Here is a 115,343-nt window from a genome sequence, read left to right as displayed (position 1 = left end):
AAAAATCAACCTGCTGGATCTGAACCGTCAGCAGATGCGCGAGTTCTTTAAAGAGATGGGCGAAAAGCCGTTTCGTGCCGATCAGGTCATGAAGTGGATGTACCATTACTGCAGCGACAATTTTGATGACATGACTGACATCAACAAGGTCCTGCGCAACAAGCTCAAAGAAGTGGCTGAAATCCGCGCACCGGAAGTGGTGGAAGAGCAGCGCTCCGCAGATGGCACCATCAAATGGGCGATTGCGGTCGGCGATCAGCGCGTTGAAACTGTCTACATCCCGGAAGAAGACCGCGCCACGCTGTGCGTCTCCTCTCAGGTTGGCTGTGCGCTGGAGTGCAAATTCTGCTCAACCGCGCAGCAAGGCTTTAACCGTAACCTGCGCGTGTCAGAAATTATCGGTCAGGTCTGGCGTGCCGCGAAAATCGTGGGCGCGGCAAAAGTGACCGGCACGCGTCCTATCACCAACGTGGTGATGATGGGGATGGGTGAGCCGCTGCTGAACCTGACCAACGTCGTTCCGGCGATGGAAATCATGCTGGATGACTTTGGCTTTGGTCTGTCCAAGCGTCGCGTCACGCTGTCTACCTCAGGCGTTGTGCCTGCGCTGGACAAGCTTGGCGACATGATTGACGTTGCGCTGGCGATCTCCCTGCACGCGCCAAACGATGAAATTCGTGACGAAATTGTGCCGATCAACAAAAAGTACAATATCGAAACCTTCCTCGCTGCCGTACGTCGCTACCTGGAGAAATCCAACGCCAACCAGGGCCGCGTGACCATCGAGTACGTGATGCTGGACCACGTCAACGACGGCACCGAACATGCGCATCAGCTGGCTGAACTGCTGAAAGATACGCCATGTAAAATCAACCTGATCCCATGGAACCCTTTCCCGGGCGCGCCGTATGGCCGTAGCTCGAACAGCCGTATCGACCGTTTCTCCAAGGTGCTGATGGAGTATGGTTTCACCACCATCGTGCGTAAAACCCGTGGTGACGACATTGATGCCGCATGCGGACAGCTGGCAGGTGATGTCATTGACCGTACTAAACGTACCCTGCGTAAACGCATGCAGGGCGAGACGATCGCGGTTAAAGCTGTTTGATTATTATGCACTCGCGGCGCATTATCTGCGCCGTGAAGCATAACCTTACTGAATAATCAGTCAGATTCGTGATGACTGATCAATAATTACGGTGCGTTTCATTCGACTTTCGGGCAGTATGTAACGACGTAACAACAGTTTAGCCGTACGGGCAGGGCTGTACTGTCATCTCCGGGCTGACAGTCTTATACTCTCTGTTCAAGGTTAACTGACCAGAAGTTTCGCGGTGCGGGTGGCATTGTGACTCACCGGCGCCTGAACCCTTATTTTTCACGTACCAGTAGTTGTAGCGAATGAATACTGAAGCCACTCACGACCAACATGAAGCACTCTCCACTGGCGTTCGTCTTCGCAACGCCCGTGAACAACTCGGACTCAGCCAGCAAGCCGTTGCGGAACGCTTGTGCCTGAAGGTTTCCACGGTTCGCGATATTGAAGAAGATAAGGCGCCTGCCGATCTGGCTTCAACGTTCTTGCGCGGTTATATCCGCTCTTACGCAAAACTGGTGCACATCCCCGAAAACGAATTACTGCCAATGATGGAGAAGCAGGCGCCGGTCCGTGCAGCAAAAGTTGCGCCGATGCAGACCTTCTCCCTGGGGAAACGTCGTAAAAAACGTGATGGCTGGCTGATGAGCTTTACCTGGCTGGTGCTGTTTGTGGTGGTCGGTCTGACCGGTGCATGGTGGTGGCAAAACCACAAGGCGCAGCAGGAAGAGATCACCACCATGGCCGATCAATCCTCCGCCGAACTCAACCAGGCCGGAAGTGAGAACGGCCAGAGCGTGCCGTTGAATACCGACGGTGCAGCTTCCTCCAGCGAGCCACAGACCGCAGCGCCAGACGCGTCGGCGACCGGTGCAGCACAGACCCCGGCAGCAACGGCTAATACCGCTGCGCCGCAGGCTCAGGATCAAAACGCGGTTGTTGCCCCTTCTCAGGCTAATGTTGATACGGCGGCGAACGCGCCTGCGGCTACCCAGCCTGCAGACAATAGCGCAGCGACTCTGCCAACCAGCCCGGCGGGTACGGCGACAGCAGCCGATCCCAACGCGCTGGTGATGAACTTCAGCGCCGACTGCTGGCTGGAAGTAACTGACGCGACAGGTAAAAAACTGTTCAGCGGCCTGCAGCGCAAAGATGGCACGTTAAACCTAACCGGCCAGGCTCCTTATAAACTTAAAATCGGCGCTCCGGCAGCGGTACAGATCCAGTATCAAGGAAAACCTGTCGACCTGAGCCGCTTTATCAGAACTAACCAGGTTGCACGTCTTACCGTTAATGCCGAACAATCAGCAGCACAGTAACAGACGGGCAACGCGGGAGATTTTTCATGCATAACCAGGCTCCGATTCAACGTAGAAAATCGAAACGGATTTACGTTGGGAATGTGCCAATCGGCGATGGGGCACCTATCGCCGTTCAGTCGATGACCAACACGCGCACCACCGATGTGGAAGCGACGGTCAATCAAATCAAAGCATTAGAACGTGTAGGCGCGGACATTGTTCGCGTCTCCGTCCCAACCATGGATGCCGCTGAGGCGTTCAAACTGATCAAACAGCAGGTCAGCGTTCCGCTGGTGGCTGATATCCACTTCGACTACCGCATCGCACTGAAAGTGGCCGAATACGGCGTCGATTGCCTGCGTATTAACCCGGGCAACATCGGTAACGAAGAGCGTATCCGCATGGTCGTGGACTGCGCCCGGGATAAAAATATTCCTATCCGTATTGGCGTTAACGCCGGTTCACTGGAAAAAGATCTGCAGGAAAAATACGGTGAGCCTACGCCGCAGGCGCTGCTCGAATCCGCGATGCGCCACGTCGATCATCTCGATCGTCTCAACTTCGATCAGTTCAAAGTCAGCGTAAAAGCGTCCGACGTGTTCCTTGCCGTAGAATCTTACCGCCTGCTGGCAAAGCAGATCGACCAGCCTCTGCACCTCGGGATCACCGAAGCGGGCGGCCTGCGCAACGGCTCTGTAAAATCCGCGATCGGTCTGGGGCTGCTGCTCTCTGAAGGGATCGGTGACACCCTGCGCGTCTCGCTGGCGGCCGATCCGGTCGAAGAGATCAAAGTCGGTTTCGATATTCTGAAATCACTTCGTATTCGCGCGCGTGGGATCAACTTCATTGCCTGCCCAACCTGTTCACGTCAGGAGTTTGATGTGATCGGGACGGTGAATGCCCTTGAGCAACGTCTTGAAGACATTATCACCCCGATGGACGTTTCCATCATCGGCTGTGTGGTAAACGGTCCGGGTGAAGCGCTGGTGTCAACCCTGGGCGTAACCGGCGGTAACAAGAAAAGTGGTCTCTATGAAGATGGCGTTCGTAAAGATCGTCTGGATAATAGCGACATGATCGACCAGCTTGAAGCCCGCATCCGCGCCAAAGCCGCCATGATGGACGAAACACAGCGTATCAGCGTTCAGCAGGTTGAAAAATAACGTGATGGGAAGCGTGCCGCTTCCCATGTATGATTGAACCCATTCTTTGGGTTTTTTTTGTATATAGAAAGAGAATAAACGTGGCAAAAAACATTCAAGCCATCCGCGGCATGAACGATTATCTGCCTGGCGAAACCGCCATCTGGCAGCGCATTGAAGGCACACTGAAGCAGGTGCTCGGCAGCTACGGTTACAGCGAAATCCGTTTGCCGATTGTAGAGCAGACCCCGTTATTCAAACGCGCGATTGGTGAAGTCACCGACGTGGTTGAAAAAGAGATGTACACCTTTGAGGACCGCAACGGCGACAGCCTGACCCTGCGTCCGGAAGGTACGGCGGGCTGCGTACGCGCCGGCATCGAACATGGTCTTCTGTACAATCAGGAGCAGCGCCTGTGGTATATCGGCCCGATGTTCCGCCACGAACGTCCTCAGAAAGGTCGTTATCGCCAGTTCAATCAGCTGGGTGTGGAAGTCTTTGGTCTGCAGGGCCCGGACATCGACGCCGAACTGATTATGTTGACCGCCCGCTGGTGGCGTGCGCTCGGTATCGCCGATCACGTTTCCCTTGAACTGAACTCTATTGGTTCTCTGGAAGCTCGCGCTAACTACCGAGATGCGCTGGTTGCGTTCCTGGAGCAGCATAAAGAGAAGCTGGACGAAGACTGCAAGCGTCGCATGTACAGCAACCCGCTGCGTGTTCTGGATTCCAAAAACGCAGATGTTCAGGCACTGCTGAACGATGCGCCTGCGCTGGGTGATTATCTGGATGAAGAATCTCGCGAACACTTCGCGGGCCTGTGCAAGCTGCTTGAAGCGGCTGGCATCGCCTACACCGTAAACCAGCGCTTGGTACGCGGTCTGGACTACTACAACCGTACCGTGTTTGAGTGGGTGACCACGAGCCTCGGCTCTCAGGGCACCGTGTGCGCGGGCGGTCGTTATGACGGTCTGGTTGAGCAACTTGGCGGTCGCGCAGCACCTGCTGTAGGCTTCGCGATGGGTCTTGAGCGACTTGTTTTGCTGGTTCAGGCAGTTAATCCGGAATTTAAAGCAGATTCCGTTGTCGATATATACCTGGTGGCCTCAGGCGCGGAAACGCAGTCTGCGGCAATGCAGCTTGCCGAACGCGTGCGCGATGCGCTGCCGGGCGTTAAGCTGATGACCAACCATGGCGGCGGCAACTTCAAAAAACAGTTTGCTCGTGCCGATAAGTGGGGCGCAAGTATCGCACTGGTGCTGGGTGAGTCCGAAGTGGCCAACGGCGAAGTGGTGGTGAAAGACCTGCGCTCTGGTGAGCAGACAACGGTAACGCAGGACGGCGTTGCGGCGCACTTGCGCACTCTATTGGGCTAAGGAGAAGGACTGCGTGGAAATTTACGAGAACGAACATGATCAGGTCGACGCGATTAAACGCTTCTTTGCTGAAAACGGCAAAGCGCTGGTTGTTGGGGTTATTTTAGGTGTCGGTGCGCTGGTAGGCTGGCGTTACTGGAACAATCATCAGGCGGATTCCGCGCGCGGCGCGTCCCTGTCCTATGAAAATACCGTGAGCGCAATTCGTGCCGATCAGCCGCAAACGCTGACGGCGGCAGAAAAATTTGCGGCTGACAACAAAAACACCTACGGTGCACTGGCTGCGCTGGAAGTGGCTCAGCAGTACGTTGATAAGAACGAACTGGATAAAGCCGTAGCACAGTTGTCTCAGGGCCTTGCTGCCGCCAGTGATGAAAACCTGAAAGCGGTGATCAATCTGCGCCTGGCACGTATTCAGGTTCAGCAGAAGAAAGCTGACGATGCGCTGAAAACGCTCGATACCATCAAAGGCGAAGGCTTTGCTGCCATCGTTGCCGATCTGCGCGGTGAAGCACTGCTGAGCAAAGGTGACAAAGCGGGCGCGCGTAAAGCGTGGCAAGCTGGCGTAGAGAGCAATGCTTCACCTGCGCTGAGCGAAATGATGCAGATGAAAATAAATAATTTGTCCGTCTGAGAGGGACCCGATGCAATTGCGTAAATTACTTCTGCCAGGACTGCTTTCTGTTACGTTATTGAGTGGTTGTTCACTGTTCAGTGGCGAAGAAGACGTTGTGAAAATGTCCCCACTGCCGACGGTTGAAAACCAGTTTACCCCATCCACCGCGTGGGATGTCTCCGTGGGCAATGGGATTGGTGATTTCTATTCCAACCTTCATCCAGCGTATGCAGACAGCGTTGTCTATGCGGCTGACCGCAAAGGTACCGTGAAAGCGGTGAACGCGGATGACGGAAAAGAAGTGTGGTCCGTTAACCTGGCGGAAAAAGATGGCTGGTTCTCCCGTAAGCCGGCACTGCTGTCTGGCGGCCTGACCGTTGCCGGTGGTCACGTCTACGTGGGCAGCGAAAAAGCGCAGGTTTATGCCCTGAACAGCAGCGACGGCTCCATTGCCTGGCAAACAACCGTGGCGGGTGAATCCCTGTCGCGTCCGGTAGTGAGCGACGGCCTGGTGCTGATTCATACCAGCAACGGCCAGCTGCAGGCGCTGAACGAAGCGGACGGCCTGGTGAAATGGACCGTTAACCTGGATATGCCTGCGCTCTCTCTGCGTGGCGAATCTGCCCCGGCTACCGCATTTGGTGCTGCCATTGTGGGCGGTGACAACGGTCGCGTGAGCGCCGTGCTGATGCAGCAGGGTCAGATGATCTGGCAGCAGCGTATCTCTCAGGCCACAGGCTCAACGGAAATTGACCGTCTGAGCGACGTGGACACAACGCCGGTCATCGTTAACGGTGTGGTTTACGCGCTGGCCTACAACGGCAACCTGACCGCGCTGGATCTGCGCAGCGGCCAGATCATGTGGAAACGTGAGCTGGGCTCGGTAAATGATTTCATCGTTGAGGGTAACCGCATCTATATGGTTGACCAGAACGACCGTCTGCTGGCCCTGAGTACCGAAGGCGGTGTGACGCTGTGGACGCAAAGCGACCTGCTGCACCGTCTGCTGACTGCGCCAGCGCTGTACAACGGTAGCCTGGTTGTGGGCGACAGCGAAGGGTATATGCACTGGATCGATCCGGATAACGGCCGCTTTGTTGCGCAGCAAAAAGTCGACAGCTCCGGTTTCCTGACCGACCCGGTTGTGGCCGACGGCAAACTGCTGATTCAGGCAAAAGACGGCACGCTGTACGCGATCACGCGTTAATTACCCGGCGGTTGTAGTATACTAAACGGCTCCTGTTCACTCAGGAGCCGTTTTGACATTTTTAAAAACGCCGCGAAAGCGACGTTATTTTGAATTTTATGAGGCTTCAAACATGGTACCTGTGGTCGCGCTTGTCGGGCGCCCTAACGTTGGAAAATCCACTCTTTTTAACCGTTTAACACGCACCCGTGATGCGCTGGTTGCGGATTTCCCGGGGCTGACGCGTGACCGTAAGTACGGTCGTGCAGAGGTGGAAGGACGCGAGTTCATCTGTATTGATACCGGTGGTATTGACGGCACAGAAGACGGCGTGGAAACCCGCATGGCGGAACAGTCGCTGCTGGCGATTGAAGAAGCGGACGTGGTGCTGTTTATGGTGGATGCACGCGCTGGCCTGATGCCGGCGGACTCCGCTATCGCTAAACACCTGCGTTCACGCGAAAAACCAACCTTCCTGGTGGCGAACAAAACCGACGGCATCGATGCCGATCAGGCCATCGCGGATTTCTGGTCTCTGGGCCTGGGCGACATCTATCCTATCGCGGCATCGCATGGTCGTGGCGTTACCAGCCTGCTGGAAACCGTTCTGCTGCCGTGGGTTGACGAAGTGAACCCGCCGGAAGAGGTGGACGAAGACGCTGAATACTGGGCGCAGTTTGAAGACGGAGAAGAGGGCGAAGAAGAAGAGCCTGAAGACGACTTCAACCCGCAGGATCTGCCGATCAAGCTGGCTATCGTGGGCCGTCCAAACGTAGGTAAGTCTACACTTACTAACCGTATTCTGGGTGAAGAGCGCGTGGTCGTTTACGACATGCCGGGCACCACCCGCGACAGTATCTACATCCCGATGCAGCGCGATGAGCGTGAGTATGTCCTCATCGACACTGCCGGGGTGCGTAAGCGCGGGAAAATCACCGATGTGGTGGAAAAATTCTCCGTTATCAAAACCCTGCAGGCGATCGAAGATGCCAACGTCGTGCTGCTGGTTATCGACGCACGCGAAGGTATCTCCGATCAGGACCTCTCTCTGCTCGGCTTTATCCTCAATAGTGGGCGCTCACTGGTGATTGTGGTCAACAAATGGGATGGCCTGAGCAACGAGGTTCGTGAGCAGGTGAAAGAGACCCTCGACTTCCGTCTGGGCTTTATCGACTTTGCTCGCGTACACTTCATCTCTGCGCTGCACGGCAGCGGCGTGGGTAACCTGTTCGAATCCGTGCGCGAAGCTTACGACAGTTCCACCCGTCGTCAGAGCACCGCCATGCTGACCCGTATTATGAATATGGCTGCGGAAGACCATCAGCCGCCGCTTGTGCGCGGTCGTCGCGTGAAGCTGAAATACGCCCACGCCGGTGGTTATAACCCACCAATCGTGGTGATTCACGGCAACCAGGTGAAAGACCTGCCGGATTCCTACAAGCGCTACCTGATGAACTACTTCCGTAAATCGCTGGACGTGATGGGCACGCCTATCCGTATCCAGTTCAAGGAAGGGGAAAACCCGTTCGCCAACAAGCGCAACACCCTGACGCCAAACCAGATGCGTAAGCGTAAGCGTCTGATTAAGCACATTAAGAAAAGCAAATAAGCTTTGCTGCTCTCACGAAAGCCCGCGATGATCGCGGGCTTTTTTTGCCCAATCATACCGCCGGTTTTCCCTGTGTGAAGTCAATCACTATTCACTTTTAACCATGTTTAAATCTAAGAAAGTAGACAATCGTCGAATTTTCATCTTAAAGTCCAGGGTCCGGTACTAGACAAAACTAGCGCCTGGTTATCAAATGGTTAACTAACATTTCGCCGCATGTAAAAAATCGGCCAGATACGTAACTGGCCGGCGTACCTGCTGGTGTTTACAAGCACGACGACATACCTTTCGGGAGAATTATGCAATCCACTGTTAATCAAAAAGAGAGCCGAACGTTCTTCGGCCACCCGTATCCGCTCGGTTCGCTGTTCTTCACCGAGATGTGGGAGCGTTTCTCGTTTTACGGCATTCGTCCGTTACTGATCCTGTTTATGGCCGCCACCGTCTATGACGGCGGGATGGGTCTGGCGCGTGAAAACGCCTCGGCGATTGTCGGTATCTTTGCCGGTACCATGTACCTGGCTGCGCTGCCGGGCGGCTGGCTGGCGGATAACTGGCTCGGTCAGCAGAGAGCCGTCTGGTACGGTTCGATCCTGATTGCGCTCGGTCACCTGTCGATTGCGCTCTCGGCGGTGATGGGCAACAACCTGTTCTTTATCGGCCTGATGTTCATCGTGCTCGGCTCCGGGCTGTTCAAGACCTGTATTTCAGTCATGGTCGGTACCCTGTATAAAAAAGGCGACGCGCGTCGCGACGGCGGTTTCTCGCTGTTCTATATGGGTATCAACATGGGCTCGTTCATCGCGCCGCTGATTTCCGGCTGGCTGATTAAAACCCACGGCTGGCACTGGGGCTTTGGTATTGGCGGTATCGGGATGCTGGTGGCGCTGATTATCTTCCGCGTGTTTGCCGTTCCGGCCATGAAACGCTATGACGGCGAAGTCGGCCTCGACTCCACCTGGAACAGCCCGGTGGTGAAGCGTAACGGCGTGGGCGTTTGGCTGCTGGCGCTGGCGGCAGGCGTGGCAACGCTCGTGACGCTGATTGCGCAGGGCGTGATTGTAATTAACCCGGTCGCGGTAGCCAGCGTGCTGGTCTACGTGATTGCGGCATCCGTTGCCCTCTACTTTATCTATCTGTTTGTCTTTGCTGGCCTGAACCGTAAAGAGCGCGCCAGACTGCTGGTCTGCTTTATTCTGCTGATCTCCGCGGCGTTCTTCTGGTCCGCGTTTGAACAGAAACCAACCTCGTTCAACCTGTTTGCCAACGACTACACTAACCGCATGATCGGCGATTTCGAAATCCCGGCGGTGTGGTTCCAGTCAATCAACGCCCTGTTCATCATCCTGCTGGCACCGGTATTCAGCTGGGCGTGGCCGAAGCTGGCGAGCATGAACATTCGCCCGAGCAGCATCACCAAGTTTGTTATCGGTATTCTGTGTGCCGCAGCGGGCTTTGGCCTGATGATGCTGGCGGCACAGAACGTGCTGAGCAGCGGTGGGGCGGGCGTATCGCCGTTCTGGCTGGTAGGTAGCATCCTGATGCTGACGCTCGGCGAGCTGTGTCTCAGCCCGATTGGCCTGGCGACCATGACGCTGCTGGCGCCGGAGAGAATGCGCGGTCAGATGATGGGGCTGTGGTTCTGTGCCAGCGCGCTGGGTAACCTGGCGGCGGGTCTGATTGGCGGCCACGTGAAGGCCGACCAGCTGGATATGCTGCCGGATCTCTTTGCGCGCTGCTCTGTCGCGCTCCTGATTTGTGCCGCGGTACTGATCGTCCTCATTGTTCCGGTTCGCCGCATGCTGGAAAATGCGCAGACTAAACCGGCAACTAACGCCTCATAAACCTCGGGCTTGCCGGGGCGGCGTTATGCCCCGGCAATTTACTCAACGAGGTAAGAACATGCTGTTAGGGTTTGTTGGTCTTGGCGCAGTCGTTGAAACAGCTTACCTGCCCGCAATACGAAAATGCTTTGATAATCCCCCGCACTGTTTAGGCTTTGATATCCAGCCCGTAAAACAGCCGGAGGGGGTAACACGTTGTGCCACACTGGCTGAACTCCTCTCCCGGCCGCTTGATACCCTGTTTATTACCACGGCGTCGCTGCACCATCTTGAGGTGCTTGAACACGCTCTCGCCTCATCGGTTTCCCGCATCGTGGTTGAAAAACCGATCGTTGCCACGCTTGCCCAAATCGAAAAGCTCAACGCGCTGCTGGCAAACCCCGACGTTGCACCCCGCGTGCTGGCGCTCGATCACTGGATGGCGCGCCTCGAAACGGTGAAGCGGTCGCTGGTGGGCACTGTCTCTGACATCGTCAAAATCGACGGCTTTTTGCAGGAGCCGAGCGGATTTAACGCTGCAGGGGAGCCCATCGCGCTTAACTTTGCTACCGGCGAACCGGACACCCGTACGCTTCACCACCCGGACGGCGTGATTCTGGATATCGGTACGCACGTGCTGGCGATGCTGCGCGAAACGGTGCGTTATCTGGGCGGGAATGATGAGATGACGTTGCAGGTGGTGACGGCTAAAGACCGCCTGGGCCGCGCTATTGCCAAAGGCGACCTGACCACGGCGGAGGGCGAGGCGCATCTGCAGGGCCGCATCAGCGGCGTGCCGGTGGATCTCTGGCTTAACAAATACGCGGGACCCGCCGGCGGGCAAAAAGGCTTACGGCTCTGGTTGCGCGACGGCCGCATCATTAGCTACGACCGGCGCGGTGCGGAGGATGTGCTTGAGCAGATTGAGGGTGAGAACATTCAGCGCTGGCATATCCCCGGGACAATCTACGAGCACTGTCTTACCGGACACATTCTGGGCACGAACAGCCTGTTTGAACGGGATCCGCACGAGGTGAGCCGCACAACGCGTCGCCGAATCGAGGAAGTGACGCTGCTGCTGACCTTGCAGCAACAGCTGCGTGGCCCGCACTGAACGCAACGTGGTAAAATTATTGCAGACCAGAATGCTTTAAGGAGTCACCATGACGATTACCTGCCCGGATTGCCAGGCACCGCTTGAGCCTCTGAACGGGGTGGCACACTGCGAGAGCTGTAATAAGGATATTGCGCTTGAAGCCCGCTGCCCGGAGTGCCATCAGCCACTCCAGGTCTTAAAAGCCTGCGGGGCGGTGGATTATTTCTGTCAGAACGGCCACGGTCTTATCTCTAAAAAACGCGTGGAGTTTGTTCGGGCCGAAGGTTAATCGCACACGCAGCCTTCGCCTTTCTTCCACAGCTCGACCAGCGACTCGGGCGCTTCCTGCTCCGGTACCAGCACGATGATATCGGCGTAGTGCGCCTGATTTTGCCCGGTCCAGATAATCTGGATGCGGAAATAGCGCTGGTCGCCGCTGCCGGGTGACGAGGCCTGTCCCGGCGGCTGACCGCGCGGAAAGGCCTGCTCCAGGATGCTTACCAGGCGCTGGCGCTGAGCCTCATTGAGCGAGGAGAGCGCGATGGTGCGCTGGCCGCTCAGCTTGGGAATATAGGCGACGCCGCCTTCCCGGGCCAGCTCAACCACGGCGTCATCCGTCAGTTCCGGAACCTGCATTTACAACACTCCCACCTGTTCCCAGGCTTGTTTAATGGCCGCCCCAACGTCGCCGCCGGAGCGTTTCTCTCCGTGCGCGATCGTCAGTTTTGCGAAGGCCTCAAAATCTGCATCCTGCGCCAGATTGCGATCGCAAACCGTGTCGTACCAGGCATAACCCGCTTTTTCCCAGGCGTAGCCGCCGATCGCCGTCGCGGCCAGATAAAATGCCCGGTTGGGGATGCCGGAGTTCAGATGTACGCCGCCGTTATCCTCACGCGTTTTGATGAAATCCTTCATGTGTGCAGGCTGCGGGTCTTTGCCGAGCAGCGGATCGTTGTAGGCGGTGCCCGGTTCAGACATCGAGCGCAGCCCTTTGCCATTGATGCCTTTCGCCAGTAATCCCTCACCAATCAGCCAGTCCGCTTTATCGGCGGTTTGCTTCAGATGGTACTGCTTCACCAGTGAGCCAAACACGTCCGACAGCGACTCGTTCAGCGCGCCAGACTGCTCAAAATAGATAAGCCCGGCTTCGGTCTCGGTCACGCCGTGGCTCAGCTCATGCGCCACGACGTCTATGGCGATGGTAAAGCGGTTAAATATTTCCCCGTCGCCGTCGCCAAATACCATCTGCTGACCGTTCCAGAAGGCGTTCTGATATTCCCGGCCATAGTGAACGGTACCGGTTAAAATAAGCCCTTTGTTATCGAGCGAATCGCGCTGATATTCCTTCCAGAAGAAATCATGGGTAATACCCAAATACTCGTAGGCTTCGTCTACCGCCACATCGCCGTTTGACGGCTGGCCTTCGTAACGTACCTGCGTACCCGGTAGCTCCTGAGTTTGCTTCGCGTCGTAGATATCCCGCTCCAGCTGTCCGGCTTTATTCACGTGCGGCGCGGCGGGTTTGCCCGGCATATGGGCCATCAGCGTCTGGACGTGGGTTAAGGTCTGGCGGGCACAGCGCTGCTGCGGTTCGGAACCGCTTTCGATAATACGACGAAGAATATACGGGGGGATCACGCTATAAAGATGGGACATGCTGCTCTCCTTATTAAAAAAGGGAATAGCAGCAGTATAGTAAGTAACCGGCGAAGAATTATCCGGTTTTACGCTGACGCGTCTTTTTCACCGGTTTAATTGATTTCACTTCGCTTTCTACCCAGCCGTCTGACAGACGCGTCGTCAGCACATCGCCGGTATTCACCTGTTTGGTTTGCTTGAGCACCTTGCCGTCCGTCGCCGTCGTCACGCTATAGCCGCGCGCCAGCGTGGAGAGGGGGCTGACCGCTTCAAGGTGGGTCACCGCATTGCCAAAGCGTTCGCGGGTGGTGCTCAGTCGCGCGCGGAGAGTTTCCGCCAGACGGTACTCCAGCTGCTGAATCCGCGTTTGCGCGCGATAAATTTTCGGCTGCGGGTTCTGCTGGTTCAGACGCTGCGTCACGCGCTGTTGGCGCGACACCGCGCGCTTAATCTGCGTGTCCACCGCCACGTTCATGCGCTGGCGCAGACGCTCCAGCACGGTCTGCTGACGCGCCAGGCGCAGCTGCGGGTGCTGCTGCTGAAGACGGTGATGAAGCTGGGTAAAGCGACGGGTCCGGTTGGCGAGGTAGTAGTCCATCGCCATCTCAAGACGTTGCTGGCCGCTCTGGATCTGACGCAGCAGCTCCAGCTGGTTGCGGCTGACCACCTCTGCCGCCGCGGACGGCGTCGGCGCGCGGAGATCCGCGACAAAATCGGCGATCGTCACGTCCGTTTCGTGGCCGACGGCGCTTACCACGGGGATCTGACTTGCAAAGATTGCCCGCGCCACGCGCTCGTCGTTAAAGCTCCACAGGTCTTCCAGCGAGCCGCCGCCGCGTCCGACGATTAAGATGTCGCACTCCTGACGCGCGTTCGCCAGCTCAATGGCGCGCACAATCTGCCCCGGCGCATCGTCACCCTGAACAGCGGTCGGGTAGATGATGACGGGCAGGGAAGGGTCGCGACGCTTCAGAACGTGTAAAATATCGTGCAGTGCCGCACCGGTTTTCGAGGTGATGACACCCACGCAGTGGGCAGGCGAGGGCAGCGGCTTTTTAAACTGCTGGTCGAAAAGTCCCTCTTCCGAGAGCTTCGCCTTTAACTGTTCGTACTTTTGCTGCAGCAGGCCTTCGCCCGCAGGCTGCATGCTCTCGACGATAATTTGATAATCACCGCGCGGCTCATACAGGGTGATATTGGCGCGCACCAGAACCTGCTGGCCGTGCTGAGGACGGAACGTCACGCGGCGGTTACTGTTGCGGAACATTGCGCAGCGCACCTGGGCGGTATCGTCTTTTAGCGTAAAATACCAGTGGCCGGAGGAGGGCTGCGTGAAGTTAGAGATTTCACCGCTGATCCAGACCTGCCCCATTTCCTGCTCAAGCAGCAAACGCACCGTCTGATTCAGGCGGCTGACGGTATAAATTGAGGGGGATTGAGAGGATAACATGTGAGCGGGATCAAATTCTAAATCAGCAAGTTATTCAGTCGATAGTAACCTGATGAGAGGCAATCGCAAGCTTTTTTATAAAAAAGTGTAGATGCAATCGGTTACGCTCTGTATAATGCCACGGCAATATTTAACCACCCAGGTCAGAGATATTGCCCATGCTACGTATCGCTAAAGAAGCACTGACGTTTGACGACGTCCTCCTCGTTCCCGCTCACTCCACTGTTCTGCCGAATACTGCCGATCTCAGCACGCAGTTGACGAAAACCATTCGCCTGAACATTCCTATGCTCTCTGCGGCAATGGACACCGTGACTGAAGCGCGCCTGGCTATTGCCCTGGCACAGGAAGGTGGCATTGGCTTTATTCACAAAAACATGTCTATCGAACGTCAGGCGGAAGAAGTTCGCCGCGTGAAGAAACATGAATCCGGCATCGTGTCCGATCCACAGACCGTTCTGCCAACTACCACCCTGCACGAAGTGAAGGCCCTGACCGAGCGTAACGGCTTCGCCGGTTACCCGGTGGTGACCGAAGAGAACGAGCTGGTCGGTATTATTACCGGTCGTGACGTGCGTTTCGTGACTGACCTGAACCAGCCTGTCAGCGTGTACATGACGCCAAAAGAGCGTCTGGTCACCGTTCGCGAAGGTGAAACCCGCGACGTAGTGCTGGCAAAAATGCACGAAAAACGCGTTGAAAAAGCGCTGGTTGTTGACAGCAACTTCCACCTGCGCGGCATGATCACCGTTAAAGATTTCCAGAAAGCAGAACGTAAGCCTAACGCCTGTAAAGACGAGCATGGCCGTCTGCGCGTTGGCGCTGCGGTAGGCGCAGGTGCTGGTAACGAAGAGCGCGTTGACGCGCTGGTTGCTGCGGGCGTTGACGTCCTGCTGATTGACTCCTCTCACGGCCACTCCGAAGGCGTTCTGCAGCGTATTCGCGACACCCGTGCCAAATACCCTGACCTGCAGATCATCGGCGGTAACGTGGCCACTGGCGCAGGCGCTCGCGCGCTGGCTGACGCGGGCTGCAGCGCGGTGAAAGTGGGTATCGGTCCTGGCTCTATCTGTACCACACGTATCGTGACCGGCGTGGGCGTTCCGCAGATCACCGCGGTGTCTGACGCGGTTGAAGCGCTGGAAGGCACCGGTATTCCGGTTATCGCCGACGGCGGTATCCGCTTCTCTGGTGACATCGCCAAAGCCATCGCCGCTGGCGCCGCTGCCGTGATGGTAGGCTCCATGCTGGCCGGTACCGAAGAATCGCCGGGTGAAATCGAACTCTACCAGGGCCGTTCTTACAAATCCTACCGCGGCATGGGCTCCCTGGGCGCGATGTCCAAAGGTTCCTCTGACCGTTACTTCCAGACCGATAACGCTGCTGACAAACTGGTGCCGGAAGGTATCGAAGGTCGCGTTGCCTATAAAGGCCGTCTGAAAGAGATCATCCACCAGCAGATGGGCGGCCTGCGCTCCTGTATGGGTCTGACCGGCTGTGGTACCATTGATCTGCTGCGTACTAAAGCGGAATTCGTACGCATCAGCGGTGCGGGTATCCAGGAGAGCCACGTTCACGACGTGACGATCACCAAAGAGTCCCCGAACTACCGTCTGGGCTCCTGATAAGTTTCCGCGCCCGGCTCCTGCCGGGCGCTCTGTTTTTGTTTCACTTGCCTCGGAATTAGCGTCAATGACGGAAAACATTCATAAACATCGCATTCTCATCCTGGACTTTGGTTCTCAGTACACTCAGCTGGTGGCGCGTCGCGTACGTGAACTGGGCGTTTACTGTGAACTGTGGGCGTGGGATGTCACGGAAGCACAGATTCGCGAATTCAATCCAAGCGGCATCATCCTGTCCGGCGGCCCGGAAAGCACCACCGAAGAGAACAGCCCGCGCGCGCCGCAGTACGTGTTCGAAGCTGGCGTGCCGGTATTCGGCGTTTGCTACGGTATGCAGACCATGGCCATGCAGCTGGGCGGCCACGTAGAAGGCTCCAGCGAGCGCGAGTTCGGCTATGCGCAGGTTGAAGTGGTTAACGACAGCGCGCTGGTGCGCGGTATCGAAGACTCCCTGACCGCAGACGGCAAACCGCTGCTGGACGTGTGGATGAGCCACGGCGATAAAGTCACCGCTATCCCGTCTGACTTCGTCACCGTTGCCAGCACAGAGAGCTGCCCGTTTGCCATCATGGCGAACGAAGAAAAACGCTTCTACGGCGTGCAGTTCCACCCGGAAGTAACCCACACCCGTCAGGGTATGCGCATGCTGGAGCGCTTCGTGCGCGACATCTGCCAGTGTGAAGCCCTTTGGACCCCGGCAAAAATCATCGACGACGCCGTTGAGCGTATCCGCCAGCAGGTTGGCGATGACAAAGTGATCCTCGGCCTCTCCGGCGGCGTGGACTCCTCCGTGACCGCGATGCTGCTGCACCGCGCTATCGGCAAAAATCTGACCTGCGTCTTCGTGGACAACGGCCTGCTGCGCCTGAACGAAGCCCAGCAGGTTATGGACATGTTCGGCGACCACTTCGGTCTGAACATCGTTCACGTGGAAGGCGAGCAGCGCTTCCTGGACGCGCTGAAAGGCGAGAACGATCCGGAAGCAAAACGTAAGATCATCGGTCGCGTGTTCGTGGAAGTGTTCGACGAAGAAGCGCTGAAGCTGGACGACGTCAAATGGTTGGCGCAGGGCACCATCTATCCTGATGTGATCGAGTCTGCGGCCTCCGCCACCGGCAAAGCGCACGTCATCAAATCTCACCACAACGTGGGCGGCCTGCCGAAAGAGATGAAGATGGGTCTGGTTGAACCGCTGCGCGAGCTGTTCAAAGACGAAGTGCGTAAGATCGGTCTGGAACTGGGTCTGCCGTACGACATGCTCTACCGTCACCCGTTCCCGGGTCCGGGTCTGGGCGTGCGCGTGCTGGGTGAAGTGAAGAAAGAGTACTGCGACCTGCTGCGTCGTGCGGACGCGATCTTCATCGAAGAGCTGCACAAAGCTGACCTGTACAACAAAGTAAGCCAGGCCTTCACCGTGTTCCTGCCGGTTCGCTCTGTCGGCGTAATGGGCGATGGCCGTAAGTACGACTGGGTTGTTTCCCTGCGTGCGGTGGAAACCATCGACTTCATGACCGCGCACTGGGCGCACCTGCCGTATGACTTCCTGGGCCGCGTGTCTAACCGCATCATCAACGAAGTGAACGGTATTTCCCGCGTGGTGTATGACATCAGCGGTAAGCCACCGGCTACGATTGAGTGGGAATGATTTCCCAACCGGATACGTCTGGTACTAACAGGTTCTAAATTATCTCTAAGCCCGCGGATTGCGGGCTTTTTTTGGGCCATGGCTGGCAACATCATGTCAGGTGAGTGCCAGGAGCGGGCGCAACGTAATACTATCCATTAAATCCTTATTCGATGCGTTCCACATTTGGATGACGATCGGTTGCGGCTTCATGGAAAATGTCACCCAGCCAACCGGCAATCTCGCCTTCAGTCATATCGTCAGGAATAGCGATGTCATAGAGTCGAGAAAACTTTCTCTCCGTCAGGTCAGCACGAAATACCAGCCACCGATCATGCTTACGTTGAACGCCAATATGCCGTCCAAAAACGTTATATATCAGCATATGCAATCTCCGATCATGCTAGTGAGTTCCTGTATCTATGATACATGTCAGATCAGGCCAGAGTGTAAATTGTACAAAGATGAAAGGTCAGCGTTCGCATCTCGCTTACAGTGGACATCATGCTTCTGTATCTGCTCTGTCTGCTCTGTGCCTGCAGCAGACGCTGCAGTATATTCCACTTTCGGCTCGAATCGGACTGAGGTAACGTAGCAGAAATATTTATCCGGACTCAACCAAGATGCCTTCCATCGAAACGTTTATCACTTTTCTTCTCGCGCTGACGCTTCTGGAGATTTCTCCGGGGCCAGACATGATGCTAACTATCGCCAGAGGCGTCGGTCAGGGAAGACGTATTGCACTGTTTACGGTACTGGGTAATGTATTTGTAGCGGGTTTTGTGCAAGTTTCTTTTCTTGTCCTGGGGCTGGTAGCCGTTGTTCATGCCTGGCCGGTTGCACTAGATCTGTTAAGGTGGGCTGGTGCGGCTTATCTGATGTGGCTGGGCATAAAAATGATTGCGACTTCAGGCACAGATACGCGGCTGCGAAAAACGGCCAAAATTTCTGACTGGAGTGCCGTTAAGGAAGGCGCCCTGAACAGCCTGACTAACCCAAAATCCCTGCTGTTCATGTTTGCTTTTCTTCCTCAGTTTGTTGATCCTGCTGCGGGGCCTGTCTGGCTGCAATTGCTTGTTCTGGGTAGTATCCAGAAGCTGGCAGGAATTATTTCCCTGGGGTCAGTCGCGATGGCATCAGGGACATTTGGAAACTGGCTAAGTAAACACCCTGGCTTTATCAAATGGCAGGAACGATTTACAGGTGTTGTCATGATAGGCCTCGGTATCCGCATGTTGTTTAGCGGGTCTGGTGTCGTATCGAAATCTTCCAGTTAAGTTTTACCGAAAGGGTAAACCCAGTGTCCGCTCCGTGCCAGAAGCGGAAGTTTAGCTTTTTTGCTGGAAAATGTTTGTGTGAGTTGTAGTTGCAAACACCTGTAGGATTACTGGGAGCACTAACCAAGAATCGTGCTAATAACTGCTAAATAGCGGAGGGGATTTATATTAATTGACATAAGTATTGTCTTGGCATAAATATATAATATGCACTCGAGGGATTTAACGGTATATAGCAGCATGAGTTTAATACATTGAATACTTATGTGGTGTATGGTAAATTCCTAGAACAATAAAATAATTTCATTTTCAACATTATTTTATTGATTGGGTCATGAATGGGCAGGCCATTAAGCCTGATGTGGAGAATTTTTTATTCTGGTTAATTTAATATGACTATTAATGATAAAAAAAACATAAAAATCCTCTTGGAAAACTATAATGATTTAACATGGACTGATGTTAATGTTTTAATAAATGACTTATCGGACACAGTAAAACCTTATATATATCAGCACGTAATAGATAATCCAACGCCAAAAATTAAATCAAGAGCAAGAGAATTGTTAAGCAACATAGAGAAAAAGAAAAAGAAAAAAATAAAGAAAGAGTACCAATATAAATGTTGTCATCATGACTGTACTGAACCGGCTATACAGTCACATGTTATTTCAAAGTCAGCTGTATTAGCACCGTTAGCAAATGCTAGCAATGAAATGTATCATTTCGTATCAGATATTAATTCAAACCCAACTAAATGTATCTTTAAGGCAAGGCATATAGACAATATATCTTCATTTCCTGGGTATTGTAAAAAGCATGATGAGGATATTTTTAGAGAAGTAGATCAAGGAACATCAGTAAATGCTAAATTTGTCAATTTGAGTGCCATGAGAGTGTTGAAAAAACAAATATTCGATCTGAGGTTAAAGATAAGTTTGCAAGATGACCTGAGTGAAAAGTGGAATGATAAATGCTCAGAATATATTAATGAACAAGAAGATATAGATTTAATTTCTCTCGCTGAAGCAAATGAGTTTTTCATTGATATGAATAAAAAAGTTAAAATAATGAAGGATAATATTAATAGGTATGAATCCTTGTATAATAAAATTTATAGCAAAATTGAAGAATCGACAGCATTAAAATATAATATAATGGAAGTAAAATATGTTAGAAGTTGTTTCTCTATCATGATTGATATTCCATTGGAGGATGGCAGTCCTGGTGAGCCACACTTTATATTTTATTTCCCAATTAATAATCAAGCATTTATGGTTATTGCTAAGGAAAATAATAAAGAAAATTATGATGCTATGATAGTTGATGAAAAATATAATCTTAGCTTGTTTTTCTGGATGTTTATTTTGAAAAATAAAGAGTCTTTATTTTTTTCCTCTGATGTTTTAAGCACCATTTCAGATTATCAGCTGAAAGTATTACTTACCAATTATGAGTTATTCGATACAACCCCTTCAGAGGGAATGGCTGTATCAAGTATTTATGTATAATTTGGAATAAAACTGTGGATCGTTAAGTGGTGTTCATGGGAAACTACCACGTCATTAATACAGGCTATCTTTTTCAGATATTAGCATTTAAAATTCAAGGGGTTGTGTTTTTTTTAATTTTTGTAGTTCTTGTCGAATAGCCAGCCTATATCAACTTGATATGTATGCTCAGCAACAACGTTTCAGCTGCTTGTGAAAGGAAGTATTCTATACAATTAAGCGGGGACAACCCCATTGCTCGATGAGTACAACGTCAGCATCTCGCTCACAGCAGACCTTCAGCTCAGTTGCCTGGTCCGCTTCGTGCCAGAAGCGGAGGTTGCTAGGCCCATACTGCATGAATCACTGAGAAAGAGATCATACCACTTGAAAGCATCATGCTATGGACACAATTATCTTCTTCGACGGTAAAAAAACCTAGGCCATGTTGAAGAGAGCATCTTGGACTGACTGCCTAAATCTGATCAGCTTTAACTATAGTAGTAAACAACCTGTAGAGGTCGTTTTTTGTGCTATAAATCAAAAAAATTAGATAATACCTCCACTTGAAATTATCTTTTTATTCTATAGTGATTTACAATGGCTCTGAATAATTTGAATTATACATCTTTTGTCAAATAAATATATGTGGGGGGGGATATGTTTGATGATTTTGATTTTAACTTACTAAGCTCTGATGAATTTAAAGAGGATTCAGTCAGAGAAGAGTTGATTTTACCAATTATTAAAGCTCTTGGTTATAAAGCATCGGGAGATAGCCGTGTAATCAGGAGCAAAACGCTTACACATCCATTTGTCTCAATAGGTTCACAGCCAAGAAAGATTTCAATAGTACCGGATTATGTTTTTCTTTCTAACGACCGACCATATTGGATTCTTGATGCAAAGGCTCCTAATGAAAAAATAACCAAAAGCATGCACGTTGAGCAAGCCTATAGTTATGCTATACATCCAGAAATAAGGGCAGAAATGTATGCATTGTGCAATGGGAATGAATTTGTTCTATATAGCATACGGGAACTCCACCCAATACTCAGATTTTCTTTAAAAGACATTGGTAATCACTGGGGGAAATTATTTAGGATATTAAATCCAGATATTAAAGCCAATCCGGATGTTTTGAATTATGCGCCTGATTTTGGAATTCACATTCGAAAAATGGGTTTGGTTAAAGATGGTTCTTTTAGTGCCCCAGCTATAAACACTAAATTTATTAGTCGATTGAGCGAACGGTCATACACGTGCATATCTACAATACCCGGAGATATTGATATGGCCATTTCTCTGGACTTTAACAAAAAAACATTCAAACAGCTACTTAAAGTCCTTCCATCAGAACAGGCAAATAAAATTAGACAGGCTTTAGGTCAACAACCTTTTCATATACATTTCTCTGAAAACGATCCTGACGTAAAATTCGGAATCACAAGTAATATCAGTAATGAAATACATCACAATGCTGAAGAAAGCTACATTCCTTTCATAGTTAAAGAGGTATTTCCTTATAATAACTCAATCGACGAATGGGAAGAATTAGCCAAAAGAGAAATGGAGTGAATTAGTATTTTTAATTTTGCGTAAAATTTTTGGTAAATGATTCTCGCGAGCGAGTTTAAACCGGTGTAAGCCGGTTTTTTTACAGTAATATGCTCCCAAATATGAACTAAAGCATCCATTCATAATTCACTGCTCAGCTCCTATTACATTAGCTAACACATTACATTGTAAGTAAAGGCTACTTATCTGTGGTGAGGATACTTGCGAACTTCCACTTTTCGCTCAGAGCGGACCTAACCCGCCCCACAAACCCACCCCGTATACAGCATATTAGTTCAGCTCTTTAAAATCGCATGACTCACCGGGATAGGGCCCTTACAATTGCCTCCGAGCCGAACTTTAGACGACGTTTCAGTCGACGAAAAGCCATACGGGCCGTTTCCTGTTGAAACTCAGAACTCTCCATGGGTGTTCACCCTCATGATGGTTCCACCGCGCCCGGCGTAAAGCCGACACTCATTAACCAACGGAGATTATCATCTTGAACAAATCAATACTCGCATGCTCTGTGGCCGCGCTGCTGGCCGTGTCCGCCATGTCCGCCCAGGCCAGGACCCCCGCCAGGCTCAAGTCGCCAGTATCAGGCGTGCTCTGTGACCGATATGTATGCGCTAATGACAAGGGATTATCCCGCGCGTTGACAGAGACCTATATCGGTAAGAAGGCTGCTGCAAACGAGGTGTTCACGTCGAGCAATGTCGATCTGACTGAATTCACCTTTGCCAACGGTATTTTCTGCGATGTGAAGGAGCGACTGTGCCGTGAAGATCGCTATTATGGCGCGAACGGACAGCGCTCCGGGGCGGTATCTAAAAAGTACACAACGCTGCTGTTTGGCGAATAATGGCGATGAAAAGAGACCACAGTGAAAGGCTACGTTATAGAGATATAAATTATATTTTGTAGTGTATATTATAAATGCTGATCGGGTTGTCAAAATTAAATTTCTTGTTAGTGGTTATGTTGCGGAATATTACTCTGTTACTACGCTTTAGCTGAGCGTAACAGTGAAGCGGTCTGGTTACGTGAATTCCCATTCACTACCATGAGCGAATAAAGGAATGAAAAACCGCATAATGATTGTCGGCGGCGGCACGGGAGGAACCATTGTTGCCAACCTGCTGGCCAGGAAATTACGACGTGAAATTGCTGCCGGTCAGGTAGAGCTGGTACTGATTTCCGAATCACCAGTGCACTACTACAAACCCGCCTTTATGTACGTCGCCTTTAACCTCTTCCATCACCATGAACTGGCCCGGCCTGAACGGCAATTACTGAGTCCGGAAATTCAATTTATTACCGACAGGATTGAATCTTTCGATTTTAAGCAGCGTCGACTGTACGGGGCCAGTAAGCGACATTACGACTGGGACCTGCTGGTTATCGCCACCGGCTGCACACCTTTTACACAAAAAATCCCTGGCCTTGCCGACGCGGGCGATCATTTTTATCAATATGCGGCGGCAAGACAGCTAGCGCATAAGCTCGCCACCCTTAAAAAGGGGCGAATATTTATTACCGTCTCTTTCCCTGAAACACCGAATGTGCCCCACCAGTGCGGCATCGCCCCCATTGAAACCACGCTGATGGTTGATGACTATTTGCGTCAGCGCGGCGTACGTAATCAGGTTGAGATTGTTTATACCTATCCGACCGTCGCGCAGTTGCTGCGAAACTGCCTGTTCCTGCAACGTCCGGTGGGGGAGGCGCTTGGCGATATTTTTGCCGCCAAAGGAATACAGCATCAGCGTGGTTTTACCTTAAGCCATGTCGATCCTGACAGCAAAATTGCCTATTCCGCCGAGGGCGATTCACAGAATTTCGACATCCTGATGGCAACGCCTCCCATCCGGGCAGTCGACGCGGTGCGTGATACCGGGCTTAGCGAGGTTCAGAACGGTGAAGGCTGGCTGCCGACGGATCACCAGACGCTGGGCGTCTACGGGTTAGAAGGGGTATATGTGATCGGCGATACCGTTGACCTGCCGATCAGTAAAGCCGGGGGCTCGTGCCACAACCAGGCGCCCATCATCGCGGATAACATTGTGGCGGAGCTCTACGGCAGACCACCCGGAAGCGGTAATCACTATGATGGACGGGTTCAGGCCGTCGCGCAGATGGGGCTCTGGGCCGGCATGCCGTTGGTATATGACTATCGCAATGACGTGACCCCCATGCCGGCGACAAAACTCGGCGGCATGCTGCGAAACGGTTTTAACCGTGGACTGTATTGGGGCGTCGTGAGGGGGATGTTCTGATGAGTGACCAGGAACAGTTACTAAAAAGCCTTGCCCCGCTTATGGCGGGCAATCGCCTGAATAATCTGGTTGATCTGCTTGCCGTCGTCGCAGACCTGCTGGAAATGGCCGATAACGCGATGGTCGAAAAACTGGCTGGCGTTTTTGACGATGTCGTGACCGTCGGCTGGGAAGGGGGAACCGCGCTACGCATGGCGTGGGGGGAGCAGGTTAACCGGGAAGGGGATATCTCGCTTCGTCAGGTGTTTACTATGCTCAACGACCCTGATACCCGCCGCGGCATCATGCTTTTGCTGCGGGTGTTACAGATTACGGGGCAGCGTCTAAATGCCCTCGCTTCGGTCAGCTATCCTGAGTGTCCTGAGATCGAAAACCGCTAAGATCGGGCGGATGTACACCGGAAACGGCGATTATGCCGGGTAGCGTGTTTATGTTACCCGGCCTGTTGAGCGGTACCGTGGGTTATTTATCCCCGCCACCCAACCGATACGCCAGCGCCACCACCAGCGACTGCACCAGGCACAGCGTCGCCGACTGAGACCGGAACGCGTCTACCTGCGCCTCTTTCACCACAAAGCAGAGATCGCTGAACGTCGCCAGCGGGCTTATCTGGCTGTCCGTAATCACAATCTGTCGCGCGCCAACGCTGGCGGCGGTTTCGCTGACCATCACCGTCTCTTCCGCGTACGGCGAGAAGCTGATCGACACCACAATGTCGCGCGACTTAATACGGCTGATCTGCTCGCGCAGCATCCCGCCCATGCCGTCGAGCAGGATAGGGCGGCACTCCAGATGGCTCAGTGCATAGGTAAGGTACGCGGCGACGCTAAAGGAGCGGCGCAGTCCGGCGATGTAGATGGTGTCGGCGTCGGCCAGCAGCTGTACCGCGCGCTCCAGCATCTCCGGCTCGGCGCGGGCGGCCAGCTGCTGCAGCGCCTGCGCGTTTGAACGGGCAAACTCCTGCAGGATATCGAGCGGCGTTTCCGGCACGGCCTCGCTCTCCATCTCGCGGAACAGCCGGGCGCGGTCGCTGTAGCTGGCGGTCTCCTCCACCAGGTTCATGCGAAACAGCTGTTTCATTTCGTTGAAGCCGGTGAAGTCAAAGGCGTTGGCAAAGCGGATCAGCGTCGAAGGCGGCACGTCGGCGCGCTCGGCAATGACGGCAACCGTATCGAAGGCCACGCTGTTGGTATTGTCCAGCACGTAGCGGGAGACCTGCTGCAGCCTCTTGCTCAGGCTATCGTAGCGATCGCGGATTTGCTGCTGCAGTTCGTTCAGGCTGGTTGCTGTCGTCATCTTATCCCCCAAATACAGTCATATGATTCTAAACGCAAAACCGCGTCTTTTAAATGTCGGCCATCCATCTGGCAGCAAAAATGAAACAGAAGCTTCAGTCATTTCCTCGCCCGAAATCCCTTAATAGCGCACGCGGCGTCAGTGGTGCTGGCTGTTAACATAAAAATCCATCCTTGATCACAATAATCATCATTTATTTTATTTCAACTTAAAATGGAATATTTGTTTCATATATAGTGGTCAGTACACAGTGTTCAGGTCACAGTCACGTATCAACAGCGAGAGGTTAAGGATGGAGACGGTAGCGAATTTTATTCACGGCGAATGTGTCACCGGTTCAGGCCAGCGCGTTCAGGCGATCTTCAACCCGGCCACCGGCGAGCAGATCCGCCAGGTGGTGATGAGTACGGCACAGGAAACGGAGCAGGCGATTGCCGCCGCGCAGCAGGCGTTTCCGGCGTGGGCGCGTCATGCTCCGCTTAAGCGTGCGCGCGTGATGTTCCGCTTCAAAGCGCTGCTGGAAGAGAACATGGATCGCCTGGCCCGCCTTATCAGCGAAGAGCACGGCAAGGTCTTCTCCGATGCGGTGGGCGAACTGACCCGCGGCCTGGAAGTGGTGGAGTTTGCCTGTGGTATTCCGCATCTGCAAAAGGGCGAACACTCGGCGAACGTCGGGACCGGCGTCGACAGCCACTCGCTGATGCAGCCGCTCGGCGTCTGCGCCGGGATCACGCCGTTTAACTTCCCGGCGATGGTGCCGATGTGGATGTTCCCGATTGCGCTGGCGACCGGGAATACCTTCGTACTGAAACCGTCGGAAAAAGACCCTTCTCTGGCGCTCGCGCTGGCGCAGCTGCTGAAAGAGGCCGGCCTGCCGGACGGCGTCTTCAACGTAGTGCAGGGCGATAAAGAGTCCGTTGACGTGCTCCTGACCGACCCGCGCGTGCAGGCGGTGAGCTTTGTCGGCTCCACGCCGATTGCGGAATACATTTACCAGACCGCGTCCGCCCACGGTAAGCGCTGCCAGGCGCTGGGCGGTGCGAAAAACCACTGCATTTTAATGCCGGATGCCGACATGGAGATGGCGACCAACGCCATCATGGGCGCGGCCTACGGCGCGGCGGGCGAGCGCTGCATGGCGCTCTCGGTGGTGCTGGCGGTGGGGGATAACACCGCCGATGACCTCTGCGCCCGGCTCGAAAAACAGATTGCCGCGCTGCGCGTCGGACCGGGGCTCGACCAGACGCCGGAAAACGAAATGGGGCCGCTCATCTCCTCCGCGCACCGCAGCAAGGTGCTGGGCTACATCGACAGCGGGGAAGCGCAGGGGGCGACGCTTCGCGTGGACGGCCGCGGCTTTAGCGTGAAGGGCCACGAGCAGGGCTATTTCGTCGGGCCGACGCTGTTCGATAACGTCACCCCGGAGATGACCATCTATAAAGAAGAGATTTTTGGTCCAGTGCTTTCTGTGGTGCGCGTAGCAGATTACGCCAGCGCGGTGGACCTGATTAACCGCCATGAATATGGTAATGGCTCGGCAATCTTCACCCGCGACGGTGGCTGCGCGCGTCGCTTCTGCGAAGAGGTGCAGGCGGGCATGGTGGGGGTCAACGTGCCAATCCCGGTGCCGATGGCATTCCACAGTTTCGGCGGCTGGAAGCGCTCCATCTTCGGGGCGCTCAACGTCCACGGCAACGACGGCGTGCGTTTCTACACCCGAATGAAAACCATCACCGCGCGCTGGCCGGAAATGCAGCAGGAGACAGGCGCTGCGTTCTCCATGCCGACGCTGGGCTGACAGGAGGCGTTATGCAAACCGAACGTATGACCATGGCTCAGGCGCTGGTCCGGTTCCTTAATCAACAGTACGTTAGCGTGGATGGTCACGAAACGCCCTTCGTGGAGGGCGTCGCCACCATCTTTGGGCACGGCAACGTGCTGGGTATCGGCCAGGCGCTGGAGCAGGAGCCCGGCCATCTGCAGGTGATGCAGGGCTGCAACGAGCAGGGTATCGCCCATATGGCGACGGGATTTGCCAAACAGCACCGTCGTCAGCGCATCTTTGCCGTCACCTCCTCCGTCGGGCCGGGCGCCGCCAATATGATAACGGCGGCGGCAACCGCCACGGCGAACCGTATTCCGCTGCTGCTGCTGCCGGGCGATATCTATGCCAGCCGCCAGCCCGACCCGGTGCTGCAGCAGATTGAGCAGTATCACGACCTCAGCATCAGCACCAACGACTGCTTCCGTCCGGTCTCCCGCTACTGGGACCGCATTAACCGCCCCGAGCAGCTCATGAGCGCGATGCTCAGCGCGATGCGAACGCTTACTGACCCGGCAGATACCGGTGCGGTGACGATTTGCCTGCCGCAGGACGTGCAGGGGGAAGCGTGGGATTACCCGCTGAGCTTCTTCGCGCGTCGCGTGCACCACATCGAGCGCCGTCCGCCCGATCCGCAGCGTCTGGCGCAGGCGCGGGCGCTGATCGCCCGCAAGCGTCGTCCGCTGGTGGTGTGCGGCGGCGGGGTGCGCTATTCCGGCGCACATGAGGCGTTTCACGACTTTGTCGAGACGCTGCAGCTGCCGTTTGCCGAAACCCAGGCCGGAAAGGGGGCGCTGGTAAGTGACCACCCACTTAACCTCGGTGGCGTAGGGGTGACGGGCGGAATGGCGGCCAACCAGCTCGCGCCGCAGGCTGATCTGGTGATTGGCATCGGCACGCGCCTGACCGACTTTACCACCGGCTCCAAGGCGCTCTTTTCCCATCCGGATGTCGAATTTCTGCTGCTGAACGTGGCCGAGTTTGACGCCCTGAAGCTGGACGCCACGGCGCTGATTGCCGACGCTCAAACCGGGCTCGAGGCATTGACCCACGCGCTTGGTGATTACCGCAGCGGCTGGGGAGAGGCGATCGCTGAGGCGAAATCCGCCTGGCGCGACGAGTGCCGTCGCCTGTGGGATCGCCAGTGGCGTCCGGACGACGCGCCCGAAGTGGCGGGGCACCTGGACGCGCAGCTGGCGGAGTACGGCGAGACGCTCAACACCCGCCTGACCCAGACGCGGGTGCTGGGGCTGATCAACCAGCATATTGAAGATAACGCCATCGTGGTGGGCGCGGCCGGTTCGCTGCCGGGGGATTTACAGCGCCTCTGGCAGGTCAAAACGCCGGACAGCTATCACCTGGAGTACGGCTACTCCTGCATGGGCTATGAGATTGCGGCGGCTATCGGCGCGAAGCTTGCCCGACCCGAGCAGCCGGTTTATGCCATGGTGGGGGATGGCTCCTACATGATGCTGCACTCCGAGCTGCAAACCGCTGTGCAGGAGGGGATTAAGATCACCATTCTGCTGTTTGATAACGCCAGCTTCGGCTGCATTAACAACCTGCAGATGGGGCACGGCATGGGCAGCTTTGGCACGGAAAACCGCCATCGCAACCCGGAAACCGGACGGCTTGACGGGCCGCTGGTGAAGGTCGATTTTGCGCTAAACGCGGAGAGCTACGGCTGCCGCGCCTGGCGGGTGCACGACGAGCAAACCCTGCTGACGGCGCTGGAGGCGTCCCGCGCGCATCCAGGCCCCACGCTGCTGGACATCAAGGTACTGCCGAAGACGATGACCCACGACTACGCCTCCTGGTGGCGAACCGGTGATGCGCAGGTGGCGGAATCGTCTGCCGTGCGTGAAGCCGCGGAGCAAACGCAGGCGCAAGTGAAAAAAGCTCGTCAGTATTAAGTTTTTCCGTCGTAACGAAATTTTCATTTCATTTTCCCCTCACCCTAACCCTCTCCCCAAAGGGGAGAGGGGATGGTGTGGTGCACTCTTTTCTCCCTCGCCCCTTTGGGGAGAGGGCCGGGGTGAGGGGAGCTGCTGTATGTCCTCCCATGTTGTGAGATTGATAACAAAATTTATCTCATTCATCTCAAAAGTGTTAACCCGCACTCAAAAACATAATTTTCACTATTTATAAAAATGAAATAAATGTTTTATTTATAGGGTCGTTAGTTCACAGCATTCACCAACACCGGGAGCCGTTATGTTTAACATTGCTTTACTGGGCGCTGGCCGAATTGGCCAGGTACATGCAGCTAACATCGCCAGCCACGGCGCGACCACGCTCTGGTCCGTGGTTGACCCGAATCAGGAATTTGCCACCCGCCTCGCCACGCAGTATCAGGCCCGCCAGCAGAGCCTGACTGAAGCGATGACCGACCCTAACGTTCACGCCGTGCTGATCGCCTCCGCGACCGATACCCACGCGGACCTGATTGAAATGGCCGCCCGCCACGGCAAGGCCATCTTCTGTGAAAAGCCGGTACACCTCGACCTTGCCCGCGTGCGCGACTGCCTGAAAGTGGTCAAAGAGTACGACGTGCCGCTGTTTATCGGCTTTAACCGCCGCTTTGACCCGCAGTTCCGCCGCGTGAAAACCGACGTGCAGGCCGGGCGCATCGGCAAGCCGGAATCGCTGCTGATCATCTCCCGCGATCCGTCTCCACCGCCTGCGGAGTACGTGCGCGTCTCCGGCGGCATGTTCCGCGATATGACCATTCACGATTTTGACATGGCCCGCTTCATCATGGGCGAAGAGCCGGTGTCGGTGTATGCCCAGGGCAGCAACCTGGTGGATCCGGCGATTGGCGAGGCAGGCGACATCGATACCGCGTTTATCGTCCTGAAATACGCTTCCGGCGCGATGGCGACCATCGTCAACAGCCGCCGCTCCTCGTATGGCTACGACCAGCGCCTGGAGCTGCACGGCTCCGAAGGGCTGCTGTGCGCGGGCAACATTCTGGAAAACCAGGTGCAGCACTACGGCAAACAGGGCTGCACGAGTGCGCTGCCGGAACACTTCTTCCTGCAGCGCTACAAATCCGCTTACGCCGCGGAATGGGAACACTTTGTCGCGGTCCTGCGCGGTGAAGCGGTGCCTGACTGCAGCGGCGATGATGGTGAACGTGCGCTGTACCTTGCGGATAAAGCGCTGGAGTCACTGCGCAGCCAGCGCGAGATCGTCCTCTAAACACCACAACCCTACACAGAGAGACATAATAATGAAAAAACTGATCGTAGCCGCCCTCATCGCCATGACGTCCGGGGCCGCCCTCGCCGAAAACGAGCAAATTGTTTTCAGTACGCCAAACCTGGCCATGCCGTTTGAAGTTCACATGCAGCGCACGGCGGTAAAAGCCGCAAAAGAGATGGGCGTGAAGCTTCAGGTACTGGACGGGCAGGGCAGTTCACCGAAGCAGGTGGCTGACCTGGAAAACGCCATCACCCGCGGCGCGCAGGGCTTTATCGTCTCCCCGAACGACGTGAACGCGGTCTCCAGCGCGGTGGATGAAATTCAGGATGCGAAGCTGCCGGTGGTCACCCTTGACCGCTCCGTCGACAGCCAGAAGAAAGTGCCGCACTTTGGCGCCAACAACTACAAAGGCGGCCAGGCGATTGGCGACTTCGTCAAAACCAAATTCCCCGACGGGGCGGAGATCATTCTGCTGACCGGCCAGCCGGGCTCCTCCTCTAACATCGAACGCACTAAAGGGATCCGCGACAGCCTGAAGGCGGGTGGCGATAAGTACAAGATCGTCGCCGATCAGACCGGCAACTGGATGCGTTCTGAAGGGATGCGCATCGTGGAAAGCGTGCTGCCCTCGCTGCCGAAACGTCCTCAGGTGATCCTCTCCGCCAACGACGACATGGCGCTGGGGGCGATTGAAGCCCTGCAGAGCCAGGGCGTGAAGCCGGGCGAAATTCTGGTCACCGGCTTTGATGCGGTACCGGAAGCGCTGGCCCGCGTGCGCGACGGCTGGCTGGCGGTGACGGCGGATCAGCGTCCGGGCTTTGCGGTGCAGACGGCGATGAGCCAGCTGGTGGCCAACGTGCGCGAGAAAAAAGCCATCACCGGGGCCGACTACCCGCCGACGCTGATCACCAAAGAGAACCTGCAGCAGGCTGAGCGTATCGGTGAGGCCGGTAACTGATTTATCCGCAGCCGCCGCTGGCGCGGCGGCTCACTCTAAAGGAGGAGCAGACCGATGTCGCAACCCTTACTGAAAGTGACCGACCTGGCAAAAAGCTTTTCCGGCGTCTGGGCGTTAAGCAGCGCCCAGCTGACCGTCGGCGCGGGCGAGATCCACGCCCTGCTGGGGGAAAACGGGGCGGGTAAATCCACGCTGCTGAAGGCGCTCGCGGGGGCGCAGCCGCAAACCCGCGGGGATATCTGGTTCAACGGCGAAACGCTGCCGGTGGACGACTCCCCGGTGGAACGGCAGAACAAGGGCATTATCACCATCTATCAGGAATTCAACCTGCTGCCCAACATGACCGTCGCGGAAAACATGTTTCTCGGGCGCGAGCCGCGTAAACGTAACCTGATCGTCGACGAAAAGGCGGTCAATCAGGAGGCGCAGGTCATTCTCGACTATCTGCAGCTGAACGTTGCGCCGACCACGCCGGTCGCCCGTCTGAGCGTTGCCCAGCAGCAGATGGTGGAGATCGCCCGGGCGCTGACCCTCAACGCCAGGCTCATCATTATGGACGAACCTTCCGCCGCGCTGAGCGACAGCGAGGTGGAAAGCCTGCACCGCGTGGTGCGCGAGCTCAAAAACCGCGGCGTGAGCATTATTTACGTTACCCACCGTCTGCACGAAGTTTTCCAGCTCTGCGATCGCTTCACCGTTTTCCAGGACGGCCGTTTCACCGGCACCGGCGCGGTGGCGGAGACCAACGTCGAACAACTGATCCGCCTGATGGTCGGGCGCGACGTGGCCTTTAATCGCCGTCCCGCCAGCGAAACCCATCATGAGGACAAACCCGTCCGTCTGGCGGTGAAGGGGCTGAGCCGCGAAAAGCCGCCGCTGGATCCGCACGGCATCGCCCTGCATGACATCAGCTTCCACGTTCACGCCGGGGAGGTCTTAGGCATTGCCGGACTGGTGGGCGCGGGACGCACCGAGGTGGCGCGCTGCCTGTTTGGCGCAGACGCGTTTACCGCCGGGAGCTTTGAGCTGGACGGCGTACCGTACCAGCCGCGCGACCCGCTCTATGCCCTCGACCAGGGCGTGGCGCTGGTACCGGAAGACCGCAAAAAAGAGGGGGCGGTGCTGGGACTGTCGATTCGCGACAACCTGTCGCTCTCCTGCCTCTCCTCGCTGCTGCAGTGGCGCTGGTTCGTGAACACCCGCAAAGAGGACGATCTGATCGAGTCCTACCGCAAGGCGCTGCAGATCAAAATGGTCAACAGCGCGCAGGAGGTGCGCAAGCTCTCCGGCGGTAACCAGCAAAAGGTGATCCTCGCGCGCTGCATGGCGCTCAACCCGCGGGTGCTGATCGTTGATGAGCCGACGCGCGGCATCGACGTGGGGACCAAATCAGAAGTGCACCAGGTGCTGTTTGACATGGCGAAAAAGGGCGTGGCGGTGATCGTGATCTCCTCCGATCTGCCTGAAGTGATGGCGGTGTCAGACCGGATCATCACCCTCAGCGAAGGCCGGGTGACCGGCGAGATCCACGGTGACGACGCTAACGAAGAACGGCTGATGACGATGATGGCCATCAACCACAACGCCCTGAACGCGGCATAACGGAGTTTCTCATGACGCAGATGATTTCTAAAACGCAGGCCCCGGTCAAACGCGCCGGACGCATCGATCCCATCGCCTTCTTCGAGCGCTTCGGGGTACTGATTTTCATGATCCTGCTGCTGATCTTCTTCCAGTCGCAGAACAGCAACTTTTTCTCTGAACGCAATATTTTCAACATACTGACCGAAGTTTCCATCTACGGGATCATGGCTGTGGGGATGACCTTTGTCATCCTGACCGCCGGGATTGACCTCTCCGTGGGCTCCATTCTGGCGGTCTGCGCCATGACCGCGGCGTACGTGATTAAGGGCGACAACTTCACCACCGTCGATCCGAACGCCTGGGGCGGCATGAGCTGGCTGATCGGGCTGGGGATTTGTTTGGCGATGGGCACGGCGATTGGCTTCCTGCACGGCCTGGGCGTGACCCGCCTGCGCCTGCCGCCGTTCATCGTGACCCTCGGCGGGATGACCATCTGGCGCGGCCTGACGCTGGTGATCAACGACGGCGCGCCGATTGCCGGTTTCGATCAGGGCTACCGCTGGTGGGGGCGCGGGGAGCTGCTCGGCATCTCCATTCCGATCTGGATCTTCGCCATCGTCGCCCTCGGCGGTTATCTGGCGCTGCATAAAACCCGCTGGGGCCGCTTCGTCTACGCCATCGGCGGTAACCCGGAGGCAGCGCGCCTGGCGGGGGTGAACGTCAAGCGCGTGCTGGTCAGCGTCTACGTGCTGATTGGCTGCCTGGCGGGGCTGGCGGGCTTCATTCTGAGCGCGCGTCTGGGGAGCGCTGAGGCGGTGGCCGGGATCTCCTTTGAACTGCGCGTCATTGCCTCGGTGGTGATTGGCGGCACCTCGCTGATGGGCGGCTACGGGCGCATCGGCGGCACCATTATCGGCTCCATCATCATGGGGATTCTGATTAACGGCCTGGTGCTGATGAACGTCTCGGCCTACTACCAGCAGATTATCACCGGATTAATTATCGTTCTGGCGGTGGCGTTTGATACCTACGCCAAGAGCCGTCGCGGCGCACTGTGAGGATCACGATGAAAGAGGTTCGTATTGGATTGATTGGCACCGGGTATATCGGCAAGGCGCACGCTATCGCCTATGCCCAGGCCCCGACGGTGTTCAACCTGCGCGGCAGGCTGGTGCGCGAGATGGTGGCGGAAGTCACGCCGGAGCTGGCGGCAGCGCGCGCGCAGGCGTTTGGCTTCAACCGCTCCACCGGCGACTGGCGGGCACTGGTGGCCGACCCGGCGATAGACGTTGTGGATATTTGCTCACCCAACCATCTGCATAAGGAGATGGCGCTGGAGGCGATCCGCCACGGCAAGCACGTCTACTCGGAGAAGCCGCTGGCGCTGCACGCCCACGACGCACGGGAGATGGTCGACGCCGCGAAGCGGGCCGGGGTGAAAACGCTGGTGGGCTTCAACTACATGAAAAACCCGACGGCGCAGCTGGCGAAGGAGATTATTGCCCGCGGCGAGATTGGCGAGGTGATCCACTTCTACGGCACCCACAACGAAGACTATATGGCCGACCCACGCTCGCCCATTCACTGGCACTGCTTCAAAGAGACCGCCGGGCTGGGGGCGCTGGGCGACCTCGCGGCGCATATCGTCAATATGGCCCAGTACCTGGTCGGGGAGATTGAGCAGGTCTGCGGCGACCTGAAGATCGTGGTCCCGGAGCGCCCGGCGAAGGCCGGCTCGTCGGACATGGTTGCCGTCGAAAACGAGGATCAGGCCCACGCGATGGTGCGCTTCGCGGGCGGGGCGCAGGGCATGATTGAAACCTCCCGCGTTGCCTGCGGCCGCAAGATGGGGCTGTCGTACGTCATTACCGGCACGAAAGGCGCCATCAGCTTCACCCAGGAGCGCATGGCGGAGCTGAAGCTCTATCTGCATGACGATCCGGTAAACCGTCAGGGGTTCCGCACCTTACTCGTCGGCCCGGCGCACCCCGACTACGCCGCGTTCTGCATGGGCGCAGGCCACGGGATTGGCTTTAACGATCAAAAAACGGTGGAGGTGCGCGACCTGGTGGACGGGATTGCCGCCGACGCGCCGATGTGGCCGGACTTCGAAGAGGGCTGGAAGGTGTCGCGCGTGCTGGACGCGATTGCGCTCTCGCACCGGGAAGGCCGCTGGCTGAACGTGAACGACATTGTCTGATGAGGTATCAACGTGGAAAAGCAGTTTGATGTGATATGCATGGGCCGCGTGGCGGTAGACCTCTACAGCCAGCAGATTGGTGCCCGTCTGGAGGACGCGTCGAGCTTCGCCAAATATCTCGGCGGGTCGTCGGGCAACGTGGCGTACGGCACCGCGCGTCAGGGTTTACGTTCGTCGATGCTGGCGCGCGTCGGCGATGAACATATGGGCCGCTTCCTGCGCGAAGAGCTCAACCAGGTGGGCTGCGATACCAGCCATCTGATCACCGATAAAGACCGCCTCACGGCGCTGGTGCTACTCGGCATTAAAGACCGGGACACCTTTCCTCTTATTTTTTATCGCGATAACTGCGCGGATATGGCGATTACCGCCAGCGATGTGGACGAAAGCTACATTGCCTCCGCACGTTGTCTTGCCATCACCGGGACTCACCTTTCTCATCCTCAGACCCGCGAGGCGGTGCTGACGGCGCTGGGCTATGCCCGCCGTCACGGCGTGCGCACGGTGCTGGACATCGACTACCGTCCGGTGCTGTGGGGGCTGACCTCCTTAGGCGACGGTGAAACGCGCTTTATCGCCGCCGATAAGGTCACCCGCGAGCTGCAGGAGGTGCTGAACCTCTTTGACGTCATTGTCGGCACCGAAGAGGAGTTTCACATTGCGGGCGGCAGCACGGAGACCCTGCAGGCGCTGGGGCAGGTGCGCTCAGTCAGTGAAGCTACGCTGGTCTGCAAACGCGGTGCGCTCGGCTGCTCGGTCTACACCGACGCCATTCCGCCCCGGCTGGACGACGGCCTGACGGTGACCGGCGTGCGCGTGGAGGTGCTGAACGTCCTCGGGGCGGGGGACGCGTTTATGTCCGGCCTGCTGCGCGGCTACCTGAACGATGAGGGCTGGGAGCAGGCGTGCCGCTACGCCAACGCCTGCGGCGCGCTGGTGGTCTCGCGCCACGGCTGCGCCCCGGCCATGCCGAGCAAAATCGAGCTGGATGACTATCTCTCCCGCGCTGCGAACGTGCCGCGCCCGGATCTCGACCCGCGTCTTAACCACCTCCACCGGGTGACCACCCGCCGCCGCGAGTGGCCGGAGCTGTGCGTGATGGCCTTCGACCACCGCAGCCAGCTTGAGGATATGGCGCTGCAGTGCGGCGCGTCGCTTAAGCGCATTCCGGCGCTGAAGCAGCTGATCCTGCAGGCCAGCCGCGAGGCGGCGAGCCGGGCCGGGCTGGAGGGCAAAGCCGGTCTGCTGTGCGACGGCACCTTTGGTCAGGACGCGCTGAACGCCATCACCGGGGAAGGGTGGTGGATTGGTCGCCCCATCGAGCTGCCGGGCTCGCGTCCGCTGGAGATGGAGCATGGCAACATCGGCACCCAGCTTATCAGCTGGCCTCAGGAGCATGTGGTGAAGTGCCTGGTCTTTTTCCACCCGGAAGATGCCCACGGCCTGCGCCTGGAGCAGGAGCAGAAAATCGCCGAGGTGTACCACGCCTGCTGCCAGTCCGGGCACGAGCTGCTGCTGGAGGTGATCCTGCCTGCGACCATGCCGCGCAGCGACGAGCTCTACCTGCGCGCCATCTCCCGCTTCTACAACCTCGGCATTTACCCGGACTGGTGGAAGCTGCCGCCGCTCTCCGCCGACGGCTGGACGGCGCTGAGCGAGATTATCGAACGTCGGGACCCGCACTGCCGCGGGGTGGTGATCCTCGGTCTGGACGCCCCGGCGGAACAGCTGCGCGCCGACTTTAAAGCCGCAGCGGGGCAGACGCTGGTGAAAGGCTTCGCCGTGGGGCGCACGCTGTTTGGCGATGCCTCCCGCGCGTGGCTGAAACACGATATTGACGATGCGCAGCTGGTGGCGCGCATCCGGGACAACTACCTGCAGCTTATCGCCTGGTGGCGCGAGCGCGGACACGCATAATGGAGACGACAATGAGTGTACAACTGGGCATTAACCCGCTGACGTGGACGAATGACGATCTGCCTTCTCTCGGCGCGGAAACGTCGCTGGAGACCTGCCTGAGCGAAGGGAAAGAGGCCGGTTTCGCCGGTTTCGAGCTGGGCAATAAGTTCCCGCGCGAAGCGCGCCTGCTTGGCCCCATCCTGCAGCGCCACGACCTGCAGCTGGTCTCCGGCTGGTACTCCGGCCGCCTGCTGGAGCGCAGCGTGGAGGAGGAGATCGCCGCCGTGCAGTCCCACCTGACGCTGCTGCGCGAGCTGGGGGCGAAGGTGCTGGTCTTTGCGGAAGTGAGCGGCTGCATTCACGGCGAGCAGCAGACCCCGGTGCACCTGCGCCCGCGCTTCCCGCAGGCTCGCTGGAGAGAGTACGGCGAGAAGCTCACCGAATTTGCCCGCTACACCCAGCAGCAGGGAGTCCAGATTGCCTACCATCACCATATGGGCACGGTGATTGAGTCCGCCGACGACGTGGACAACCTGATGACCCACACCGGCGACGCGGTGGGGCTACTGCTTGATACCGGCCATCTGACCTTTGCCGGGGCCGATCCGCTGGCGGTGGCGCAGCGCTGGGCGTCGCGCATCAACCACGTTCACTGCAAAGACGTGCGTGCCGACGTGCTGGCGGACGTGAAAAACCGTAAAACCAGCTTCCTCGACGCGGTGCTGAGCGGCGTCTTTACCGTGCCGGGCGACGGCTGCGTCGATTATCCGCCGATTATGCGGCTGCTGAAGGCGCAGGACTATCACGGCTGGCTGGTGGTCGAGGCCGAGCAGGATCCGGCCATCGCCCATCCGCTGACCTACGCCCGTCTGGGATATAACAACCTGAACCGCCTGGCGCGCGACGCCGGACTGATTTAAGGAGGTGACATGTCACGTCTGTTATCACGCTGGCAACAGCCGAACGCGGAGGGGCGCACCCAGTCCGTCACGCCGGAGAGCGCAGGGTGGGGATACGTCGGCTTTGAGGCGTATGAGCTGCAGGAGGGGCAGACGCTGACGCTGCCCGCCGTCCGCGAAGAGCGCTGTCTGGTGCTGGTCGCCGGACGCGCCTCCATCAGCACACCTTCCGCGCAGTTTAACGACATCGGCGAGCGGATGAGCCCGTTCGAGCGCATCAAGCCGTGGGCGGTGTACGTCACCCCGCAGGAGACGGTGCAGGTGAAGGCGCTGACGACGCTGGAGCTGGCGGTCTGCGCCGCGCCGGGCAAGGGCACGCATCCGACACGGCTGATTGCCCCGCAGGATATCGCCGGCGAAGCGCGCGGTAAGGGGCACAACCAGCGCTACGTGCATAACATTCTGCCGGAAGACAAGCCCGCCGACAGCCTGCTGGTGGTGGAGGTCTGGACCAACGAGGGCTGCACCAGCTCGTACCCGAGCCACAAGCACGACACGGATAATCCGCCCCAGGAGACTTACCTGGAGGAGACCTACTACCATCGCCTCAACCCGGAGCAGGGGTTCTGCATGCAGCGGGTTTACACCGACGACAGAGCGCTGGATGAGTGCATGGCGGTCTACAACCGTGACGTGGTCATGGTGCCGAAGGGCTACCACCCGGTGGCGACGATGGCCGGGTATGACAGCTACTACCTCAACGTGATGGCCGGGCCGGTGCGCAAATGGATGTTCACCTGGGAAGCGGACCACGCGTGGATTAATCGGGATTATCCCGCGGATGGCGGGCACTGAGGCTATTTTTTTGCCGGGTGGCGCTGCGCTTACCCGGCCTACAATTTACAAAATATTATTTTGCTTCAATCGCCTGCTCAATCGTCCGGGCGATAGCCTCCGGCTGGCTCACCATTGACACGTGGCTCGCGGAGACCTCGGTGGTTTTCGCATGGATCGTCTTCGCCATCGCACGTTCAAGATCGGGGTTGATCATTCGGTCATTTTTGCTGACCACAAACCAGCTCGGCTTAACATGCCACGCCGCGTGGGTCACCTTTTCACCAAACGCATCGGCCTTAATTGGCCCCTGCGTGGCCGCGATTGCAGTTTGTTCCTCGGGCTTCACGTCCGGCGCGAAATCCTTCCTGACGGCTTCCGTCGGCAGGTATAAATAGCCGTCCGCTGTTTTGGCAATGCCCGCGCTGCCCGGCGGTGCAGGGTAGCTTCCTGCCAGGTCCGCCGTCGACTGGCCGGAGTCAGGCGCGAAAGCCGCCACATACACCAGCGATTTTACCCGCGCATCGTTGCCCGCTTCGCTAATCACGGTGCCGCCCCAGGAGTGACCCACCAGCACTACGTCACCCCGCGCGCGGGCGATGGCCCGCTTTGTGGCGGCAACGTCATCTTTTAGCGACGTGAGCGGCAGCTGGACGGCAATGACCTCTGCGTGCTGTTTCTGCAACAGGGTAATGACCTTATTCCAGCTGCTGCCGTCGGCAAATGCGCCGTGTACCAGCACGACGCTGGTTTTGCTCTGTGCAAAGGCGCTGGCGGAAAGCGCCAGCAGGCCTGCCGTCAGTACAAACAGTGCTTTCATTTTCAGGTTCCTTAAAAATGGTGGACCGCCGCGTGGGGCGGTACGGTGAATTCAAGGGTTTTGTGATCGAGCGGCTTATGCGTCGGGTCGGCCAGAATAATGGTCACCTTGTGTTTCCCTGCGGGCAGCCCGACCAGGATCACTGGCTCTCCGCTGGCGTCAGCCCAGTGCCACGGCGCATCATCCACCACCACGTGAATGTGCCCGATGCGCGGGGTGACCTTGAGCGCGTCGGGCCCGAATACCGGCTCGATGCGAAGGTTTTCGGCGCGGTACTGGATAAACACCGCGCCTTTGCTCAGCGGCCCGGCAAGCGGCGGATCGACGATCAGTTTTGCAGGCGGCTGCGGCTGCGCCAGCGGGGCAACGGCGGCGGGGCCGTTAACGTCCGCGGCGGTCAGATTGTCCAGAGGTGTGGCCTGGGCACCTGCGACGGATGTCAGGACAAGCAGGGGGAAAATTACGTAGCGACGAATCATTGCTCTCTCTCCTCATCAGTTCTCAATGGCGACAGGGAAAGAAAACCATTTTTATGTATCGGAGATATTTGCCGGAGGGGGCGTTTTGTACCCGTTTGTCACCGTGGCCCGCGGGATACAGTGCGATACAGTTTGCCTCCCGGGACGGCGCACAATGGCTATCGCCAGCCCTGCAATCAGCAGCGTCAGGCCCGTCGATACCCCCATTGCACCCGCGATCCCCAGCGTTTTATTTAGCCACGCATAGGCATACGGTGAGGCTGCGGCCATAAGCTGACCGGGGATAAGCAGCATGCCCGTGCGGCGGGCATAGCTTTCCGCGCTAAACAGCTCCAGCGGCAGGGTGGCTTTAACAAGGGTAACCAGCCCATTGATGGCCCCATAGCCCAGCACAAAACCGGCCGCACACCAGACAAACAGGGCACTGCTCAACCCAACAATAAAACAGAGCGGCATGGCGAGAGCGGTAAAAAGCGTTAACGTGAAGGGCGTTAAGCGAGCCCCCGCCAGCACCTCCAGCGAGCGCGCGCCCGTCTGGCCGATTCCCCACAGCATGCCGATAGCGACCGGCAGACCGTAGTGGGCAATATACTCCGGCAGATGGGTGGAGGTGCCGTTAGAGACAAAGGTGATGAGGGCAATGAAGGCGGCATAAAGCCAGCCGTTTCGGCGCTCGTTGTTCAGCGGCGGTGCGGCGATTTCCGTCGTCACCGTCAGCCGCTGCCGGGGAAGCGTGCGGATCAGCAGCGCGCTCAGCAGGCCAAGCAAGGCATAAATGCGTAATGCGTCCTGCCAGCGCATCACGTGAAGCAGCGCATCGCCCAGCGGCCAGAAGACGACGGAGGCCAGCCCGCCCGCCAGCGTGACGCGCGAGATTGTTCTTCGCGCCTGCTGTCCGTAGAGGTTGACCAGCGCGGCGAAGAGCGCATCGTACAGCGACAGGCGCATTCCCACGCCTGCGACCAGCCAGGCGCCGTACCAGCCATAAAGCGTCCGGGTATACGCCATACAGGCACAGCTTGCGGCGATCAGCAGCGTTCCGCCCATCACCACCTTCTGACCGCCAAAGCGTGCCAGCAGGCGGGCGACAAAAGGGGATACTACCGCCATCACCAGCATCGCCAGCGTCAGGCCGAGGTAAATCTGCGGTGATGACCATCCCCGGTCGGCTGAAATGGCCAGCGCAAAGGTGCCGGGCATATAAAACGAGATCCCCCAGTTGATGAGCTGATTGCACCCGGCCGTGAGGGCGAGGCGGTGTGGCAGGGCAGGTGTTTCCATGAGTTTTCATTCCGCTATGCAGTTGTCCTGAGCATAACGGGCGCGGTATTGTGCTGGCAGGGCCGCAACCTTATGCGCGGTATAAGAGAAACTTTGAATGACGACGCTTAATCTGGGCTATCTCGCCACCTTCCGTCTGGTGATCCAGCGCGGCAGTTTTTCAGCGGCAGCGGACGTGCTGGGCCTCTCCCAGCCCGCCGTCAGCCTGCAAATACGCCAGCTGGAGCAGTTTCTGCAAACGCGGCTGGTGGAGCGTACCGGACGAGGGATTAAGGCGACGGCTGCCGGAGAAACCTTGCTGGCGCACGGGGAGCGTATTCAGCAGGTGGTGGATGACGCCATCCGGGCCGTGAATGCGTTTAGCCACGACGTAAGCGGCACCATTACCCTTGGCACGGGGGCAACGGCCTGCATCCATCTTCTGCCGCCGCTGCTGGAGCAGCTACGCCGCGACTATCCGCTCCTGAGCGTGGGGGTCACGACGGGCAACACCCTCGACATCGTCAGAGCTATCGAAGAGAACCGTCTCGATATGGGGCTGGTCACGCTGCCGGTGAGTGGCAGAGCGCTGGACGTGATGCCGGTGATGGACGAAGAGTTTGTCTTTATCGCCTCAAGGGAACAGCAGGCTGCATTCAGGGACTTCACCCCAGCCGCGCTGCACGTTCATCCGCTGATTGCCTTTGAATCAGGTAGTGGCACCCGGGCGCTGATCGACGGCTGGTTTGCCGCCCAGGGTTTAGCGATTGCGCCGGTGATGCAGCTTGGCAGCATTGAGGCGATCAAACGCATGGTTCGCGCAGGGCTGGGCTACAGCATCGTGCCGCGCATGGCGGTGGAACAGGAGGTCGATCGCGAAGGGCTATGCGTGATGTCGCTGATGCCCATGCTGCAGCGGCAGCTGGCGGTGGTCATGCGGCAGGATAAAATCCTCAGCAAAGGGATCGCGGCCCTTATTCGGCTCGTGCAACAGCCTTCGGCGGTTTAGCGGTCAGCGGTGTCGACGGTCAGGCTGGATTGCTGCGACTGGGTTTTATCCTGATGGTGGTACCAGGCGCCAATCGAAGAGTAAACGAAGCGGCCAAAGAAAAACAGGAAGCTGATGAGCAGTATGATGCGGGTCATTCGGGTGTTAAATCGATGTCGTTTGCGCATACGCGTGACCTGACTCACTCTGTTTTTCCTGGATAAGCCCTTCCGGGCGATAAGGATATTAAGGCACAGCGGGAAGATGGGGTCAATTCTGTGATGTGTAAATAACCGTCAATGTTTACATTAATTAATGTTATTGAAAATAATCAACGCATTTACCATATTGATAATATGAAGAAAAAGATGTCGAAAAAACGCCACAAAATGTTATTTGCGTAAAGTAGTTTGATTTATGTCAACGGATTCCCGGCCCTGATATTTAAAATCCTTCCTCCACACTGTTCGCCCGACATGCTGCCGGGCGGCGCGTACGTCAGGTTGGATGCCTGTCTTTATTTCCCTCTGGAGCGATAGGGGTTTAACCGGGCATCTATGAACATTCTCGCTTTCCTGAAAAAAAATGAAAACCGCTGGTGGGCATTGCCGCTTATTTTACCGGTGGTTTTACTTCCCGTGCTGAGCATTGCGAATACGCTAACGCAGTTGGGCGACGGCATTGTGGCACTCTATTATTTACCCCTCTCATTTTTGCTTTCGCTGATGATGTTCTTTGGCCTGGAAGCGCTGCCCGGGATCGTATTGTCACTGTTTATCCGCTATTACCCCTCGGTCGGGATGTTTGAAACCGTCGCCGGCGTGCTCCATTTTATCGTCCCTTTAGTGCTCAGCTGGGGCGGCTACCGGGTGTTTGCGCCCAGACGGAATATGACCGCGTACGGCGACATCCGGCTGATGGCGCAGCGCATCTTCTGGCAGGCCTTCTGCCCCGCGACGCTGTTTCTGTTACTGTTTCAGTTTGCGGTGTATTTAGGCGTGTATGAGAGCCGCCAGAGCCTGGCGGGATTAAACCCTCTTAATATTCGCACGCTCATCAACTACCAGGCGCTGCTGGTCAGCGGGCTGACGGGCGTGCCGCTGAGCTATCTGCTGATCCGCCTGATTCGTCATCCGCGTTATCTTAAAAGCCTTATCTCGCAGGTCCGTTCCCAGATAGACAAAAAGGTGACGATCGTTGAGTTTCTGGTGTGGGCAATCGCGCTTGGCGGGCTGCTTTCGCTGCTACTGCTCCCGATGAATGAAAACAGCTCCATTTTTACCACCAACTACACCCTGTCGCTGCTGATGCCGGTGATGCTCTGGGGCGCGATGCGTTTTGGCTATAAGCTGGTGTCGCTGATCTGGATACCGGTGCTGCTGGTGTCTATTCACTATTTTTACCACTATATCCCGGTGAACCAGGGGTATGACATTCAGCTGGCGATCACCTCTTCCAGTTACCTGGTCTTCTCGTTTGTGGTGATTTATATGTCGATGCTGGCGACCCGGCAGCGCGCGGTGAACAAACGCTCCCGCAGGCTGGCGCTACTCGACCCGGTCGTCCATATGCCTAACCTGCGGGCGCTGTCGCGTGAACTGGCGAAAAACCCGTGGTCGGCTCTCTGCCTGCTGCGCATTCCGGAGCTGGAAATTCTGGGCCGAAATTACGGCGTGTTGCTGCGCATTCAGTACAAACAGCAGCTGGCGCAGTGGGTGAATGGCACGCTCCAGCCCAATGAGCAGGTGTATCACCTCACCGGGTATGACATGGCGGTACGGCTCAATGCGGAATCACACCAGCAGCGGATTGAAGCCCTGGACGAGCATATCAAACAGTTTCGCTTTGTCTGGGACGGGATGCCGCTGCAGCCGCAGGTGGGCGTGAGCTATTGCTATGTCCGGTCCCCGGTTAACCATCTTTATCTGGTGCTGGGCGAACTGGGCGTGGTTGCCGATCTGTCGCTCTCCTCCAACCATCCGGAAAATCTTCAGCAGCGTGGGGCCATCCATTTGCAGCGCAGCCTGAAGGATAAAGTCGCGATGATGAGCCGCCTGCAAAAGGCACTCGATAACGACGAATTCGCCCTGCTGGTTCAACCCGTTCGCGGCCTGCGTGGCGATCGCTATCACGAAGTTCTGCTGCGGATGCCGGATATCAACGGGCTATTGATCTCCCCCGACCAATTCCTGCCCGTCGCGCAGGAGTTTGGTCTCTCCTCGCGGGTGGATTTGTGGGTGCTGGAGCATACCCTGCGCTTCCTTGCAGCGCATCGCGAAAAACTTCCCGGCCAGCGCTTTGCCATTAATCTGGCCCCGTCGACCGTGTGTCGGGTGCAGTTCCCGCTTGAGGTAAGTCGCCTGCTGGCAAAATACGCCATTGAGCCGTGGCAGCTGATTTTTGAGGTGACGGAGTGCAGTACCTTCGGCAGCGGGGAGCAGGCGCTACATATTCTCCAGCAGCTGCAGAAAATGGGGGTGCGCATTGCGATTGATGATTTTGGTACCGGGTATGCGAGCTATGCGCGGCTAAAAAGCGTGGATGCCGACATTCTCAAGATCGACGGCAGCTTTATCCGCAATATTGTCAATAACAGCCTGGATTATCAGATCGTGGCGTCTATCTGCCATCTGGCGCGCATGAAGAAGATGCTGGTGGTGGCTGAGTACGTCGAGACGGAAGAGATACGTAGCGCGGTTCACGCGCTAGGTATCGATTATGTGCAGGGCTATCTGATTGGCAGGCCGGCACCGCTTGAGTCACTGCTGGAAGCTGAAACGTCCTGCGCGGACGCCTGAGCCGTTACGCGGCGACGTCGGCGCTCTCTTCTTCAATTTTGAGCAGCCAGCCGGTGACCGCTTCCCAGTATTGCTGCTCTTTTTCCAGGTCCAGCAGGACCAGCGCATTCTGGCTGAACCAGTCGTGCGGGAAGCTCAGCGTCCAGTGATGATCGTCGGTTTTAAGCTTCAGCGTGGGCGGCGTGGTGGTGGCCTGGCGCTGGTTATTGAGCAGCACGCCCAGGCGCAGCAGCTGAATAAGCGGCAGGAACTGCTTCTTCTTGAACAGCGTGAAGCGCGGCAGATCGTCGAGCTTGATGGCTTTGCGGTGATAACGCACCAGAGTCGCCATCATGGTTTGCTGTTCCTGGTTGAAGCCAGGCAGATCGCTGTTTTGCAGAATGTAGGCCGAATGGCGATGCATCCCGCTGTGGTTGATGTTCAGCCCCACCTCGTGCAGCATCGCGGCCCATTTTAACAGCGCAGCAAGCTGCGGGTGTGCGAGCTTCGGATTCTGTTCTTCCCACTGTTCGTACATCTGCACCGTGGTGTCCAGCACGCGCTTCGCCTGTTCGCGGTCGATGTTGTACTGGTTGGCCAGGCTTTGCGCGGTGCGGCTGCGAATATCCTGATGGCGGAAGCGGCCTTCCATTTCGTACAGCACGCCTTCGCGCAGCGCGCCGTCGGAAAGGCGCAGCTCTTTAATGGCGAGGGCATCAAACACGCCGCAGAGAATAGCCAGCCCCGGCACGAAGACCGCCTTACGCTCGTCGGAAAGACCCGGCAGGCTTAAGGCGTCAAAACTTTTATGCTTCAGCACCTCTTCGGTCAGCAATGTCAGGCGTTCAGGCGTGATAAACCCGTCTTTTTCACCCATCGCCAGCAGCACTTCATGCGCCGCTTTGATGGTGCCTGACGCGCCCAGCGCCACGTTCCAGCCCTGAATTCGGTACTGCCAGGCCAGGTTTTCCAGCTTCTGAACGGCCGCCATACGCGCACGCTGGAAGTTCTCGCGGGTGATGGTGCCGCCCGGGAAATACATCTGCGCGAAGCTGACGCAGCCCATACGGCGGCTTTCCACCAGGCGAGGCTCAAAGTCTTCACCGATCACCAGCTCCGTTGAGCCGCCGCCGATATCGATAACCAGCTTGCGCCCTTTTTCCGGCTGGGTGTGCTCAACGCCCATGAAAATCAGACGCGCTTCCTCGTTGCCGGAGATGATCTCAATCGGGTAGGGGATCACTTTTTCAGCTCGCTTGAGGAACTCCGGCGCGTTTAGCGCCTGGCGCAGGGTGTGGGTGCCCACGATGCACACGCTGGAGGGCGAGAAGCCCTGCAGGCGTTCAGCAAACAGCGACAGGCAGTTTAACCCACGCTCCATTGCCTCTTCGCTGAGCATGCTGCGTTCATCAAGGCCATCCGCCAGGTGTACCCGCTGCTTCAGACGACCGATGATCTGCAGCGCGCCATCCACCTCACGGGCGATGACCATGTGGAAACTGTTAGAGCCAAGATCGACCGCGGCGAATTCCTGCGGGCGTGGGGTCTTATCATTTATCGGCATAGGTTAATCGGGTTGCTCGAGTGATTTGATATAGTCGTAAATCGCCAGTTGCGACCGCACTTTGCGGCGGTTGCCGCGCGGTACATAGCGGTTACTGAGTTCTTTGTCGATATAGCGTGCTTTCACGGTATCGCTGAACAGAATCTCGATGATGTCGAGGATCTGCTGCTTCAGGCGCGGATCCAGCAGCGGTGCCGCGACTTCAATTCGGTAGTCAATATTGCGCGTCATCCAGTCTGCCGATGAGAGATAGACCTGTTTATCACCCGCATTATCGAAAATATAGACGCGATCGTGTTCCAGGTAGCGGTCAACAATGCTGATCACGCGAATATTGTCGCTGATGCCTTCCAGTTCCGGGATCAGCGAGCACATGCCGCGGATCAGCAGATTAACCGGCACGCCGGAGCTGGACGCCGCGTACAGCCTGTCCACCAGCCCTTTATCAACCAGGTTGTTAAGCTTCAGCGTGATGCCGGACGACAGCCCTTTCTGGGCATTGGCGATCTCTTTATCGATCATATCGTACAGCAGACGGCGCGAGTTCTGCGGCGAGACCAGCAGATAGTCAAAGTTCACCGGACGGTACGGATTCTCAATAAAGTTAAAGACCCGGCGCACTTCGTTAGTGATGCGGGCATCGGCGGTCAGCAGCGAATAGTCGGTATAGATTCGCGCCGTTTTCTCGTTAAAGTTCCCGGTACCGATGTGGGCGTAGCGCACTACCTCGTCGCCCTCTTTACGGGAGATGAGGAACAGCTTGGCGTGAATTTTTAGCCCCGGCGCGGAGAAGATGACGTGCACACCGGCTTCCGTCAGACGACGCGCCCAGTGAATGTTCGCCTCTTCGTCGAAGCGCGCCTGCAGCTCAACCACCACGGTGACTTTTTTGGCGTTGTGCGCCGCATGGATCATCGCGTCGATGATGCGGGAATCTTTTGCCACGCGGTAGATGTTGATTTTGATCGCCAGCACGCTCGGGTCGAACGAGGCCTGACGCAGCAGTTCCAGCACGTGCTCAAAGGTGTGATACGGATAGTAGAGCAGGACATCGCGTTCGCGGATGGCGTCGAATCCGTTGCGGAATTTATCGAACCACAGATGGCGCAGGCGCGGCAGCGGCTTGTTCACAAGATTGGCTTTGCCGACGTTCGGGAAGCCAATAAAGTCTTTAAAGTTGTGGTAACGACCACCCGGTACGATGGAGTCATAGCGCGAAATGGTCAGTTTCTCGCGCAGCATCTCCACCATGGCGTCCGGCATATCGCGCTGATAGACAAAGCGTACCGGCTCGGCCGTCAGGCGCTGTTTCAGGCTGGACGACATCAGCTCCATCAGGCTGGCTTCCATCTCGTGCACCAGGTCATATTCGGCGTCACGGGTCATCTTCATCGAGTAGGCGTTTAACGCATCGTAATCGAAGAAGCCTTTGAAGATATCGTCCAGACAGTAGCGCAGGATGTTATCGAGCAGGATCATCGGCTTGCGTCTGCGCGGGGTTTCCGGCGGCAGGTTCACAAAGCGCGGCACCTTGTCGGACGGGATCTCCAGCAGCGCGTAGCGGATGGATTCACCGCGAATAATTTCCACGGCCAGATAGGTGTAGTCATCTTTCAGGAACTGCACCAGATCGGTTTCGCGGTTGATCAGAATCGGGGTAATGTGCTGGCGCAGGTACTGTTTAAAATAGTGGCGCAGCCAGTTTTGTTGGTTAACGGAAAGCTGACGTTCGTTAATCAGGAAGATTTGATTACGCGCCATCTCCAGCAGCAGTTCGTTATACAGGCCGTCAAATTCCTGATCGGCTTTCAACACGCGGGACTGAATTTTGCCCAGCAGGTGCCGCGAGTGCGAGTTTAGGCCCTGTTCTTCGCTGATGATGATGCGCCTTTTCAGCTCGGCAAAGCGAACCTTGTAGAACTCATCCAGGTTGTTGGAATAGATGCCCAAAAAACGCATGCGCTCGATCAGCGGGTTACTTTTGTCTGCCGCTTCCTGGAGTACACGTTCGTTAAATGCTAACCAGCTTAGCTCTTTCTCGATATATAACTTTTCCTGACCCATTACAGCTCACACTCCAGTTCAATCACAGGACGTGGTAAATCCGTCTCGTCCTTATTATGGCGAGCATTTCCACGATATGTCCAACAGTGCCAGAAAAGTATGACAGTTATTTTTTTTGTTGGGGATTTTAGAAGGTTGGAGAAGGGGATATCGGGTAATGCAATGAACAGGTCGGGTAAGCGCAGCTGCGCTACCCGACATAACAAACTACTCTTCGGCAGCATGACCCTGCGGGGGTAACTTCACGCCGTCCAGCCAGGCTGCGCCGTCGCGCATTTCGAGACGTCCGTCGACAAACCAGCTTACCACCAGCGGGTAGATGGCATGCTCCTGGGTCTGTACGCGTTCGGTCACGTCTTCTTCGCTATCGCCGTCAAAGACCGGGACTTTTGCCTGCAGGATCACCGGACCGCCGTCCAGCTCGTCGGTAACGAAATGCACGGAGGTGCCGTGCTCCTCATCGCCGTTTTCCAGAACCTGACGATGGGTGTGCAGGCCGGGATATTTCGGCAGCAGGGAAGGGTGGATATTCAGCAGACGTCCGGCGAAGTGTTCTACAAAAGCCGGGCTCAGAATACGCATATAGCCCGCCAGTACGACCACGTCCGGCGCGTAGGCATCAATCTCATGCACCAGCTCGCGGTCAAAGGCTTCACGCCCGGCGAACTGGCTGGCTTCCAGCGCGTGCGCAGGGATGTTCGCTTCCCGCGCGCGCTCAAGGCCGAACGCGTCGGCCTTGTTGCTGAAAACTGCCCGAATGGTGCCATTGATTTTCTTCTGTTTGCAGGCGTCAATTATCGCCTGCAAATTGCTTCCGTTGCCGGAAATGAGCACCACGATGTTTTTCATTCAATGACCACACGCTGTTCGGAATCGGAGGCTTTAATCGTACCGATTTTCCACGCGTTTTCACCTTTTTCAGTCAGCAGCTTGACCGCTTTATCCGCTTCGCTTGCCGGCAGGGCGATAACCATGCCCACGCCGCAGTTAAAGGTGCGGTACATTTCGTGGGAGCTCACGTTGCCTGCGGTCTGCAGCCAGTTAAACACGGCTGGCCACTGCCATGAGGATTCGTCGATCACCGCCTGGGTGTTGTCCGGCAGGACGCGCGGGATGTTTTCCCAGAAGCCGCCGCCGGTCAGGTGAGCGATAGCGTGAACGTCGACGTTCTCGATAAGCTCAAGCACGTTTTTCACGTAGATGCGGGTCGGGGCCAGCAGATGGTCAGCCAGCGGTTTACCGTCAAGTTCGGTCGTCAGCGGGTCACAGCCGCTCACTTCGATGATTTTACGCACCAGGGAGTAGCCGTTGGAGTGCGGGCCGCTGGAGGCCAGCGCGATCAGCACATCGCCATCGGCCACTTTGCTGCCGTCGATAATTTCTGATTTTTCTACTACACCGACGCAGAAGCCCGCGACGTCATAATCTTCGCCGTGATACATGCCCGGCATTTCCGCGGTTTCACCGCCAACCAGCGCACAGCCAGACTGCAGGCACCCTTCGGCGATACCGTTGATCACGCTTGCCGCGGTATCTACGTCCAGTTTGCCGGTCGCGTAGTAATCGAGGAAGAACAGCGGCTCTGCGCCCTGAACCACCAGGTCATTCACGCACATCGCGACCAGATCGATACCGATTGTGTCGTGACGCTTTAAATCCATCGCCAGGCGCAGTTTAGTGCCTACACCGTCAGTTCCCGAGACCAGAACAGGTTCACGATATTTTTGCGGCAGCGCGCACAGTGCGCCGAATCCACCCAGACCACCCATCACTTCCGGGCGGCGGGTTTTTTTCACCACACCTTTGATTCGGTCAACCAGCGCATTACCTGCGTCAATATCAACACCGGCATCTTTGTAGCTGAGAGAAGTTTTGTTGGTCACGGCTTAAATCCCCACGCGATTGCATAGCTAGTAAGAAAAATCGGCGCAATTCTAACAGTCCAGGCAAACGTTTGCGAGCCTATTCTGGACGTAGGGATCTTTTTTTACGCGCAGCCTGCCAGTGCGCCCAAACTTGCGTCTGTTCACGAAAATGAAACCGGTTTCGGTATTCTCCTTGCAACCCGAAACGGCTTTGCACATCATTCAACTGAAACCGGTTTCTGTAATTGTTTTTGCAGAAAATAACGCAGAATGAGGGAAAGTGAATGTCAGGATTTAAAGCAGATTTTCTGTGGGGCGGTGCGGTTGCGGCGCACCAGCTCGAAGGCGGCTGGAAAGAGGGCGGCAAGGGGGTGAGTGTGGCCGATGTGATGACCGCAGGCGCGCACGGCGTGCCGCGTGAAATCACCAACGGCGTGCTGGACGGGAAAAACTACCCTAACCATGAAGCCATCGATTTCTATCACCGCTATAAAGAAGACATCAAACTCTTTGCCGAGATGGGGTTCAAATGCTTCCGCACCTCTATTGCCTGGACGCGGATCTTCCCGAAAGGCGACGAGCTTGAGCCGAACGAGGCAGGCCTGAAATTCTATGACGACCTGTTCGACGAGTGTCTGAAGCACGGCATCGAACCGGTTATTACCCTGTCTCACTTCGAGATGCCGTTTCATCTGGTCACGGAATACGGCGGCTGGCGCAACCGTAAGCTGATCGACTTCTTCGTTCGTTTTGCAAAAGTGGTTTTCCAGCGCTATCAGCACAAGGTGAAGTACTGGATGACCTTTAACGAGATCAACAACCAGGCCAACTTCCACGAAGACTTTGCCCCATTCACCAACTCGGGGCTGAAGTACGCGCCGGGCGAAGATCGCGAGCCGGTAATGTTCCAGGCCGCGCACTATGAGCTGGTGGCCAGCGCGCTGGCGGTGAAGGCGGGGCGCGAGATTAACCCGTCCCTGCAGATCGGCTGCATGATTGCCATGTGTCCTATCTATCCACTGACCTGCGCGCCGGACGATATGATGATGGCGATGAACGCCATGCACCGCCGCTACTGGTTCACCGACGTGCACGTGCGCGGCAAGTACCCGCAGCATCTGCTCAACTACTTCGAACGTCGCGGCTTCGCGCTGGATATTACCGAAGAAGATAAAGCGGCGCTGACGCAGGGCTGCGTGGACTACATCGGGTTTAGCTATTATATGTCCTTCGCCACCAAGGCGACGGCGGACAACCCGCAGCTGGATTACGACGAGAGCAAGAGCCTGGTCTCTAACCCGTACGTGCAGAAATCCGACTGGGGCTGGCAGATTGACCCGGTGGGGCTGCGCTACTCCCTCAACTGGTTCTGGGATCACTACCAGCTGCCGCTGTTTATCGTTGAGAACGGCTTTGGCGCAATCGACGTGCAGGAGAGCGACGGCACGGTGAACGACCAGTACCGAATTGACTACCTGGCCGCCCACATCCGCGAGATGAAAAAAGCGGTGGTGGAAGATGGCGTAGACCTGATGGGCTATACCCCGTGGGGCTGTATCGACCTGGTGTCTGCCGGTACCGGTGAAATGAAAAAACGCTACGGCTTTATCTTTGTCGATAAAGACAATGAAGGCAACGGCACGCTGAACCGCAGCAAGAAGAAGTCGTTCGACTGGTATAAGCAGGTGATTGCGAGCAACGGGGATAACCTGTAATTGTCGGGTGGCGCTAACGCTTACCCGACCTACAATACACGTAGGCCCGCGTAAGCGCAGCGCCACCGGGCAGAACCCGCACCCAAGCCGGAACTCAGTCTCCGGCTTTTTTGTCTTTGCTTGATCCCTGTCAAGCAACATGGGTATGGCCTAATCCGAAAAAAGCGGTATAATCCCGCGATTTTTTTGCGGATGCCATTCAGAGGAGAAAGAGAATGAAGATTGTGGAAGTGAAACACCCACTCGTTAAACACAAGTTGGGCCTGATGCGTGAGCATGACATCAGCACGAAGCGTTTTCGCGAACTGGCCTCTGAAGTCGGCAGCCTTCTGACCTACGAAGCGACCTCCGATCTGGAAACGGAAAAAGTCACCATCGAAGGCTGGAACGGCCCGGTGCAGGTTGAGCAGATCAAAGGTAAGAAAATTACCGTTGTGCCAATCCTGCGTGCCGGTCTCGGCATGATGGAAGGCGTGCTGGAGCACGTGCCAAGCGCGCGCATCAGCGTGGTCGGGATCTACCGTAACGAAGAAACCCTCGAGCCGGTTCCTTACTTCCAGAAGCTGGTGTCCAACATCGACGAGCGTATGGCGCTGGTGGTTGACCCGATGCTGGCAACCGGCGGTTCAATGATTGCCACCATCGACCTGCTGAAAAAAGCGGGCTGCAGCAGCATTAAAGTGCTGGTGCTGGTTGCGGCACCGGAAGGGATCGCGGCGCTGGAAAAAGCGCACCCGGACGTTGAGCTGTATACCGCCTCTATCGACCAGGGCCTGAACGAGCACGGGTACATCATCCCGGGGCTCGGCGATGCCGGCGATAAGATCTTTGGTACGAAATAATCGAATAACGATAAATAAGCCGACTTTGATAGTCGGCTTTTTTTTGAATAAAACACCAACAACGATACTACTCAGAGGAAAACACTATGACGCGCCGTGCTATCGGGGTGAGTGAAAGACCGCCGCTTTTACAGACTATCCCGCTTAGTTTGCAGCACCTGTTCGCCATGTTTGGCGCAACCGTGCTGGTGCCAATCCTGTTCCACATTAACCCGGCTACCGTGCTGCTGTTCAACGGCATCGGTACGCTGCTGTACCTCTTCATCTGTAAAGGCAAAATTCCGGCGTATCTCGGGTCGAGCTTCGCCTTTATCTCGCCGGTGTTGCTGTTGCTGCCGCTGGGTTATGAGGTCGCGCTGGGCGGCTTTATCATGTGTGGCGTGCTGTTCTGCCTGGTCTCCTTCATTGTGAAGAAAGCCGGTACCGGCTGGCTGGACGTGATGTTCCCTCCTGCAGCGATGGGCGCCATCGTGGCCGTCATCGGTCTCGAACTGGCGGGCGTCGCGGCGAATATGGCCGGTCTGCTGCCTGCTGACGGCCAGTCACCGGATTCCAAAACCATTATCATCTCGCTGGTGACCCTGGGCGTAACGGTGTTTGGCTCCGTGCTGTTCCGCGGTTTCATGGCGATTATCCCGATCCTGATCGGCGTGCTGGCAGGCTATGCGCTCTCCTTTGTAATGGGCGTGGTGGACACCACCCCGATTGCCGAGGCGCACTGGTTCGCGCTGCCAACCTTCTATACGCCGCGCTTCGAATGGTTTGCGATCTTCACCATTCTGCCTGCGGCGCTGGTGGTGATTGCGGAGCACGTCGGCCACCTGGTGGTGACGGCGAACATTGTCAAGCGCGATTTAATCCGCGACCCGGGCCTGCACCGCTCCATGTTTGCGAACGGTTTCTCCACCATCATCTCCGGTTTCTTTGGTTCTACGCCAAACACCACCTACGGCGAGAACATCGGCGTGATGGCGATTACCCGCGTCTACAGCACCTGGGTTATCGGCGGCGCGGCGATCATCGCCATTCTGCTCTCCTGCGTCGGCAAGCTGGCGGCAGCGATTCAGATCATCCCGGTTCCGGTGATGGGCGGCGTTTCTCTGCTGCTGTACGGCGTGATCGGTGCCTCCGGTATTCGCGTGCTGATTGAATCCAAAGTGGATTACAGCAAGGCGCAGAACCTGATCCTGACCTCGGTGATCCTGATTATCGGCGTCAGCGGTGCGAAGGTGCACATTGGTGCGGCCGAGCTGAAAGGCATGGCGCTGGCGACCATCGTCGGCGTGGGCCTGAGCCTGATTTTCAAGCTGATCTCGGTAATTCGCCCGGAAGAACAAATTCTGGACGCGGACGACAGCGAAAAAGCACCACATTGATCCTTTAACCGGGTGGACGATCCGCCCGGTTCTCTCCTTGCAGGTTCCGTGCTAAACTCCATGCCGATTTTATGTAAGATCTGGTTGAGGTACTTCTGAACGGACCGGCACAGCTCTCTCTGCCACTCTATCTCCCTGACGACGAAACTTTCGCGAGTTTCTGGCCGGGTGATAACCCCTCTTTACTGGCTGCACTGCAAAACGTGCTGCGCCAGGAACACAGCGGATACATCTATATCTGGTCACGCGAAGGCGCGGGGCGCAGCCACCTGCTGCATGCCGCCTGCGCGGAGCTTTCGGCGCGCGGCGATGCGGTAGGCTACGTGCCGCTGGATAAACGTACCTGGTTCGTGCCTGAGGTGCTTGAGGGAATGGAACATCTCTCGCTGGTGTGCATTGATAATATCGAATGCGTGGCGGGGGATGAGCCGTGGGAAATGGCGATCTTTAACCTCTACAACCGCATTCTGGAATCGGGGAAAACACGGCTGCTGATCACCGGCGATCGTCCGCCTCGCCAGCTGAATCTGGGACTGCCGGATCTGGCGTCTCGCCTGGACTGGGGGCAAATCTACAAGCTTCAGCCGCTGTCGGATGAAGATAAGCTTCAGGCGTTACAGCTGCGTGCGAAGCAGCGCGGGTTTGAGCTGCCGGAAGACGTGGGCCGTTTCCTGCTTAAACGACTGGATCGCGAAATGCGCACGCTGTTTGATACGCTCGATCAGCTCGATCGCGCCTCCATTACCGCCCAGCGCAAGCTGACTATCCCGTTTGTGAAAGATATTCTCAAGCTTTGAGCTTTTTGCCCGGTGTCGGCTGCGCCTTACCGGGCCTACGAAAACCTGCCGCACTTTGTAGGCCGGGTAAGGCGCAGCCACCACCCGGCTAAAGATCCCCCATTAGATGCTCAACCAGCAGTGGAATCGGTCTTCCCGATGCCACGCTTCGCCCACTTTCACGCCACAGCGCCGTACCGCTGATGTCCAGATGGACCCACGGAATTGTCGGCGGGCAGAAGTGATGCAGCAGCCACGCCGCCGAGGCGCTGATCGCCGCATTGTTGGTCGGCGTGTTGCACAGATCGGCAATCGCGCTGTCGGTCTGCTTTTTCAGCCGCGCATCCAGCGGCAGGGACCACACTTCATCACCGCTCTGCTTACCCGCCAGCGTAAGCGCCGCGCGCAGCGGTTCATCCTGCGTCATCAGCCCGCTCAGCTCATACCCCAGCGCCTTCACGACCGCACCGGTTAAGGTGGCCATATCAATGATATAGCGCGCCTGCGGATGGCGCTGGCTGGCCCAGGCGATGGCGTCCGCCAGCACCAGTCGGCCTTCGGCATCGGTGTTGTTGATTTCAACGGTGATCCCGTTGCAGGCCGTTGCTACCGTGCCGGGCTGCATGGCGTCCGGGCCGATGGCGTTTTCCGCCAGCGCCAGCACGCCCATAATGCGTACGGGCAGCGCCAGCTCTGCGACGGTCAGCATCAGGCCCAGCACGTTAGCCGCACCGCACATGTCGTATTTCATGGTGTACATGCCCGCGCCTTCCTTCAGCCACAGGCCGCCGGTATCAAAGGTAATGCCTTTACCCACATAGCAGCGCACCGGGCCGTCGTTGACACCGTCATAATGAATCGCCAGCAGGCGCGGCGGACAGGTCGCCCCTTTGCCGACGGCGTGCAGCAGCCCCAGACCGTCCTCAACGATTTGCTTTTCATTCAGCACTTCGCACCGCAGGGCAGGGAAGGCGGCACACAGTTTTTGCGCCTCTTCCACCACAAACTGCGGCGTGCAGCGGTCGGACGGGGTATCCGCCAGACGTCGCGCCGCGACCATGCCGTGGGCGATGGCCTGCTGCTGGCGGAAAATAACCGCCAGTCGCTCCTGCTGTTCGGGTAAGCAGAGCGCGGCGATGCGCTCAAGACGGACGCTGTCGCTGGTTTCCTTCAACTGCAAATCGCTAAGCCTGTGCGCCTGATTAAAGAGAAAACGCAGCACCTGCGCCAGCACCACATCGTCGATATCAGTCACGTCCAGTATCAGCTCGGGACTGACGGGCGAGGCCAGCAGCGGGCGCAGCGCCGTCAGTAATCCTTCGGTCAGGCTATCCTGCCAGAGCGCATCGGGCAGCAGGGTGATCCGGGCAAACGGGGCGCAGCCAAAGCGGGTGTCAGCGATGCTGGCAGACTCGCGCATTTCCGCGACAAGCGCCGTTTCGGGCAAAAGCGTACAGGAGGCGGAGGCAATCAAATGGCTCTGCGGCTTCGCGTCGGAAAGCGCGGTGATAAACTGATACGTAATCATCATGACTCCTCAATCGGCGCGCGGATCCGCGCGGCATAGGCCTGCATCCACTCATCGTCTACCGCGTGATAATGCGTTTTCTCCCGCAGGCGTTCGGTACGAAAAACGGTGAGGGGCTGGCGAGCCGTCGCCACCACGAACGAAAAGGTTTTGATGTTGGTAGCGGCACCAAATTCGCCCCTGTTGTTCATGCACACCACGGAGAGATCGCCCACGCGGCCAAAGCGCGACATCAGCTTGTCCTCCAGTTCGAACACCACCGAATCCGCCGCCTGCTGCGGCGTCATACCCTGCGCCATGCGGCGAACGATTTCGTAACTGGTGCAGCCTTTCATCAGATCTTCACCGACGCCCGTGGCGGTGGCGGCGCCGGTTTCGCTGTCACAGTAAAAGCCGGAGCCGATAATGGGCGAATCCCCGAGTCGACCGCGTTTTTTCATGAACAGGCCGCTGGTGGAGGTGGCGACGCTCATTGAGCCCTGTTTATCGAGGCCGATAATGCCGACGGTGTCATGTCCGTCGTAAGGGCTTAAGCCCTTATCCAGCGTTTCGCGGCAGCGTTTGCGGTAGTGCTGCATGGCGCGGTCAGTGAGCATGGTTTTGTCGGCAAAGCCCTGGCTCAGCGCCCATTCCCTCGCGCCCTGGCCGACCAGCAGGCTGTTGTAGCGCTGGCGGCTTAACGCATGCGCCACGCGCACCGGGTTGGCGATATCCACCAGGTTGCCCACGGCACCAAACGCCAGCGTGTCGCCGTCCATATAGGCGGCGTCCAGCTCCACCTCGCCATTTTCGGTGGGCAGCCCGCCGTAGCCGACGGATTTATAAAACGGAAAGTCTTCGACGGCGGCGACGGCATCCACCACCGCTGCCGAGACCGGTTTCCCCGCAGCCAGCGCAGATGCAGACTCGGTGACGCCTTCAAGCGCCATTCGCCAGGTCGCGATAATTCCCCACATGCGTTACTCCTGTTTTGCAAGGGTGGTGTCGGTTTGCGTAACGGTGGCCATTTCCGCCGCGCGGTACTGTTTGTCCACGATACGCATAAAAGGCAGATACAGCATGGCGCCAATCAGCAGGTTGATAAGCTGCATCACGCTGCCGCTCAGGTGACCGGTGACGATAAAACCGCTGATGACCGGCGGCAGCGTCCAGGGAATAAACACCCCGGTGGTGACGGCAACCGCGCCAATCTTCATCGCCGCATACTGCACGGTGACCAGCACCAGCGGCACCAGGTTGAACGGGATAAGCATGATCGGGTTCATGATCACCGGCAGGCCAAACAGGATCGGTTCGTTGATGTTAAACACCGATGCCCCGGCGCCGAGGCGCGCCACTTCACGCATGTTTTTGCTGCGGGCGAAAATCAGCATTGCAATCACCAGCGACAGCGTGGCCCCCGCGCCGCCCATCCAGATCATGTCAAAAAACTGTTCGGTGATAATGTGCGGCGGCGTCGTGCCTGCCTGAATCGCGGCGATGTTGTCGGTCTGGTTCTCCATCCACAGCGGTCGAATGATGCCGTTGATCATCGAGCCGGAGTTAATGCCCACGGACCACAGAATGGTGATGCTGAACACCGTCATCAGCGCGCCAAAGTATGAGGTGCCATAGTGGCGCACCGGCGTGGCAACCACTTCGTAAATAAACTGGTGGATGGTGTTGTAGTGGGTGTTTTCAAACACGATGCGGATACCCAGCACCAGAATCATCACCAGCAGGGCCGGGATCAGCGCGGCGAACGACTCCTGCACCGCCGGAGGCACGCCGTCCGGCATTTTGATCACCATTTTTTTGCGCTTGAGCCAGCAGAACAGCTCCGTCCAGAGCAGAGAACCAATCATCGCCACGAACAGCCCTTTGCTGCCAATCCACTCCACTGGAATGACGGTGATACCGCCGTTCTCCGCCACTTTGATAAAGGGCGTCAGGATGAGAAAGGCGACCAGCGCCAGGATGCCGCAGGAGATGCGATCCTCGCCATAGTGTTCCGCCAGGCGGAAGGCGACCAGGAAGCTGATGAACAGCGACATGGTGGAGAACACCGCGTTGAACGGGATTTCGATAATGGCGCTCCAGCTCTCACCAAAGGCCTGAGACATAAACTGCTGATAGGCTTGATTCGGGAACGACGAGATCACCAGCAGAATAGAGCCGACGATGATAAACGGCATGAAGGAGACGTAGGCGCCGCGAATGGCCCCGAGATGCCGCTGCTGGGCCGTTTTGGCCGCCAGCGGCATCAGTTTTGCTTCAAGAAATCCCAGAACATTGTTCATTGTGAACTCCGTACAAGATTGAGGGGTGTTGTTTGTGTTATGTCTGAGGATTATCAGTGAAGCGTGGTGAGCGAAAGGTGAAATCGGTCACAAAGCAATCGCTGGTATAGTATAAATCTCACAAGATTGGTTCTGAGGATCCTGCGATGGAAATTAAACTGCATGCTAATGCCACCACGACGCCGCGCATCCGTCGCTATCTTCAGCAATCAGATAAAAGCGACAGAGAACTGGCCGTTGAGCTGGGGATCTCGGTCACTACAGTCAGGCGCTGGCGTAACCGCGATCAGGTTTCGGATAACCACACGACGCCAAAAGTGATACACAAAGCATTGAGACAAGAGCAGGTTGCGCTGGTCAATGCCCTGCGGGATATCACGGGTGCCCCGCTGGACGAACTGCTGCAGATGGTCAATAACGGACTCGGGATCGCCGTATCCCGCGCGACCCTCAATCGCTACCTCAAACCGGCTTCGGTAAAGCAGAAGGGCGCGACGTTGCAGGGGAAAAAGGCGCTGAGGGCAGGTATCGTGCCGCAAAAACTCCTGTTACATCATCAGCCTCTGTCTCTGCATATGGACGATGGCGGTGAACAGCATCTGCTCTGGGCGCGTGAACCCGTGAGCGGCTGGTGCTCCGTTCGGCTGTACGCGGGCATTTCTCCACAGCTGCTGGTCCACTGGGTGAACGACGTGCTGGAAGCCTGTCCGGCTGATATTCAATCTATTGAGACTTTTGGTTTCGAGGTGAAGCTTGAGAAACGCAATACCGCCGTGACAGTACATCCACAGCAATACCCCGCCGTTCAGGTTGCTCTGCCGCTATGCGACATCATTCCACGTCTGAACAGTGAACCGGCAGGCGAGCTGCTGATCCAGCTGTGCGAATTTTACAACCGGGAGAAAGCCCAGAAAAAGTTGGGAGAGAGTACGCCGCAGGCCTTCTTGGAAGCGCTGCGGCATAAGGACTAGAGGATCTCGAGCACGTCTTCCGGCGGGCGTCCAATGCGCGCCTGGCCGTTCGCCACCACAATCGGGCGCTCAATCAGCTTTGGATTTTCAACCATCGCCTGGACCAGTTCAGCCTCGGTGAGACGGTTGTCATCCAGGTTAAGCGACTTATACAGATCTTCTTTCTGGCGCATCAGTTCTCTTGCACTGCCCATTCCCAGCATGTGCAGCAGCTGGCGGAGGGTTTGCGCGTCAGGTGGGGTGTCAAGGTACAGCACCACCTCCGGCTCCACGCCGTTAGACTTCAGCAGGCTCAGGGTATCGCGGCTCTTGGAGCAGCGAGGGTTATGATAGATTTTTACGGCGTCTGTCATGACGTGAATTCTCCTTTATTACATCTTCTCGTACGGCTTAAAGCGCTGCTGCAGGCCGCGTAGCTGATCGATACGCGCGTCGTAGCGAGCCTGCTGGAGGCTGCCGAGTTTGACCTGCGAGCTGGCGCTGCTGAGCGCGGAAATCGCCTGATCGAGGCGGCCCACCAGGGCAAAACCTTCGGCACGCGCCGCCAGCTCCTGATCGCGGTTGCCGAGCTGGGCTTCCGCCTGAGCGAGCAGATCCCAGCCGTTTTGATCGTCTTTATTATTAAAGGTGTAGCGGTTGAGGATGGTCGCCGCCTCGCCAGGCTGGCCGCCCTGCAAGTAAGCGTTCGCTAGGTTAAGCTGCAGCACCGGGTTGGTACGGACGTCTTTCGCTCCTTTCAGGCGGTTAATCGCATCGGAAGGCTTCTTCTGCCCCAGATCGATATCCGTCGACAGATCGAGGTACCACGGGTTGTTCGGATCGGCTGCCAGAAGCGGCTGCAGCGCCTTACGCGCCTCGTCGTATTTGCTGGCTTCCATCGCCTGGAGCGCCTGACCATACTGCGCGGCGTTTTTTTCTCGCACGTTGCCTTTTGCCAGGGTATCCAGCAGGTCGCTGGTGAGCTGGTTACGCCCGGAATTGTACATCCCCAGGGTTCTCACCTTCGCCATGTAGAAATCCTGTGAAGACTGGACCACGACCGGGCGCATCTGGTTGGCACGGTTACGCGCGTCCGACAGACGGCTTTCCGGCAGCGGGTGGGTCAACAGAATTTCCGGCGGACGGGAAGAGTAACGCGCCTGATCGAGCAGTTTTTCGAGGAAGCTCGGCATGGCCTGCGGGTCAAAGCCCGAACGCTGCAGCACCTGAATCCCGATGCGGTCCGCTTCCTGCTCGTTTTGTTGGGTGAAGCTGATCATCCCCTGGCGTGTTCCCGCCAGCGTACCGGTCAGGGCCGCCATCCCGGCCTGCGGGCTGGCCATCGCCAGCAGAATAGAGCCCAGTGCACCCACCCAGGTGAGGGGGGCGTTACGTTTCTGGTCTTCCATCGCTCGCGCCAGGTGACGCTGGGTGACGTGCGAAATTTCGTGCGCCATTACCGAGGCCAGCTGGCTTTCGTTGTCAGAGTAACGGAATAACGCCGAATGCAGCACCACGTTACCGCCAAAGAAGGCGAAGGCGTTGATTTCGTCGTTATTGATTAAATAGAAATGGAAGGGGGTTTTTACCGAGTCGGCGTGCGAAACCAGACGCATCCCCAGCCCGTTAATGTACTGTACCAGCAAAGGGTCGTTAATCAGCGGGGCGCTGCCGCGCAGCTGGCGAACATAGTAATCCCCCATTTGCATCTCTTGCCCAATAGAGAGCGTGCTTCCTGCTGTGGTGCCCATGTCCGGCAATGTATCGGACGAGTCAGCAAAAGCGGGCAACACCTGACCGACCGTCACCGCGGCAATCAGTGTCGCAACCAGTGTTTTTCTCAACTGCCTGAACATAACCACTGTCCTGTATGTTGGATGTGCTAATTTGACCGATGAACCGGTATATCGTTCATCTCTGCTGCTCTGGGAGTGTAGCCGTGTTGTAGCATGAAGAAAATCCCATTCATCAGGCTTTTGCGGATTGTGATCGGGATACAAAAAGCGAAAGTCTTTTTTGTGACAGTTAGATACAATTCATCGTCTCACTCCCGCCATTCGATTCAGGGAAGGGTTGTATGCTCGAAATGTTAATGCAGTGGTACCGGCGTCGGTTCAGCGACCCGGAAGCCATTGCTTTGTTGGTTATTCTGGTTGCCGGGTTCGGTATTCTGTTCTTTTTCAGCGGCCTGCTCGCGCCCCTGCTGGTGGCGATTGTGCTGGCGTACCTGCTGGAGTGGCCAACGGCGCGCCTGGAGCACATCGGCTGTTCCCGTCGCTGGGCGACCAGCATCGTCCTGGTGCTGTTTGTCGGCATCCTGCTGTTAATGGCCTTTGTGGTGATGCCGGTTGCCTGGCAGCAGGGGATCTACCTTATTCGCGATATGCCCGGCATGCTCAACAAGCTTTCTGATTTTGCCGCCACGCTGCCGCGCCGTTACCCGGCCCTGATGGATGCCGGGATTATCGACGCGATGGCGGAAAATATGCGCGCCCGCATCATGACGATGGGCGATTCGGTGGTGAAATACTCTCTGGCCTCGCTGGTCGGACTGCTGACGCTGGCGGTTTACCTTGTGCTGGTGCCGCTGATGGTCTTCTTCCTGGTGAAAGATAAAGACCAGATGCTCAACGCCGTGCGCCGTATTCTGCCGCGTAACCGCGGGCTGGCGGGGCAGGTCTGGGAAGAGATGAACCAGCAGATCACCAACTACATTCGCGGCAAGGTGCTGGAGATGATTGTCGTGGGGGTCGCCACCTGGATTGGCTTCCTGATTTTCGGCCTGAACTACTCGCTGCTGCTGGCGGTGCTGGTGGGGCTGTCTGTCCTGATTCCGTACATCGGCGCGTTTGTGGTGACCATTCCGGTGGTTGGGGTGGCGCTGTTCCAGTTTGGGCTGGGGACTGAGTTCTGGAGCTGCTTCGCGGTGTACCTGATTATTCAGGGGCTGGACGGTAACCTGCTGGTACCGGTGTTGTTCTCCGAAGCGGTGAACCTGCATCCGCTGGTGATTATCTTATCGGTGGTGATTTTCGGCGGGCTGTGGGGGTTCTGGGGCGTGTTCTTCGCCATTCCGCTGGCGACGCTGATTAAAGCCGTGGTTCACGCGTGGCCGGATGTGCCGGCGGTGGAAGAGAAGTAGTTTTGAGCGGCCTGATGCCCTCACCCCGACCCTCTCCCACGGGAAGAGGGGGAAAACATGAAAAACGGCAACCTGGGTTGCCGTTTTGCTGTTTATCAGGCGCTTTCTTTCAGCCAGTTCAACACCACGTCGTGGTGATTGCTGGTTTTGAAGTCGTCAAACACGTGTTCAACTTTTCCGTCAGCGTCAATCAGGAAGCTGATGCGGTGAATACCGTCGTAGGTTTTACCCATAAACGTCTTCTCGCCCCAGACGCCGAACTGCTCGCACACCTGATGGTCTTCATCAGAAAGCAGCGTGAAGTTCAGCAGCTCTTTTTCAGCAAATCGTGACAGCTTTTCTGGTTTATCCGTGCTGATACCCAGCACTTCCACGCCGACTTTTTTCAACTCGTCCATGTTGTCGCGTAAGCCGCAGGCCTGTACGGTGCAGCCGGGGGTCATGGCTTTCGGGTAGAAATAGACCAGAACACGCTGTCCCTGGAAGTCGGTCAAATTTACTTGCTCGCCGTCTTGATCCGGTAAGCTAAATTTCGGTGCGATGTCACCGGCTTTCAGTGGGTTCATTACTCAACTCCATCCTGTTCGTGCTGCGAATAATTGACGACGCTTATACTGCCCTGCGCGTTTAATTCTGTACAGAGGGCTTTGAACGCTTGCTCGATATTTGACGCATCCTGTGATGCAGGACTGTGCGCGGTAATTTGAATAAAGAGCGTGGGAACCGTGCTTGCGTCGCCCGGCTGTGTGCGGGAAACGAGCTCGGCAATGTTCATCTGATGGCTGTCAAACAGCGCGGTGAAGCGCTCTATCAGATGGGGAGAATCAGGCACTTCAACCTGCACCCAGACGGTAGAAGGCATAGCCGGACGCGGTCGCGCCGTGGTGCGCTTCATGACAATCAGCAAATCCAGCTCGGCGCCTTTCAGCGGCAGGGTCGATTCAATCAACGTAATGGCGTTCCATGTCCCGGAAAGCAACATAATAAATGTGAACTCTTCGCCAAGCATGGCCAGACGGCTGTCTTCGATATTACAGCCGCAGCTGCTTACGTGGCGGGTGATGGTGTTCACGATACCCGGCCTGTCGGCACCCAGCGCAGTGATAACCAGGTAATGTTGTGATGAGGTTGTCAAACCTGTTCTTCCTTTGCATGGTTAAGTCTTCCTAAGGAAAGCATAAAAAAAACATGCATACAACCGCCTGAGAGCCTCAGGTCGCTTGCTTTTATTACAGTTCCAAACGTAACATTGAGGCTCTTGTTCGCACAGAGGATGGCTCATGTTCACGGGAAGTATTGTCGCGCTTGTTACACCGATGGATGAAAAAGGTAATGTCTGCCGGTCAAGCATGAAGAAGCTCATTGATTACCATGTCGCCAATGGAACCTCGGCGATCGTTTCGGTAGGGACTACCGGTGAATCCGCAACGCTGAGCCACGACGAGCACGGCGATGTAGTGATGCTGACCCTGGAACTGGCTGACGGACGTATTCCGGTCATCGCGGGGACAGGGGCTAATGCAACCGCAGAAGCTATCAGCCTGACCAAACGTTTTAACGACAGCGGCATCGTTGGCTGTCTGACGGTGACCCCTTATTACAACCGTCCTACTCAGGAAGGTTTGTTCCAGCACTTCAAAGCCATCGCTGAACATACTGACTTGCCACAAATTCTGTATAATGTGCCGTCCCGTACCGGTTGCGATATGCTGCCGGAAACCGTTGGTCGTCTCTCGGAAGTAAAAAATATTATCGGTATTAAAGAGGCGACAGGGAACTTAAGCCGCGTTCATCAGATCAAAGAGCTGGTTTCAGACGACTTTATCCTGTTGAGTGGTGATGATGCGACCGCGCTGGACTTTATGCAGCTCGGTGGCCATGGCGTGATTTCCGTAACGGCAAACGTTGCGGCGCGCGATATGGCTGAAATGTGCAAACTGGCCGCAGCCGGTCACTTTGATGAAGCCCGTGTCATTAATCAGCGTCTGATGCCGCTGCACAATAAATTATTTGTCGAACCCAATCCGATCCCAGTGAAATGGGCATGTAAGGAGTTGGGGCTTGTAGCAACCGATACGCTGCGTCTGCCAATGACACCGATTACCGACCACGGTCGTGACATCGTCAGAGCGGCGCTGAAGCATGCCGGTTTGCTGTAGAGTTTAGGGAGATTTGATGGCTTATTCAGTACAGAAGTCGCGCCTGGCGAAGGTTGCGAGTGTTTCGCTTGTTATGCTGCTCGCTGCCTGTAGTTCAGACTCGCGCTACAAGCGCCAGGTGAGCGGTGATGAATCCTATCTGGATGCGACCCCGCTTGCTGAACTTCACGCACCGGCTGGTATGATCCTGCCGATTCAGAACGGCGATTATAATATTCCCGTGACCAACGGCAGCGGCCCGGTCGGTAAAGCGCTTGATATTCGTCCGCCAGCACAGCCTCTGGCGCTGGTTAACGGGGCGCGTACCCAGTTCACCGGTGATACGGCGTCTCTGATGGTTGAGAGCGCGCGCGGTAGCACGCTGTGGCCGCAGGTTGTCAGCGTCATTCAGTCGAAGAACTACACCATCGATAAACGCGATGACGCCAGCCAGACGTTAACCACCGACTGGATCGAGTGGAACCGTCTGGATGAAGACCAGCAATACCGCGGTCGTTATCAAGTCTCCGTAAAACCACAGGGTTACCAGCAGGCGGTCAACGTTAAGCTGTTGAACCTGGAGCAGGCGGGTAAACCGGTTGCGGATGCCGCGTCCCTGCAGCGTTACAGCACCGAAATGCTGAACGTGATTGCTGCGGGTCTGGATAAAACCGCGACCGATGCCGCCAACGCCGCGCAGAGCCGCAACGGTGTGACCTTCGATGTGCAAAGCGGTGCGGATGATACCGGCCTGCCAATGCTGGTGGTTCGTGCACCGTTTAACCAGACCTGGCAGCGTTTGCCAGCGACGCTGGAAAAAGTGGGCATGAAAGTGACCGACAGCACCCGCTCAACCGGTAGCATGACGGCAACCTATAAGCCGCTCTCCGACAGCGCATGGCAGGAACTGGGCGCGAAAGATCCTCAGCTTGCCTCCGGTGACTACAAAATTCAGGTCGGTGACCTTGATAACCGCAGTAGCCTGCAGTTTATCGATCCAAAAGGTCACACGCTGACCCAGTCGCAGAACGATGCGCTGGTCGCTGTCTTCCAGGCAGCATTCAGCAAATAAATACGAGGGCTGGTGAATCCAGCCCTTTTTATTTTCGTGCCACGCAAACGTGTGCGTGGCATAATATGCCCAGTTTTGAACACAAATCATCACACCAGGAGTAATGAAGATGCAGAAGCAAGCTGAGTTGTATCGTGGCAAAGCGAAGACCGTATACAGCACGGAAAACCCGGATCTGTTGGTGCTCGAGTTCCGCAATGATACGTCAGCAGGGGATGGCGCACGCATTGAGCAGTTCGATCGTAAAGGCATGGTGAACAACAAGTTCAACCACTTCATTATGACCAAACTGGCCGAAGCGGGTATCCCGACTCAGATGGAAGCGTTGCTGTCCGATACGGAATGTCTGGTGAAGAAACTGGATATGGTTCCGGTTGAGTGCGTTATTCGTAACCGTGCGGCGGGCTCCCTGGTGAAGCGTCTGGGCATTGAAGAAGGTATCGAACTGAATCCACCGCTGTTCGATCTGTTCCTGAAAAACGACGCCATGCACGACCCGATGGTCAATGATTCCTACTGCGAAACCTTCGGCTGGGTGAACAAAGAGAACCTGGCGCGCATGAAAGAGCTGACCTACAAAGCCAACGACGTGCTGAAAAAATTGTTTGATGACGCGGGCCTGATCCTCGTCGACTTCAAGCTCGAGTTTGGTCTGTTCAAAGGCGAAGTGGTGCTGGGCGATGAGTTCTCACCAGACGGTAGCCGCCTGTGGGACAAAGAAACCCTGGATAAAATGGACAAAGACCGTTTCCGTCAGAGCCTGGGTGGCCTGATTGAAGCGTACGAAGCGGTTGCTCACCGTTTAGGCGTTAAGCTCGACTAACTCCCTCACCTGCCAAAGGATGTTCGCATCCTTTGGCGTCTTACCTTTGTTTCCTATGGTAATCTTGCCGTTAACCGCCTACGATCATAGCTATTATAAATGGAATAGTTCGAGGTGGTTATGCGCTGGCAAGGGCGTCGTGAAAGTGACAATGTAGAAGACAGACGCAGTGATGGTGGCGGCGGTCCTTCAATGGGGGGGCCCGGCTTCCGGTTACCCAGCGGCAAGGGCGGCATCATCCTGCTGATTGTGGTGTTAGTCGCGGGTTACTACGGCGTTGACCTCACCGGGTTGATGACCGGTCAGCCGCTGCAACAGCAGCAGCATTCTCAGCGCTCCATCAGCCCGAATGAAGATGAAGCGGCCAAATTTACCTCCGTTATTCTCGCCACAACAGAAGACACCTGGAGTCAGCTGTTTGAGAAAATGGGGCGTACCTACCAGCAGCCGAAGCTGGTGATGTACCGGGGGGCAACCCGCACCGGATGCGGCACCGGGCAATCCGTGATGGGGCCGTTCTACTGCCCGGCAGACGGTACCGTCTATATCGATCTCTCTTTTTACGATGACATGAAACGCAAGCTTGGCGCCGACGGTGATTTTGCCCAGGGCTACGTGATCGCGCATGAGGTTGGCCATCACGTGCAAAAGCTGCTGGGGATTGAGCCAAAAGTACGCCAGCTGCAGCAAAATGCGTCTCAGGCTGAAGTGAACCGCCTGTCCGTCAAAATGGAGCTGCAGGCGGACTGCTTCGCGGGCGTCTGGGGTCACAGCATGCAGCAGCAGGGCGTGCTGGAATCCGGCGATCTTGAGGAGGCGCTGAATGCCGCTCAGGCGATCGGTGACGACCGTCTTCAGCAGCAGAGCCAGGGGCGCGTCGTACCGGACAGTTTCACTCACGGTACCTCACAGCAGCGCTACAGCTGGTTTAAACGCGGTTTCGACAGCGGCGACCCGGCGCAGTGTAATACCTTTGGCAAAGCGATGTAATGCTGGCGTTTGATCAGCTGATACGCGAGCTTGAGCGCACCGGCCATCGTCGGCTGGTGGTGCTCAGCGGTGAGGCGCAGTGGACGTTAAGCCAGGCGGTTGCCCTGCGTGACGCCTTGCCCGGAGACTGGGTAAGACTTCACGAACATCCTTCAAAAGCCATCAGCGGCCTGCTGGGACGCGAGTTCCGGCATGCCGTTTTTGACGCCAGCACCGGGTTTGATGTCGCCGCGTTTGCCGCCCTGAGTGGAACGCTGAGCGCCGGAAGCCTTCTGGTGCTGCGGGTCCCTCCGCTTGCTGACTGGGCCGACAGGCCTGACAGCGATTCTTTGCGCTGGAGCGACAGCGCGGAGCCGATCGCCACTCCACACTTTGTGCACCACTTCTGCCGGACGCTTGCCGCCGATTCGGATGCGATTGTCTGGCATCAGCATCGTCTCTTGTCCGTTCCCGTTGCGCCGGATTTACCCGCCTGGCAGCCTGCCAGCGGCGCACCGCAGCGCGAGCAGGCGGAGATCCTCGACGTGCTTCTGACCATGCCTGCGGGCATTGCAGCCGTAACGGCACCGCGCGGACGCGGAAAGTCAGCGCTGGCGGGGATGCTGCTCAGTCGCATTCAGGGGAGTGCGGTGGTCACTGCACCGGCTAAAGGGGCAACGGATATCATTGCGCGCTTTGCGGGCGAGCATTTCGACTTTATGGCTCCGGACGCGCTGCTGGCCTCTTCACATCAGGCTGACTGGCTGATTGTCGATGAAGCGGCTGCGATCCCTGGTCCGCTGCTGGAGAAGCTGGTGACGCGTTTTCCGCGCGTAGTGTTAACCACCACGGTCCAGGGCTATGAGGGGACGGGCAGGGGATTCCTGCTGAAGTTCTGCGCTCGTTTCAGTGGATTGCGGCATTATGCCTTATCGACCCCCATTCGCTGGGCTGCCGGATGCCCGCTTGAGCGATTCGTGGCGAATGCACTGTTATTTGATGATGCGCTTATCGATCGCAAACCGGAAGGCGACGTGCGTATAACGCCGCTGGCGCCGCGGACGTGGGAGAGTGACCCGGCATGCGTGGCAAGCGTTTATGAACTGCTGTGTGCTGCACATTATCGTACTTCACCGCTCGATTTACGCCGGATGATGGACGCGCCCGGCCAGCACTTTGCTGTTGCCGGGACGGAGGCAGAGATCGCCGGCGCGCTCTGGCTGGTGGAAGAGGGCGGGTTGTCCCCTGAGCTTAGCCGCGCCGTGTGGGCGGGATACCGGCGTCCACGCGGGAATCTCGTGGCGCAGTCGCTGGCGGCGCACGGCGGATCGCCACTCGCGGCGACGCTGAAAGGGCGACGGGTTAGCCGCATTGCGGTTCACCCCCTGCGCCAGCGGGAAGGCATCGGGCAACGGCTTATCCGTAGCGCCAGCGGGGAAGACTATCTGTCGGTGAGTTTTGGTTATACCGACGAGCTGTGGCATTTCTGGCATCAATGTGGGTTTGTGCTGGTGCGGATGGGGAGCCATCGGGAAGCCAGCAGCGGCTGCTACACGGCGATGGCGCTGCTGCCGCTGAACGAAGCCGGGCGTCAGCTGTGCGCGCAGGAACATCAGCGTTTGTGCCGGGATATGCGCGTCCTGTCGGCCTGGAACGGTGAAAAGATCCCGGTGGAAGACGGCTGGGAAGCTACCCTTAATAGTGACGACTGGCGGGAGCTGGCGGGGTTTGCGTTTGCCCATCGGGCGTTTTCAACCTCGGTTGCCGCGCTGACGCGGTTGTTGCTCACCGTTGATATGCCGCTTCCGGCCCTGCGGGGGAAAATGGCAGGGAAAGCGGATGAGGTCGGGCGAAAAGCGTTGCTGGCAAAGCTGCGCAGTGAAACCGCGCAAGCGCTTGAAAGCCTTGATTATCCGCGCTGCCAGCGGTTGAAGGAAGCCATTTTGCAATGGCAATTTTTTCAATGACTTCTTCAGTAAAGTGGCATGGTCATTCCCGCCGGGAGGCGTAGAATCCAGGTCATCTATTAAGGAGACCACCATGAAACACGACCATTTTGTTGTTCAAAGCCCTGACAAACCGGCTAAACAGTTACTGCTTCTGTTTCATGGTGTTGGCGATAATGCCGTCAATATGGGTCAGATTGGCAGCTGGTTTGCGCCCATTTTCCCCGAAGCGCTGATTGTCAGCATCGGTGGCGTTGAGCCATGCGGCCCGAACGGGCGCCAGTGGTTCTCGGTTCAGGGCGTGACGGAAGAGAACCGTCAGGCGCGCATCGATGCCATCATGCCGACCTTTATCGATATCGTCCGCTACTGGCAACAGCAGAGCGGCGTGGGTGCCGACGCGACCGCGTTGATTGGCTTCTCACAGGGGTCAATCATGTCGCTGGAAAGCGTTAAAGCGCAGCCGGGTCTGGTTTCACGGGTAATCGCGTTTAACGGCCGTTTTGCGACGTTACCGGCAAGCGCAACCACGCAGACCACGATCCACCTGATCCACGGCGGCGAAGACCGGGTGATTGAGCTCTCGCATGCGGTTGCTGCCCAGGAAGCGTTGATTCGCGAAGGTGGGGATGTGACGCTGGATATCGTTGACGATCTGGGCCACGCCATCGACGACCGCAGCATGCAGTTCGCGCTCGATCGTTTGCGCTATACCGTACCGAAGCACTACTTTGATGAAGCGCTCAGCGGCGGTAAGCCGGATAATGATGATATTGTTGAGTTTATGTGAGGTTATCCCCTCTCCACAGGAGAGGGGATACAGACCGATTACTTCTTCTGGTCTTTCTTCGGCCAGTCGTCGTCATCGTCCCACTTGTCGTTAAAATCACGGTGCGGGGGAAGGTCCGGTTTGTTGGCGAGAAATTTTTTATGGTCAACGCGCTTCAGGTCTTTAATCACGTTCAGCAATACGCCAACCAGAAAAACCAACACCAGAATCCACCAGTACTTTGAAAGCCAATCCATTCGCTATTCCTCTCAGAGCGTTCGTCAGGCGACGATTTGCTCCATAATACGTTGATACATACGGGCCAGCAGTTGCAAATCTGCCGCATTGACACACTCATTTATTTTATGAATGGTTGCGTTTACTGGCCCCAGTTCGACAACCTGGGCGCCCATACGGGCGATAAAGCGTCCGTCTGAAGTGCCACCCGTTGTCAGCAGCTGTGGCTTAATTTCATTATAGTGCTCGATGGCGTTCACCACCGCATCCACCAGCTTACCGCGCTGCGTCAGGAACGGCTGGCCGGAAAGCCACCACTCCACGGTGTAGCGCAGCTGATATTTTTCCAGCAGGGCGATAACGCGCGCCTTGATCATCTCATCGGTCAGTTCGGTGCTGAAGCGGAAGTTAAACTGGACGAAGTAATCACCCGGGATCACGTTGTTGCTGCCGGTCCCGGCCTTGACGTTCGCAATCTGCATGCTGGTTGGTGGGAAGAATTCGTTGCCTTTATCCCACTCGATGCCCACCAGTTCGTTCAGCATCGGCGCAGCGCGATGTACCGGGTTATCGGCCAGATGCGGATACGCAACGTGCCCCTGAACGCCGTGAATGGTCAGGTTACAGGTCAGCGAGCCACGGCGCCCGTTTTTGACGACATCACCCACCACTTCGGTACTGGACGGCTCACCGACCAGGCAGTAGTCCAGACGCTCGTTGCGCGCCATCAGCGCTTCAACGACCTTCACGGTACCGTTATGGGCGCTGGCTTCTTCGTCGGAGGTTATCAAAAACGCGAGACGGTTTTTGTGGTTCGGATGCTGCGCCACAAAGCGTTCTGCCGCCACGACCATCGCCGCCAGAGAGCCTTTCATGTCTGCCGCGCCGCGACCAAACAGCATGCCATCGCGAATGGTCGGCTCAAACGGCGGGTTAATCCAGCGATCCGCATCACCTGCGGGAACGACGTCAGTATGCCCGGCAAAGGCCAGCGTTTCACCCTGACCGCGCCACGCCCAGAAGTTCTGGGTATCGCCAAAATCCATGTGTTCAACGGTAAAACCGATGGCACGCAGGCGTTCAATCATAAGAGCCTGACAACCTGCGTCGTCCGGGCTAAGGGAAGGACGGCGAATAAGCTGCTGAGTCAGCTCAATGACCGGGCATGACATAAACTACACCTCAACGAAAAAAGTCGGAATAAAGGGTTTCACTGAAACCCAGCAGCATAGGCTGCCCTGGCGCGCAGAGCAATGGGCGTTTGATAATTGCCGGCATCTCGAGCATCAGTTTTGCCGCGCTGTCGGCATCTTTGATGCTGGCGCGCAGAGAGTCGTCCAGTTTACGCCAGGTGGTACCGCGGGTGTTCAGCAGGGCTTCCCAGCCCAGTTCGCGAATAGCGCTATGCAGAAATTCTGCATCGAGCCCATCGGCACGGTAATCGTGGAAGCGGTACTCCACGCTGTTTGCTTCCAGCCAGCGGCGGGCTTTTTTGATGGTGTCGCAATTTTTAATGCCGTACATCACAACCATGGTGAATCCTTTTGATGTTCTGATAATTAAATGTTCAGTAAATTCGAAGATATATCCTTAAGTGGAATATAACACATTCAGGAATCGTCTGGATTAATGTGTCTTCTTAATTCGACTCACAACTGTACGCTGAATATTCTTTCATCATTTAAGCATAGATGTCCATAAACTTTAAAAACCCAATAAAGTCAGCCAATAAAATAAAACTCACCCGTCCGTAGGGTTATTTCAAAATATTGCTGGCCGTCACAAAAAATTGAGGGCTCTCCGTTCATATTTATCATAAATCCCCGCAGGACGTGGGGTACAATCACAGCAATTGGTTAAATAGCCTTCACAATGATGGTACGTTTTTGTAGAATGCGCATAATAATAAGAGAGGTTGTTATGATTGAACGTGAACTGGGGAACTGGAAAGATTTTATCGAAGGCATGCTTCGTAAATGACATTCAGTAAGAATTGCAAGAGCACTAAAATAAGTAAAATAACCATAGTGTGAATTAATCACACAATAAAAAGGCGGCCGATAAAGCCGCCTTTTTTTATTTCAACCACTTACTCAGGACGTTCCTTCAGCGGGAAGCGGCGACGCACCAGCACAAAGAACAGCGGAACGAAGTAAATGGCCAGAATGGTGGCCGAAATCATGCCGCCCATCACCCCGGTCCCGACCGCATGCTGGCTGCTGGAGCCCGCGCCCGTGCTGGTTGCCATTGGCAGAACACCAAAGACAAACGCCAGCGACGTCATCAGGATCGGACGCAGGCGCTGACGGCAGGCGTGCAGCGTAGCGGCCATCAGCTCGTGGCCTTTGGCATTCATCTCGTTGGCAAACTCAACGATCAGAATGGCGTTTTTCGCCGACAGCCCAATGACGGTGAGCAGGCCCACCTGGAAGTAGACATCGTTCTCCAGGCCGCGCATCCAGGTCGCCAGCAGCGCACCGATAACCCCAAGGGGCACCACCAGCATGACCGAAAACGGGACCGACCAGCTCTCATACAGTGCGGCAAGGCAGAGGAAGACCACCAGCAGCGAAAGCGCATAAAGCGCAGGGGCCTGCGCCCCGGAGAGACGCTCCTGGTAAGACATGGCCGTCCACTCGAGACCAAAACCGGCGGGCAGCTGCTGCACCAGTTTTTCCATGGTGTCCATGGCAGTACCGGTACTGACGCCCGGCGCGGCTTCCCCGACGATTTCAACCGCAGAATAGCCGTTATAGCGCTCCAGGCGCGGCGAGCCGCTCTCCCAGTGCGAATTAGCAAAGGCGGAGAACGGCACCATGCCGCCAGCATTATTTCTGACAAACCAGCGGTTTATATCGTCCGGCAGCATGCGGAACGGCGCGGCGGACTGGACATACACTTTTTTCACGCGTCCGCGGTCCATAAAGTCATTCACATAGCTCGAGCCCCACGCCGTCTGCAGGGTGTCATTGATATCGTTGATCGAGACGCCCAGCGCCTGCGCCTTACGCTGATCGATATCCACCTGGAGCTGCGGACTATCATCAAGGCCGTTATGGCGAACGCGGGTCAGGCCCGGATCGTTGCCCGCCAGCGCTAGCAGCTTATCGCGTGCCGCCATCAGCGCCGTGTGGCCCGCCCCGGCGTGATCCTGCAGCTCCATATCGAAACCGGCAGAACTGCCCAGCCCGCTTATCGCCGGCGGACTGCTGGCAAAGACGCGCGCCTCTTTGATGTGCGCAAAGGCTTTGGTCGCACGTTCAATGATGGCAAATGACGTTCCCGTTCTGGTATCGCGCTCGTCCCAGTCCTTCAGGCGGACGAACATGCGGGCGACGTTCTGCCCGTTCCCGCCCGGACCGGAGCCGACGGTAGAGAAGACCGACACCACGTTATCTTTCTCTTTGGTGAAGAAGTATTGTTCCACTTTCTGGACCACTTTCAGCGTCTGCTGCTGCGTTGCGCCGCTCGGAAGCTGCACCGAGGTGGTGAACATCCCCCGGTCTTCCATCGGCAGGAACGAGGTGGGCAGGTGCAGGAACAGCCAGACCATGCCGCCCAGCAGCACAACGTAAATCATCATCCAGCGAAGGCTGCGGTGCAGTACGCGACCGACGGCAGATTCATACCGGGCGGCGTTGCGGTTGAACATCCGGTTAAACCAGCCGAAGAAGCCTTTCTGACCGTGATGCTCCCCTTTGTGCAGCGGTTTCAGAATGGTGGCGCACAGCGCGGGGGTGAGGATCAGCGCCACCAGCACGGAGAGCACCATCGCCGAGACGATGGTTATCGAGAACTGACGGTAAATCGCCCCGGTGGTGCCGCCAAAGAAGGCCATCGGGATAAAGACGGCCGACAGCACCATCGCAATACCGACCAGCGCCCCCTGAATTTGCCCCATGGATTTGCGCGTCGCCTGGCGCGGAGTGAGTCCTTCTTCGCTCATGATGCGCTCGACGTTTTCAACCACCACGATGGCATCATCCACCAGAAGGCCAATCGCCAGCACCATGGCAAACATCGTCAGGGTATTAATGCTGTACCCGAACGCGTACAGCACCGCAAAGGTCCCCAGCAGCACCACCGGGACGGCAATGGTGGGGATCAGCGTCGCGCGGAAGTTTTGCAGGAACAGGTACATGACCAGGAACACCAGCGCGATGGCTTCCAGCAGGGTCTTCACCACGTCCTCAATCGACGCTTTAACGAAGGAGGTGGTTTCATAGGCGACTTTATACTCCAGCCCGTGCGGGAAATACTGCGACAGCTCGTCCAGACGATCTAACACCAGTTTCGCCGTCGCCATTTCGTTCGCGCCGGAGGCCAGTTTAATTCCCAGACCGGAGGCCTGATTGCCGTTAAAGCGGCTCAGGTAGTCGTATTTCTCCGCCCCCATTTCCACCGTGGCGACATCGCCCAGACGCACTTCCGACCCGTCCTGATTCACGCGCAGGGTGATGTTGCGGAACTGGTCCGGCGTCTGCAGCAGAGATTGCGAATTGATAGTGGCGTTCAGGGCTTGCTTATCAACGGAAGGCGTTCCCCCCAGTTGCCCCACGGCAATCTGGGCGTTCTGGGCTTTAATGGCATCCGTCACGTCGGTTGCCGTCATCTGGTAGCTGTTCAGCTTGTTGGGATCGAGCCAGATACGCATCGAGTATTGTGAGCCGTAGGCGTCGATATCTCCGACGCCGTTAATCCGGCTGATAGGATCCTGAATATTACTGGCGACGTAGTCAGCGATGTCCTGTTTATCCATCGAGCCATCTGTCGAGACAAAGGCGATAGTCAATATGTTGGTATCACCGGTTTTACGCACGGTCACGCCCTGGTTCTGCACCGCCTGGGGCAGCTTGCGCATGGCCGACTGCAGCTGGTTTTGGACCTGCTGCACCGCTTCGTCCGGGTCGGTGCCCGCCTTAAAGCTCAGGGTGACCGTCGCCTGACCCGTGGCGCTGCTTTGCGAGGACATGTACATCAGGTTATCCAGACCCGTCATGTTCTGCTCGATAACCTGCGTCACGGTATTTTCCAGCGTTTGCGCGGACGCGCCGGGGTAGTTGGCGGTGACGCGCACGTTAGGCGGTGCCAGGTCGGGGTATTGCTCAACGGGAAGTGAAGTAATCGCCAGGACACCTGTCAGACACAACAGGATGGCAAGCACCCAGGCAAAAATGGGGCGATCGATGAAGAAATTCGCCATGAAAGTGTGACCTCGTTTTGCTGCACGTCATTATTGTTTATTGCCCGCATAACTTTAGCGGTAAGGGGCAGGTCAAACGTGGAGAAATAAAGGAGATAATGTAAATTATCATGCGCTTTTCCCTGCGCTTGCCCCTTTACCGTTATTTACCTGTTAACGGCGTGGGCACCGGGAACGTCACGCTGACCAGCGTGCCGCCGTTTTGCGGCTGTGAAAAGTGTAGTGTTCCCCCAAGCCGTTGCGCGCGTTCACGCATAATGTTCAGCCCGTAGTGTCCCGGCGGCTCGCTGGCCTCGCCAATTCCGATCCCGTTGTCACGAATGCTGACGCAGTGCGTACCGTCCGCTGCCGTCACGCAGTTCACCGCGATTTCGCTGGCCTGCGCGTGCTTAATGGCGTTCAGCACGGCCTCACGCACGATCTGTAAAAGATGCACCTGCTTTTGCGCGTCCAGCGCCAGCGAGGAGAGGCGACAGTCGAGATGCAGCTTAGCCTGCGTCTGGCTCTGCAGGACGTCGAGGGACTCCTGCAGCGCCGCGGGTAAATTCGCGTGGTTCAGCGTCAGGCGGAAGGTAGTGAGCAGTTCGCGCAGCTGCTGCCAGGCGTTGTTCAGCTCGCGGGAGAAGTCGGAGATGATGGTCTGCGCCGGAGTATTTTCCTCCGGCACGGCGCGTTTGAGCAGCGCAAGCTGAATGCGCAGATACGACAGCACCTGCGCCAGCGAATCGTGCAGCTCGCGGGCGATGGTGGCGCGCTCTTCCATCAGCAGCAGCTGCTGGTAATGTTTTTGCGCCTGGTTAAAGTACAGCCCGCGCCCGAGCATGGTCGCCACGCTTCTCATCAGCGGAAGGGGGACGCTGTCCGTTTCGCTTTGCCAGCGCAGCTCGCCGTAAAGGGTGTCCTGCATCAGTACCGGCAGGTTTTGTAGAGGGATCCCCCTGGACTCCTTCCCTTCACACAGCCGCCAGTCGTCGCTGGTGCGCAGCTCCAGATAATTCATCTGCGTATAGTCATGGACAATCTGCAGGATATGCCGGAAACAGTGGCTGTCTATCTGGCCGGTATTCAGCGCCTGCGAGCACTTGAACAGCATGTCGAGCTGCTGGTGGGCTTCGTGCAGGTGCCGCGTTTTTTCCGCGACCGAAGCCTCAAGCGAACGGTAGAGCGTATCTAATTCGGCGGACATGTGGTTGAAGGCGCGGGAGAGCTGGCCCAGCTCATTCGGCAGGGCGGAATCCGGCGCCGGAGTTGCAAATTCCCCGCGCTCAACCCGTTCGCTGGCCGCCACCAGATTGTTAAGCGGCAGCACCACCTGGCGACGGATGCGTCGCAGGGTAAACAGCGTCAGCAGCAGGATCCCGAGAGCGCCTGCCAGGGAAAGCAGGGTCACCGTCTGAATTTTATGTTCGGTGTAGTGCTGAAGGGCGAGCACAAAGGCATCAATGCGGCCGACAAAATCCTCAATATGGGTTTGATACCACGCGCTGTCGCCGCGGGCGATGTGCGCATTCATCTCCTGCCAGGCCGCGTGCAGCTGCTGGTAGCGCGCTTTAACATTGTCCGGGACGTACCAGCGGTCCAGCTTCTGCAGGGCAGGCGCGCTCAGCGTCTGTTGCCAGCTCTCGCGATGTGCAGCAAGGGAAGGGCTGTTGCGCTGCATCTCGTAGCCCAGACGATAGCTCTGCATGCGCAGCGAGCCGGCGATATTAATGGCTTCGGCATCACGCTGGCTGCTGGCCAGCGTCAGCAGCGCGACGGTGCTGGTCAGCACGGATAAGGCAATGATCGAAAAGAAAGCCCAGGCAAGGCTTCCGGAAACGGGTCGTTTAACGGTCACAGAACGGCTCTCTGAATAAAATTGATCTGCCACAGGTTCACTGGAAATAATTGGGCATTCCGGGCATTTGAACATTGCCCGATCGCGCCGTGATGCGTAAATACCATACTCTTATAAAGAGAAAGGTTATTGAACCAAAAACAGGTGTGGTTATGAATCGTTTTATTATGGCTAACAGCCAGCAGTGCATTGGGTGTCGCGCCTGCGAAGTGGCCTGCGTGATGGCGCACAACGATGAGCAGCATGTCCTGAGCGAGCGCCATTTTCATCCCCGTATTACGGTCCTGAGATCCGGTGAGAAGAGCAGCCCCGTGACCTGTCATCATTGTGAAAATGCACCCTGCGCGCAAAGCTGCCCGAACGGTGCCATCAGCAAATGCGATGACAGCGTACAGGTGAATCAACAAAAATGCATCGGCTGTAAGGCCTGCGTGGTGGCCTGCCCGTTTGGCACGATGGAGATTATCGTCACCCCGCTCGACAACGGCAGCGTGAAGGCCTCGGCGAATAAATGCGATCTCTGTCTGACGCGGCCACAGGGCCCGGCCTGTATCGAAAATTGCCCGGCAGATGTCCTCTCACTGGCGACGCCTGCTGTCCTTGATAATCTGGCGAAATCGCGCCGACAGCGCACGGCCTGCCTGGAGGCGCAGCCCTGGCATGCTGAGGCCGTCGGAGAAGATGCTCCGCGCACCAAACTGCAGCAGATGCAGGGGACGGCGCCACGCGGCGAGCCCGATAAACTGGCTGCCGCCGAGCGCGTAAGCCATTTTAACGAAATTTACCTGCCGTTCCGGGACGGGCAGGCCGCCCGCGAGGCGTCGCGCTGCCTGAAATGCGGAGAGCACAGCATTTGCGAATGGACCTGCCCGCTGCATAACCACATCCCACAGTGGATTGAGCGCCTCAACGCGGGAGATATCGCCGGTGCGGTCGAGCTTTCTCATCAGACCAACTGTTTACCTGAAATTACCGGCCGCGTCTGCCCGCAGGACCGATTATGCGAAGGGGCCTGCACAATACGTGAAGAGGCGGGATCCGTGACCATCGGTAACATCGAGCGCTATATCTCCGATCGGGCGCTGGCGATGGGCTGGCGGCCGGATATGTCCGCCGTCACGCCGACAGATAAACGTGTCGCGATTGTCGGCGCGGGGCCTGCCGGGCTGGCGTGCGCCGACGTGCTGGCGCGTCGCGGCGTGAGCGTGACGGTCTATGACCGGCATCCGGAAATCGGTGGATTGCTGACCTTTGGCATCCCGGCATTCAAGCTGGACAAATCGCTGCTCGCGCGGCGCAGAGAGATATTTACTGCGATGGGGATCCGCTTCGAGCTGAACTGCGAGGTGGGTCAGGACGTGTCGATGTCGCAGTTAAAGCACGATTACGACGCCCTGTTTATTGGCGTGGGAACCTATCGTTCGATGAAGGCGGGTATCCCGCATGAAGACGCGCCAGGGGTCTATGACGCGCTGCCTTTCCTGGTGGGCAACACGCGGCATGTTATGGGGCTGGAGGCGACGGCCAGCGAACCGTTCATCGACACCCATGGCTTAAACGTGGTGGTGCTTGGCGGGGGCGATACCGCCATGGACTGCGTCCGCACCGCGTTACGCCACGGTGCGGCGAAGGTGACCTGCGCCTATCGTCGGGATGAGGCCAACATGCCGGGCTCGAAGAAAGAGGTGAAGAACGCCAGAGAAGAGGGCGCGGCGTTTGAATTTAACGTCCAGCCGGTTGAGCTGACGCTGGATCCGAACGGTAGAGTCAACGGTATCCGGATGCTGCGTACCGAACTCGGAGAGCCGGATGCGCAGGGACGGCGGCGACCGGTTCCCGTGGCGGGCAGTGAGTTCGTGATGGCCGCGGATGCAGTCATCATGGCGTTTGGTTTTAACCCGCACGCGATGCCGTGGCTGCAGGCGCAGGGTGTCGAAACGGATGACTGGGGGCGGATCGTAGCCTCCGTCGAGAGCCGTTACCGTTACCAGACGACTAACCCGCAGATCTTCGCCGGGGGCGATGCGGTACGCGGCGCGGATCTGGTGGTGACCGCCATGGCGGAAGGGCGTCATGCGGCGCAAGGGATACTCGACTGGCTTGGGGTTAACGCGCCAAAACATCATTAAACCGGCGGGCGACAAAGCGGGATTCACGGCGTAGTATAGGACGACTCATTGTGTCGTGGAGCCAGTATGACCCTGAAAATTGACGTTATCAAAGACAAAATTCTCTCTGAAAACTACTTTGTCCTGCGTAACATCACCTATGATCTTACACGTAACAACGGTGAAGTGATCCGCCACAAACGCGAGGTCTACGACCGTGGCAATGGAGCAACTATTCTGCTCTATAACCGTGAAAAGCGGAGCGTGGTGCTGATCCGCCAGTTCAGGGTGGCGACATGGGTCAATGGCAACCCTGACGGACGTCTGATTGAAACCTGCGCGGGCCTGCTCGATGATGATGAACCGGAAGTCTGCATCCGCAAAGAGGCCGTTGAAGAAACCGGCTTCGAAGTGGGCGAGGTCAAAAAGGTCTTCGAGCTGTTTATGTCGCCCGGCGGCGTGACGGAAATCGTCCATTTCTTCATCGCGGAATACAGCGACGCGCAGCGCACTCACCGGGGCGGTGGCGTCGAGGATGAAGATATCGAAGTGCTGGAGCTTCCTTTTGCCCGAGCGCTGGAGATGGTGCGAACAGGGGAAATCAGGGACGGTAAGGCGGTGATATTACTGCAGTATTTACAGACTACCGGGCTGATGAATACCCCTTTCGAACGGATATAGCCTGTTTTTCGGGTATATCTGATAAATCCGATTGAGCAACCCCGGCGGGAACGCGAAGATACTGCCCAGTTATGCGTTTTCGTTCCGGGATTGTGTCATTCATGCGCTACAGCGTCTTTTTATTTTCCCTGTTTTGGGTGCTCCTCGCGCCGCAGGTGCGGGCTGCACCCGCGCAGCAAGCCTTTTCTGACTGGCAGGTGACCTGCAATAACCAGAACTTTTGCCTTGCCCGCAACACGGGCGAACATCGTGGTCTGGTCATGACGCTCACCCGAAGCGCCGGGGCGAAAACGGATGCCACGCTGCGTATCGATCTCGGCGGTCTTGATACTCCCTCCGTTAAAGAGCCTGAGATTGCTCCCCGCCTGCTGCTGGATAACGTTCCTCTGAAGCTCGACAAACAGCGCTGGCAGCTCACGCCCTGGCATCTGAAAACGGACGATGCGGCCACCATCACCGCCTTTCTGAAAAACATCCAGGAAGGGAAGTCCCTGACCCTGCGCGGCGGTAAGCAGGTCATTTCACTGAGCGGTCTGAAAGCCGCGCTGCTGTTCATTGATGCGCAGCAAAAGCGCGTCGGCAGCGAAACCGCGTGGATCAAGAAAGGTGACGATCCGCCGTTAAGCGTTCCGCCTGCACCCGCCTTAAAAAAGGTGGCGGTCGTCAACCCGACCCCGACGCCACTCTCCCACGCCGAACTGAACGACCTGCTGGACTATGGTACCGGACGGATGAACAGCAGCCAGTGCTCGCTGGATCCTAACCGCCGGGAAGTGCGCGTGACCGCGTTAACCGATGACAAAGCGCTGCTGATCGTCAGCTGCGAGGCGGGGGCCTATAACACGGTTGATCTGGCGTGGCTGGTATCACGTAAAAAACCGTTCACCGCCCGCAGCGTCAGGCTGCGTCTGCCGTTTACGCCGTCAAGCGACGGCAGTGAGATGGAGTTGATGAACGCCAGCTTCGATGAGAAGACGCGCGAGCTGACAACGCTCGCGCTGGGACGCGGTATGGGCGATTGCGGGATCCAGACGCGCTGGCGTTTTGACGGCCAGCGTTTCCGCCTGGTGCGCTACGCCGAGGAGCCCAGCTGCGACAACTGGAATGGGCCAGATGCCTGGCCCACGCTGTGGATCACGCGGTAGCTTTTCTGCCGGGTAAGCGCCAGCGCCACCCGGCAAAGCAGACCCTACCCCCGTTACTGTTTACGGAAAAAGTCGTTATACAGCATGTAAAGATGCGCCGCGCTCCATGAGAAGTTAGGCGCGCCCTGCTGCGCGCCGGTCAGCGGGTTGTAGTTTTCCTGAATCGGGCCGTCGGACGTTAATCCCTTCGCGTGCTTAAAGAAGTTTTCTGCCAGCGTTTGAGCCTGCTCCCGGTAGCCATAGCGTTCCATCCCTTTCAGCCCAAACCAGAACTGGTCGACCCACACCCGGCCACGCCAGTAGATATCCGGACCAAATGCCGGGTTGGTTAGCGCGGCAGTCCCGAGCGGCACATACGTGTTGAACTCTTTCGGATCCAGCATCACCTTCACCACGGCATCCGCATGCGCCTGCGTTGCCGCACCGTTAAACAGCGGCGACCAGCCTTCCGGTCCTTTACCGCGCTCGACGATAGGCTTGCCCGCACAGCCGTTCGCCAGCGGTTTATCCTCGATACGGATGTCATAGTAAAAACCGCTCTTCGCGTCGAACATGCAGGTATTGATGTAGGTCGCGAGCTTATCCGCCAGCTGGCGGTAGCGGCTGGCCTCCTGCTCTTTACCCAGCAGGCTCGCCATCTGCGCCAGATAGTGATTGTCGCTGTACATGTAGCTCGCCTGGTCGACGGACTCCTGCAGCAGCGAATAGCCCAGCAGCTTGCCCTCGTTATCGCGATTTTCAGCAAACTTCACCGTCCAGTCGCTGCGCTTGCCGCCGTTTTCGACGTAGTTATCCAGCTGGGCTTTATCGATAAAACCGAATACGGCGGCGTCATCGCGGCCTGATTCCCACGAGGCCGCAACCTGGGCCGGGATCTCCAGACTGTCGTAATGGCCCTTGTCGATCACCCGGGCATAGTTGTTCAGGCCGGAAAGCGATTCCTCTTTATCGCCTTTTTTGACCGTAAAGAGCATCTCCCCGCTGGCGGTGTTATGGGCTTTGTCACGCGTCGCGCCGTACTCCGGCACGCCGTTGCCGTTATGGTCGCGGTTGCGCAGCCACCAGTCGTGGTAGGCCACCAGTTTAGGGTACATTTCTGCCAGCCAGGCTTTATCCTGCGTGGTGTTATATACCTCCATCACCGACCACGCTGCCAGGCTCGGTTTAGTATTGCGCTCATTCCAGTTGCCGCCGTCGCCGCCGCGTTCCGGGCTCAGGTTCCAGGCGATGAGATCCGGCACAAAGCCGGCATCCTGCGGGCGTACCGGATCGTCGGGTTTGATTTGCCAGGAGAAGACCGCGCGAATGTTCTCTTTGGCGATATCCGGGTTGAAATGCGACATGGCAAACGCCTGTTTCCAGGTATCCCAGGGCCAGGTCTGGTTGCCGGAGAACCACCGTCCGGTGACGGATGGCGTCACCGTGTTATAGCGTACCGCGCCGCCCGGCGAGCGCCAGTTGCCGTTCAGCGTCTCGATGGCCTTCACCGCCACGCGGGTTTGCTCTGGCGTGGCGTTAGGGTTAGTTAACCCTTTCTGCAAATAGCCCTCCCAGCGCTGCTCCGAGGCCGTCATATAAGCGGCCGGGCGCGCCAGAATATCGCGGATCTGCACCTGCTCGCGCTTCACCTCATCGGCATTCAGCAGATGGGAGTAGGTGGTATACAGCGTGGTGCTGCCGGTAATGTGTGCCCGGCTGGTAAAGCGATGCCCGTCGACGGTGGTCTCGACGGGGAGGGATTTATGCACCTGATATTCGGAACTGCCGGAGGTCAGAAGATCCCAGGTGGAGCGCACTTTGCCAAAGGTCACTTTCAGGCCGTCACGGGTGGGGACCAGCCTGCGCTGGTAATCCGGATACGCGCCGTCGATGGTCTTATCCGACAGCGGTTTGCCCTCTTTGGCCTCCAGCTTTTCCAGCAGTTCGCCGTCCCACACCAGTTCCAGCGGTGCCTTGCTGGTGATGCGGGTCTCCAGCAGCGAGGTGCGCGCGGTGGCAAAGCGCAGCGTCATCACGATCTGCACATCTTTCGCGATCAGCTTTTGCACCAGCGCGCCGGGAAGGCTGTAAGCCTCAAGGGTAAAATCGATTTTTTTGCCGTTCTGATACACATTCAGGCGATCGAAATTGGTCGCCATAAAGTTAATGTACTCTTCGGTGAGCAGTGCTACGCCGGGAAATCCTCCCTGGGTCTGCGGCCCGTTCGGCAGCAAATGACCATGCCAGGCACCCAAATCGAAAAAGGGATTAAACCGCTGGTGGTCGTCAGCGTCGAAATCGTGCATGTATTCCGGCGCACCGGTACGGTTGATGACGTTTTTAAAATCAGCAGGAGCGGTGGCGTGAGCCGAAAAGCTGAGCGCCAGCGCGCAGGCCAGCGGTGTAAGGCTGAGTTTCATATCGGAAGATCCTTTTACCAGTAGACGTATTGCATCAGGAAGACCTGGTCGCTCGGGTCGCCGGAGGCATTTTTCATGTAAAAGCGGCTGTCGGCTGCGGTGGCAAAGCGTCCATCGCCGTACTCATACCAGATACCGAACTGCATAAACGAGGTCGTTTCATCGGCGGCATTGTCCGGGCGATGCTTTGCGTAGCTGTAAGCGGTGGAGAGATAGACGCCTTTTAACGCTTCAACCATGGCGCTGACCATATAGCCGGTTTCAGTCCCGGAGACGTCCTTGCCGCTGGCGCGTCCGGTGTGATGCCAGGCGCGCGCTGCAAGGTTGGGCGACAGAATGCCGGTCAGAAACAGTTGTCCCGTGCCGTCGGTGACCTCAAGTCCGTTCATCCAGGTGACATCTTTGACGATGTCATACTGGATATAGCCGTTCGCCATCGCCGGATAGGTATACTTATCGTCATAGCGATCGTATTTACCAAAATGCAGCCAGGCTTTGCTCTCGTCATGGTGCCCCGCAGGCGTGGCGGTGACGCTGTAGCGCAGGTTCCCGGAGAGGTTTTGTACCTTGAGCGCGTACATAATGTCGCGAGTGTTGGGGATCACGTAGCCCAGATCGGGCGTGAAATCTCCCCACCACTGCAGGTCATCAAGGGAGGAGTCCTGACGCAGGCTGAGCATGATCTCGGTGTTGCCGTCGGTTTTGTAGCCGCCGTAAAAGCGGTTAAGCCCACCTTCGAATCCGCCCCAGCTGTGGTCGGGCACCCAGGCGTTCCCCTGATGGTCAGCCTGTACGGTCCAGCCCTCGCCGTAAATCAGGCCGAACCAGTGCCCGTATTTCATTTCCAGACCGCTCTCAATGTAGGTGCCGTCACTGTATTTATGTTTATTCTGACCTTCTAAATCCATATATCCGCCAACCCCCAGCTCGCCATAAAAACGAAACGACGGAGAGGTAATTTCCGGGGTTCGGGTATCGTCATGTTCAGCGGGTCGGGCTTCTTCTGCGGCAAATGCCGGGCAGCAGAAAGAGAGGGCAGCGAGTGCCCCAATTGTTTTCTCTTTAATTTTCATGCACTCATCCCAGTGAAAAATATCCATGCCTTCAGCGTTAGTGAAGATTTGAGGCAGGTGACGCTTCTGTTTGTTGTTGTTCTTTTGATAATCCCTTGACGTATTTGCTGTATTTCCACCAGGCAAATCCGAGGAATAACACAATGCCACCGACGTTATAGAAAATAATCGTCAGAATATTGGCACCGGTGGGGAAAGTTGAGGCCACAAAGCCGATGGCAAAAATCACAATCAGCATCGACACCACCACCATGCCCGTGGTGCGTGAGCCCATTTTGAAGTCGCGCGGGAGATGATCGAGCTTACGGCGCAGGTTCAGGTAGGCCAGCATGATGAACAGCGGCGGTAACATTGACGCGGCCGCGGTCATGTTGATGACGGTATTCATCAGCTCCTGCGCGGTGTTCGACCCCATGGTTGGGATAATCATGAGCGGAATGACGATCAGATACTGGATCCACGCCGCCCGCGCCGGTACGCCGTTCTCGTTCAGCGCCACGGTTTTTGGCCCAAAGATGCCGCTTGGGATCTCAGAGAAGAAGATTTTGACCGGGGTTGCCGTCCACATCAGCAGGGAGCCGAACATCGCGGTAAAGGAGACCAGGCCGACGAAGCGGTTCATCAGCACTTCCGGCAGGCCAAACCATACCGCCAGGCCGTGGAACACCTGTACCGAACCACCGGTGAATTTCAGCTCTTTGCTGCTGATAAAGACGTTAATCAGCACCGAGGAGATGGAGTAGAGCACGCCGATGAAAATCCCCGCCAGAATGATCACCCTGACGAAGGATTTTGACCCGCCCTTCACGTCGTTAACGTATACCGCAACGGACTCTGCGCCCCCGGCGGCCATAAATATCCAGGTGGTGATGCCGAGGAAGGCCCAGTTGAAGTTGGGGATCATCGCGTCAACGGTAATCGGGTCGGCTGGCTGCACGCCGCCCACCAGCGCCGCGCCGGCCAGAAGAATATAGGAGAGGGTCAACAGCAGCATGAGCGTTGAGGTCACCGACGTGATCGGCCCCAGCATCTTCGCCCCGTTGGTGGAGACCCAGGTCGAGAAGGCGAACAGCACCATGCTCAGTACCGTGGTGGCAAACGGCGTAAGAATGTACTCATAGCCCAAAAAGGCGTAAGAGGCGTAGGCGATGACGCGCGGTAATAACGAGGTGAAGAAAAACAGGTTCACGAACCAGTAGGTGTAGGCGGTAATAAACGCCCAGCGCCCGCCCAGCGAGCTTTTCACCCAGGCGTACACGCCCGCTTCGGAGTTTTTATTCAGGGAGACAAACTCCGCGATGATTAAGCAGAAAGGAATAAAGTAGAACAGGGTGGCTAAAAAGAACATCGGCGCGGAGGCCAGCCCCAGCTCGATGTTGTTATTAATCACGTTGTTAAAACTGAATACGGCGGCAAACGTCAGCGACAGCAGGCCGAATTTGCCGATGGTATTACGCTTGGTAGTTTCAGACATAACCTATCTCCGGGTACGAGGAGGATAGCGGTGCTTCATTGGCACCGCTGGATTTTTTATTTGTTATGGAAATAACCGTCTTCGATGGTCACATAGAGGACGACTTTTTTGGCTGGCGTTTCGCTGATAAAGCGATACGCCTCGTGGTTTTCACATATCACGATCTGTCCCTCCCGCACCTGTTCGGTATGGCCCACGCCTTTCAGGTATTCGCGGTCGGTTTCATCCCGGTAGCACTCCACAAGCTGAAGGGCGTCTTTTGCGGCGTACTCAATTTTCTGCGCGCCCTGCAGGTAGTAATGGACCTCGAAATAGCGGCGATGGCCGACGAACAGCGCGTCGGTGCTGGCATCATGGGTCACGCGGTAGGCCAGAGAGTCGCCAATCGAGTGGGCAACGCCGGGCTGGATGTGGTCGATGTTATTAATGGCCTCTGTGCAGCGCTGCCATTTGCGGCCCGTGCGATAACGCTGCTGGAACTGTTCCAGGCTGTCGAGAACGATCATTTTTCTGCCTCGCTATGCGAATTCATGGAGAAGAAACCGCTGCCGAACCGATGGCGCGCCAGCGTCTGCGCGGCGGTGTGTCCGCCTTCCAGCGGGAGCAGGGTGAAGCCGTAGCGGAACGGCCGGAACCAGACGCGCCAGGTATCCAGCACTTCGCTTCCCCAGGAGTTAGAGCCTAAGCCCAGTACCTGATGGTCGAGATTGAGGGTGATGTCCTCGCTGCGACGCAGTTCGTTGCAGTGCTGCGCGGCGTGGATGTTCTCTGCCGTGTAGTGCCAGGCGCTGAAATGGATGGGCTGCTCAGGCACCACCAGCAGGCCGCTGCCGTGACGGCTGGCGAGCGTTGCCCAGCGCACCTGCTGACGGTTGCCGTTGTTCTGCGGGAACGGGTAGTTTTCGAACATTTCGTCCACCGTGGTGTGCCACAGGTCTATGGTGCTGGCCTGCTGGCTGTCCGGGTAGTTCTCTCCAGGGCCGCGTCCGTAGTAGCTTACCTGGTCGAATTCGCCGTTGATGCCGAGGGTAAAGCCGATGCACGGGATAATGTGCGTATAATCACCGTAGCGTTCACCGCTCAGCTCAACGTTAATTTGCCCGTCGGCGGCAATGCGCCAGCGATAGGTGCAGCGCATACCAAAATCAAACACCGGCGGGGCAATCAGCGTGCGGGTGGTAATGACGATCGCATCGTCCTGCTGCTCGACCTCAAAACCGCGCAGGTGCTCCTGCATAATCTGCAGATGGTTGGGTTGCCACAGCCCCTCATACTCCTGCTTGTGGTTATCAATCATCGGTTTGAAAAAGTTAATCTTTGGTTCACGGGTGATGTTTTCCTCACCGTTAACCAGCCAGGAGCAGAGTTTCCCCGTCACTTTTGAGAAGCGTGCGCGGAAGTTATGCCCGATCACGGTACAGTTCAGACGGTCTTCTGCCAGCCGCAGCGGTGTGGCGTTAGCGTTACTAAACGGCGTGGCGTGAGCCGTGCACGCTTTTAGCGGGAACTGATACACCGCAATCTCGTGCCCCGCTTCGCTGTAGCGCGTGCGGCTGTTTTTGCTGATGCGCACGGTCAGGAACGCTTCGCGCTCGTCGAGTTCGGGCAGGTTCAGGCTCACGCTGCGGGTGCTGTTGGGGGCCAGCCCGGAAATTGTCAGCGGCTGGCTGTGCAGGGTTTCACCTTCGGCACGCACCTCAACGAGCAGGGTGTAATCATCCAGGCTGGTGAACCAGAAGCGGTTTTCAACGTGCAGCTCGCCGTTCTGCCAGCGAAGTTTGACCGGGGCAATCACCTGCTTATATTCACGCAGGCCCGGACCCGGCGTTTGATCGGAGTAGATCAGTCCGTCGAGGCAGAAGTTGTAGTTATTCGGGTAGTCACCAAAGTCGCCGCCGTAGGCGTAATACGTATTGCCGCTGGCATCTGCCGCCTGAATACCGTGGTCGCACCACTCCCAGACGTAGTGGCCCTGAATACAGTCGTGGCGATCGAAGACGTTTTGATATTCCGTCAACCCGCCCGGGCCGTTGCCCATCGCGTGGGCGTATTCGCAGATAACGCGCGGTTTGGCGTGGGGATACTCGCCGAACAGGTTCATCAGCGGCACGCGGGTGTACATGGTGGAGATGATATCCACCACCTCGGCGTCGCGATCTTCTTCGTAATGCAGCAGGCGCGTGTCATCCAGCGCCTTTGCCGCCCGGGCCATGGCGCGGATATTACAGCCGTAGCCGGACTCGTTTCCAAGCGACCAGATGATGATGGAAGGGTGGTTTTTCTGGGCGTGAATATGGCGCTCGATGCGCTCAACGTAGACATGTTCCCACACCGGATCGTCCGTGATGCGGCTCAGGTCGCCGACGTTGGCAAAGCCGTGGGATTCCACATCCGTCTCCGCCATGACGAACAGGCCGTAGAGGTCGCACAGCTCGTAGAAGCGCGGATCGTTGGGGTAGTGGGCGGTGCGCACCGAGTTGATATTGTGCTGCTTCATCAGGATCAGGTCGCGCTCGACGCGATCCATGCCCACGGCGCGGCCTTTCTGGTGATCGTTGTCGTGACGGTTTACGCCGTGCAGCTTCAGGTAGCGGTTGTTCACGTAGAACAGGCCGTCTCGCACCTTGATGTCGCGGAACCCAATGCGCTGAGGGATAACCTCCAGCGTCTGTCCGTGTTCATCTTTGAGCGTTACGACCAGATGGTAGAGGTAGGGCGATTCCGCAGACCACTGCTGAGGCTGTTTGACCTCAATGCTAAAGGCGGTTTCCGCGCTGCGGGTCACGGTCAGGCTGTCGGTAGTGCCCTGATGGATCGCTGCTTCGCCATCATACAGGGCATACTCCAGCGACACGGCGGATGCGTGCGGGGCCAGGTTTTCCAGCTCAAGCTGACAGAAAAGGGTGGCGTCTTTCCATGCCTCGTCGAAGGTGGTTTTGATCGTGAGGTCGCGCACGTGAGTGGGATTTTTGCCGATCAGATAGACGTCGCGGAAAATGCCGGCCGTCCACCACATGTCCTGATCCTCAATGTAGGTCGAATCCGCCCACTGCAGCACCCGCACGCACAGCAGGTTTTGCCCGCCGTGCACCGCGTGGCTGATATCAAACTCGGCGGTCAGCCGGCTGCCCTTGCTAAAGCCAATGTAGTGACCATTCACGTAGACTTCGAAATACGTTTCGACGCCGTCAAACTTGATGAGGGTCTGCTTCCCCTGCCAGCCGTCCGATAGCGTGAAGTGGCGCTGATACGCCCCGGTCGGATTGTCTGTAGGCACCCACGGCACGTCGACCGGGAAGGGGAAGCCTTCGTCGGTGTACTGCAGCTGGCCGTGCCCTTCCATCTGCCACATGGCGGGTACGGTAATGTCGCCCCAGTCGGCCATATACTCAGAGGTAAAGTTTTCCGGTACCAGAAGGGGGTGGGTGAAAAAGCGAAAGTTCCACTTACCGCTCAGAGACAGAAAGTGGCTGCTGGCCTCGCGGGCAAAGGTGCGAGCCTGCGCGACGGTGTCGTATGAGAAGAAGTACGCTCGCGGCGGAAGCCGGTTCTCATGCGTGAGTTGAATATTTTCCCAGCGATTCATGCGATCTCCCTGTAGGGGGTAAACATCATTGCTGGAGATTTTAGTAAATATTTTACTAAATAAAATCAGTAAAATTGATTTGCTTTAACTCGATCACGAAATAAAAAAATGCCGGGCATGCCCGGCAGTGTGTTAAACGAGGGGAATTAGCGGGTGGTGCCGCGCAGTTTCAGCACGCTCGGCACGAAAACCTGAAGCGGCAGCGTCCGGCCATCGCGGGCTTTTTCCAGCAGCAGGTTAACCCCCTGGCTGCCCATCATTTCCGAGTGGATGCGTACGGTAGAGAGCGGCGGGAAGGTGAAGCGGGCGGTCGGGATATCGTTCACGCTGATGAGCGAAATGTCCTCCGGGATCGCCAGCCCTTTTTCATGGATAGCGCGCAAGACGCCGATGGCTATCGAATCAGAGGCCACAAACAGGGCGGTAGGCCAGCTTGTCTGAGCCAGCATGGTTTTTGCCAGTTCGTATCCGGATGAGCTGGAAAAACCGCCGCGCCAGATATCCTGTTCTGACACCACCCCTTTCAGGCGACCATACTCGACAAAAGCGGCTTCGCGGATATCGGCTTTGCCGGGCTCATCTTCCCCACCGATAAAGCCAATGCGCTTAACGCCCTGATCAATGAAGAAATCAACGATCTGCTTGCTGATGCGCGAGAGGTCAATATCGACGGAATCGAACGCGCTGCCGGGCTCGTGAAAATCGATAAAGCAGACGTTGTCCGTCAGGGCCATTGCGCTACGGCGAGTTGCTGAAGAAGGTTTGCCCACAATCAGTACGCCGGTAAGTTTTTTACTCTCTGGCAGGGTGGCATTGGCGTAACAGTTGCTCAGCTCGACGCCCAGTTTTTCACACTGTGTCTCAATACCGTGGCGGATGGCAAGGTAGTAAGGGTCGTTAATCTCCAGCTCTTGCTGGTAGCTGTAGAGCGCCAGAATGTGCTGCTGACCCACCGCGGCAGACTGCATTTTGCGGGACGTTGTGCTTTTGTATTCCAGCTTTTCCGCAATCTCCAGAATGCGGTGCTTGGTCTCTTCTTTTACGTTCAACGTTGGGTCATCGTTTAAAACCCGGGATACCGTCGCCAGCGAAACGCCAGCCTCCGTCGCGATGTCTTTGAGCGTAGCCATGTTTGTCCTTATTCCCCCACGTGATGACCCATTGTAAAGGATGAATCAGGACATGCATCCGTTTTTACTAAATATCCTGCCCATTGCTTCCGGCAAATAGCGTGCTAGTATTTAGTAAAACTTTACCAAGGAGAGAGCATGGACACGATAGCTTACGATGACTTTGCAAAGCTGGAGATCCGCGTGGGGACGATTGTGGACGTTAAGCGCCACGCCAACGCAGACAAACTCTATATCGCGCAGATTGATGTGGGCGGAAAAACGCTGCAAACCGTCACCAGCCTGGTGCCGTATTACCGGGAAGAAGAGCTTATGGGAAAAACGGTGGTGGTGCTGTGTAATCTGGCGAAAGCGAAGATGCGCGGCGAAACGTCTGAATGCATGCTGCTCTGCGCGGAAACCGATGACGCCAGCGAAAGCGTGTTGTTAACGCCGGAGCGGGCGATGGCGGCGGGTGTCCGGGTGGTATAAAAAAAGGGTGGCAAAGCCACCCGATTTTCCAGGCCGGGTAAGCGACAGCGCCACCCGGCAACGCAGACCGCACTACAGCACGCTCAGCGCCTTCTCCACCACGTTCTCAACCGTAAAGCCGAAGTACGGGAACAGCTTATCGGCAGGGGCGGACTCACCGTAGCCCCGCATGCCCACAATCGCCCCTTTGAGCCCGACATACTTGTACCAGTAGTCGGCGATACCGGCCTCCACCGCCACGCGCGCCGCGACGTTAGAGGGCAGCACCGACTCCCGGTACGCCTCGTCCTGAGCGTCAAAAATATCCGTAGAAGGCAGGGATACCACGCGAACCGCATGGCCTTCGGCAGTCAGTTTTTCCGCCGCTTTCACCGTGATTTCCACCTCGGAACCGGTCGCAATCAGGATCACGTCCGGCTTGCCGCCGCTGTCTTTCAGGATGTAGCCGCCGCGGGCGATGTTTTTCACCTGTTCCGGCGTACGCTCAATCTGCGCCAGATTCTGGCGTGACAGAATTAATGCCGTTGGGCCGTTATGGCGTTCTACCGCCAGCTTCCAGCCCACTGCCGCTTCGACCTGATCGCACGGACGCCAGGTGCTGAAGTTTGGCGTCAGGCGCAGGCTAGCCAGCTGTTCAACCGCCTGGTGGGTGGGACCGTCTTCTCCCAGACCGATGGAGTCGTGGGTATAGACCATAATCTGCCGCGCCTTCATCAGCGCCGCCATGCGCGCCGCGTTACGGGCGTACTCGACGAACATCAGGAAAGTGGCGGTGTACGGCACAAACCCACCGTGATGGGCGATGCCGTTGGCGATCGCGGTCATCCCGAACTCGCGCACGCCGTAGTGGATATAGTTCCCGGCAATATCCTCTTTCAGCGATTTCGAGCCGGACCAGATCGTCAGGTTGCTTGGCGCCAGGTCCGCCGAGCCGCCGAGCAGTTCGGGCAGAATAGGGCCGATTGCGTTCAGGGTATTTTGCGACGCCTTACGGGTGGCGATTTTCGCCGGGTTGGACTGCAGGTTTTCAATCAGCGCCTGGGTTTTATCGTCCCAGTCTTCCGGCAGACCGCCGCTCATGCGGCGGGAGAACTCGGTGGCCAGCTCCGGGTGCGCTTTTTTATAAGCGGCAAATTTCTCGTTCCAGGCGTGCTGGGCCTTCTCGCCGTCTTCACGGGCATCCCAGGCTCTATAGATCTCTTTTGGGATCTCAAACGGCGGGTATTTCCAGCCCAGCTTCTGCCGGGTCAGCGCCACTTCCTCCTCGCCCAGCGCCGCACCGTGCGCCTCCTCTTTGCCCGCCTTGTTCGGCGAGCCGAAGCCGATGACCGTGCGGCAGATAATCAGGGACGGTTTGTCCTTCACGCTCTGCGCTTCCTGAATCGCTTTTTTCACCGCCTCAGGGTCGTGACCGTCAATCTCATGCACCACGTGCCAGTGGTAGGCCTCGAAGCGTTTTGCCGTGTCGTCGGTAAACCAGCCCTCGGTCTCCCCGTCGATGGAGATGCCGTTGTGATCGTAGAACCCGATCAGCTTGCCGAGCCCCAGCGTGCCTGCCAGCGAGCAGACCTCGTGGGAGATCCCCTCCATCAGGCAGCCGTCACCCATAAACACGTAGGTGTAGTGATCGACAATCTCGTGGTCCGGCTGGTTAAACTGCGCCGCCAGCGTACGTTCGGCAATCGCCAGCCCAACCGCATTGGCCAGCCCCTGACCGAGCGGCCCGGTGGTGGTCTCCACGCCCGGCGTATAGCCAATCTCCGGGTGCCCCGGCGTTTTGGAGTGCAGCTGGCGGAAGTTTTTCAGCTCCTCAAGCGGCAGATCGTAGCCGGAAAGGTGCAGCAGGCTGTAGAGCAGCATTGAGGCGTGACCGTTGGAGAGAATAAAGCGGTCGCGATCGTACCAGGTGGGGTCATTCGGGTTGTGCTTCAGGAAGTCATTCCACAGCACTTCGGCAATATCGGCCATGCCCATCGGTGCGCCGGGGTGGCCGGAATTGGCTTTCTGCACGGCATCCATGCTGAGGGCGCGAATGGCATTGGCGAGCTCTTTACGGGACATAGTTCACTCCGTGGCAAGGTTAAAGTTTGGCGGCGAGAAGGTCTTCAAGTTTGCGCTGGTCGACGGCGAACAGGCGGATACCTTCCGCCAGTTTTTCCACAGCCATCGCGTCCTGGTTGTGCTCCCAGCGGAACTCCGCTTCGGTCATGGTTTTCGGTTTTGGCAGAACGGTAGAGGTGGGCACCAGCTTACGGATCACCGTCTCTTCTTTGTCCTGTAGTTCCTGGAGCAGGTTAGGGGAGATGGTCAGACGGTCACAGCCTGCCAGGGCGAGGATCTGCTCGGTACGGCGGAAGCTGGCCCCCATCACGATGGTTTCGTAGCGGTGCTGTTTGTAGTAGTCGTAGATGTTACGGACTGATTTCACGCCCGGATCCTCATCCACCACGTACGGATCCATCGGCTGTTTTGCCTGATACCAGTCGTAGATGCGCCCGACAAACGGCGAGACAAGGAACACGCCCGCTTCCGCGCAGGCGCGCGCCTGGGCAAACGAGAACAGCAGCGTCAGGTTGCAGTGGATACCCTCTTTTTCCAGCACCTCTGCCGCGCGGATGCCTTCCCAGGTGGAAGCGAGCTTGATCAGAATGCGTGATTTATCGATGCCCTGATCCTGGTAGAGCTCCACCAGACGACGTGCCTTATTAATGCTTTTTTCTTTATCGAATGAGAGGCGGGCATCGACTTCGGTCGAGACGCGTCCCGGAATGCTTTTCAGAATTTCTGCACCAAAATTAACCGCCAGCTTGTCGCTGGCTTCGGCGACCTGCTGCTCCTGCGTTTTCCCGCGCTGTTTACCGTAGGCAATGGCGTCATCAATCAGATGGCTAAAATGGGCAAGCCCGGCCGCTTTGAGCAGCAGCGAAGGGTTGGTGGTCGCATCCTCCGGCTGATAGTGGCGAATCGACTCGATATCGCCGCTGTCTGCAACCACGGTGGTGAATTTTTTGATGCCGTCTAGCTGGTTCATAAATGATTACTCCTTGGAAATAAAAGCGTTAGCTGAGTGCGTTAGTTCACACTTCTGGAAAAATCATGATGGACTTAACAAAAAAGCATAGCAGACGGGGGAGGCATTGCTTTTGAGACGGGTAACATGGCTGTTATAAATTGATAACAATTTTTAATGTGTGATGGTGAGAGTTTGGCAGCCTTCAAAGTTTATGCGCTGTCCTGCGGCGATACTATCTGACCGATACGTAAAAGGAATAACAAGATGGACGATCAGTTAAAACAGAGTGCCCTCGATTTTCATGAGTTTCCTGTCCCGGGGAAAATCCAGGTCTCCCCAACCAAGCCGCTGGCAACCCAGCGCGATCTGGCGCTGGCCTATTCGCCGGGCGTAGCTGCCCCGTGTCTGGAAATTGAAAAAGACCCGCTGGCGGCCTACAAATACACCGCGCGTGGCAACCTTGTCGCCGTGATCTCTAACGGCACGGCGGTGCTGGGGCTGGGCAACATCGGTGCGCTGGCCGGTAAACCGGTGATGGAAGGGAAGGGGGTACTGTTCAAGAAATTCGCCGGTATCGACGTGTTCGATATCGAGGTGGATGAGCTCGACCCTGACAAATTCATCAACGTGGTGGCCGCGCTGGAGCCGACCTTCGGCGGGATTAACCTGGAAGACATCAAAGCGCCGGAATGTTTCTATATCGAGCAGAAGCTGCGCGAGCGTATGAACATTCCCGTGTTCCATGATGATCAGCACGGGACCGCGATTATCAGCACCGCCGCGATTCTTAACGGCCTGCGCGTGGTAGAGAAAAATCTCTCCGACGTGCGCATGGTGGTTTCTGGCGCAGGCGCCGCGGCTATCGCCTGTATGAACCTGCTGGTGGCGCTGGGTATGCAGAAACACAACATTGTGGTCTGCGATTCCAAAGGCGTTATCTATAAAGACCGCGAGCCGAACATGGCGGAAACTAAAGCGGCCTATGCGGTGGAAGACGACGGTAAACGCACCCTGGACGACGTGATCGACGGCGCGGATATCTTCCTCGGCTGCTCGGGTCCGAAGGTGCTGACCCAGGAGATGGTGAAGAAGATGGCGCGTGCGCCAATGATCCTGGCCCTGGCGAACCCGGAACCGGAAATCCTGCCGCCGCTGGCGAAAGCGGTGCGTGAAGACGCCATTATCTGTACCGGGCGTTCTGACTACCCGAACCAGGTCAACAACGTGCTCTGCTTCCCGTTCATCTTCCGCGGTGCGCTGGACGTCGGCGCAACGGCGATCAACGAAGAGATGAAGCTTGCCGCCGTTCACGCCATTGCGGAGCTGGCGCACGCCGAGCAGAGCGAAGTGGTCGCGTCTGCGTATGGCGACCAGGATCTGAGCTTCGGTCCGGACTACATCATTCCAAAACCGTTCGACCCGCGTCTGATTGTCAAAATTGCTCCCGCGGTGGCCAAAGCGGCGATGGACTCCGGCGTGGCGACGCGTCCGATTCACGATTTCGACGCTTACGTCGATAAGCTCACCGAGTTTGTCTATAAAACCAACCTGTTCATGAAGCCAATCTTCTCCCAGGCGCGTGCCGACGCGAAGCGCGTCGTGCTGGCGGAAGGGGAAGAGGCGCGCGTGCTGCACGCCACCCAGGAGCTGATCACCTTAGGCCTGGCGAAACCGATCCTGATTGGTCGTCCGAGCGTGATTGAGATGCGTATCCAGAAGCTGGGCCTGCAGATTAAGCCGGGCGTCGACTTCGAGATCGTCAACAACGAATCCGATCCGCGCTTCAAAGAGTACTGGAGCGAATACTACGCGATCATGAAGCGTCGGGGGATCACTCAGGAGCAGGCGCAGAAAGCGGTGATCAGCAACACGACGGTGATCGGCGCGATCATGGTCCATCGCGGCGAGGCGGATGCGCTGATCTGCGGCACCATCGGCGATTACCACGAGCACTTTAGCGTGGTGCAGGAGATCTTTGGCTATCGCGATGGCGTCCATACCGCCGGGGCGATGAACGCGCTGCTGCTGCCAAGCGGCAACACCTTTATTGCTGATACCTACGTTAACGACGATCCGACCCCGGACGAGCTGGCGGAGATCACCGTGATGGCCGCCGAGACCGTGCGTCGCTTTGGTATCGAGCCGAAGGTGGCGCTGCTGTCGCACTCTAACTTTGGTTCGTCTAAATCCGCGGCGGCCTGCAAAATGCGTGAGACGCTGGCGCTGGTGCGCGAGCGCGCGCCGGAGTTGATGATTGACGGGGAAATGCATGGCGATGCGGCGCTGGTAGAGAGCATCCGTAACGAACGTATGCCGGACAGCCCGCTGAAGGGATCGGCCAATATACTGATTATGCCGAACGTGGAAGCGGCACGTATCAGCTATAACCTGCTGCGCGTCTCCAGCTCTGAAGGGGTGACCGTAGGACCGGTACTGATGGGCGTGGCAAAACCGGTGCACGTGTTAACGCCGATTGCCTCCGTGCGTCGTATCGTGAACATGGTGGCGCTGGCGGTGGTTGAGGCGCAGACGCAGCCGCTGTAATATCACTTTAATTTATTTCCGGCGCGGGTTTCTCCCGCGCCTTTTTATTTTCCCTTTCTTAGTGATCCACTTCACCTTTTAAACCTGGTTGCCGAATTTTGTTATTTGCTCTGACAAAAAATTGCCACGATGAGGGCAGTTTTAGAGGAGGCGGTGAGCAATGGAAAAAGAACGCATTATTCAGGAATTTGTGCCTGGGAAACAGGTCACGCTGGCGCATCTCATTGCGCACCCCGGAGAGGAACTGGCAAAAAAGATCGGCGTTCCCGAAGCCGGTGCCATCGGCATCATGACGCTGACGCCAGGGGAAACGGCGATGATTGCCGGTGACTTAGCCCTGAAGGCGGCAGATGTACATATCGGTTTTCTCGATAGATTCAGCGGTGCGCTGGTTATCTACGGCTCGGTAGGCGCGGTAGAAGAAGCGTTATTACAGACGGTAAGTGGTCTGGGCCGGTTATTAAATTTCACATTGTGCAATCTGACAAAAAGTTAATCAGAGGCGGCGATGAAACGTATTGCGTTTGTCGGTACGGTGGGGGCGGGGAAAACGACGCTCTTTAATGCGCTACAGGGAAATTATTCCCTCGCCAGAAAAACACAGGCCGTGGAGTTTAATGAGAATGGCGATATCGATACGCCAGGGGAATATTTTAGCCATCCTCGCTGGTATCACGCCTTAATTACCACGCTGCAGGATGTCGATACGTTGATTTATATACATGCGGCAAATGATAAAGAAAGTCGCTTACCTGCCGGGCTGCTGGATATTGGCGCAAGTAAACGACAAATCGCCGTTATCAGCAAAACGGACCTGCCGGATGCCGACGTCGCCGCAACGCAACAACTTCTTTGCGGGATGGGGTTTCAGGAGCCGATTTTTGAGCTCAATAGCCATGACCCGCGCAGCGTGCAGCATCTGGTGGATTATCTGACTGAGCTCAGCCAAAAGGAGGAAAGGGCAGGTGAAAAAACTCATCACAGCTAACGATATTCGTGCGGCCCACGCACGCGGCGAACAGGAAATGTCAGTTGTTCTGCGCGCCAGCATCATCACCCCGGAGGCGCGCGAAGTTGCGGAGCTGCTGGGCGTCACCATCAGCGAATGCGATGAATCCACGCCATGTGCAGCCGCTGCTAAACCGGCTGCGGTGATTGATGGCAAAACGGAAAATCAACGCATTCGCGAAACCATCATTGCACAGTTACCGGAAGGACAGTTTACCGAAAGCCTGGTTGCCCAACTGATGGACAAAGTCATGAAGGAGAAACAGTCGCTGGAGCAGGGCGGAATGCAGCCGAGCTTTCACTCGGTGACTGGTAAAGGCGGCGTCAAAGTCATCGACGGCAGTAGCGTGAAGTTTGGTCGTTTTGACGGCGCACAGCCGCACTGTGTGGGGTTAACCGATCTGGTGACCGACCAGGACGGCAGCAGTATGGCCGCCGGGTTCATGCAGTGGGATAACGCCTTTTTCCCATGGACGCTGAACTACGACGAAATCGACATGATTCTGGAAGGTGAGCTGCACGTTCGTCACGAAGGTGAAACCATGATTGCTAAAGCCGGGGACGTGATGTTTATCCCGAAAGGCTCCAGCATCGAATTTGGTACGCCCTCGACGGTGAAGTTTCTGTATGTGGCCTGGCCTGCGAACTGGCAGTCCTGCTAAGGCGGATGTATGAAGGATTTCATTACCGAAGCATGGCTCAGAGCGAATCATACGCTCAGCGAAGGGGCTGAAATTCATCTCCCCGCTGACGCTCGCCTGACGCCGTCTGCCCGGGAATTACTGGAAAGCCGACATCTGCGCATTAAGTTTATCGACGAGCAGGGCAGCCTGTTTATTGCTGACGAAGACCAGCAGCCGCAGCCGGTGCATGGGTTAACCAGCAGCGATACGCATCCACAGGCCAGCTGCGAACTGTGTCATCAACCGGTGGCGAAGAAACCTGACACGCTGACGCATCTGACTGCGAACAAGATGGTTGCCAAAAGTGATCCGCGCCTGGGATTTCGCGCCGCGCTGGACAGCACCATCGCGCTGGCCGTGTGGTTGCAGATAGAGCTTGGGCAACCGTGGCAGCCGTGGCTTTCGGATATCCGTTCGCGCCTGGGCAACATTATGCGCGCCGATGCGATGGACGAGCTGCTGGGAGCACAAGCTATCGTCGGCTTAAGTGACGACGATTTACACCGCCTTTCGCATCAGCCGCTGCGCTATCTGGACCACGACCATCTGGTGCCTGAAGCCAGTCACGGACATGATTGCGCGCTGCTTAATCTGCTGCGTACCAAAGTCCGTGAAACGGAGACGGTGGCGGCCCAGGTTTTCATCACCCGTAGTTTTGAAGTCATGCGACCGGACATCATGCAGGCGCTCAACCGCCTTTCCAGTACGGTCTACGTCATGATGATTCTGAGCGTTGCGAAGCACCCGCTGACGGTTAGCCAAATTCAACAGCGACTGGGGGAGAAACCATGATCATTGAACGTGCTCGTCAACTCTCCCACCGCTCACCTGCACGGGTGGTGTTTCCGGATGCGCTGGATGTTCGGGTACTGAAGGCGGCAAATTACCTGCATCAGCACCGTCTGGCGCGTCCCATTCTCGTCGCCAGCCCGTTTGCGCTGCGCCAGTTTGCTCTCAGCCACCGGGTGGCGATGGATGGCATTCAGGTAATCGATCCGCAAAGCAACCTGCCAATGCGTGAAGAGTTTGCGCTGCGCTGGTTGGCCCGCGCGGGAGATAAAACGCCTGCGGATGCCCGGGAAAAACTCAACGATCCGCTGATGTTCGCCGCGGCAATGGTCAGCGCGGGTAAAGCTGACGTCTGTATTGCGGGCAATCTATCGTCGACGGCAAACGTGCTGCGCGCCGGTTTGCGCATTATTGGGCTACAGCCAGGCTGTAAAACGCTGTCGTCAATTTTCCTGATGCTGCCACAGTATCTCGGGCCGTCATTAGGGTTTGCCGATTGCAGCGTCGTGCCGCAGCCCACCGCCGCACAGCTGGCGGATATTGCGATTGCCAGCGCGCAGACATGGCAGGGGATCACGGGGGAAGAGCCGCGCGTGGCCATGCTGTCGTTTTCAAGTAATGGCAGCGCTCGCCATCCCAACGTCGCTAACGTGCAGCAGGCGACGGAGATTGTTCGTGAGCGTGCCCCGCAGCTTATCGTGGATGGCGAACTGCAATTTGATGCCGCCTTTGTTCCGGAAGTCGCCGCGCAAAAAGCGCCCGCCAGTCCGTTAAAGGGCAATGCCAACGTGATGGTTTTCCCGTCGCTGGAGGCAGGCAATATTGGCTACAAAATCGCCCAGCGTTTGGGAGGATATCGCGCCGTTGGCCCCTTGATTCAGGGACTTGCCGCACCGCTTCACGACCTCTCTCGCGGCTGTAGCGTACAGGAAATTATCGAACTGGCGTTGGTGGCCGCTGTGCCGCGCCAGACTGACGTGAGTCGTGAAAACGCCTCGCACACACTGGTTGTATAAGGTCCCGTTCTGGACCCCTTTGACTTAAGAGGAAAGCAAAATGGAAGCATTAGGAATGATTGAAACCCGGGGCCTGGTTGCACTGATTGAGGCTTCTGACGCAATGGTTAAAGCGGCACGTGTGAAACTGGTTGGCGTGAAACAGATCGGTGGCGGTCTGGTCACGGCTATGGTCCGTGGCGACGTAGCGGCATGTAAAGCGGCAACAGACGCAGGTGCTGCGGCTGCACAGCGTATTGGCGAGCTGGTTTCCGTACACGTGATCCCGCGCCCGCATGGCGATCTGGAAGAAGTGTTCCCGATCAGCTTTAAAGGCGACAGCAACGACATGTAAGTCGTCCATGTGACGCCACAAATTTCATTGCTGGCGTCACCCTCTCTCCTTTTCACATTACCTTCTGCGGAGGGTAGGGGGAGGTTTTACCTGAAATATGCCACGGAGGCGCGTATGAAACTGGCAATCGTCACAGGACAAATTGTTTGTACCGTACGCCATCAGGGGCTCGCGCACGACAAGTTGCTGATGGTGGAAATGATTGATGCCCAGGGTAATCCCGACGGCCAGTGTGCTGTTGCTATCGACAGCATCGGAGCGGGAACCGGGGAGTGGGTGCTGCTGGTCAGCGGCAGCTCAGCCCGTCAGGCGCACCGTCACGAATCATCACCTGTCGATCTGTGCGTGATTGGCATCGTCGATGAAGTGGTGGCTGGTGGCCAGGTGATCTTCCATAAATAAGGCAGAAAATCATGAATCAACAGGATATTGAACAGGTCGTGAAAGCGGTGCTGCTGAAAATGAAAGACAGCAGCCAGCCCGTCAGTGCCGTTCAAGAAATGGGCGTTTTTGCCTCCCTGGATGACGCAGTGACGGCAGCAAAACTGGCCCAGCAGGGGTTGAAAAGCGTCGCCATGCGTCAGTTGGCTATCGCGGCTCTTCGCGAGGCGGGCGAAAAGCACGCCAGAGAATTAGCGGAACTTGCCGTCACAGAAACCGGCATGGGACGCGTTGACGATAAATTTGCCAAAAACGTGGCGCAGGCACGCGGTACGCCGGGGGTGGAATGCCTGTCTCCACAGGTCCTGACCGGCGATAACGGTCTGACGCTGATTGAAAATGCGCCGTGGGGCGTGGTGGCCTCGGTGACGCCGTCTACCAACCCTGCCGCAACTGTTATCAACAACGCCATCAGCCTGATTGCCGCTGGCAACAGCGTGGTCTTCGCCCCGCATCCTGCGGCAAAAAAAGTCTCTCAGCGCGCCATTACGCTGCTTAACCAGGCGATTGTTGCCGCAGGCGGCCCGGCAAACCTGCTGGTGACCGTTGCCAATCCGGATATCGAAACCGCCCAGCGCCTGTTCAAGTACCCAGGCATCGGCCTGCTGGTGGTGACCGGCGGTGAAGCCGTAGTGGATGCTGCGCGTAAGCACACCAACAAGCGTCTGATTGCCGCCGGTGCGGGTAACCCGCCGGTGGTGGTGGATGAAACGGCCGACCTGGCCCGCGCGGCGCAGTCGATCGTCAAAGGCGCATCGTTTGATAACAACATCATCTGCGCCGATGAAAAAGTCCTGATCGTCGTGGATAGCGTTGCCGACGAACTGATGCGCCTGATGGAAAGCCAGCATGCGGTGAAACTGACAGCGGCTCAGGCCGAACAGCTGCAACCTGTGCTGCTGAAAAATATCGATGAGCGCGGTAAAGGCACGGTCAGTCGTGACTGGGTAGGCCGCGATGCAGGAAAAATCGCGGCGACGATTGGTCTGACCGTACCAGAGCAAACGCGGCTGTTATTCGTCGAAACCTCAGCGACGCATCCGTTTGCCGTCACCGAATTGATGATGCCGGTGCTGCCTGTCGTGCGGGTCGCCAGCGTCGATGAGGCCATTGAACTGGCGGTCAAGCTTGAAGGCGGCTGTCACCATACGGCGGCGATGCATTCGCGCAATATCGACAACATGAACCGCATGGCAAACGCCATTGATACCAGCATTTTCGTCAAGAACGGACCGTGTATTGCGGGGCTTGGGCTCGGCGGCGAAGGCTGGACCACGATGACCATTACCACACCAACCGGGGAAGGGGTGACCAGCGCGCGCACGTTTGTGCGTCTGCGTCGCTGTGTGTTGGTGGACGCCTTCAGAATTGTATAAGGAGTAAAAGGGATGGCGCACGACGAACAGCGTTGGCTGACACCCAGGCTGCTAAAAGCGGCAGCGCTATGTAACCAGACGCCTGCTGTGAGCGATTCACCGCTGTGGCTGGGCGTTGATTTGGGAACGTGTGATGTGGTGTCGATGGTTGTCGACAGTGACGGACAGCCGGTTGCGGTTTGCCTGGACTGGGCCGATGTCGTGCGCGATGGCATCGTCTGGGATTTCTTCGGCGCGGTGACCCTCGTTCGTCGCCATCTCGATACGCTCGAACAACAGCTGGGTTGCCGCTTTACCCATGCGGCAACCTCGTTTCCACCGGGAACGGACCGGCGCATTTCGATCAACGTGCTGGAGTCTGCCGGACTTGAAGTGAGTCATGTGCTCGACGAACCGACCGCGGTGGCGGACCTGTTGCAGCTCGATAACGCTGGCGTGGTGGATATCGGGGGCGGTACCACCGGGATTGCCATTGTTAAACAGGGCAAAGTGATCTATTCCGCCGATGAAGCGACCGGCGGGCACCATATTTCCCTGACGCTCGCCGGGAACCGTCGCATCCAGTTGGAGGAAGCCGAGCAGTACAAGCGCAGCAATGGCAAAGAAATCTGGCCAGTGGTTAAGCCGGTCTACGAAAAGATGGCGGAAATCGTGGCTCACCATATAGCCGGACAGGGCGTCGCTGACTTGTGGCTGGCCGGTGGCTCCTGTATGCAGCCGGGCGTTGATGAACTGTTCCGTAAGCGTTTCCCGAATCTGCAGGTGCATTTACCCCAGCACAGCCTGTTTATGACTCCGCTGGCGATTGCAAATAGCGGAAAAGAAAAAGCGGAAGGAATCTATGCAAGCTGAATTGCAGACCGCGCTCTTTCAGGCATTCGATACCCTGAATCTGCAACGCGTAAAAACGTTTAGCGTTCCACCGGTTACGTTATGTGGACTGGGAGCGCTGAGTACCTGTGGGCAGGAAGCAAAAGCGCGCGGACTGACGCATATGTTCGTCATGGTTGATCGTTTCCTGCATCAGGCGGGGATGACCGCTGCACTGGAGCGCAGCCTGGCGATGAAAGGCGTGGCGATGACGCTGTGGCCATGTCCGGCGGGCGAACCGTGCATTACGGACGTCTGCGCGGCGGTCGCGCAATTGCGTGAATCGAAGTGCGATAGCGTTGTGGCCTTCGGCGGCGGTTCCGTACTGGATGCCGCAAAGGCAGTCGCGTTGCTGGTGACCAACCCCACGCAGACGCTGGCTGACATGACGGAGCACAGCGTGTTGCGTGCGCGTCTGCCGCTGATTGCGGTGCCAACTACCGCCGGAACAGGCTCAGAAACCACTAACGTCACGGTGATTATCGACGTCGCGACAGGACTTAAACAAGTGCTGGCCCACGCAATGCTGATGCCGGATGTGGCGATCCTTGACGCCGCGCTGACGGAAGGTGTGCCCGCACACGTCACGGCGATGACCGGGATCGATGCGCTGACGCACGCCGTTGAAGCATATAGCGCGCTGAACGCGACGCCGTTTACCGACAGCCTGGCGATTGGCGCGATTGCGATGATCGGTAAATCGCTGCCAAAGGCCGTCGGCTACGGTCAGGATCTGGCGGCGCGGGAAAGCATGCTGCTGGCGTCCTGCATGGCGGGAATGGCGTTTTCAAGCGCGGGACTGGGCTTGTGTCATGCGATGGCGCACCAGCCGGGCGCTGCGCTGCATATCCCGCACGGACAGGCTAACGCCATGCTGCTGCCCACGGTAATGGGGTTCAACCGCATGGTGTGTCGTGAGCGCTTCAGCCATATCGGACGGGCGTTAACTAACAAGAAGTCGGACGATCGCGATGCCATCAACGCCGTCAGCGAGTTGATTAGTGAAGTGGGCCAGACAAAACGACTCTCTGACGTTGGGGCAAAGCCCGAGCATTACAGCGCATGGGCGCATGCCGCGCTGGAGGATATTTGTATTCGCAGTAACCCACGCACCGCCACGCAGGCCGACATTATCGCGTTGTATGCGACGGCACAATAAATACACATATGACAGGGAGTGAAGGTTATGGGAATTAACGAAATCATCATGTACATCATGATGTTCTTTATGCTGATTGCCGCCGTGGACAGGATCCTGTCGCAGTTCGGCGGTTCGGCGCGCTTCCTCGGTAAGTTCGGTAAGAGTATTGAGGGTTCGGGCGGCCAGTTTGAAGAAGGTTTCATGGCGATGGGCGCGCTGGGCCTGGCAATGGTCGGTATGACCGCGCTGGCACCCGTACTGGCGCATGTGCTTGGGCCGGTGATTATTCCGCTGTACGAAATGCTGGGCGCAAACCCGTCGATGTTTGCCGGAACGCTGCTGGCGTGCGATATGGGCGGCTTCTTCCTGGCGAAAGAACTGGCGGGCGGCGACGTTGCGGCGTGGCTGTACTCTGGCCTGATCCTCGGAGCGATGATGGGGCCGACGCTGGTCTTCTCCATTCCGGTTGCGCTGGGAATTATTGAACCGTCCGATCGTCGTTATCTGGCGCTGGGCGTGCTGGCCGGTATTGTCACCATTCCAGTTGGCTGTATTGCGGGTGGTTTGGTCGCGATGTACTCCGGCGTCGAAATCAATGGTCAGCCGGTAGAGTTCACTTTTGCGCTGATCCTGATGAACATGATCCCGGTGCTGATCGTGGCCGTGCTGGTGGCGCTGGGATTGAAATTCATCCCGGAAAAAATGATCAACGGCTTCCAGATCTTCGCGAAATTCCTTGTGGCGCTGATCACCCTCGGCCTGGCGGCTGCGGTGATCAAATTCCTGCTCGGCTGGGAGCTGATTCCGGGTCTTGATCCTATCTTCATGGCACCGGGAGACAGGCCGGGTGAAGTGATGCGCGCCATCGAAGTTATCGGTTCTATCTCCTGTGTGCTGCTGGGCGCCTACCCGATGGTGCTGCTGTTGACCCGCTGGTTTGAAAAACCGCTGATGAGCGTCGGCAACCTGTTAAACGTTAATAACATTGCGGCTGCGGGGATGGTCGCGACGCTGGCGAACAACATCCCGATGTTCGGCATGATGAAGAATATGGATACCCGCGGCAAAGTGATCAACTGCGCCTTTGCGGTCTCCGCGGCCTTTGCTCTGGGGGACCACTTAGGCTTCGCCGCTGCCAACATGAACGCGATGATCTTCCCAATGATTGTCGGCAAGTTGATCGGCGGTGTGACGGCGATTGGCGTGGCTATGCTGTTAGTACCGAAAGACGAAGATGTTCCGGCACCAGCAGACACTCATCCGGAGGCGCAATCGTGAATATTCGCCAGCTACTCAGCGTCGGTATCGATATCGGCACCACCACCACTCAGGTGATCTTCTCGCGCCTTGAGCTGGTCAACCGTGCGGCAGTGTCGCAGGTGCCGCGTTACGAATTCATCAAACGCGAAATTAGCTGGCAAAGCCCGGTGTTTTTTACCCCGGTTGATAAGCAGGGCGGGTTGAAAGAGGCCGAACTTAAGGCGCTGATCCTCGCCCAGTATCAGGCGGCGGGCATCAAGCCTGAGGTCGTCGATTCCGGTGCGATCATCATTACCGGAGAAAGCGCCAAAACCCGCAACGCACGACCCGCAGTGATGGCGCTCTCCCAGTCGCTGGGGGACTTTGTGGTTGCCAGCGCCGGCCCGCATCTGGAATCGGTGATTGCCGGTCAAGGCGCGGGAGTGCAAACCCTGTCCGAGCAAAAAATGTGCCGGGTACTGAATATCGACATCGGCGGCGGGACGTCGAACTACGTCCTGTTCGATGCCGGAAAGGTCAGCGGTTCGGCCTGCCTGAACGTTGGAGGAAGGCTTCTGGAAACGGACGGTCAGGGGCGAGTGGTGCATGCGCATCAACCGGGGCAGATGATTGTTGATGACGTATTTGGTCCGGGCTTTGACGCCCGAACCCTCAATGCGGGGCAGCTTGTTCAGGTGGCCAGACGGATGGCGGCGCTGATTGTGGAGGTGATTGACGGCACGCTTTCACCGCTGGCGCAGGCGATGATGCAAACCGGTTTACTGCCTGCGGGTGTGAAACCGGATGTGATTACGCTTTCAGGGGGAGTGGGCGAATGCTACCGCAACCAACCAGCCGATCCGTTCTGTTTTTCCGATATCGGGCCGCTCCTCGCCACGGCGCTGCATGAACATCCGCGTCTGCGTGAGATGAACGTGCAGTTCCCGGCGCAGACCGTGCGTGCCACGGTGATTGGTGCCGGTGCACATACGCTGTCGCTTTCGGGCAGCACTATCTGGCTGGAAGGCGTGACGCTTCCGCTGCGCAATCTGCCGGTGGCGATTCCGGTTGATGAGGCTGATCTGGTTGCCGCCTGGCAGCAAGCGCTGATGCAACTCGATCTGGATCCGCAAACGGATGCCTACGTGCTGGCGCTGCCCGGTTCGCTGCCGGTGCGCTACGCCGCGCTATTAACGGTGATTGATGCGCTGCTGGCCTTTGTCGCGCGCTATCCGAATCCGCATCCCCTGCTGGTGGTAGCCGAGCAGGATTTTGGTAAAGCCCTGGGCATGCTGTTACGCCCACAGTTACAGCAACACCCGCTGGCGGCCATCGATGAGGTGGTTGTCCGGGCGGGGGACTATATCGACATTGGTACGCCTCTTTTTGGCGGATCGGTTGTGCCGGTGACGGTGAAATCACTCGCATTTCCTTCCTGAGGGAACGACTTATGAAACTAAAGACCACATTGTTCGGCAATGTTTATCAGTTTAAGGATGTGAAAGAGGTGCTGGCAAAAGCCAACGAACTGCGTTCGGGGGATGTGCTGGCAGGGGTAGCTGCAACCAGTTCGCAGGAGCGCGTGGCGGCCAAGCAGGTTCTGTCAGAAATGACGGTAGCGGATATCCGCAATAACCCGGTGATTTCCTATGAAGAGGACTGCGTCACGCGTCTGATTCAGGATGACGTCAACGAAACGGCCTATAACCGCATCAAAAACTGGAGCATCAGCGAACTGCGCGAGTACGTGCTGAGCGATGAAACCTCCGTTGATGACATTGCGTTTACGCGTAAAGGGTTAACGTCGGAAGTGGTCGCCGCGGTAGCTAAAATCTGCTCTAACGCGGACCTGATCTACGGCGGTAAGAAAATGCCGGTTATCAAAAAGGCCAACACCACTATTGGTCTTCCTGGCACTTTCAGCTGCCGTTTACAGCCGAACGACACCCGTGATGACGTGCAGAGTATTGCGGCACAAATCTACGAGGGACTCTCCTTCGGTGCGGGCGATGCGGTAATTGGCGTAAACCCGGTAACGGATGATGTGGAAAACTTAAGCCGCGTACTGGATACCGTGTACGGCGTTATCGATAAATTCAACATCCCGACCCAGGGCTGCGTACTGGCACACGTTACCACCCAGATCGAAGCGATTCGTCGCGGCGCGCCGGGCGGGCTGATTTTCCAGAGTATCTGCGGCAGCGAGAAAGGCTTAAAAGAGTTCGGCGTTGAGCTGGCCATGCTGGATGAAGCACGCGCAGTGGGCGCGGAGTTCAACCGCATCGCCGGTGAAAACTGCCTGTACTTCGAAACCGGACAAGGGTCTGCGCTCTCCGCAGGCGCTAACTTCGGTGCCGATCAGGTGACGATGGAAGCGCGTAACTACGGGCTGGCGCGTCACTACGATCCGTTTCTGGTGAACACCGTGGTGGGCTTTATCGGGCCGGAGTATCTGTACAACGATCGTCAGATTATTCGCGCGGGTCTGGAAGATCACTTTATGGGCAAGCTGAGTGGCATCTCAATGGGCTGCGACTGCTGCTACACCAACCATGCTGATGCTGACCAGAACCTCAACGAAAACCTGATGGTTCTGCTCGCCACCGCTGGCTGCAACTACATCATGGGCATGCCGCTCGGTGACGACATCATGCTCAACTATCAGACCACCGCCTTTCACGATACCGCCACCGTCCGTCAGTTGCTGAATTTACGGCCGTCGCCGGAGTTTGAACGCTGGCTGGAAACCATGGGCATTATGGCAAACGGTCGCCTGACCAAACGGGCGGGCGATCCGTCACTGTTCTTCTGATGACGCGGGGATGACACACGATGGATCAAAAACAGATTGAAGAAATTGTACGCAGCGTTATGGCGTCAATGGGAGAGTCGCAGCCGCAGGCGCAAGCGTCGTCACCTGAAGAGAAATGTAGCACCGCGCAGTGTGCTGCACCAACGGGTGAAAGCTGTGCAATGGATTTAGGCTCAGCCGAGGCCAAAGCGTGGATTGGCGTTGAGAACCCGCATCGCGCAGAGGTGTTGACCGAGCTGCGTCGCAGCACCGCCGCGCGTGTATGTACCGGCCGTGCCGGTCCACGCCCGCGCACTCAGGCGCTGCTGCGTTTCCTGGCCGATCACTCGCGTTCAAAAGACACGGTGTTGAAAGAAGTGCCCGAAGAGTGGGTAAAAGCCCAGGGGCTGCTGGAAGTACGCTCGGAAATCAGTGACAAAAACCTGTACCTGACGCGCCCGGATCTGGGGCGTCGTCTGAGTGCGGAAGCCATTGAAGCGCTGAAATCACAGTGTGTAATGAACCCGGATGTGCAGGTGATTATCTCTGATGGCCTGTCTACCGACGCCATCACCGCCAACTACGAAGAGATCCTGCCGCCGCTGTTGTCGGGCTTAAAACAGGCCGGATTGAAGGTTGGGACACCGTTCTTTGTTCGCTATGGTCGCGTGAAAATCGAAGATCAGATCGGCGAACTGCTTGGTGCGAAAGCGGTGATCCTGCTGGTTGGGGAACGTCCGGGCCTTGGCCAGTCTGAAAGCCTTTCCTGCTATGCCGTCTATTCGCCGCGCGTGGCGACGACCGTTGAAGCTGACCGTACCTGTATCTCGAATATTCATCAGGGCGGTACGCCACCGGTTGAAGCGGCGGCGGTGATTGTGGATTTGGCCAGGCGCATGCTGGAGCAAAAAGCATCCGGCATCAATATGACCCGTTAAGGAGGCATCATGCCAGCATTAGATTTGATTAGACCTTCAGTCACCGCAATGCGCGTGATTGCCTCGGTAAATGACGGTTTTGCCCGTGAACTTAAATTACCGCCACATATACGTAGCCTTGGACTCATCACAGCAGATTCTGATGACGTGGCGTATATTGCCGCAGACGAAGCGACAAAACAGGCAATGGTCGAAGTGGTTTATGGCCGCTCGCTGTATGCCGGCGCGGCGCACAGCCCCTCTCCAACCTCGGGCGAAGTGCTGATTATGCTCGGAGGGCCAAACCCGGCCGAAGTTCGCGCAGGTCTGGACGCGATGGTGGCCAATATTGAAAGCGGTGCGGCTTTCCAGTGGGCAAATGACGCAGAAGATACCGCTTTCCTGGCGCATGTGGTTTCGCGTACCGGGTCGTATCTCTCGGCGACCGCAGGATGCCGACCTGGTGATCCGATGGCGTATCTGGTGGCGCCGCCGCTGGAGGCGACGTTGGGTATTGATGCTGCGCTGAAATCTGCCGATGTGCAGATTGTCACCTATGTGCCGCCACCGTCAGAAACCAACTATTCGGCCGCGTTTTTGACCGGTAGCCAGGCCGCCTGTAAAGCCGCCTGTAACGCCTTTGCTGATGCCGTGCTGGATATTGCCCGTAATCCAGTCCAGCGCGCGTAAGAGAGGTAGTGATGATCAATGCACTGGGATTACTGGAAGTGGATGGCATGGTGGCTGGCGTCGACGCGGCAGATGCCATGTTGAAAGCCGCTAACGTGCGTCTGCTGAGCCACGAAGTGCTCGATCCTGGCCGGCTGACGCTGGTGGTGGAAGGCGATCTGGCTGCGTGCCGCGCAGCGCTGGATGCCGGCAGCGCTGCCGCAGCGCGTACAGGCCGTGTTATCAGCCGTAAGGAAATAGGCCGGCCGGACGATGACACCCAGTGGCTGATCGGCGGTTTTACGCGCCAGCCGAAGAAACCAGAACAGAAGCCAGAAGTGAAAACAGAGGTAAATCCGCAGAAGACGCAGGATGCCCCGTTGACGTCTGAATCCTCTGAGCAACTTCTGACGCTGTTGGCATCGGTCCGTCAAGGAATGACGGCAGGGGAAGTGGCTGCCCACTTTGGCTGGTCACTGGATGAAGCCAGAAAGGCGCTGGAACAGCTCTTTTCTCACGGAGCGTTGCGTAAACGCAGTAGTCGCTATCGCTTAAAAAATTAACCTGTCGGAGGGCCGGGGGCTTCGTGGAGGCTTCCGGCTTAAAAGATCATGAAAAAGACCCGAACTGCAAACCTGCACCATCTTTATCATGAAGCATTACCCGAAGACGTTAAACTTACGCCGAAAGTGGAGGTGGACAACGTTCATCAGCGGCGCACAACGGATGTGTATGAGCATGCGCTGACGATTACCGCCTGGCAGCAAATCTACGACCAGCTGCATCCGGGAAAATTTCATGGCGAGTTCACGGAAATCCTGCTCGACGATATTCAGGTTTTCCGTGAATACACCGGACTGGCGCTGCGTCAGTCATGTCTTGTCTGGCCGAACTCGTTCTGGTTTGGTATTCCGGCCACGCGCGGCGAACAGGGATTTATCGGCACCCAGTGTCTGGGTAACGCTGAAATTGCCACCCGCCCGGGCGGGACGGAGTTTGAACTGAGTACGCCAGATGATTACACCATTCTGGGCGTCGTTATTTCGGAAGAGGCGATTGCCCGTCAGGCCAACTTCCTGCATAACCCGGAAAGGGTGATGCATATGCTGCGTAACCAGTCGGCGCTGGAAGTGAAAGAACAACACAAAGCTGCTCTATGGGGCTTTGTGCAGCAGGCGCTGGCGACATTTAGCGAGAATCCGGTAAACCTCCATCAACCTGCGGTACGCAAAGTGCTGGGCGATAACCTGCTGCTGGCGATGGGCACAATGCTGGAAGAAGCGCAGCCGATAATCACGGCCGAGAGTATCAGCCATCAGAGCTATCGTCGCCTGCTGTCGCGTGCGCGCGAATATGTGCTGGAAAATATGTCAGAGCCGCTGACCGTACTTGACCTGTGTAATCAGTTGCACGTCAGCCGTCGGACGCTGCAAAACGCCTTTCATACGATACTCGGAATTGGTCCGAATGCCTGGTTAAAACGTATTCGTCTGAACGCCGTGCGTCGCGAGCTGATAAGCCCGTGGTCGCAAAGCGTGACGGTAAAAGACGCCGCCATGCAGTGGGGATTCTGGCATCTGGGGCAGTTTGCCACTGACTATCAGCAATTGTTTGCGGAGAAACCGTCGTTGACGCTGCATCAGCGTATGCGCCAGTGGGCGTGATGACATTATTGTGCCGGATACGACGCTTTGCGCCTTATCCAGCCTGCGGGGCGGTGCCTCAGTCGTTGCAGGCCTGATAAGGCGCTAGCCGTCATCAGGTCAGGTAAACTACACCCAGTCGCGGATCTGAATAAACTCGCTAAGGGCAGCTTCCGGGCTGTTCGCTTCCGGCTGCCAGTCATATTCCCAGCGCACCAGCGGCGGCATCGACATTAAAATCGACTCCGTGCGCCCGCCGGTCTGCAGGCCGAACAGCGTCCCGCGATCCCACACCAGATTAAATTCCACGTAGCGCCCCCGACGGTAGAGCTGGAACTCACGTTCGCGCACGCCATAGTTGGTGTTTTTACGGCGTTCGACAATCGGCAGGTACGCGTCGGTATAGCCTTCACCCACCGCGCGCATAAAGCTGAACGCGGTATCAAAATCCGGCGTGTTGAGATCGTCAAAGAACAGCCCGCCGATGCCGCGCTGCTCGTCGCGGTGCTTCAGGTAAAAGTAGTCGTCGCACCACTTTTTAAATTTCGGGTAGACGTCTTCGCCAAACGGCAGGCAAAGATCCCGCGCGGTGGTGTGCCAGTGCACGGCATCCTCTTCGAAGCCGTAATAGGGCGTTAAGTCGAAACCGCCGCCGAACCACCAGACCGGGTCGGCGCCCGGTTTTTCCGCAATGAAAAAGCGCACGTTGGCGTGGCTGGTCGGCACAAACGGGTTGTGCGGATGCACCACCAGCGAGACGCCCATCGCCTCGAAGCTGCGGCCTGCGAGCTCGGGACGATGTGCCGTCGCAGACGCAGGCATGGCGTCGCCGTGAACGTGGGAAAAATTCACGCCCGCCTGTTCGAAGATGCCGCCGTTTCGCAGCACGCGGCTGCGCCCGCCGCCTCCGGCCTCGCGCTGCCAGGTATCTTCCTGAAATTCACCGCCGTCTGCGGCGGCCAGTTTCTGGCAGATCTCATCCTGCACCTGCAGCAGGAAGGTTTTGACCAGTTGAGCATCGGGTTTCATTAACGTTTCCTGGAGTGCGCTTTTTGGTTATCGAACCAGTTGAAGTAACTGATAATGCCGGAGGCGATGGCGTTGGCGATCTTCTGACGAAACGCCGTGGTGCCGAGGAGTCGCTCCTCTTCCGGGTTGGTAATGAAGGAGGTTTCCACCAGCACGGACGGGATGGACGGTGATTTCAGCACCACGAACGCTGCCTGCTCGGTGCCTTTACTGTGCAGACGATGCACTGGCTTAATCTTCTTCAGAATATGCGAGCCGAGCGTCAGGCTGTTTTTGATCGTATCCGTCTGCACGAGGTCGAACAGCACCTGCTGTAGCAGGTGGTCTTTGTCGGTGGCTTTCTTCCCGGCGACTTCATCCGCCCGGTTTTCGCGGTCGGAGAGGTATTTCGCCATGGCGCTACTGGCGCCACGGTTGGAAAGCGCAAACACCGAGGCACCGGCCGCAGAAGGGTTGGTAAAGCCGTCGGCGTGGATCGACATAAACAGATCCGCCCCATGCTGGTGGGCGATCTCTACGCGGTCATACAGCGGAATAAAGGTATCGCCAGAACGCGTCAGACGGGCGTCAATGCCGTTACTGCGTAAAATTGCGCGCACATTTTTTGCAATTGCCAGCACGACGTGTTTTTCTTTCGACCCGTTTTTGCCGATGGCGCCGGTATCAATGCCGCCGTGCCCTGGGTCGAGCATCACCAGACGCTTCGCGCCCGGCTTTTTGGCTTTCGGTTTGCTGTGTCCGTTACTGGTTTTGAGCGTGCTCTCGTCTTTCGCCTGAGCCTGCTTTGCGATGCCCGTTAACGTTAAGGCCGCCAGCCCCGCTTTGAGAACCTGACGACGCGATGTGAGTGCTTTTAATGGTTTGAATGTGCTCATGCGGCCTGAATACTAAAAAATGGGGTCCTGGTGTTATATCGTATCGTGTTTCCCGTTACGACAGTCCATATTGAGAATTGTTTTACTTTTCATTTCAATACGTGACAAAGTGACATTATGCCAAATTTTGGCGAGATTTTCCCCGGTTATTGGCTAAAGGCGTGCTTCGCGCCATAATCACTGTTTTTAAACCCGAAAAGGCGGTTAATACCATGGAGATACGCGTTTTTCGCCAGGAAGATTTCGAAGAGGTGATCACCCTTTGGGAGCGCTGCGATCTGCTGCGTCCGTGGAACGATCCGGAAATGGATATCGAACGTAAGGTGAATCACGACGTCAGTCTATTTCTGGTCGCGGAAGTTAATGGCGAGGTTGTGGGGACGGTAATGGGCGGTTACGACGGCCACCGCGGCTCGGCCTATTATCTGGGCGTTCACCCGGAATACCGTGGCCGCGGCATTGCCAATGCGCTGCTGAACCGACTTGAGAAGAAGCTGATCGCCCGCGGCTGCCCAAAAATCCAGATCATGGTGCGGGAAGATAACGACGTCGTGCTGGGCATGTATGAGCGTCTGGGCTATGAACATGCTGACGTGCT

At 57.0% G+C, this 115,343-nt stretch carries 101 protein-coding genes (2 of these 101 only partly in view); 66 read left to right on the top strand and 35 right to left on the bottom strand.

What is annotated here, in order from left to right:
• The 10 genes from GXP72_RS17075 to GXP72_RS17030 all read left to right on the top strand — a co-directional run.
• Positions 1 to 1,108, top strand: the 3' portion of a protein-coding gene (locus GXP72_RS17075; RefSeq protein ID WP_014171168.1) for a bifunctional tRNA (adenosine(37)-C2)-methyltransferase TrmG/ribosomal RNA large subunit methyltransferase RlmN. The gene continues 59 nt to the left of window position 1, outside the view; 1,108 of the gene's 1,167 nt are visible here — the last part of the coding sequence; its start codon lies beyond the left edge, outside the window; it ends in the stop codon at positions 1,106 to 1,108.
• Positions 1,109 to 1,401: 293 nt separating this feature from the next.
• Positions 1,402 to 2,415, top strand: a complete 1,014-nt coding sequence (gene rodZ, locus GXP72_RS17070) for a cytoskeleton protein RodZ (protein ID WP_208763162.1) — start codon at positions 1,402 to 1,404, stop codon at positions 2,413 to 2,415.
• A gap of 26 nt (positions 2,416 to 2,441) precedes the next feature.
• Complete coding sequence (gene ispG, locus GXP72_RS17065; RefSeq protein WP_208763161.1) at positions 2,442 to 3,560, top strand: flavodoxin-dependent (E)-4-hydroxy-3-methylbut-2-enyl-diphosphate synthase; 1,119 nt, start codon at positions 2,442 to 2,444, stop codon at positions 3,558 to 3,560.
• A gap of 80 nt (positions 3,561 to 3,640) precedes the next feature.
• Positions 3,641 to 4,915: a histidine--tRNA ligase gene (gene hisS, locus GXP72_RS17060; protein WP_032622984.1), complete on the top strand. Its 1,275-nt coding sequence runs from the start codon at positions 3,641 to 3,643 to the stop codon at positions 4,913 to 4,915.
• Positions 4,916 to 4,928: 13 nt separating this feature from the next.
• Positions 4,929 to 5,549 carry a YfgM family protein gene (locus tag GXP72_RS17055; RefSeq protein ID WP_008502136.1) on the top strand — a complete coding sequence of 207 codons (621 nt, stop codon included), beginning with the start codon at positions 4,929 to 4,931 and terminating at the stop codon, positions 5,547 to 5,549.
• 10 nt (positions 5,550 to 5,559) lie between these two features.
• A complete protein-coding gene (gene bamB, locus GXP72_RS17050) occupies positions 5,560 to 6,738 on the top strand; it encodes an outer membrane protein assembly factor BamB (RefSeq protein WP_008502135.1) in 1,179 nt (392 codons plus the stop codon).
• A gap of 112 nt (positions 6,739 to 6,850) precedes the next feature.
• Complete coding sequence (gene der / locus GXP72_RS17045; RefSeq protein ID WP_061714918.1) at positions 6,851 to 8,326, top strand: ribosome biogenesis GTPase Der; 1,476 nt, start codon at positions 6,851 to 6,853, stop codon at positions 8,324 to 8,326.
• Positions 8,327 to 8,625: 299 nt separating this feature from the next.
• Positions 8,626 to 10,170: a peptide MFS transporter gene (locus tag GXP72_RS17040; protein WP_045908558.1), complete on the top strand. Its 1,545-nt coding sequence runs from the start codon at positions 8,626 to 8,628 to the stop codon at positions 10,168 to 10,170.
• Between the two features lie 58 nt (positions 10,171 to 10,228).
• The gene (locus tag GXP72_RS17035; RefSeq protein WP_208763160.1) at positions 10,229 to 11,263 is read left to right on the top strand and encodes a Gfo/Idh/MocA family oxidoreductase; all 1,035 of its coding nucleotides are present in this window, start codon (positions 10,229 to 10,231) and stop codon (positions 11,261 to 11,263) included.
• 49 nt (positions 11,264 to 11,312) lie between these two features.
• Positions 11,313 to 11,534: a zinc ribbon domain-containing protein gene (locus GXP72_RS17030; RefSeq protein ID WP_023294288.1), complete on the top strand. Its 222-nt coding sequence runs from the start codon at positions 11,313 to 11,315 to the stop codon at positions 11,532 to 11,534.
• Here GXP72_RS17030 and GXP72_RS17025 read toward each other — a convergent pair.
• Genes GXP72_RS17025 through xseA form a run of 3 tightly spaced genes read right to left on the bottom strand, consistent with a single transcriptional unit; the run spans position 11,531 to position 14,333 of the window.
• Positions 11,531 to 11,881: a protealysin inhibitor emfourin gene (locus tag GXP72_RS17025; protein ID WP_021241848.1), complete on the bottom strand. Its 351-nt coding sequence runs from the start codon at positions 11,879 to 11,881 to the stop codon at positions 11,531 to 11,533. The two genes, GXP72_RS17030 and GXP72_RS17025, sit on opposite strands and share 4 nt — an antisense overlap.
• Positions 11,882 to 12,901 carry a M4 family metallopeptidase gene (locus tag GXP72_RS17020; RefSeq protein ID WP_048226222.1) on the bottom strand — a complete coding sequence of 340 codons (1,020 nt, stop codon included), beginning with the start codon at positions 12,899 to 12,901 and terminating at the stop codon, positions 11,882 to 11,884.
• 58 nt (positions 12,902 to 12,959) lie between these two features.
• On the bottom strand, positions 12,960 to 14,333 hold the full coding sequence (gene xseA / locus GXP72_RS17015; RefSeq protein WP_208763159.1) for an exodeoxyribonuclease VII large subunit: 1,374 nt from the start codon (positions 14,331 to 14,333) through the stop codon (positions 12,960 to 12,962).
• A 158-nt stretch (positions 14,334 to 14,491) separates the two neighbouring features.
• Here xseA and guaB point away from each other — a divergent pair, with 158 nt between their 5' ends.
• Positions 14,492 to 15,958 (top strand): IMP dehydrogenase, encoded by a 1,467-nt coding sequence (guaB, locus tag GXP72_RS17010; protein WP_008502128.1) that lies wholly within the window; start codon positions 14,492 to 14,494, stop codon positions 15,956 to 15,958.
• 67 nt (positions 15,959 to 16,025) lie between these two features.
• On the top strand, positions 16,026 to 17,603 hold the full coding sequence (gene guaA / locus GXP72_RS17005; protein WP_008502126.1) for a glutamine-hydrolyzing GMP synthase: 1,578 nt from the start codon (positions 16,026 to 16,028) through the stop codon (positions 17,601 to 17,603).
• Between the two features lie 145 nt (positions 17,604 to 17,748).
• Here the strand turns inward: guaA and GXP72_RS17000 are convergent, their stop codons facing one another.
• Positions 17,749 to 17,967 (bottom strand): hypothetical protein, encoded by a 219-nt coding sequence (locus GXP72_RS17000; protein WP_032648750.1) that lies wholly within the window; start codon positions 17,965 to 17,967, stop codon positions 17,749 to 17,751.
• Between the two features lie 238 nt (positions 17,968 to 18,205).
• Here GXP72_RS17000 and GXP72_RS16995 point away from each other — a divergent pair, with 238 nt between their 5' ends.
• From GXP72_RS16995 to GXP72_RS16970, 6 genes are all read left to right on the top strand, one after another.
• Positions 18,206 to 18,859: a LysE family translocator gene (locus GXP72_RS16995; RefSeq protein WP_032675326.1), complete on the top strand. Its 654-nt coding sequence runs from the start codon at positions 18,206 to 18,208 to the stop codon at positions 18,857 to 18,859.
• Between the two features lie 392 nt (positions 18,860 to 19,251).
• Positions 19,252 to 20,370, top strand: coding sequence for a hypothetical protein (locus tag GXP72_RS16990; protein ID WP_208763158.1), 1,119 nt, complete (start codon positions 19,252 to 19,254; stop codon positions 20,368 to 20,370).
• A gap of 639 nt (positions 20,371 to 21,009) precedes the next feature.
• Positions 21,010 to 21,927, top strand: coding sequence for a type I restriction enzyme HsdR N-terminal domain-containing protein (locus GXP72_RS16985; RefSeq protein ID WP_050595306.1), 918 nt, complete (start codon positions 21,010 to 21,012; stop codon positions 21,925 to 21,927).
• 508 nt (positions 21,928 to 22,435) lie between these two features.
• A complete protein-coding gene (locus GXP72_RS16980; RefSeq protein WP_316461406.1) occupies positions 22,436 to 22,771 on the top strand; it encodes a YcgJ family protein in 336 nt (111 codons plus the stop codon).
• A gap of 217 nt (positions 22,772 to 22,988) precedes the next feature.
• Positions 22,989 to 24,185 (top strand): FAD/NAD(P)-binding oxidoreductase, encoded by a 1,197-nt coding sequence (locus tag GXP72_RS16975; RefSeq protein ID WP_032675322.1) that lies wholly within the window; start codon positions 22,989 to 22,991, stop codon positions 24,183 to 24,185.
• Complete coding sequence (locus GXP72_RS16970; RefSeq protein ID WP_023617688.1) at positions 24,185 to 24,565, top strand: DUF1641 domain-containing protein; 381 nt, start codon at positions 24,185 to 24,187, stop codon at positions 24,563 to 24,565. Before GXP72_RS16975 ends, GXP72_RS16970 begins: the two co-directional genes overlap by 1 nt.
• Positions 24,566 to 24,647: 82 nt before the next feature.
• Here the strand turns inward: GXP72_RS16970 and GXP72_RS16965 are convergent, their stop codons facing one another.
• Complete coding sequence (locus GXP72_RS16965; protein ID WP_045908568.1) at positions 24,648 to 25,481, bottom strand: MurR/RpiR family transcriptional regulator; 834 nt, start codon at positions 25,479 to 25,481, stop codon at positions 24,648 to 24,650.
• A 292-nt stretch (positions 25,482 to 25,773) separates the two neighbouring features.
• On the opposite strand from GXP72_RS16965, the gene GXP72_RS16960 reads away from it, so the two are divergent.
• The 10 genes from GXP72_RS16960 (at position 25,774) to iolB (ending at position 38,902) form a co-directional block, all read left to right on the top strand.
• Positions 25,774 to 27,279, top strand: a complete 1,506-nt coding sequence (locus tag GXP72_RS16960; RefSeq protein WP_023294282.1) for a CoA-acylating methylmalonate-semialdehyde dehydrogenase — start codon at positions 25,774 to 25,776, stop codon at positions 27,277 to 27,279.
• 11 nt (positions 27,280 to 27,290) lie between these two features.
• Positions 27,291 to 29,216: a 3D-(3,5/4)-trihydroxycyclohexane-1,2-dione acylhydrolase (decyclizing) gene (gene iolD / locus GXP72_RS16955; protein WP_208763157.1), complete on the top strand. Its 1,926-nt coding sequence runs from the start codon at positions 27,291 to 27,293 to the stop codon at positions 29,214 to 29,216.
• A gap of 301 nt (positions 29,217 to 29,517) precedes the next feature.
• Positions 29,518 to 30,504, top strand: coding sequence for an inositol 2-dehydrogenase (gene iolG / locus GXP72_RS16950; protein WP_032675319.1), 987 nt, complete (start codon positions 29,518 to 29,520; stop codon positions 30,502 to 30,504).
• A 31-nt stretch (positions 30,505 to 30,535) separates the two neighbouring features.
• On the top strand, positions 30,536 to 31,465 hold the full coding sequence (locus tag GXP72_RS16945; RefSeq protein ID WP_008502118.1) for a sugar ABC transporter substrate-binding protein: 930 nt from the start codon (positions 30,536 to 30,538) through the stop codon (positions 31,463 to 31,465).
• Between the two features lie 54 nt (positions 31,466 to 31,519).
• Complete coding sequence (locus GXP72_RS16940; RefSeq protein ID WP_024907543.1) at positions 31,520 to 33,067, top strand: sugar ABC transporter ATP-binding protein; 1,548 nt, start codon at positions 31,520 to 31,522, stop codon at positions 33,065 to 33,067.
• A gap of 11 nt (positions 33,068 to 33,078) precedes the next feature.
• A complete protein-coding gene (locus GXP72_RS16935; protein WP_008502116.1) occupies positions 33,079 to 34,107 on the top strand; it encodes an ABC transporter permease in 1,029 nt (342 codons plus the stop codon).
• Between the two features lie 8 nt (positions 34,108 to 34,115).
• A complete protein-coding gene (locus GXP72_RS16930) occupies positions 34,116 to 35,249 on the top strand; it encodes a Gfo/Idh/MocA family oxidoreductase (RefSeq protein WP_090420162.1) in 1,134 nt (377 codons plus the stop codon).
• A 12-nt stretch (positions 35,250 to 35,261) separates the two neighbouring features.
• Positions 35,262 to 37,166 (top strand): 5-dehydro-2-deoxygluconokinase, encoded by a 1,905-nt coding sequence (gene iolC, locus GXP72_RS16925; RefSeq protein ID WP_090420159.1) that lies wholly within the window; start codon positions 35,262 to 35,264, stop codon positions 37,164 to 37,166.
• Between the two features lie 11 nt (positions 37,167 to 37,177).
• A complete protein-coding gene (gene iolE, locus GXP72_RS16920) occupies positions 37,178 to 38,068 on the top strand; it encodes a myo-inosose-2 dehydratase (protein WP_090420156.1) in 891 nt (296 codons plus the stop codon).
• Between the two features lie 9 nt (positions 38,069 to 38,077).
• Positions 38,078 to 38,902, top strand: coding sequence for a 5-deoxy-glucuronate isomerase (gene iolB, locus GXP72_RS16915; protein ID WP_208763156.1), 825 nt, complete (start codon positions 38,078 to 38,080; stop codon positions 38,900 to 38,902).
• A gap of 55 nt (positions 38,903 to 38,957) precedes the next feature.
• On the opposite strand, the gene GXP72_RS16910 is transcribed toward iolB, so the two are convergent.
• From GXP72_RS16910 to GXP72_RS16900, 3 genes are read right to left on the bottom strand one after another with little or no spacing between them, the layout of a single operon-like run.
• The gene (locus GXP72_RS16910) at positions 38,958 to 39,701 is read right to left on the bottom strand and encodes an alpha/beta hydrolase (protein ID WP_208763155.1); all 744 of its coding nucleotides are present in this window, start codon (positions 39,699 to 39,701) and stop codon (positions 38,958 to 38,960) included.
• Positions 39,702 to 39,712: 11 nt separating this feature from the next.
• Positions 39,713 to 40,180 carry a DUF6130 family protein gene (locus GXP72_RS16905; protein ID WP_208763154.1) on the bottom strand — a complete coding sequence of 156 codons (468 nt, stop codon included), beginning with the start codon at positions 40,178 to 40,180 and terminating at the stop codon, positions 39,713 to 39,715.
• A gap of 51 nt (positions 40,181 to 40,231) precedes the next feature.
• Positions 40,232 to 41,461 carry an MFS transporter gene (locus GXP72_RS16900; RefSeq protein WP_208763153.1) on the bottom strand — a complete coding sequence of 410 codons (1,230 nt, stop codon included), beginning with the start codon at positions 41,459 to 41,461 and terminating at the stop codon, positions 40,232 to 40,234.
• 97 nt (positions 41,462 to 41,558) lie between these two features.
• On the opposite strand from GXP72_RS16900, the gene GXP72_RS16895 reads away from it, so the two are divergent.
• A complete protein-coding gene (locus tag GXP72_RS16895) occupies positions 41,559 to 42,449 on the top strand; it encodes a LysR family transcriptional regulator (RefSeq protein ID WP_111967903.1) in 891 nt (296 codons plus the stop codon).
• Here the strand turns inward: GXP72_RS16895 and GXP72_RS16890 are convergent.
• The gene (locus GXP72_RS16890; RefSeq protein WP_021241815.1) at positions 42,446 to 42,634 is read right to left on the bottom strand and encodes a YfgG family protein; all 189 of its coding nucleotides are present in this window, start codon (positions 42,632 to 42,634) and stop codon (positions 42,446 to 42,448) included. The two genes, GXP72_RS16895 and GXP72_RS16890, sit on opposite strands and share 4 nt — an antisense overlap.
• Before the next feature lie 351 nt (positions 42,635 to 42,985).
• Here GXP72_RS16890 and GXP72_RS16885 point away from each other — a divergent pair, with 351 nt between their 5' ends.
• Entirely contained in the window at positions 42,986 to 45,226 is a 2,241-nt protein-coding gene (locus GXP72_RS16885) for an EAL domain-containing protein (protein WP_208763152.1), read from the top strand.
• Between the two features lie 4 nt (positions 45,227 to 45,230).
• On the opposite strand, the gene ppx is transcribed toward GXP72_RS16885, so the two are convergent.
• The 4 genes from ppx to purM form a co-directional block, all read right to left on the bottom strand.
• Positions 45,231 to 46,769: an exopolyphosphatase gene (gene ppx / locus GXP72_RS16880; RefSeq protein WP_024907553.1), complete on the bottom strand. Its 1,539-nt coding sequence runs from the start codon at positions 46,767 to 46,769 to the stop codon at positions 45,231 to 45,233.
• A gap of 3 nt (positions 46,770 to 46,772) precedes the next feature.
• Complete coding sequence (gene ppk1 / locus GXP72_RS16875) at positions 46,773 to 48,833, bottom strand: polyphosphate kinase 1 (RefSeq protein ID WP_024907554.1); 2,061 nt, start codon at positions 48,831 to 48,833, stop codon at positions 46,773 to 46,775.
• A 207-nt stretch (positions 48,834 to 49,040) separates the two neighbouring features.
• On the bottom strand, positions 49,041 to 49,682 hold the full coding sequence (gene purN / locus GXP72_RS16870) for a phosphoribosylglycinamide formyltransferase (protein WP_032646794.1): 642 nt from the start codon (positions 49,680 to 49,682) through the stop codon (positions 49,041 to 49,043).
• On the bottom strand, positions 49,679 to 50,716 hold the full coding sequence (gene purM, locus GXP72_RS16865) for a phosphoribosylformylglycinamidine cyclo-ligase (protein WP_024907556.1): 1,038 nt from the start codon (positions 50,714 to 50,716) through the stop codon (positions 49,679 to 49,681). The genes purN and purM overlap by 4 nt, the downstream gene beginning before the upstream one ends.
• A 266-nt stretch (positions 50,717 to 50,982) precedes the next feature.
• On the opposite strand from purM, the gene GXP72_RS16860 reads away from it, so the two are divergent.
• The 4 genes from GXP72_RS16860 (at position 50,983) to GXP72_RS16845 (ending at position 55,428) form a co-directional block, all read left to right on the top strand.
• Positions 50,983 to 52,413 (top strand): 6-phospho-beta-glucosidase, encoded by a 1,431-nt coding sequence (locus GXP72_RS16860; protein WP_048991281.1) that lies wholly within the window; start codon positions 50,983 to 50,985, stop codon positions 52,411 to 52,413.
• Between the two features lie 215 nt (positions 52,414 to 52,628).
• Positions 52,629 to 53,255, top strand: coding sequence for a uracil phosphoribosyltransferase (upp, locus tag GXP72_RS16855; protein ID WP_008501641.1), 627 nt, complete (start codon positions 52,629 to 52,631; stop codon positions 53,253 to 53,255).
• A gap of 86 nt (positions 53,256 to 53,341) precedes the next feature.
• Positions 53,342 to 54,631 carry a uracil permease gene (gene uraA / locus GXP72_RS16850; RefSeq protein WP_024907558.1) on the top strand — a complete coding sequence of 430 codons (1,290 nt, stop codon included), beginning with the start codon at positions 53,342 to 53,344 and terminating at the stop codon, positions 54,629 to 54,631.
• A 95-nt stretch (positions 54,632 to 54,726) separates the two neighbouring features.
• Positions 54,727 to 55,428, top strand: coding sequence for a DnaA inactivator Hda (locus GXP72_RS16845; RefSeq protein ID WP_166792068.1), 702 nt, complete (start codon positions 54,727 to 54,729; stop codon positions 55,426 to 55,428).
• An 88-nt stretch (positions 55,429 to 55,516) separates the two neighbouring features.
• Here the strand turns inward: GXP72_RS16845 and GXP72_RS16840 are convergent, their stop codons facing one another.
• The 3 genes from GXP72_RS16840 to celB are packed head-to-tail and all read right to left on the bottom strand — an operon-like array spanning position 55,517 to position 59,214.
• A complete protein-coding gene (locus GXP72_RS16840; RefSeq protein ID WP_208763927.1) occupies positions 55,517 to 56,935 on the bottom strand; it encodes a leucyl aminopeptidase family protein in 1,419 nt (472 codons plus the stop codon).
• Entirely contained in the window at positions 56,935 to 57,891 is a 957-nt protein-coding gene (locus GXP72_RS16835; RefSeq protein WP_024907561.1) for a N(4)-(beta-N-acetylglucosaminyl)-L-asparaginase, read from the bottom strand. Before GXP72_RS16835 ends, GXP72_RS16840 begins: the two co-directional genes overlap by 1 nt.
• Positions 57,892 to 57,894: 3 nt before the next feature.
• The gene (celB, locus tag GXP72_RS16830) at positions 57,895 to 59,214 is read right to left on the bottom strand and encodes a PTS cellobiose transporter subunit IIC (RefSeq protein ID WP_208763151.1); all 1,320 of its coding nucleotides are present in this window, start codon (positions 59,212 to 59,214) and stop codon (positions 57,895 to 57,897) included.
• A 146-nt stretch (positions 59,215 to 59,360) separates the two neighbouring features.
• Between celB and GXP72_RS16825 the strand changes: the two genes are divergently transcribed.
• On the top strand, positions 59,361 to 60,185 hold the full coding sequence (locus GXP72_RS16825) for an XRE family transcriptional regulator (protein WP_208763150.1): 825 nt from the start codon (positions 59,361 to 59,363) through the stop codon (positions 60,183 to 60,185).
• Here the strand turns inward: GXP72_RS16825 and arsC are convergent.
• Together arsC and bepA are read right to left on the bottom strand one after the other, a co-directional pair.
• A complete protein-coding gene (arsC, locus tag GXP72_RS16820) occupies positions 60,182 to 60,538 on the bottom strand; it encodes an arsenate reductase (glutaredoxin) (protein ID WP_024907564.1) in 357 nt (118 codons plus the stop codon). The genes GXP72_RS16825 and arsC overlap by 4 nt on opposite strands.
• A gap of 18 nt (positions 60,539 to 60,556) precedes the next feature.
• Positions 60,557 to 62,020: a beta-barrel assembly-enhancing protease gene (bepA, locus tag GXP72_RS16815; protein ID WP_208763149.1), complete on the bottom strand. Its 1,464-nt coding sequence runs from the start codon at positions 62,018 to 62,020 to the stop codon at positions 60,557 to 60,559.
• A 221-nt stretch (positions 62,021 to 62,241) separates the two neighbouring features.
• Here bepA and GXP72_RS16810 point away from each other — a divergent pair, with 221 nt between their 5' ends.
• Positions 62,242 to 63,306, top strand: a complete 1,065-nt coding sequence (locus GXP72_RS16810) for an AI-2E family transporter (RefSeq protein WP_024907566.1) — start codon at positions 62,242 to 62,244, stop codon at positions 63,304 to 63,306.
• Between the two features lie 95 nt (positions 63,307 to 63,401).
• On the opposite strand, the gene bcp is transcribed toward GXP72_RS16810, so the two are convergent.
• Entirely contained in the window at positions 63,402 to 63,872 is a 471-nt protein-coding gene (gene bcp, locus GXP72_RS16805; protein ID WP_008501635.1) for a thioredoxin-dependent thiol peroxidase, read from the bottom strand.
• Positions 63,872 to 64,441: a glycine cleavage system transcriptional repressor gene (locus GXP72_RS16800; RefSeq protein ID WP_023325845.1), complete on the bottom strand. Its 570-nt coding sequence runs from the start codon at positions 64,439 to 64,441 to the stop codon at positions 63,872 to 63,874. The genes bcp and GXP72_RS16800 overlap by 1 nt, the downstream gene beginning before the upstream one ends.
• A gap of 145 nt (positions 64,442 to 64,586) precedes the next feature.
• Here GXP72_RS16800 and dapA point away from each other — a divergent pair, with 145 nt between their 5' ends.
• The 6 genes from dapA (at position 64,587) to ypfH (ending at position 71,044) form a co-directional block, all read left to right on the top strand.
• Complete coding sequence (dapA, locus tag GXP72_RS16795) at positions 64,587 to 65,465, top strand: 4-hydroxy-tetrahydrodipicolinate synthase (protein ID WP_008501633.1); 879 nt, start codon at positions 64,587 to 64,589, stop codon at positions 65,463 to 65,465.
• Positions 65,466 to 65,481: 16 nt separating this feature from the next.
• Complete coding sequence (gene bamC, locus GXP72_RS16790) at positions 65,482 to 66,516, top strand: outer membrane protein assembly factor BamC (protein ID WP_032646781.1); 1,035 nt, start codon at positions 65,482 to 65,484, stop codon at positions 66,514 to 66,516.
• Positions 66,517 to 66,625: 109 nt separating this feature from the next.
• Positions 66,626 to 67,339, top strand: a complete 714-nt coding sequence (purC, locus tag GXP72_RS16785) for a phosphoribosylaminoimidazolesuccinocarboxamide synthase (RefSeq protein ID WP_008501631.1) — start codon at positions 66,626 to 66,628, stop codon at positions 67,337 to 67,339.
• Between the two features lie 120 nt (positions 67,340 to 67,459).
• Positions 67,460 to 68,329 (top strand): neutral zinc metallopeptidase, encoded by an 870-nt coding sequence (locus tag GXP72_RS16780; protein WP_023308754.1) that lies wholly within the window; start codon positions 67,460 to 67,462, stop codon positions 68,327 to 68,329.
• Positions 68,329 to 70,275, top strand: coding sequence for a GNAT family N-acetyltransferase (locus GXP72_RS16775; protein WP_208763148.1), 1,947 nt, complete (start codon positions 68,329 to 68,331; stop codon positions 70,273 to 70,275). Before GXP72_RS16780 ends, GXP72_RS16775 begins: the two co-directional genes overlap by 1 nt.
• Before the next feature lie 73 nt (positions 70,276 to 70,348).
• On the top strand, positions 70,349 to 71,044 hold the full coding sequence (gene ypfH, locus GXP72_RS16770) for an esterase (RefSeq protein WP_208763147.1): 696 nt from the start codon (positions 70,349 to 70,351) through the stop codon (positions 71,042 to 71,044).
• A gap of 38 nt (positions 71,045 to 71,082) precedes the next feature.
• Here ypfH and GXP72_RS16765 read toward each other — a convergent pair whose 3' ends face one another.
• The 3 genes from GXP72_RS16765 to GXP72_RS16755 are packed head-to-tail and all read right to left on the bottom strand — an operon-like array spanning position 71,083 to position 72,793.
• Positions 71,083 to 71,280, bottom strand: coding sequence for a YpfN family protein (locus tag GXP72_RS16765; RefSeq protein ID WP_014171111.1), 198 nt, complete (start codon positions 71,278 to 71,280; stop codon positions 71,083 to 71,085).
• Positions 71,281 to 71,304: 24 nt separating this feature from the next.
• Positions 71,305 to 72,432, bottom strand: a complete 1,128-nt coding sequence (gene dapE / locus GXP72_RS16760; protein WP_208763146.1) for a succinyl-diaminopimelate desuccinylase — start codon at positions 72,430 to 72,432, stop codon at positions 71,305 to 71,307.
• 10 nt (positions 72,433 to 72,442) lie between these two features.
• Positions 72,443 to 72,793 (bottom strand): ArsC family reductase, encoded by a 351-nt coding sequence (locus GXP72_RS16755; RefSeq protein ID WP_024907571.1) that lies wholly within the window; start codon positions 72,791 to 72,793, stop codon positions 72,443 to 72,445.
• A 387-nt stretch (positions 72,794 to 73,180) separates the two neighbouring features.
• Between GXP72_RS16755 and ypfM the strand changes: the two genes are divergently transcribed.
• On the top strand, positions 73,181 to 73,240 hold the full coding sequence (gene ypfM / locus GXP72_RS16750) for a protein YpfM (RefSeq protein WP_015572204.1): 60 nt from the start codon (positions 73,181 to 73,183) through the stop codon (positions 73,238 to 73,240).
• A 109-nt stretch (positions 73,241 to 73,349) separates the two neighbouring features.
• On the opposite strand, the gene acrD is transcribed toward ypfM, so the two are convergent.
• On the bottom strand, positions 73,350 to 76,463 hold the full coding sequence (acrD, locus tag GXP72_RS16745; RefSeq protein WP_024907572.1) for a multidrug efflux RND transporter permease AcrD: 3,114 nt from the start codon (positions 76,461 to 76,463) through the stop codon (positions 73,350 to 73,352).
• A gap of 142 nt (positions 76,464 to 76,605) precedes the next feature.
• Complete coding sequence (gene narQ, locus GXP72_RS16740) at positions 76,606 to 78,300, bottom strand: nitrate/nitrite two-component system sensor histidine kinase NarQ (RefSeq protein ID WP_208763145.1); 1,695 nt, start codon at positions 78,298 to 78,300, stop codon at positions 76,606 to 76,608.
• A gap of 152 nt (positions 78,301 to 78,452) precedes the next feature.
• Between narQ and aegA the strand changes: the two genes are divergently transcribed.
• The 3 genes from aegA to GXP72_RS16725 all read left to right on the top strand — a co-directional run bounded on the left by aegA (position 78,453) and on the right by GXP72_RS16725 (position 82,234).
• Positions 78,453 to 80,429 carry a formate-dependent uric acid utilization protein AegA gene (aegA, locus tag GXP72_RS16735; RefSeq protein WP_208763144.1) on the top strand — a complete coding sequence of 659 codons (1,977 nt, stop codon included), beginning with the start codon at positions 78,453 to 78,455 and terminating at the stop codon, positions 80,427 to 80,429.
• A 66-nt stretch (positions 80,430 to 80,495) separates the two neighbouring features.
• Positions 80,496 to 81,089 (top strand): GDP-mannose pyrophosphatase NudK, encoded by a 594-nt coding sequence (gene nudK / locus GXP72_RS16730; protein WP_032646762.1) that lies wholly within the window; start codon positions 80,496 to 80,498, stop codon positions 81,087 to 81,089.
• A gap of 101 nt (positions 81,090 to 81,190) precedes the next feature.
• Positions 81,191 to 82,234: a DUF1176 domain-containing protein gene (locus GXP72_RS16725; RefSeq protein WP_208763926.1), complete on the top strand. Its 1,044-nt coding sequence runs from the start codon at positions 81,191 to 81,193 to the stop codon at positions 82,232 to 82,234.
• Positions 82,235 to 82,287: 53 nt separating this feature from the next.
• On the opposite strand, the gene ygjK is transcribed toward GXP72_RS16725, so the two are convergent.
• The 6 genes from ygjK to ebgR all read right to left on the bottom strand — a co-directional run bounded on the left by ygjK (position 82,288) and on the right by ebgR (position 91,896).
• Entirely contained in the window at positions 82,288 to 84,633 is a 2,346-nt protein-coding gene (ygjK, locus tag GXP72_RS16720) for an alpha-glucosidase (protein ID WP_208763143.1), read from the bottom strand.
• 14 nt (positions 84,634 to 84,647) lie between these two features.
• Positions 84,648 to 85,706, bottom strand: a complete 1,059-nt coding sequence (gene ygjJ / locus GXP72_RS16715) for a protein YgjJ (RefSeq protein WP_024907578.1) — start codon at positions 85,704 to 85,706, stop codon at positions 84,648 to 84,650.
• 37 nt (positions 85,707 to 85,743) lie between these two features.
• Positions 85,744 to 87,180: an amino acid permease gene (locus GXP72_RS16710; RefSeq protein WP_024907579.1), complete on the bottom strand. Its 1,437-nt coding sequence runs from the start codon at positions 87,178 to 87,180 to the stop codon at positions 85,744 to 85,746.
• Positions 87,181 to 87,236: 56 nt separating this feature from the next.
• Positions 87,237 to 87,686, bottom strand: coding sequence for a beta-galactosidase subunit beta (locus GXP72_RS16705; protein WP_032646754.1), 450 nt, complete (start codon positions 87,684 to 87,686; stop codon positions 87,237 to 87,239).
• Positions 87,683 to 90,766 (bottom strand): beta-galactosidase subunit alpha, encoded by a 3,084-nt coding sequence (gene ebgA / locus GXP72_RS16700; RefSeq protein ID WP_208763142.1) that lies wholly within the window; start codon positions 90,764 to 90,766, stop codon positions 87,683 to 87,685. Before ebgA ends, GXP72_RS16705 begins: the two co-directional genes overlap by 4 nt.
• A 146-nt stretch (positions 90,767 to 90,912) precedes the next feature.
• Positions 90,913 to 91,896, bottom strand: coding sequence for a transcriptional regulator EbgR (gene ebgR / locus GXP72_RS16695; RefSeq protein ID WP_032646748.1), 984 nt, complete (start codon positions 91,894 to 91,896; stop codon positions 90,913 to 90,915).
• Between the two features lie 138 nt (positions 91,897 to 92,034).
• Between ebgR and GXP72_RS16690 the strand changes: the two genes are divergently transcribed.
• Complete coding sequence (locus tag GXP72_RS16690) at positions 92,035 to 92,367, top strand: tRNA-binding protein (protein ID WP_024907583.1); 333 nt, start codon at positions 92,035 to 92,037, stop codon at positions 92,365 to 92,367.
• A gap of 72 nt (positions 92,368 to 92,439) precedes the next feature.
• Here GXP72_RS16690 and tkt read toward each other — a convergent pair whose 3' ends face one another.
• Together tkt and tal are read right to left on the bottom strand one after the other, a co-directional pair.
• The gene (gene tkt / locus GXP72_RS16685; RefSeq protein WP_208763141.1) at positions 92,440 to 94,428 is read right to left on the bottom strand and encodes a transketolase; all 1,989 of its coding nucleotides are present in this window, start codon (positions 94,426 to 94,428) and stop codon (positions 92,440 to 92,442) included.
• A 19-nt stretch (positions 94,429 to 94,447) separates the two neighbouring features.
• The gene (gene tal / locus GXP72_RS16680) at positions 94,448 to 95,398 is read right to left on the bottom strand and encodes a transaldolase (protein WP_024907585.1); all 951 of its coding nucleotides are present in this window, start codon (positions 95,396 to 95,398) and stop codon (positions 94,448 to 94,450) included.
• 246 nt (positions 95,399 to 95,644) lie between these two features.
• On the opposite strand from tal, the gene maeB reads away from it, so the two are divergent.
• The 18 genes from maeB (at position 95,645) to eutR (ending at position 112,862) form a co-directional block, all read left to right on the top strand.
• Positions 95,645 to 97,924, top strand: coding sequence for an NADP-dependent oxaloacetate-decarboxylating malate dehydrogenase (gene maeB / locus GXP72_RS16675; RefSeq protein ID WP_024907586.1), 2,280 nt, complete (start codon positions 95,645 to 95,647; stop codon positions 97,922 to 97,924).
• 160 nt (positions 97,925 to 98,084) lie between these two features.
• Positions 98,085 to 98,420 carry an ethanolamine utilization microcompartment protein EutS gene (gene eutS, locus GXP72_RS16670; RefSeq protein WP_024907587.1) on the top strand — a complete coding sequence of 112 codons (336 nt, stop codon included), beginning with the start codon at positions 98,085 to 98,087 and terminating at the stop codon, positions 98,418 to 98,420.
• Between the two features lie 12 nt (positions 98,421 to 98,432).
• Positions 98,433 to 98,912 carry an ethanolamine utilization acetate kinase EutP gene (gene eutP / locus GXP72_RS16665; protein ID WP_032646741.1) on the top strand — a complete coding sequence of 160 codons (480 nt, stop codon included), beginning with the start codon at positions 98,433 to 98,435 and terminating at the stop codon, positions 98,910 to 98,912.
• Positions 98,890 to 99,594 carry an ethanolamine utilization acetate kinase EutQ gene (eutQ, locus tag GXP72_RS16660; RefSeq protein ID WP_048989344.1) on the top strand — a complete coding sequence of 235 codons (705 nt, stop codon included), beginning with the start codon at positions 98,890 to 98,892 and terminating at the stop codon, positions 99,592 to 99,594. The genes eutP and eutQ overlap by 23 nt, the downstream gene beginning before the upstream one ends.
• 9 nt (positions 99,595 to 99,603) lie before the next feature.
• Positions 99,604 to 100,407, top strand: a complete 804-nt coding sequence (gene eutT, locus GXP72_RS16655; protein ID WP_208763140.1) for an ethanolamine utilization cob(I)yrinic acid a,c-diamide adenosyltransferase EutT — start codon at positions 99,604 to 99,606, stop codon at positions 100,405 to 100,407.
• The gene (gene pta, locus GXP72_RS16650; protein WP_024907591.1) at positions 100,404 to 101,420 is read left to right on the top strand and encodes a phosphate acetyltransferase; all 1,017 of its coding nucleotides are present in this window, start codon (positions 100,404 to 100,406) and stop codon (positions 101,418 to 101,420) included. The genes eutT and pta overlap by 4 nt, the downstream gene beginning before the upstream one ends.
• A 40-nt stretch (positions 101,421 to 101,460) precedes the next feature.
• Positions 101,461 to 101,754: an ethanolamine utilization microcompartment protein EutM gene (gene eutM, locus GXP72_RS16645; protein WP_003835054.1), complete on the top strand. Its 294-nt coding sequence runs from the start codon at positions 101,461 to 101,463 to the stop codon at positions 101,752 to 101,754.
• A gap of 114 nt (positions 101,755 to 101,868) precedes the next feature.
• On the top strand, positions 101,869 to 102,156 hold the full coding sequence (gene eutN, locus GXP72_RS16640; protein ID WP_024907592.1) for an ethanolamine utilization microcompartment protein EutN: 288 nt from the start codon (positions 101,869 to 101,871) through the stop codon (positions 102,154 to 102,156).
• Positions 102,157 to 102,167: 11 nt separating this feature from the next.
• Positions 102,168 to 103,571: an aldehyde dehydrogenase family protein gene (locus GXP72_RS16635; protein ID WP_024907593.1), complete on the top strand. Its 1,404-nt coding sequence runs from the start codon at positions 102,168 to 102,170 to the stop codon at positions 103,569 to 103,571.
• Between the two features lie 12 nt (positions 103,572 to 103,583).
• Positions 103,584 to 104,423: an ethanolamine utilization protein EutJ gene (gene eutJ, locus GXP72_RS16630; RefSeq protein ID WP_208763139.1), complete on the top strand. Its 840-nt coding sequence runs from the start codon at positions 103,584 to 103,586 to the stop codon at positions 104,421 to 104,423.
• Positions 104,413 to 105,600 (top strand): ethanolamine utilization ethanol dehydrogenase EutG, encoded by a 1,188-nt coding sequence (gene eutG / locus GXP72_RS16625; RefSeq protein WP_208763138.1) that lies wholly within the window; start codon positions 104,413 to 104,415, stop codon positions 105,598 to 105,600. Before eutJ ends, eutG begins: the two co-directional genes overlap by 11 nt.
• Before the next feature lie 27 nt (positions 105,601 to 105,627).
• Positions 105,628 to 106,860: an ethanolamine utilization protein EutH gene (gene eutH, locus GXP72_RS16620; protein WP_032646725.1), complete on the top strand. Its 1,233-nt coding sequence runs from the start codon at positions 105,628 to 105,630 to the stop codon at positions 106,858 to 106,860.
• A complete protein-coding gene (eutA, locus tag GXP72_RS16615) occupies positions 106,857 to 108,260 on the top strand; it encodes an ethanolamine ammonia-lyase reactivating factor EutA (RefSeq protein WP_208763137.1) in 1,404 nt (467 codons plus the stop codon). Before eutH ends, eutA begins: the two co-directional genes overlap by 4 nt.
• A gap of 11 nt (positions 108,261 to 108,271) precedes the next feature.
• Positions 108,272 to 109,633, top strand: coding sequence for an ethanolamine ammonia-lyase subunit alpha (gene eutB, locus GXP72_RS16610; RefSeq protein WP_208763136.1), 1,362 nt, complete (start codon positions 108,272 to 108,274; stop codon positions 109,631 to 109,633).
• 20 nt (positions 109,634 to 109,653) lie between these two features.
• Positions 109,654 to 110,550 (top strand): ethanolamine ammonia-lyase subunit EutC, encoded by an 897-nt coding sequence (gene eutC / locus GXP72_RS16605; protein WP_024907598.1) that lies wholly within the window; start codon positions 109,654 to 109,656, stop codon positions 110,548 to 110,550.
• 9 nt (positions 110,551 to 110,559) lie between these two features.
• Entirely contained in the window at positions 110,560 to 111,219 is a 660-nt protein-coding gene (gene eutL / locus GXP72_RS16600; protein WP_024907599.1) for an ethanolamine utilization microcompartment protein EutL, read from the top strand.
• Positions 111,220 to 111,230: 11 nt separating this feature from the next.
• A complete protein-coding gene (eutK, locus tag GXP72_RS16595; protein ID WP_208763135.1) occupies positions 111,231 to 111,761 on the top strand; it encodes an ethanolamine utilization microcompartment protein EutK in 531 nt (176 codons plus the stop codon).
• A gap of 48 nt (positions 111,762 to 111,809) precedes the next feature.
• Positions 111,810 to 112,862 (top strand): HTH-type transcriptional regulator EutR, encoded by a 1,053-nt coding sequence (eutR, locus tag GXP72_RS16590; protein ID WP_090420076.1) that lies wholly within the window; start codon positions 111,810 to 111,812, stop codon positions 112,860 to 112,862.
• A gap of 108 nt (positions 112,863 to 112,970) precedes the next feature.
• Here the strand turns inward: eutR and hemF are convergent, their stop codons facing one another.
• Positions 112,971 to 113,870 (bottom strand): oxygen-dependent coproporphyrinogen oxidase, encoded by a 900-nt coding sequence (gene hemF / locus GXP72_RS16585; RefSeq protein WP_208763134.1) that lies wholly within the window; start codon positions 113,868 to 113,870, stop codon positions 112,971 to 112,973.
• Positions 113,870 to 114,745: an N-acetylmuramoyl-L-alanine amidase AmiA gene (amiA, locus tag GXP72_RS16580; RefSeq protein ID WP_024907603.1), complete on the bottom strand. Its 876-nt coding sequence runs from the start codon at positions 114,743 to 114,745 to the stop codon at positions 113,870 to 113,872. The genes hemF and amiA overlap by 1 nt, the downstream gene beginning before the upstream one ends.
• Before the next feature lie 212 nt (positions 114,746 to 114,957).
• On the opposite strand from amiA, the gene GXP72_RS16575 reads away from it, so the two are divergent.
• Positions 114,958 to 115,343: the 5' portion of a GNAT family acetyltransferase gene (locus GXP72_RS16575; protein ID WP_024907604.1), read on the top strand. The gene runs 40 nt beyond the window's last position; 386 of the gene's 426 nt are visible here — the first part of the coding sequence; its start codon is at positions 114,958 to 114,960; its stop codon lies beyond the right edge, outside the window.

This window comes from Enterobacter sp. SES19, assembly GCF_011765665.1.
GTDB lineage: Bacteria > Pseudomonadota > Gammaproteobacteria > Enterobacterales > Enterobacteriaceae > Enterobacter > Enterobacter pseudoroggenkampii.
The sequence above is the reverse complement of the archived record's forward strand: the minus strand, read 5'-3'. Positions and strand labels throughout refer to the sequence as shown.

Coding starts and splice junctions, on each gene's coding strand:
- iolG (WP_032675319.1), top strand. CDS start 29,518: ATGTTTAACATTGCTTTACTGGGCGCTGGCCGAATTGGCCAGGTACAT.
- GXP72_RS16690 (WP_024907583.1), top strand. CDS start 92,035: ATGGACACGATAGCTTACGATGACTTTGCAAAGCTGGAGATCCGCGTG.
- guaB (WP_008502128.1), top strand. CDS start 14,492: ATGCTACGTATCGCTAAAGAAGCACTGACGTTTGACGACGTCCTCCTC.
- bcp (WP_008501635.1), bottom strand. CDS start 63,872: ATGAACCCACTGAAAGCCGGTGACATCGCACCGAAATTTAGCTTACCG.
- celB (WP_208763151.1), bottom strand. CDS start 59,214: ATGAACAATGTTCTGGGATTTCTTGAAGCAAAACTGATGCCGCTGGCG.
- GXP72_RS16885 (WP_208763152.1), top strand. CDS start 42,986: ATGAACATTCTCGCTTTCCTGAAAAAAAATGAAAACCGCTGGTGGGCA.
- eutL (WP_024907599.1), top strand. CDS start 110,560: ATGCCAGCATTAGATTTGATTAGACCTTCAGTCACCGCAATGCGCGTG.
- GXP72_RS16825 (WP_208763150.1), top strand. CDS start 59,361: ATGGAAATTAAACTGCATGCTAATGCCACCACGACGCCGCGCATCCGT.
- uraA (WP_024907558.1), top strand. CDS start 53,342: ATGACGCGCCGTGCTATCGGGGTGAGTGAAAGACCGCCGCTTTTACAG.
- GXP72_RS16940 (WP_024907543.1), top strand. CDS start 31,520: ATGTCGCAACCCTTACTGAAAGTGACCGACCTGGCAAAAAGCTTTTCC.
- GXP72_RS16705 (WP_032646754.1), bottom strand. CDS start 87,686: ATGATCGTTCTCGACAGCCTGGAACAGTTCCAGCAGCGTTATCGCACG.
- dapA (WP_008501633.1), top strand. CDS start 64,587: ATGTTCACGGGAAGTATTGTCGCGCTTGTTACACCGATGGATGAAAAA.
- GXP72_RS16840 (WP_208763927.1), bottom strand. CDS start 56,935: ATGATTACGTATCAGTTTATCACCGCGCTTTCCGACGCGAAGCCGCAG.
- nudK (WP_032646762.1), top strand. CDS start 80,496: ATGACCCTGAAAATTGACGTTATCAAAGACAAAATTCTCTCTGAAAAC.
- GXP72_RS16930 (WP_090420162.1), top strand. CDS start 34,116: ATGAAAGAGGTTCGTATTGGATTGATTGGCACCGGGTATATCGGCAAG.
- eutT (WP_208763140.1), top strand. CDS start 99,604: ATGAAGGATTTCATTACCGAAGCATGGCTCAGAGCGAATCATACGCTC.
- eutN (WP_024907592.1), top strand. CDS start 101,869: ATGAAACTGGCAATCGTCACAGGACAAATTGTTTGTACCGTACGCCAT.
- GXP72_RS16860 (WP_048991281.1), top strand. CDS start 50,983: ATGTCAGGATTTAAAGCAGATTTTCTGTGGGGCGGTGCGGTTGCGGCG.
- GXP72_RS17000 (WP_032648750.1), bottom strand. CDS start 17,967: ATGCTGATATATAACGTTTTTGGACGGCATATTGGCGTTCAACGTAAG.
- GXP72_RS16710 (WP_024907579.1), bottom strand. CDS start 87,180: ATGTCTGAAACTACCAAGCGTAATACCATCGGCAAATTCGGCCTGCTG.
- GXP72_RS16910 (WP_208763155.1), bottom strand. CDS start 39,701: ATGAAAGCACTGTTTGTACTGACGGCAGGCCTGCTGGCGCTTTCCGCC.
- eutG (WP_208763138.1), top strand. CDS start 104,413: ATGCAAGCTGAATTGCAGACCGCGCTCTTTCAGGCATTCGATACCCTG.
- ypfH (WP_208763147.1), top strand. CDS start 70,349: ATGAAACACGACCATTTTGTTGTTCAAAGCCCTGACAAACCGGCTAAA.
- guaA (WP_008502126.1), top strand. CDS start 16,026: ATGACGGAAAACATTCATAAACATCGCATTCTCATCCTGGACTTTGGT.
- aegA (WP_208763144.1), top strand. CDS start 78,453: ATGAATCGTTTTATTATGGCTAACAGCCAGCAGTGCATTGGGTGTCGC.
- eutJ (WP_208763139.1), top strand. CDS start 103,584: ATGGCGCACGACGAACAGCGTTGGCTGACACCCAGGCTGCTAAAAGCG.
- GXP72_RS17025 (WP_021241848.1), bottom strand. CDS start 11,881: ATGCAGGTTCCGGAACTGACGGATGACGCCGTGGTTGAGCTGGCCCGG.
- amiA (WP_024907603.1), bottom strand. CDS start 114,745: ATGAGCACATTCAAACCATTAAAAGCACTCACATCGCGTCGTCAGGTT.
- rodZ (WP_208763162.1), top strand. CDS start 1,402: ATGAATACTGAAGCCACTCACGACCAACATGAAGCACTCTCCACTGGC.
- GXP72_RS17030 (WP_023294288.1), top strand. CDS start 11,313: ATGACGATTACCTGCCCGGATTGCCAGGCACCGCTTGAGCCTCTGAAC.
- GXP72_RS16965 (WP_045908568.1), bottom strand. CDS start 25,481: ATGACGACAGCAACCAGCCTGAACGAACTGCAGCAGCAAATCCGCGAT.
- GXP72_RS17020 (WP_048226222.1), bottom strand. CDS start 12,901: ATGTCCCATCTTTATAGCGTGATCCCCCCGTATATTCTTCGTCGTATT.
- GXP72_RS16810 (WP_024907566.1), top strand. CDS start 62,242: ATGCTCGAAATGTTAATGCAGTGGTACCGGCGTCGGTTCAGCGACCCG.
- GXP72_RS16725 (WP_208763926.1), top strand. CDS start 81,191: ATGCGCTACAGCGTCTTTTTATTTTCCCTGTTTTGGGTGCTCCTCGCG.
- GXP72_RS16990 (WP_208763158.1), top strand. CDS start 19,252: ATGACTATTAATGATAAAAAAAACATAAAAATCCTCTTGGAAAACTAT.
- GXP72_RS16835 (WP_024907561.1), bottom strand. CDS start 57,891: ATGTGGGGAATTATCGCGACCTGGCGAATGGCGCTTGAAGGCGTCACC.
- purC (WP_008501631.1), top strand. CDS start 66,626: ATGCAGAAGCAAGCTGAGTTGTATCGTGGCAAAGCGAAGACCGTATAC.
- tkt (WP_208763141.1), bottom strand. CDS start 94,428: ATGTCCCGTAAAGAGCTCGCCAATGCCATTCGCGCCCTCAGCATGGAT.
- GXP72_RS16635 (WP_024907593.1), top strand. CDS start 102,168: ATGAATCAACAGGATATTGAACAGGTCGTGAAAGCGGTGCTGCTGAAA.
- GXP72_RS16935 (WP_008502116.1), top strand. CDS start 33,079: ATGACGCAGATGATTTCTAAAACGCAGGCCCCGGTCAAACGCGCCGGA.
- eutR (WP_090420076.1), top strand. CDS start 111,810: ATGAAAAAGACCCGAACTGCAAACCTGCACCATCTTTATCATGAAGCA.
- ebgA (WP_208763142.1), bottom strand. CDS start 90,766: ATGAATCGCTGGGAAAATATTCAACTCACGCATGAGAACCGGCTTCCG.
- purN (WP_032646794.1), bottom strand. CDS start 49,682: ATGAAAAACATCGTGGTGCTCATTTCCGGCAACGGAAGCAATTTGCAG.
- eutH (WP_032646725.1), top strand. CDS start 105,628: ATGGGAATTAACGAAATCATCATGTACATCATGATGTTCTTTATGCTG.
- xseA (WP_208763159.1), bottom strand. CDS start 14,333: ATGTTATCCTCTCAATCCCCCTCAATTTATACCGTCAGCCGCCTGAAT.
- GXP72_RS16755 (WP_024907571.1), bottom strand. CDS start 72,793: ATGGTTGTGATGTACGGCATTAAAAATTGCGACACCATCAAAAAAGCC.
- GXP72_RS17040 (WP_045908558.1), top strand. CDS start 8,626: ATGCAATCCACTGTTAATCAAAAAGAGAGCCGAACGTTCTTCGGCCAC.
- iolD (WP_208763157.1), top strand. CDS start 27,291: ATGCAAACCGAACGTATGACCATGGCTCAGGCGCTGGTCCGGTTCCTT.
- maeB (WP_024907586.1), top strand. CDS start 95,645: ATGGACGATCAGTTAAAACAGAGTGCCCTCGATTTTCATGAGTTTCCT.
- ygjJ (WP_024907578.1), bottom strand. CDS start 85,706: ATGAAAATTAAAGAGAAAACAATTGGGGCACTCGCTGCCCTCTCTTTC.
- eutK (WP_208763135.1), top strand. CDS start 111,231: ATGATCAATGCACTGGGATTACTGGAAGTGGATGGCATGGTGGCTGGC.
- GXP72_RS16900 (WP_208763153.1), bottom strand. CDS start 41,461: ATGGAAACACCTGCCCTGCCACACCGCCTCGCCCTCACGGCCGGGTGC.
- GXP72_RS16960 (WP_023294282.1), top strand. CDS start 25,774: ATGGAGACGGTAGCGAATTTTATTCACGGCGAATGTGTCACCGGTTCA.
- GXP72_RS16780 (WP_023308754.1), top strand. CDS start 67,460: ATGCGCTGGCAAGGGCGTCGTGAAAGTGACAATGTAGAAGACAGACGC.
- GXP72_RS16970 (WP_023617688.1), top strand. CDS start 24,185: ATGAGTGACCAGGAACAGTTACTAAAAAGCCTTGCCCCGCTTATGGCG.
- GXP72_RS16985 (WP_050595306.1), top strand. CDS start 21,010: ATGTTTGATGATTTTGATTTTAACTTACTAAGCTCTGATGAATTTAAA.
- GXP72_RS17035 (WP_208763160.1), top strand. CDS start 10,229: ATGCTGTTAGGGTTTGTTGGTCTTGGCGCAGTCGTTGAAACAGCTTAC.
- GXP72_RS16975 (WP_032675322.1), top strand. CDS start 22,989: ATGAAAAACCGCATAATGATTGTCGGCGGCGGCACGGGAGGAACCATT.
- arsC (WP_024907564.1), bottom strand. CDS start 60,538: ATGACAGACGCCGTAAAAATCTATCATAACCCTCGCTGCTCCAAGAGC.
- eutP (WP_032646741.1), top strand. CDS start 98,433: ATGAAACGTATTGCGTTTGTCGGTACGGTGGGGGCGGGGAAAACGACG.
- ebgR (WP_032646748.1), bottom strand. CDS start 91,896: ATGGCTACGCTCAAAGACATCGCGACGGAGGCTGGCGTTTCGCTGGCG.
- ppx (WP_024907553.1), bottom strand. CDS start 46,769: ATGCCGATAAATGATAAGACCCCACGCCCGCAGGAATTCGCCGCGGTC.
- GXP72_RS16895 (WP_111967903.1), top strand. CDS start 41,559: ATGACGACGCTTAATCTGGGCTATCTCGCCACCTTCCGTCTGGTGATC.
- ppk1 (WP_024907554.1), bottom strand. CDS start 48,833: ATGGGTCAGGAAAAGTTATATATCGAGAAAGAGCTAAGCTGGTTAGCA.
- acrD (WP_024907572.1), bottom strand. CDS start 76,463: ATGGCGAATTTCTTCATCGATCGCCCCATTTTTGCCTGGGTGCTTGCC.
- GXP72_RS16905 (WP_208763154.1), bottom strand. CDS start 40,180: ATGATTCGTCGCTACGTAATTTTCCCCCTGCTTGTCCTGACATCCGTC.
- GXP72_RS16995 (WP_032675326.1), top strand. CDS start 18,206: ATGCCTTCCATCGAAACGTTTATCACTTTTCTTCTCGCGCTGACGCTT.
- dapE (WP_208763146.1), bottom strand. CDS start 72,432: ATGTCATGCCCGGTCATTGAGCTGACTCAGCAGCTTATTCGCCGTCCT.
- iolE (WP_090420156.1), top strand. CDS start 37,178: ATGAGTGTACAACTGGGCATTAACCCGCTGACGTGGACGAATGACGAT.
- GXP72_RS16765 (WP_014171111.1), bottom strand. CDS start 71,280: ATGGATTGGCTTTCAAAGTACTGGTGGATTCTGGTGTTGGTTTTTCTG.
- bamB (WP_008502135.1), top strand. CDS start 5,560: ATGCAATTGCGTAAATTACTTCTGCCAGGACTGCTTTCTGTTACGTTA.
- ygjK (WP_208763143.1), bottom strand. CDS start 84,633: ATGAAACTCAGCCTTACACCGCTGGCCTGCGCGCTGGCGCTCAGCTTT.
- GXP72_RS16775 (WP_208763148.1), top strand. CDS start 68,329: ATGCTGGCGTTTGATCAGCTGATACGCGAGCTTGAGCGCACCGGCCAT.
- bepA (WP_208763149.1), bottom strand. CDS start 62,020: ATGTTCAGGCAGTTGAGAAAAACACTGGTTGCGACACTGATTGCCGCG.
- eutS (WP_024907587.1), top strand. CDS start 98,085: ATGGAAAAAGAACGCATTATTCAGGAATTTGTGCCTGGGAAACAGGTC.
- eutB (WP_208763136.1), top strand. CDS start 108,272: ATGAAACTAAAGACCACATTGTTCGGCAATGTTTATCAGTTTAAGGAT.
- bamC (WP_032646781.1), top strand. CDS start 65,482: ATGGCTTATTCAGTACAGAAGTCGCGCCTGGCGAAGGTTGCGAGTGTT.
- tal (WP_024907585.1), bottom strand. CDS start 95,398: ATGAACCAGCTAGACGGCATCAAAAAATTCACCACCGTGGTTGCAGAC.
- der (WP_061714918.1), top strand. CDS start 6,851: ATGGTACCTGTGGTCGCGCTTGTCGGGCGCCCTAACGTTGGAAAATCC.
- pta (WP_024907591.1), top strand. CDS start 100,404: ATGATCATTGAACGTGCTCGTCAACTCTCCCACCGCTCACCTGCACGG.
- upp (WP_008501641.1), top strand. CDS start 52,629: ATGAAGATTGTGGAAGTGAAACACCCACTCGTTAAACACAAGTTGGGC.
- iolB (WP_208763156.1), top strand. CDS start 38,078: ATGTCACGTCTGTTATCACGCTGGCAACAGCCGAACGCGGAGGGGCGC.
- GXP72_RS16945 (WP_008502118.1), top strand. CDS start 30,536: ATGAAAAAACTGATCGTAGCCGCCCTCATCGCCATGACGTCCGGGGCC.
- eutM (WP_003835054.1), top strand. CDS start 101,461: ATGGAAGCATTAGGAATGATTGAAACCCGGGGCCTGGTTGCACTGATT.
- hemF (WP_208763134.1), bottom strand. CDS start 113,870: ATGAAACCCGATGCTCAACTGGTCAAAACCTTCCTGCTGCAGGTGCAG.
- ispG (WP_208763161.1), top strand. CDS start 2,442: ATGCATAACCAGGCTCCGATTCAACGTAGAAAATCGAAACGGATTTAC.
- eutC (WP_024907598.1), top strand. CDS start 109,654: ATGGATCAAAAACAGATTGAAGAAATTGTACGCAGCGTTATGGCGTCA.